The 111205-nt window shown below is 72.8% G+C and carries 113 protein-coding genes, 6 pseudogenes and 1 riboswitch (2 of these 120 running past the window's edge); of the genes and pseudogenes, 72 read left to right on the top strand and 47 right to left on the bottom strand.

Annotated elements, in window-relative coordinates; all coding sequences use genetic code 11:
• Positions 1 to 1188 carry the 3' portion of a HelD family protein gene (locus MM438_RS02165; RefSeq protein WP_241450147.1) on the top strand. The gene continues 1038 nt to the left of window position 1, outside the view, so only the last 1188 of its 2226 coding nucleotides appear in the window; its start codon lies off the left edge, out of view; its stop codon occupies positions 1186 to 1188.
• 64 nt (positions 1189 to 1252) lie between these two features.
• Positions 1253 to 1519 (top strand): chorismate mutase, encoded by a 267-nt coding sequence (locus MM438_RS02160; protein ID WP_338155492.1) that lies wholly within the window; start codon positions 1253 to 1255, stop codon positions 1517 to 1519.
• A gap of 128 nt (positions 1520 to 1647) precedes the next feature.
• On the opposite strand, the gene MM438_RS02155 is transcribed toward MM438_RS02160, so the two are convergent.
• From MM438_RS02155 to MM438_RS02135, 5 genes are all read right to left on the bottom strand, one after another.
• Positions 1648 to 2940 carry an adenylosuccinate synthase gene (locus MM438_RS02155; protein WP_241450146.1) on the bottom strand — a complete coding sequence of 431 codons (1293 nt, stop codon included), beginning with the start codon at positions 2938 to 2940 and terminating at the stop codon, positions 1648 to 1650.
• Positions 2941 to 3025: 85 nt separating this feature from the next.
• On the bottom strand, positions 3026 to 3997 hold the full coding sequence (locus tag MM438_RS02150) for a helix-turn-helix transcriptional regulator (protein ID WP_241450145.1): 972 nt from the start codon (positions 3995 to 3997) through the stop codon (positions 3026 to 3028).
• 320 nt (positions 3998 to 4317) lie between these two features.
• Positions 4318 to 4737: a DUF3151 domain-containing protein gene (locus MM438_RS02145; RefSeq protein ID WP_241450144.1), complete on the bottom strand. Its 420-nt coding sequence runs from the start codon at positions 4735 to 4737 to the stop codon at positions 4318 to 4320.
• Between the two features lie 12 nt (positions 4738 to 4749).
• On the bottom strand, positions 4750 to 5778 hold the full coding sequence (gene fbaA, locus MM438_RS02140) for a class II fructose-bisphosphate aldolase (protein ID WP_241450143.1): 1029 nt from the start codon (positions 5776 to 5778) through the stop codon (positions 4750 to 4752).
• Positions 5779 to 5941: 163 nt separating this feature from the next.
• Positions 5942 to 6571, bottom strand: a complete 630-nt coding sequence (locus tag MM438_RS02135) for a TrmH family RNA methyltransferase (protein WP_241450142.1) — start codon at positions 6569 to 6571, stop codon at positions 5942 to 5944.
• Positions 6572 to 6637: 66 nt separating this feature from the next.
• Between MM438_RS02135 and MM438_RS02130 the strand changes: the two genes are divergently transcribed.
• Positions 6638 to 7324, top strand: coding sequence for a DedA family protein (locus MM438_RS02130; RefSeq protein WP_241453238.1), 687 nt, complete (start codon positions 6638 to 6640; stop codon positions 7322 to 7324).
• A gap of 219 nt (positions 7325 to 7543) precedes the next feature.
• Positions 7544 to 8914 carry a hypothetical protein gene (locus MM438_RS02125; RefSeq protein ID WP_241450141.1) on the top strand — a complete coding sequence of 457 codons (1371 nt, stop codon included), beginning with the start codon at positions 7544 to 7546 and terminating at the stop codon, positions 8912 to 8914.
• 425 nt (positions 8915 to 9339) lie between these two features.
• On the opposite strand, the gene MM438_RS02120 is transcribed toward MM438_RS02125, so the two are convergent.
• From MM438_RS02120 to MM438_RS02110, 3 genes are all read right to left on the bottom strand, one after another.
• Positions 9340 to 10164: a LemA family protein gene (locus tag MM438_RS02120; RefSeq protein WP_241450140.1), complete on the bottom strand. Its 825-nt coding sequence runs from the start codon at positions 10162 to 10164 to the stop codon at positions 9340 to 9342.
• Positions 10165 to 10330: 166 nt separating this feature from the next.
• Positions 10331 to 10885: an orotate phosphoribosyltransferase gene (pyrE, locus tag MM438_RS02115; protein ID WP_241450139.1), complete on the bottom strand. Its 555-nt coding sequence runs from the start codon at positions 10883 to 10885 to the stop codon at positions 10331 to 10333.
• A gap of 26 nt (positions 10886 to 10911) precedes the next feature.
• A complete protein-coding gene (locus MM438_RS02110; RefSeq protein WP_241450138.1) occupies positions 10912 to 11688 on the bottom strand; it encodes an SDR family NAD(P)-dependent oxidoreductase in 777 nt (258 codons plus the stop codon).
• A gap of 147 nt (positions 11689 to 11835) precedes the next feature.
• Between MM438_RS02110 and MM438_RS02105 the strand changes: the two genes are divergently transcribed.
• The 3 genes and pseudogenes from MM438_RS02105 to MM438_RS02095 all read left to right on the top strand — a co-directional run.
• Positions 11836 to 12852, top strand: a complete 1017-nt coding sequence (locus MM438_RS02105) for an IS481 family transposase (RefSeq protein WP_241450137.1) — start codon at positions 11836 to 11838, stop codon at positions 12850 to 12852.
• 9 nt (positions 12853 to 12861) lie between these two features.
• Entirely contained in the window at positions 12862 to 13653 is a 792-nt protein-coding gene (locus MM438_RS02100) for an exodeoxyribonuclease III (RefSeq protein ID WP_241450136.1), read from the top strand.
• Between the two features lie 63 nt (positions 13654 to 13716).
• Positions 13717 to 14259: pseudogene (locus MM438_RS02095) on the top strand (B3/B4 domain-containing protein); the annotation flags it as partial.
• 282 nt (positions 14260 to 14541) lie between these two features.
• Here the strand turns inward: MM438_RS02095 and MM438_RS02090 are convergent.
• From MM438_RS02090 to MM438_RS02080, 3 genes are all read right to left on the bottom strand, one after another.
• Positions 14542 to 14952, bottom strand: coding sequence for a hypothetical protein (locus MM438_RS02090; protein WP_241453515.1), 411 nt, complete (start codon positions 14950 to 14952; stop codon positions 14542 to 14544).
• A 124-nt stretch (positions 14953 to 15076) separates the two neighbouring features.
• Positions 15077 to 16813 (bottom strand): MFS transporter, encoded by a 1737-nt coding sequence (locus MM438_RS02085; RefSeq protein WP_241450135.1) that lies wholly within the window; start codon positions 16811 to 16813, stop codon positions 15077 to 15079.
• Complete coding sequence (locus MM438_RS02080; RefSeq protein ID WP_241450134.1) at positions 16803 to 17498, bottom strand: LppX_LprAFG lipoprotein; 696 nt, start codon at positions 17496 to 17498, stop codon at positions 16803 to 16805. The genes MM438_RS02085 and MM438_RS02080 overlap by 11 nt, the downstream gene beginning before the upstream one ends.
• A 59-nt stretch (positions 17499 to 17557) precedes the next feature.
• A riboswitch (TPP riboswitch) is annotated at positions 17558 to 17650 on the top strand.
• Here MM438_RS02080 and thiM point away from each other — a divergent pair.
• From thiM to tenA, 4 genes and pseudogenes are all read left to right on the top strand, one after another.
• The gene (gene thiM / locus MM438_RS02075) at positions 17640 to 18449 is read left to right on the top strand and encodes a hydroxyethylthiazole kinase (RefSeq protein ID WP_241450133.1); all 810 of its coding nucleotides are present in this window, start codon (positions 17640 to 17642) and stop codon (positions 18447 to 18449) included. It overlaps the preceding riboswitch by 11 nt.
• On the top strand, positions 18446 to 19099 hold the full coding sequence (gene thiE / locus MM438_RS02070) for a thiamine phosphate synthase (RefSeq protein ID WP_241450132.1): 654 nt from the start codon (positions 18446 to 18448) through the stop codon (positions 19097 to 19099). The genes thiM and thiE overlap by 4 nt, the downstream gene beginning before the upstream one ends.
• A pseudogene (thiD, locus tag MM438_RS02065) lies at positions 19096 to 19920 on the top strand (bifunctional hydroxymethylpyrimidine kinase/phosphomethylpyrimidine kinase). The gene thiE and the pseudogene thiD overlap by 4 nt, the downstream one beginning before the upstream one ends.
• Position 19921: 1 nt before the next feature.
• Positions 19922 to 20569 carry a thiaminase II gene (gene tenA, locus MM438_RS02060; RefSeq protein WP_241450131.1) on the top strand — a complete coding sequence of 216 codons (648 nt, stop codon included), beginning with the start codon at positions 19922 to 19924 and terminating at the stop codon, positions 20567 to 20569.
• 95 nt (positions 20570 to 20664) lie between these two features.
• Here tenA and MM438_RS02055 read toward each other — a convergent pair whose 3' ends face one another.
• Positions 20665 to 21879 carry an NAD(P)/FAD-dependent oxidoreductase gene (locus tag MM438_RS02055; protein ID WP_241450130.1) on the bottom strand — a complete coding sequence of 405 codons (1215 nt, stop codon included), beginning with the start codon at positions 21877 to 21879 and terminating at the stop codon, positions 20665 to 20667.
• 198 nt (positions 21880 to 22077) lie between these two features.
• On the opposite strand from MM438_RS02055, the gene MM438_RS02050 reads away from it, so the two are divergent.
• On the top strand, positions 22078 to 23448 hold the full coding sequence (locus MM438_RS02050; protein WP_241450129.1) for an MBL fold metallo-hydrolase: 1371 nt from the start codon (positions 22078 to 22080) through the stop codon (positions 23446 to 23448).
• A gap of 700 nt (positions 23449 to 24148) precedes the next feature.
• Here the strand turns inward: MM438_RS02050 and MM438_RS02045 are convergent.
• Positions 24149 to 24886: a DDE-type integrase/transposase/recombinase gene (locus tag MM438_RS02045; protein WP_241450128.1), complete on the bottom strand. Its 738-nt coding sequence runs from the start codon at positions 24884 to 24886 to the stop codon at positions 24149 to 24151.
• 277 nt (positions 24887 to 25163) lie between these two features.
• Between MM438_RS02045 and MM438_RS02040 the strand changes: the two genes are divergently transcribed.
• The 6 genes and pseudogenes from MM438_RS02040 (at position 25164) to MM438_RS02015 (ending at position 28246) form a co-directional block, all read left to right on the top strand.
• On the top strand, positions 25164 to 25475 hold the full coding sequence (locus MM438_RS02040) for a transposase (protein ID WP_241450127.1): 312 nt from the start codon (positions 25164 to 25166) through the stop codon (positions 25473 to 25475).
• 2 nt (positions 25476 to 25477) lie between these two features.
• Positions 25478 to 25846: pseudogene (locus tag MM438_RS17090) on the top strand (IS3 family transposase); the annotation flags it as partial.
• Positions 25841 to 26173: pseudogene (locus MM438_RS17085) on the top strand (DDE-type integrase/transposase/recombinase); the annotation flags it as partial. The pseudogenes MM438_RS17090 and MM438_RS17085, both read left to right, overlap by 6 nt.
• Positions 26174 to 26240: 67 nt before the next feature.
• Positions 26241 to 27659: an IS30 family transposase gene (locus MM438_RS02025; RefSeq protein WP_241450126.1), complete on the top strand. Its 1419-nt coding sequence runs from the start codon at positions 26241 to 26243 to the stop codon at positions 27657 to 27659.
• A gap of 1 nt (position 27660) precedes the next feature.
• Positions 27661 to 27978 (top strand): annotated as a pseudogene (locus tag MM438_RS02020) (integrase core domain-containing protein); the annotation flags it as partial.
• Between the two features lie 64 nt (positions 27979 to 28042).
• Positions 28043 to 28246: a hypothetical protein gene (locus MM438_RS02015; RefSeq protein ID WP_241450125.1), complete on the top strand. Its 204-nt coding sequence runs from the start codon at positions 28043 to 28045 to the stop codon at positions 28244 to 28246.
• Positions 28247 to 28291: 45 nt separating this feature from the next.
• On the opposite strand, the gene MM438_RS02010 is transcribed toward MM438_RS02015, so the two are convergent.
• Together MM438_RS02010 and MM438_RS02005 are read right to left on the bottom strand one after the other, a co-directional pair.
• Entirely contained in the window at positions 28292 to 28711 is a 420-nt protein-coding gene (locus MM438_RS02010) for a hypothetical protein (protein ID WP_241450124.1), read from the bottom strand.
• 158 nt (positions 28712 to 28869) lie between these two features.
• Complete coding sequence (locus MM438_RS02005) at positions 28870 to 30315, bottom strand: amino acid permease (protein ID WP_241450123.1); 1446 nt, start codon at positions 30313 to 30315, stop codon at positions 28870 to 28872.
• A 174-nt stretch (positions 30316 to 30489) separates the two neighbouring features.
• Between MM438_RS02005 and MM438_RS02000 the strand changes: the two genes are divergently transcribed.
• The gene (locus MM438_RS02000; protein ID WP_241450122.1) at positions 30490 to 31833 is read left to right on the top strand and encodes an adenosylmethionine--8-amino-7-oxononanoate transaminase; all 1344 of its coding nucleotides are present in this window, start codon (positions 30490 to 30492) and stop codon (positions 31831 to 31833) included.
• Positions 31830 to 32528: a dethiobiotin synthase gene (gene bioD / locus MM438_RS01995; protein WP_241450121.1), complete on the top strand. Its 699-nt coding sequence runs from the start codon at positions 31830 to 31832 to the stop codon at positions 32526 to 32528. Before MM438_RS02000 ends, bioD begins: the two co-directional genes overlap by 4 nt.
• A 90-nt stretch (positions 32529 to 32618) precedes the next feature.
• Here bioD and MM438_RS01990 read toward each other — a convergent pair whose 3' ends face one another.
• From MM438_RS01990 to clpB, 6 genes are all read right to left on the bottom strand, one after another.
• A complete protein-coding gene (locus MM438_RS01990) occupies positions 32619 to 34409 on the bottom strand; it encodes an ABC transporter permease subunit (RefSeq protein WP_241450120.1) in 1791 nt (596 codons plus the stop codon).
• A 3-nt stretch (positions 34410 to 34412) separates the two neighbouring features.
• Positions 34413 to 35924 (bottom strand): ABC transporter substrate-binding protein, encoded by a 1512-nt coding sequence (locus MM438_RS01985; protein ID WP_241450119.1) that lies wholly within the window; start codon positions 35922 to 35924, stop codon positions 34413 to 34415.
• Positions 35921 to 37243, bottom strand: coding sequence for an MFS transporter (locus tag MM438_RS01980; RefSeq protein ID WP_241450118.1), 1323 nt, complete (start codon positions 37241 to 37243; stop codon positions 35921 to 35923). Before MM438_RS01980 ends, MM438_RS01985 begins: the two co-directional genes overlap by 4 nt.
• On the bottom strand, positions 37240 to 38115 hold the full coding sequence (locus MM438_RS01975) for an ABC transporter ATP-binding protein (RefSeq protein WP_241450117.1): 876 nt from the start codon (positions 38113 to 38115) through the stop codon (positions 37240 to 37242). Before MM438_RS01975 ends, MM438_RS01980 begins: the two co-directional genes overlap by 4 nt.
• Positions 38112 to 38933 carry an ATP-binding cassette domain-containing protein gene (locus MM438_RS01970; protein WP_241450116.1) on the bottom strand — a complete coding sequence of 274 codons (822 nt, stop codon included), beginning with the start codon at positions 38931 to 38933 and terminating at the stop codon, positions 38112 to 38114. Before MM438_RS01970 ends, MM438_RS01975 begins: the two co-directional genes overlap by 4 nt.
• Positions 38934 to 39241: 308 nt before the next feature.
• A complete protein-coding gene (clpB, locus tag MM438_RS01965; protein WP_241450115.1) occupies positions 39242 to 41806 on the bottom strand; it encodes an ATP-dependent chaperone ClpB in 2565 nt (854 codons plus the stop codon).
• Between the two features lie 312 nt (positions 41807 to 42118).
• On the opposite strand from clpB, the gene MM438_RS01960 reads away from it, so the two are divergent.
• The 5 genes from MM438_RS01960 (at position 42119) to cls (ending at position 46009) form a co-directional block, all read left to right on the top strand.
• Entirely contained in the window at positions 42119 to 43360 is a 1242-nt protein-coding gene (locus MM438_RS01960; RefSeq protein WP_241450114.1) for an inorganic phosphate transporter, read from the top strand.
• 14 nt (positions 43361 to 43374) lie between these two features.
• On the top strand, positions 43375 to 43680 hold the full coding sequence (locus tag MM438_RS01955; protein WP_241450113.1) for a hypothetical protein: 306 nt from the start codon (positions 43375 to 43377) through the stop codon (positions 43678 to 43680).
• Between the two features lie 20 nt (positions 43681 to 43700).
• A complete protein-coding gene (locus MM438_RS01950) occupies positions 43701 to 44042 on the top strand; it encodes a DUF3349 domain-containing protein (RefSeq protein ID WP_241450112.1) in 342 nt (113 codons plus the stop codon).
• A gap of 146 nt (positions 44043 to 44188) precedes the next feature.
• Positions 44189 to 44506 (top strand): DUF3349 domain-containing protein, encoded by a 318-nt coding sequence (locus MM438_RS01945; protein WP_241450111.1) that lies wholly within the window; start codon positions 44189 to 44191, stop codon positions 44504 to 44506.
• Between the two features lie 9 nt (positions 44507 to 44515).
• Positions 44516 to 46009: a cardiolipin synthase gene (gene cls / locus MM438_RS01940; protein ID WP_241450110.1), complete on the top strand. Its 1494-nt coding sequence runs from the start codon at positions 44516 to 44518 to the stop codon at positions 46007 to 46009.
• Positions 46010 to 46073: 64 nt separating this feature from the next.
• On the opposite strand, the gene MM438_RS01935 is transcribed toward cls, so the two are convergent.
• Complete coding sequence (locus tag MM438_RS01935) at positions 46074 to 47801, bottom strand: PHP domain-containing protein (RefSeq protein ID WP_241450109.1); 1728 nt, start codon at positions 47799 to 47801, stop codon at positions 46074 to 46076.
• Between the two features lie 81 nt (positions 47802 to 47882).
• Between MM438_RS01935 and MM438_RS01930 the strand changes: the two genes are divergently transcribed.
• From MM438_RS01930 to MM438_RS01920, 3 genes are all read left to right on the top strand, one after another.
• Positions 47883 to 48413: an O-acetyl-ADP-ribose deacetylase gene (locus tag MM438_RS01930; RefSeq protein WP_241450108.1), complete on the top strand. Its 531-nt coding sequence runs from the start codon at positions 47883 to 47885 to the stop codon at positions 48411 to 48413.
• Positions 48410 to 49252, top strand: coding sequence for a carbon-nitrogen hydrolase family protein (locus MM438_RS01925; protein WP_241450107.1), 843 nt, complete (start codon positions 48410 to 48412; stop codon positions 49250 to 49252). Before MM438_RS01930 ends, MM438_RS01925 begins: the two co-directional genes overlap by 4 nt.
• 111 nt (positions 49253 to 49363) lie before the next feature.
• Positions 49364 to 51073 carry a substrate-binding domain-containing protein gene (locus MM438_RS01920; protein WP_241450106.1) on the top strand — a complete coding sequence of 570 codons (1710 nt, stop codon included), beginning with the start codon at positions 49364 to 49366 and terminating at the stop codon, positions 51071 to 51073.
• A 47-nt stretch (positions 51074 to 51120) separates the two neighbouring features.
• Here MM438_RS01920 and MM438_RS01915 read toward each other — a convergent pair whose 3' ends face one another.
• From MM438_RS01915 to MM438_RS01895, 5 genes are all read right to left on the bottom strand, one after another.
• Positions 51121 to 51576 carry a heat shock protein transcriptional repressor HspR gene (locus MM438_RS01915; RefSeq protein ID WP_241450105.1) on the bottom strand — a complete coding sequence of 152 codons (456 nt, stop codon included), beginning with the start codon at positions 51574 to 51576 and terminating at the stop codon, positions 51121 to 51123.
• A 6-nt stretch (positions 51577 to 51582) separates the two neighbouring features.
• On the bottom strand, positions 51583 to 52596 hold the full coding sequence (locus tag MM438_RS01910; RefSeq protein ID WP_241450104.1) for a DnaJ C-terminal domain-containing protein: 1014 nt from the start codon (positions 52594 to 52596) through the stop codon (positions 51583 to 51585).
• Between the two features lie 150 nt (positions 52597 to 52746).
• Complete coding sequence (gene grpE / locus MM438_RS01905) at positions 52747 to 53601, bottom strand: nucleotide exchange factor GrpE (protein ID WP_338155490.1); 855 nt, start codon at positions 53599 to 53601, stop codon at positions 52747 to 52749.
• A complete protein-coding gene (gene dnaK / locus MM438_RS01900; RefSeq protein WP_241450103.1) occupies positions 53598 to 55463 on the bottom strand; it encodes a molecular chaperone DnaK in 1866 nt (621 codons plus the stop codon). Before dnaK ends, grpE begins: the two co-directional genes overlap by 4 nt.
• A 294-nt stretch (positions 55464 to 55757) precedes the next feature.
• Complete coding sequence (locus MM438_RS01895; protein ID WP_241450102.1) at positions 55758 to 56078, bottom strand: Imm51 family immunity protein; 321 nt, start codon at positions 56076 to 56078, stop codon at positions 55758 to 55760.
• Between the two features lie 132 nt (positions 56079 to 56210).
• Here MM438_RS01895 and MM438_RS01890 point away from each other — a divergent pair, with 132 nt between their 5' ends.
• From MM438_RS01890 to MM438_RS01880, 3 genes are all read left to right on the top strand, one after another.
• A complete protein-coding gene (locus tag MM438_RS01890; protein WP_241450101.1) occupies positions 56211 to 57227 on the top strand; it encodes an IS481 family transposase in 1017 nt (338 codons plus the stop codon).
• Positions 57228 to 57320: 93 nt separating this feature from the next.
• Positions 57321 to 57974 (top strand): DUF305 domain-containing protein, encoded by a 654-nt coding sequence (locus MM438_RS01885; protein ID WP_241450100.1) that lies wholly within the window; start codon positions 57321 to 57323, stop codon positions 57972 to 57974.
• A 204-nt stretch (positions 57975 to 58178) separates the two neighbouring features.
• Positions 58179 to 58739, top strand: coding sequence for a class F sortase (locus tag MM438_RS01880; RefSeq protein ID WP_241450099.1), 561 nt, complete (start codon positions 58179 to 58181; stop codon positions 58737 to 58739).
• Between the two features lie 173 nt (positions 58740 to 58912).
• Here the strand turns inward: MM438_RS01880 and MM438_RS01875 are convergent, their stop codons facing one another.
• Together MM438_RS01875 and MM438_RS01870 are read right to left on the bottom strand one after the other, a co-directional pair.
• Complete coding sequence (locus MM438_RS01875) at positions 58913 to 60220, bottom strand: Cys-Gln thioester bond-forming surface protein (RefSeq protein ID WP_241450098.1); 1308 nt, start codon at positions 60218 to 60220, stop codon at positions 58913 to 58915.
• Positions 60221 to 60477: 257 nt separating this feature from the next.
• Positions 60478 to 60780 (bottom strand): DUF1345 domain-containing protein, encoded by a 303-nt coding sequence (locus MM438_RS01870; RefSeq protein WP_338155489.1) that lies wholly within the window; start codon positions 60778 to 60780, stop codon positions 60478 to 60480.
• A gap of 152 nt (positions 60781 to 60932) precedes the next feature.
• Here MM438_RS01870 and MM438_RS01865 point away from each other — a divergent pair, with 152 nt between their 5' ends.
• Positions 60933 to 61616: a response regulator transcription factor gene (locus MM438_RS01865; RefSeq protein ID WP_241450096.1), complete on the top strand. Its 684-nt coding sequence runs from the start codon at positions 60933 to 60935 to the stop codon at positions 61614 to 61616.
• On the opposite strand, the gene MM438_RS01860 is transcribed toward MM438_RS01865, so the two are convergent.
• Positions 61583 to 63019: a sensor histidine kinase gene (locus MM438_RS01860; RefSeq protein ID WP_241450095.1), complete on the bottom strand. Its 1437-nt coding sequence runs from the start codon at positions 63017 to 63019 to the stop codon at positions 61583 to 61585. The genes MM438_RS01865 and MM438_RS01860 overlap by 34 nt on opposite strands.
• A 257-nt stretch (positions 63020 to 63276) precedes the next feature.
• Between MM438_RS01860 and MM438_RS01855 the strand changes: the two genes are divergently transcribed.
• Entirely contained in the window at positions 63277 to 64020 is a 744-nt protein-coding gene (locus tag MM438_RS01855; protein WP_241450094.1) for a TSUP family transporter, read from the top strand.
• 57 nt (positions 64021 to 64077) lie between these two features.
• On the opposite strand, the gene MM438_RS01850 is transcribed toward MM438_RS01855, so the two are convergent.
• Complete coding sequence (locus MM438_RS01850) at positions 64078 to 64605, bottom strand: DUF2087 domain-containing protein (protein ID WP_241450093.1); 528 nt, start codon at positions 64603 to 64605, stop codon at positions 64078 to 64080.
• 185 nt (positions 64606 to 64790) lie between these two features.
• Here MM438_RS01850 and MM438_RS01845 point away from each other — a divergent pair, with 185 nt between their 5' ends.
• Entirely contained in the window at positions 64791 to 65648 is an 858-nt protein-coding gene (locus tag MM438_RS01845) for a pentapeptide repeat-containing protein (RefSeq protein ID WP_241450092.1), read from the top strand.
• 170 nt (positions 65649 to 65818) lie between these two features.
• Positions 65819 to 66322, top strand: coding sequence for a metallophosphoesterase family protein (locus MM438_RS01840; protein ID WP_241450091.1), 504 nt, complete (start codon positions 65819 to 65821; stop codon positions 66320 to 66322).
• A 3-nt stretch (positions 66323 to 66325) separates the two neighbouring features.
• On the opposite strand, the gene MM438_RS01835 is transcribed toward MM438_RS01840, so the two are convergent.
• Positions 66326 to 66769, bottom strand: coding sequence for an ankyrin repeat domain-containing protein (locus MM438_RS01835; RefSeq protein WP_241450090.1), 444 nt, complete (start codon positions 66767 to 66769; stop codon positions 66326 to 66328).
• 15 nt (positions 66770 to 66784) lie between these two features.
• Positions 66785 to 67645, bottom strand: coding sequence for an SDR family NAD(P)-dependent oxidoreductase (locus tag MM438_RS01830; protein ID WP_241450089.1), 861 nt, complete (start codon positions 67643 to 67645; stop codon positions 66785 to 66787).
• Positions 67646 to 67947: 302 nt separating this feature from the next.
• Between MM438_RS01830 and MM438_RS01825 the strand changes: the two genes are divergently transcribed.
• The gene (locus MM438_RS01825) at positions 67948 to 68565 is read left to right on the top strand and encodes a M23 family metallopeptidase (protein WP_241450088.1); all 618 of its coding nucleotides are present in this window, start codon (positions 67948 to 67950) and stop codon (positions 68563 to 68565) included.
• A gap of 77 nt (positions 68566 to 68642) precedes the next feature.
• Entirely contained in the window at positions 68643 to 69104 is a 462-nt protein-coding gene (locus tag MM438_RS01820; protein WP_241450087.1) for a DUF3817 domain-containing protein, read from the top strand.
• 141 nt (positions 69105 to 69245) lie between these two features.
• Here MM438_RS01820 and MM438_RS01815 read toward each other — a convergent pair whose 3' ends face one another.
• Positions 69246 to 70865 (bottom strand): FAD-dependent oxidoreductase, encoded by a 1620-nt coding sequence (locus MM438_RS01815; protein WP_241450086.1) that lies wholly within the window; start codon positions 70863 to 70865, stop codon positions 69246 to 69248.
• Between the two features lie 37 nt (positions 70866 to 70902).
• Between MM438_RS01815 and MM438_RS01810 the strand changes: the two genes are divergently transcribed.
• The 5 genes from MM438_RS01810 to MM438_RS01790 all read left to right on the top strand — a co-directional run bounded on the left by MM438_RS01810 (position 70903) and on the right by MM438_RS01790 (position 73357).
• Entirely contained in the window at positions 70903 to 71664 is a 762-nt protein-coding gene (locus tag MM438_RS01810) for a sulfite exporter TauE/SafE family protein (protein ID WP_241450085.1), read from the top strand.
• Between the two features lie 93 nt (positions 71665 to 71757).
• Positions 71758 to 71901, top strand: a complete 144-nt coding sequence (locus tag MM438_RS01805; RefSeq protein ID WP_241453514.1) for a hypothetical protein — start codon at positions 71758 to 71760, stop codon at positions 71899 to 71901.
• Between the two features lies 1 nt (position 71902).
• On the top strand, positions 71903 to 72106 hold the full coding sequence (locus tag MM438_RS01800; RefSeq protein ID WP_241450084.1) for a hypothetical protein: 204 nt from the start codon (positions 71903 to 71905) through the stop codon (positions 72104 to 72106).
• A 32-nt stretch (positions 72107 to 72138) separates the two neighbouring features.
• Positions 72139 to 72402 (top strand): metal-sensitive transcriptional regulator, encoded by a 264-nt coding sequence (locus MM438_RS01795; protein ID WP_241450083.1) that lies wholly within the window; start codon positions 72139 to 72141, stop codon positions 72400 to 72402.
• A 94-nt stretch (positions 72403 to 72496) separates the two neighbouring features.
• Positions 72497 to 73357: a fructosamine kinase family protein gene (locus MM438_RS01790; RefSeq protein WP_241450082.1), complete on the top strand. Its 861-nt coding sequence runs from the start codon at positions 72497 to 72499 to the stop codon at positions 73355 to 73357.
• A 43-nt stretch (positions 73358 to 73400) separates the two neighbouring features.
• Here the strand turns inward: MM438_RS01790 and MM438_RS01785 are convergent, their stop codons facing one another.
• A complete protein-coding gene (locus MM438_RS01785) occupies positions 73401 to 74468 on the bottom strand; it encodes a TerC/Alx family metal homeostasis membrane protein (protein WP_241450081.1) in 1068 nt (355 codons plus the stop codon).
• 274 nt (positions 74469 to 74742) lie between these two features.
• A complete protein-coding gene (locus MM438_RS01780) occupies positions 74743 to 76008 on the bottom strand; it encodes an ABC transporter permease (RefSeq protein WP_241450080.1) in 1266 nt (421 codons plus the stop codon).
• A gap of 105 nt (positions 76009 to 76113) precedes the next feature.
• Between MM438_RS01780 and MM438_RS01775 the strand changes: the two genes are divergently transcribed.
• From MM438_RS01775 to hrpB, 7 genes are all read left to right on the top strand, one after another.
• Positions 76114 to 76764, top strand: a complete 651-nt coding sequence (locus tag MM438_RS01775) for a TetR/AcrR family transcriptional regulator (RefSeq protein ID WP_241450079.1) — start codon at positions 76114 to 76116, stop codon at positions 76762 to 76764.
• An 88-nt stretch (positions 76765 to 76852) separates the two neighbouring features.
• A complete protein-coding gene (locus MM438_RS01770) occupies positions 76853 to 77593 on the top strand; it encodes a hypothetical protein (protein ID WP_241450078.1) in 741 nt (246 codons plus the stop codon).
• A 212-nt stretch (positions 77594 to 77805) separates the two neighbouring features.
• Entirely contained in the window at positions 77806 to 78273 is a 468-nt protein-coding gene (locus MM438_RS01765; protein WP_241450077.1) for an NUDIX domain-containing protein, read from the top strand.
• 2 nt (positions 78274 to 78275) lie between these two features.
• Positions 78276 to 78812: a DUF4334 domain-containing protein gene (locus MM438_RS01760; RefSeq protein ID WP_241450076.1), complete on the top strand. Its 537-nt coding sequence runs from the start codon at positions 78276 to 78278 to the stop codon at positions 78810 to 78812.
• A 206-nt stretch (positions 78813 to 79018) separates the two neighbouring features.
• A complete protein-coding gene (locus MM438_RS01755; RefSeq protein ID WP_241450075.1) occupies positions 79019 to 81079 on the top strand; it encodes a neutral/alkaline non-lysosomal ceramidase N-terminal domain-containing protein in 2061 nt (686 codons plus the stop codon).
• 22 nt (positions 81080 to 81101) lie between these two features.
• Positions 81102 to 81551 carry an NUDIX hydrolase gene (locus MM438_RS01750; protein WP_241450074.1) on the top strand — a complete coding sequence of 150 codons (450 nt, stop codon included), beginning with the start codon at positions 81102 to 81104 and terminating at the stop codon, positions 81549 to 81551.
• Positions 81548 to 84142: an ATP-dependent helicase HrpB gene (gene hrpB / locus MM438_RS01745; protein ID WP_241450073.1), complete on the top strand. Its 2595-nt coding sequence runs from the start codon at positions 81548 to 81550 to the stop codon at positions 84140 to 84142. Before MM438_RS01750 ends, hrpB begins: the two co-directional genes overlap by 4 nt.
• A gap of 72 nt (positions 84143 to 84214) precedes the next feature.
• Here the strand turns inward: hrpB and MM438_RS01740 are convergent, their stop codons facing one another.
• Complete coding sequence (locus MM438_RS01740) at positions 84215 to 84871, bottom strand: hypothetical protein (RefSeq protein ID WP_241450072.1); 657 nt, start codon at positions 84869 to 84871, stop codon at positions 84215 to 84217.
• Between the two features lie 186 nt (positions 84872 to 85057).
• Positions 85058 to 86014 carry an ROK family protein gene (locus MM438_RS01735; RefSeq protein WP_241450071.1) on the bottom strand — a complete coding sequence of 319 codons (957 nt, stop codon included), beginning with the start codon at positions 86012 to 86014 and terminating at the stop codon, positions 85058 to 85060.
• 149 nt (positions 86015 to 86163) lie between these two features.
• Here MM438_RS01735 and MM438_RS01730 point away from each other — a divergent pair, with 149 nt between their 5' ends.
• The 4 genes from MM438_RS01730 to MM438_RS01715 all read left to right on the top strand — a co-directional run bounded on the left by MM438_RS01730 (position 86164) and on the right by MM438_RS01715 (position 90866).
• Positions 86164 to 86877, top strand: a complete 714-nt coding sequence (locus MM438_RS01730; RefSeq protein ID WP_241450070.1) for an HAD family hydrolase — start codon at positions 86164 to 86166, stop codon at positions 86875 to 86877.
• A complete protein-coding gene (locus MM438_RS01725) occupies positions 86874 to 89399 on the top strand; it encodes a glycoside hydrolase family 65 protein (protein WP_241450069.1) in 2526 nt (841 codons plus the stop codon). The genes MM438_RS01730 and MM438_RS01725 overlap by 4 nt, the downstream gene beginning before the upstream one ends.
• A 166-nt stretch (positions 89400 to 89565) precedes the next feature.
• Entirely contained in the window at positions 89566 to 90195 is a 630-nt protein-coding gene (locus tag MM438_RS01720; protein WP_241450068.1) for a flavin reductase family protein, read from the top strand.
• A gap of 140 nt (positions 90196 to 90335) precedes the next feature.
• Entirely contained in the window at positions 90336 to 90866 is a 531-nt protein-coding gene (locus MM438_RS01715) for a serine hydrolase (RefSeq protein ID WP_241450067.1), read from the top strand.
• A 15-nt stretch (positions 90867 to 90881) separates the two neighbouring features.
• Here MM438_RS01715 and MM438_RS01710 read toward each other — a convergent pair whose 3' ends face one another.
• Together MM438_RS01710 and MM438_RS01705 are read right to left on the bottom strand one after the other, a co-directional pair.
• Entirely contained in the window at positions 90882 to 91991 is a 1110-nt protein-coding gene (locus MM438_RS01710) for a tyrosine-type recombinase/integrase (RefSeq protein WP_241450066.1), read from the bottom strand.
• The gene (locus MM438_RS01705; RefSeq protein ID WP_241450065.1) at positions 91966 to 92493 is read right to left on the bottom strand and encodes a helix-turn-helix transcriptional regulator; all 528 of its coding nucleotides are present in this window, start codon (positions 92491 to 92493) and stop codon (positions 91966 to 91968) included. Before MM438_RS01705 ends, MM438_RS01710 begins: the two co-directional genes overlap by 26 nt.
• Positions 92494 to 92588: 95 nt before the next feature.
• On the opposite strand from MM438_RS01705, the gene MM438_RS01700 reads away from it, so the two are divergent.
• The 15 genes from MM438_RS01700 to MM438_RS01630 all read left to right on the top strand — a co-directional run bounded on the left by MM438_RS01700 (position 92589) and on the right by MM438_RS01630 (position 101493).
• Positions 92589 to 92780 (top strand): helix-turn-helix transcriptional regulator, encoded by a 192-nt coding sequence (locus tag MM438_RS01700; RefSeq protein WP_241450064.1) that lies wholly within the window; start codon positions 92589 to 92591, stop codon positions 92778 to 92780.
• The gene (locus tag MM438_RS01695) at positions 92777 to 93106 is read left to right on the top strand and encodes a hypothetical protein (protein WP_241450063.1); all 330 of its coding nucleotides are present in this window, start codon (positions 92777 to 92779) and stop codon (positions 93104 to 93106) included. The genes MM438_RS01700 and MM438_RS01695 overlap by 4 nt, the downstream gene beginning before the upstream one ends.
• Positions 93103 to 93333 carry a hypothetical protein gene (locus MM438_RS01690; RefSeq protein WP_241450062.1) on the top strand — a complete coding sequence of 77 codons (231 nt, stop codon included), beginning with the start codon at positions 93103 to 93105 and terminating at the stop codon, positions 93331 to 93333. The genes MM438_RS01695 and MM438_RS01690 overlap by 4 nt, the downstream gene beginning before the upstream one ends.
• Before the next feature lie 539 nt (positions 93334 to 93872).
• The gene (locus MM438_RS01685) at positions 93873 to 94049 is read left to right on the top strand and encodes a hypothetical protein (protein ID WP_241450061.1); all 177 of its coding nucleotides are present in this window, start codon (positions 93873 to 93875) and stop codon (positions 94047 to 94049) included.
• Positions 94046 to 94318: a hypothetical protein gene (locus MM438_RS01680; RefSeq protein WP_241450060.1), complete on the top strand. Its 273-nt coding sequence runs from the start codon at positions 94046 to 94048 to the stop codon at positions 94316 to 94318. The genes MM438_RS01685 and MM438_RS01680 overlap by 4 nt, the downstream gene beginning before the upstream one ends.
• 518 nt (positions 94319 to 94836) lie before the next feature.
• On the top strand, positions 94837 to 96285 hold the full coding sequence (locus tag MM438_RS01675) for a terminase large subunit domain-containing protein (protein WP_241450059.1): 1449 nt from the start codon (positions 94837 to 94839) through the stop codon (positions 96283 to 96285).
• A gap of 14 nt (positions 96286 to 96299) precedes the next feature.
• Positions 96300 to 97592 carry a phage portal protein gene (locus MM438_RS01670; protein WP_241450058.1) on the top strand — a complete coding sequence of 431 codons (1293 nt, stop codon included), beginning with the start codon at positions 96300 to 96302 and terminating at the stop codon, positions 97590 to 97592.
• Between the two features lie 134 nt (positions 97593 to 97726).
• Entirely contained in the window at positions 97727 to 98188 is a 462-nt protein-coding gene (locus MM438_RS01665) for a VG15 protein (RefSeq protein WP_241450057.1), read from the top strand.
• 2 nt (positions 98189 to 98190) lie between these two features.
• On the top strand, positions 98191 to 98631 hold the full coding sequence (locus MM438_RS01660; RefSeq protein ID WP_241450056.1) for a hypothetical protein: 441 nt from the start codon (positions 98191 to 98193) through the stop codon (positions 98629 to 98631).
• A 47-nt stretch (positions 98632 to 98678) separates the two neighbouring features.
• A complete protein-coding gene (locus MM438_RS01655; RefSeq protein WP_241450055.1) occupies positions 98679 to 98849 on the top strand; it encodes a hypothetical protein in 171 nt (56 codons plus the stop codon).
• A 108-nt stretch (positions 98850 to 98957) separates the two neighbouring features.
• Positions 98958 to 99236, top strand: coding sequence for a hypothetical protein (locus tag MM438_RS01650; protein WP_241450054.1), 279 nt, complete (start codon positions 98958 to 98960; stop codon positions 99234 to 99236).
• A gap of 313 nt (positions 99237 to 99549) precedes the next feature.
• Positions 99550 to 100338 carry a phage major capsid protein gene (locus MM438_RS01645; RefSeq protein WP_241450052.1) on the top strand — a complete coding sequence of 263 codons (789 nt, stop codon included), beginning with the start codon at positions 99550 to 99552 and terminating at the stop codon, positions 100336 to 100338.
• 2 nt (positions 100339 to 100340) lie between these two features.
• Complete coding sequence (locus MM438_RS01640) at positions 100341 to 100664, top strand: hypothetical protein (protein ID WP_241450050.1); 324 nt, start codon at positions 100341 to 100343, stop codon at positions 100662 to 100664.
• Positions 100661 to 100987, top strand: a complete 327-nt coding sequence (locus MM438_RS01635; RefSeq protein ID WP_241450048.1) for a hypothetical protein — start codon at positions 100661 to 100663, stop codon at positions 100985 to 100987. Before MM438_RS01640 ends, MM438_RS01635 begins: the two co-directional genes overlap by 4 nt.
• Positions 100988 to 101025: 38 nt before the next feature.
• Positions 101026 to 101493 (top strand): hypothetical protein, encoded by a 468-nt coding sequence (locus MM438_RS01630; protein WP_241450046.1) that lies wholly within the window; start codon positions 101026 to 101028, stop codon positions 101491 to 101493.
• Positions 101494 to 101710: 217 nt separating this feature from the next.
• Here MM438_RS01630 and MM438_RS01625 read toward each other — a convergent pair whose 3' ends face one another.
• From MM438_RS01625 to MM438_RS01610, 4 genes are all read right to left on the bottom strand, one after another.
• The gene (locus MM438_RS01625; protein WP_241450044.1) at positions 101711 to 102196 is read right to left on the bottom strand and encodes a hypothetical protein; all 486 of its coding nucleotides are present in this window, start codon (positions 102194 to 102196) and stop codon (positions 101711 to 101713) included.
• 127 nt (positions 102197 to 102323) lie between these two features.
• Positions 102324 to 103205 carry a MaoC family dehydratase gene (locus MM438_RS01620; RefSeq protein ID WP_241450043.1) on the bottom strand — a complete coding sequence of 294 codons (882 nt, stop codon included), beginning with the start codon at positions 103203 to 103205 and terminating at the stop codon, positions 102324 to 102326.
• Positions 103205 to 104575: a 3-oxoacyl-ACP reductase gene (locus MM438_RS01615; protein WP_241450041.1), complete on the bottom strand. Its 1371-nt coding sequence runs from the start codon at positions 104573 to 104575 to the stop codon at positions 103205 to 103207. The genes MM438_RS01620 and MM438_RS01615 overlap by 1 nt, the downstream gene beginning before the upstream one ends.
• 1 nt (position 104576) lies before the next feature.
• Positions 104577 to 105854, bottom strand: a complete 1278-nt coding sequence (locus MM438_RS01610) for an acetyl-CoA C-acetyltransferase (protein WP_241450032.1) — start codon at positions 105852 to 105854, stop codon at positions 104577 to 104579.
• A 92-nt stretch (positions 105855 to 105946) separates the two neighbouring features.
• On the opposite strand from MM438_RS01610, the gene MM438_RS01605 reads away from it, so the two are divergent.
• From MM438_RS01605 to MM438_RS01590, 4 genes are all read left to right on the top strand, one after another.
• Positions 105947 to 106606, top strand: a complete 660-nt coding sequence (locus MM438_RS01605; protein ID WP_241450027.1) for a TetR/AcrR family transcriptional regulator — start codon at positions 105947 to 105949, stop codon at positions 106604 to 106606.
• A gap of 63 nt (positions 106607 to 106669) precedes the next feature.
• On the top strand, positions 106670 to 107173 hold the full coding sequence (locus MM438_RS01600) for a methylated-DNA--[protein]-cysteine S-methyltransferase (RefSeq protein ID WP_241450025.1): 504 nt from the start codon (positions 106670 to 106672) through the stop codon (positions 107171 to 107173).
• 93 nt (positions 107174 to 107266) lie between these two features.
• Complete coding sequence (locus MM438_RS01595) at positions 107267 to 107866, top strand: methylated-DNA--[protein]-cysteine S-methyltransferase (RefSeq protein WP_407568248.1); 600 nt, start codon at positions 107267 to 107269, stop codon at positions 107864 to 107866.
• Positions 107863 to 108477 (top strand): DNA-3-methyladenine glycosylase I, encoded by a 615-nt coding sequence (locus MM438_RS01590; RefSeq protein WP_241450024.1) that lies wholly within the window; start codon positions 107863 to 107865, stop codon positions 108475 to 108477. The genes MM438_RS01595 and MM438_RS01590 overlap by 4 nt, the downstream gene beginning before the upstream one ends.
• A gap of 86 nt (positions 108478 to 108563) precedes the next feature.
• On the opposite strand, the gene MM438_RS01585 is transcribed toward MM438_RS01590, so the two are convergent.
• The 3 genes and pseudogenes from MM438_RS01585 to MM438_RS01575 all read right to left on the bottom strand — a co-directional run.
• Complete coding sequence (locus MM438_RS01585; protein WP_241450022.1) at positions 108564 to 109127, bottom strand: serine O-acetyltransferase; 564 nt, start codon at positions 109125 to 109127, stop codon at positions 108564 to 108566.
• Positions 109128 to 109239: 112 nt separating this feature from the next.
• Positions 109240 to 109944 (bottom strand): annotated as a pseudogene (locus tag MM438_RS01580) (SIR2 family NAD-dependent protein deacylase).
• 174 nt (positions 109945 to 110118) lie between these two features.
• A protein-coding gene (locus MM438_RS01575) for an MFS transporter (protein WP_241450020.1) crosses the window boundary here: on the bottom strand, positions 110119 to 111205 show its 3' portion. It continues 140 nt past the right edge of the window; 1087 of the gene's 1227 nt are visible here — the last part of the coding sequence; its start codon lies beyond the right edge, outside the window; the stop codon is at positions 110119 to 110121.

Below are 111205 nucleotides of genomic sequence, written 5' to 3'. Positions count from 1 at the left end.
CTGGACCAGGTGCGGGCCACGGTCCTGCGTCGCCACCGCCGCAACGGCTCCTGGCAGGCCGCCGTCGAGGCACTCGGCCAGGCGCTGTGGCAGCGGGTCCTGCAGCAGGCACCCGGCTCCGACCGGGACGAGTTCTTCGAGGCGTACGACGACCACCTGGACGTCGAGGCCTTCCTGCGGCGCTGGTGGCGCCCGCTCGACCCGCGCGAGGTCGTCCTGTGGCTGGCCCAGCCGGACGTGCTCGCCCGGCACGCCCGCGGCCTGCTGTCACCGCAGGAGCAGGCCCTGGTGGTCGGCTCCCTGGAGGTCGCCCTCACCACCGGCACCTGGTCGATCGCCGACGTCGCCCTCGTCGACGAGGTCTCCTCGCGGATCGGGATCGTGGACGACCTGCCGTCCGAGGAGCGCGGGTTCTACGAGATCGAGGAGCTCGACGGCGTCGAGCAGTACGGCGTCAGCGAGGTGATCGTCGGTGGCCACCGGCTGCAGGCCCCCGAGCCGCGGGCCGAGGTGTCGCCGTCGACGGCCCGGGAGCGCCTGCTCGCCGGCCGCATCGGTGAGCACGACGACTACGCGCACATCCTGGTCGACGAGGCGCAGGACGCCTCCCCCATGCAGTGGCGGGCCCTGGGGCGCCGGGGACGGCGCGCCTCCTGGACGGTGGTGGGCGACGCCGCCCAGGCCTCCTGGCCGGTGCCCGAGGAGGCCGCCGAGGCCCGGCTCGAGGCCTGGCGCGAGGTCGAGCCCCGGCGCTTCCACATGACCACGAACTACCGCAACGCCTCGGAGATCTTCGAGTACGCCGCCCGCGTCATCCGCGAGCACGTGCCCGACGCGGACATCCCCGTCGCGGTGCGCGAGACGGGCGTCGATCCGGTCGACCGCACGGTGCCCGCGGCCGCCCTGACCGAGGAGGTGGCGACCGCCGCCCGCCGTCTGCTGGACGAGGTCGAGGGCCTGGTCACCGTCATCCTCCCGCCCTCCCACGCCGACCTGCTGCCCGCGCTGGACTCCCTCGGGGACCGCGTCGTCGCCATCGACCCGCTGTCGACCAAGGGACTGGAGTATGACGCGACGGTCGTCGTCGACCCGGACGCGATCGTGCGGGAGACGGCCGGCGGGATCCGCACGCTCTACGTCACGCTGACCCGCGCCGCCCACCGGATGACCGTGCTCCGTCCCGCGTGAGGGCGGCCGTCGCCAGGTGAGACGGGGCTGTCCCCCACCGATCGGTCCGGCCACACTCGGGGGCATGACCCAGCCCACGAACCCGTTGACGGCGTCGGAGGACCCGGTGCTGTCGTCATACCGCCAGAGCATCGACAACATCGACGCCGCGCTGGTCCACCTGCTCGCCGAGCGCTTCAAGATCACCCAGAAGGTCGGCGAATACAAGGCCACCGCCGAGCTGCCCCCGGCCGACCCCGCCCGCGAGGAGCGCCAGATCGCGCGCCTGCGCGCCCTTGCCGAGTCCGCCCAGCTGGACCCGGAGTTCGGCGAGAAGTTCCTGCGGTTGTGATCGACGAGGTCATCCACCACCACGAGCGGATCCGCGACCCCCGCTGACCGGATCACCACCGCGACGCCGAGCCGCCCGCCCACCTGAGGTCAGGTGGGCGGGCGGTGGCGTGCGCGGTGGCGTGGTGGTCAGTCGCGACCGAGCAGGTCGTGCCGGACGATGACCTCGTCGCGGCCCGGGCCCACGCCGATGACCGAGACCCGCGCCCCGACCTGCTGCTCCACGAACTCCACGTAGCGACGGGCGTTCTCGGGCAGCTCCTCGAAGCTGCGGCAGCCGGTGATGTCCTCCTGCCAGCCGGGGAGGGTCTCGTAGATCGGCTTCGCGTGGTGGAAGTCGCTCTGGGAGACCGGCATCTCGTCCACGCGCTCGCCGTTGATCTCGTAGGCCACGCACACCGGGATCTCGGCGAAGGTGTCGAGGTTGTCGAGCTTGGTGATCACGACGTCGGTGACGCCGTTGATGCGGGTGGCGTAGCGCCCGACGACGACGTCGAGCCAGCCGATGCGACGCGGGCGACCCGTCGTCGTCCCGAACTCGTGCCCGATCTCGCGCAGCCGGTCGCCGACCTCGTCGTGCAGCTCGGTCGGGAAGGGACCCTCGCCGACGCGGGTCGTGAAGGCCTTGAGGATGGCGATGACCCGGTCGACGCGGGTCGGCGGGATGCCCGCGCCGGTGCACGCCCCGCCGGAGGTGGCGTTGGAGGAGGTGACGTAGGGGTAGGTGCCGTGGTCCACGTCGAGCAGGGTGGCCTGGCCGGCCTCGCACAGCACGACCTTGCCCGCGTCGAGCGCCTGCGAGATCTCCAGGGAGGTATCGGCGACCATCGGGCGCAGCCGCTCGACGTAGGACAGCAGCTCCTGCACGACGACCTCGGGCTCGATGGCCCGGCGGTTGTAGAGCTTGGTGAGCATCTGGTTCTTGGAGACCAGGGCGGCCTCGACCTTCTGCCGCAGGATGGACTCGTCGAAGAGGTCCTGCACGCGTATGCCGATGCGGTTCATCTTGTCGGCATACGTCGGGCCGATGCCGCGGCCGGTGGTCCCGATCTTGCGCTTGCCCAGGAAGCGCTCGCCGACCTTGTCCATCGTCGTGTTGTAGGACGCGATCACGTGCGCGTTGGCGGAGACCCGCAGCCGGGAGGTGTCGATCCCGCGGGCCTCGAGCCCGTCGAGCTCCTCCATCAGCACGCCCAGGTCCACGACCACGCCGTTGCCGATCACCGGGGTGACCCCGGGGGTCAGGATCCCGGACGGAAGCAGGTGCAGGGCGTACTTCTCCCCGTCGATGACGACGGTGTGACCTGCGTTGTTGCCGCCGTTGAACTTGACCACGTAGTCGATCTCGGGGCCGAGCAGGTCGGTGGCCTTGCCCTTGCCCTCGTCGCCCCACTGGGCCCCGACGAGCACGATGCCTGGCATAGAGGTGTTGCCTTCCGGTGAGCTGAGCACGTCCCGCGTGCCTGCGTGCACGTGACAGTCGCCCGTGCCCCCGGATCTTACCGGGTCAGCGCTGTCGGGGCTGGCGCGCGACCGCCATCCCCAGCTGGAAGCGGGTGGAGACGCCCAGCTCGTCCATGAGCGTGGCGACGCGGCGCCGCACCGTCCGCAGCGAGACCCCCAGGTGCCGGGCGATGGCCTCGTCCTTGTGCCCCGCAGCCAGCAGCGTGAGCAGCCGCCGATCGTCGGCGTCGTCCGCGGACTCGTCGGGCGGCGTCATCCCCGCCGCCCAGGCCAGCTCGAACAGGTTCAGGAAGGTCTGCACGAGCATCGGGTCCCGCACCTTGACGTAGTCCGCCTGGACGCTGGCCCACTCCGTGGTGGCGATGACCAGGTCGTGGCCGAAGACCACGAACTCCGACAGCGGGTCCCGCACCAGCCGCTGCTTCTCCCCCACCGCGGCGAACCGCGACATCCAGATCCGCGCGGACGGGGAGGACAGCGCCGTCATGGGATAGAGCGAGCGCATCTCCCGACCCGAGGCGGTCGTGGCCCGCGACTGCTCCAGCACCTGATCGATGCCGTCCGGGCTCCAGTCGGCGGTGATCGCCGACGAGCGGATGGCGCCGGTCGAGGAGCGGATCGACTCCAGGACCACCCCGTTCATCAGGTCGGCGGGCACCACCTCCCAGGTGGGGCGGCGGGCACCGCTCCGGGAGGCGTCGTGGTCGGCGGCGAAGTGGGCGAGGGCGTTGCGGGTCCGCTCCAGGTCACCCTGGCGGCGGCGCACCTCGCCGAACTCCCCCTCGAGCAGCCGGCCGATGGTGGCGCGGGGGTCGTCCGTGAGGAGCACCCCGTCGTCGGTCTCGGTGACGAGACCCAGGTCGAGCAGCGGCACCACGGCGCGCCGCAGCGGGGCGAGCTCCCACCCGAGCTGGTCGGCAAGCTCCGGGATCCCGACGGGGGCGCCCCGAAGGATCTGTCGGTAGAGCCGCTCCGCACCGGAAGAGATGCCGAGCGACCGCAGGTAGGCCGTCATGATGCCCGACCGTGGAGCCAAGGTCGTCGCATGCGTGACAGGTTAGTGTCAATGGCCGGTTCGTGACATCCGAAAGCCCGCGAGTGGGACATACTTGAGTCATCGCTGCGAAACGTCACGCAACGTGCCTGAGCAACACGTTTGCCGTCAGCAGCGATGCGAGGACAGCGCTTGATGGCGGCGCTGCCTCACACGGGGGAACACGGTGCCGGGGCAGGGGATGCCCCGGCACCACCCCTGTCCAGACTCTTTCCCCGTATGCCGCAGCGGCCCTCTCCCGGTGAGACCGGGAGAGGGCCGCTGCGGCATACGGACACATATCAGGCGAGGTCGAGCCGCATCTGCCGGGCGGCCGTCATCGAGGAGTCGCGCAGCAGCTGCGCGCACCGGTCCCGCTCGTCCTCCTCGCCGATCGCGTCGGCCGCATAGGCCAGCGCGGCGATGGCGCACAGGACGCCGCGGTTGGGCTCGTGCTCCCAGGGGACCTCGCCCTGGCCGCGCCAGCCCGCGCGACGCAGGGCGTCCAGGCCACGGTGGTAGCCGGTGCGGGCGTAGGCATAGGCCTGCACGGCCTGTCCGTCCTGCAGCGCCTGCTCGGCGAGGGAGGCCCAGGCGAGGGACGAGGTGGGGTGCAGCGCGGCGACGGCCGTGAGCTCCAGGCCCGCAGCGATCGACGCGGCTGCCGGGTCCTCCGGCAGCCGCGTCGGCTCGGGCCCCAGCAGGTTGGGGCGCTCGGTCATGTCAGACCAGGCTCACTTGTGGGTGCCGGCGGAGCGGAGGTTCTCGCAGGCCTCCACGACGCGCTTGGCCATGGCCGCCTCGGCCTCCTTGCCCCACGCGCGCGGGTCGTACTGCTTCTTGTTGCCGACCTCGCCGTCGATCTTGAGGACGCCGTCGTAGTTCTTCATCATCCAGGCGGCGACCGGGCGGGTGAAGGCGTACTGCGTGTCGGTGTCGACGTTCATCTTGACCACGCCGTAGTCGACCGCGTCGGAGATCTCCTGCGGCAGGGAGCCGGAGCCGCCGTGGAAGACCAGGTCGAGCGGCTTGTCGCCCTTGTCCGAGCCGTACTTCGAGACGATCGCGTCCTGGCACTGCTTGAGGATCTCAGGGCGCAGCTTGACGTTGCCCGGCTTGTAGACGCCGTGCACGTTGCCGAAGGTGAGGGCGGCCATGTAGCGGCCCTTCTCGCCCAGGCCGAGGGCCTCGACGGTCTTCAGCGCGTCCTCGGGGGTCGTGTAGAGCTGGTCGTTGATCTCGTTGGCGACACCGTCCTCCTCGCCGCCGACGACACCGATCTCGACCTCGAGGATGACGTCGAGGCGGTGGCAGATCTCCAGGAGCTCCTGGGCGATCTCCAGGTTGCGGTCCAGCGGCACCGCGGAGCCGTCCCACATGTGGGACTGGAAGATCGGCTTGCCGGTCTGCTTGAACTGCTCCTCGGAGGCCTTCAGCAGCGGGCGGACGAAGCCGTCCAGCTTGTCCTCGGGGCAGTGGTCGGTGTGCAGCGCGATGTTGACGTCGTAGTTCTTGGCGACCTCGGTCGCGTAGGCGGCCAGCGCCAGGGAGCCGGACACCATGTTCTTGACGGTCGAGCCGGAGAGGTAGTCCGCGCCCCCGGTGGAGACCTGGATGATGCCGTCGCTGCCGGCCTCGGCGAAACCACGGATGGCCGCCGTCGCGGTCTGCGAGGACGTGACGTTGATGGCCGGGTACGCGAAGGAGCCAGCCTTCGCGCGGTCGAGCATGTCGCGGTAGACCTCGGGGGTTGCGATGGGCATGGGTGACTTCTCCTTCGATCGGTCGTCATCACGCCGAGGCTCGGCACCTCGGCTCGGGTCCATCCTGGCACCTCCGGGCGCGCGGAGGCGAGCCACCCGGGTCCCCGACCAGCGGGCGGACGGCGCGTCCGGATGGCGGCGCACCGGAGGCGCTCGCCCGTGCTCACCCCGGGGGCGGGTCCTGGCCGAAGGCGTGCTGCCGCACCCAGGCGTGCATCGCGATCGCGGCAGCAGCCCCCGCGTTGAGCGAGCGGGTGGACCCGAACTGGGTGATGTGGACGACGGCGTCGGCGGCGGCGAGCAGCTCGGAGGTCAGGCCCGGCCCCTCCTGCCCGAAGGCCAGCAGGCACCGGCGCGGGAGGGTCGTGGTCTCCAGCGGGACCGATCCCGGCACGTTGTCCACGGCGATCAGCGGTATGCCGGGAGACTGCGTCCCGCACCACCGCACCAGATGGTCGACGTCGGGGTGGTGGACCTCGTGCTGGTAGCGATCGGTGACCATGGCGCCGCGGCGGTTCCAGCGGCGCCGGCCGACGACGTGGAAGGCCGCCACGTTGAAGGCGTTGGCCGTCCGCACGACGGAGCCGATGTTGAGGTCGTGCTCCCAGTTCTCCACCGCGACGTGCAGGTCGTGGCGCGAGCTGTCCAGCTCGGCCACGACGGCCTGCAGGGTGAGGTAGCGGAAACGGTCCGCGACGTTGCGCCGGTCGCCGTCCCGCAGCAGCTCAGGGTCGTACCTCGGGTCGGGATCCCCCGTCGGCAGCGTCGGCCAGGGGCCGACCCACGGACCCACCCCGACGACCCGCCCGGGGGCAGGGTCACCAGCATCCCCGGTGCGCCGCGTACCCTGACCCCCGTGATGATCCCCCACGCGCTGTCCTCCCTGCAGTGGATGGACCCGCAGTATCTCCTCGACCACTACGGCACCGCGTTCTTCTGGGTGTCGATGGCCATCGTGTTCGTCGAGTGCGGGTTGCTCTTCCCGATCCTGCCCGGCGACTCGCTGCTCTTCGCCATCGGCATGTTCATCAAGCGCGGCGACGTGCACATGAGCCTGCCGTTGGCGCTCGTGCTGCTCAGCGCGGCGGCCTTCGGGGGCAACGTCGTGGGCTACGAGATCGGACGTGCGCTGGGCGGCTCGCTCTACCACCGCGACGGCCGCGTCCTCAAGAAGAAGTACTTCGACCAGACCATCGACTTCTTCGACAAGTACGGCAACAAGGCCCTGGTGATCGGTCGTTTCGTGCCGATCGTGCGGACCTTCATCACCGTGGTCGCGGGCGTGGGCCAGATGGATCGCCGCCGGTTCTTCACCTGGTCCGCGGTCGGGGCGGTGCTGTGGGCCTGCTCGGTCACCCTCGCGGGTTACCTGCTGGGCGGGATCCCCGCCGTCCACGACAACCTCGAGGCCGCGATCCTGCTGATCGTCGCCCTGTCGCTGCTGCCCATGGTCTTCGAGTGGCTCATGCACCGTCGTCGGCAGTCGCGCGCCCGGCTCCTCGACGACGAGGTCCCGGTGACCCGCGGGAGCCGTCACCGCCGGTGACCCGCGCTGCTGCGGTTAAGCCCATCGCGTCGACACTGCCGCCACAACGATGCAATCGTGACCCAGGGTGCAGGTGTCTCGTACGATGAGAAGTCGCAGGTGAGACCCCTGACCACGGGGTGCAAGGTCCTGACCCGAAGGTGTGGGACCCCAGGGGTTACGTCCGGTCCCGCAAGTCCCTAATGTCCGAGGTGTACACCTCTGACACGAAGGCTTCCCATGTCTGACGCACCCCTCCGGCCGCACGAGCCGGCCTCGGCCCCCGAGGTCCCGGCAGCTCCCGAGGTCCCGGCAGCTCCCGACGCCGAGACCGCTACCGCGGGCGTGAGCACCACCCCTGCGGCGGTCACCCCGGAGCCCACCACGCCGGAGCCCGGCCCCGTCGAGCCCACCACCCCTGCGCCCGGCCCCGTCGAGCCCACCACGTTAGGACGCCTCGCGGGCGCACCCGCCCCGGTCAAGGCCGCCGTCGCCGCGCCGGTCCTGGTCGCCGTCGCCATCGCCGCCACACAGCTGGGCAGCACGTCGCACGACGAGACGGTGCACCTCGAGCTCGCCCACGGCCCGGTGGCCGCGGCCCCCGCGACGACCGGACCGACTGCCCCGCAGGGCCCCGACGACCTGCCGCCCGCCGTGTCCGCCGAGGCCGCGGGCGCGCACGGTGGATCTGCCGACGGCGTTCGGAACGCTGCGGAGGCCGGGGGCGCGGGCATGGGCGCGGACGGCATCCCGCCCGAGGCCGAGCCTCGCGCCACGGCGACCGCTGAGGTCGCTCCCCTCGATCCCGCTCCGGGGGCTCCCACCGCCACCCCGCCGACCCAGGCGCCTGCCGCCTCTGCGCCCACGCCGGACGCGCCGGACGCCTCCCGGGCCACGGCCGCCCTCACGGCGCCGGCGGCCGCTCCTGCACCGCCGGCTCCGCCCGCCTCGGCCCTCGCCGTGCCCGACCCCGCCGATCCCGGGGCCCTGCCGCCGGAGCCCACGGCCGTCCCCACCTCGCCGCTGCCGCTGCAGCCCACCGCCACGACCACGATCGGCCCGGCCCCGACCTCGGCGACTGTCACCCCGGCTCCGGGCGCGCCGACCGTGATGGTGACCCCGACCGCCACCCCCACGACCTCCCCCACCGCGGTCCCCACACCGACCTTCCCGGTGGCGGCGCCGACGCCGAGCGCCACGCCCACACCGAGCCCGACCTCCACCTCGTCCCGGGCGAGCACTCCCACCGCGACGAGCACCCCCACCCAGACCTCGAGGCGGGGTGGCGGCGCCACCGCGACCCCGCTCGCCCTGGACCTGGACCTGGTGGTGTCGACCCTGCGGTCCCGGCCGGAGACCTCCCCGCGGACCCTGGCGGTCGTCGCGGGCGGCGGCTCGCTGCACCTGGACCCCAAGGCTGACCTGCGGCCTCTCATGCTCCTCCCCGGAGCGCAGGCCATCGCCGAGGCAGCACAGATGCCGGGTGGGATCGCGCTGGTGCGCTCAAGCGACCCGGACCAGACACGGACCCTCACCGAGGGCCTGTCCCGCACCGACCTGTCCCGGGCCCTCCTGGCCCTGCCCTGGGACAAGATGTCCGTCGTCCGCTGACCCCCCCTCCCCCGCGGGGCGGGCCGTCACCAGGGGGTGGCGGACCGTCCCGCGGTCTGTCTGTGCAGACCAGGGCGTGGCGGACGAGCCGTGACGCGAGGCTCGATCGGTCAGGGCTTCCAGATGCGCAACGGACACCCGAGCAGCGGCCGGGCGACCACCACCGCGAGCGGGGCTGGCGGATGCACAACAAGGGCGGGCGAGCCCGGTGGAGCCCCGTGCTCTTCCACCGGCGGCTCGACGAGATACCGGAAGGCGCCGTCTCGCCTACGACGGCTACCTCGCGATCCCACCCCGCACCTGCCCCGCGACGTCGCCGCCGCCGGCGCCGGCGCCGCGACCTGAGTTCCCTCCCCCCGGACGCCCCAGCGGCCCCGCGCTCCGACGAGGAGCTGCGGGGCCGCTGAAATGCGAGTGAGGTCAGGTCACGCGCGGGGCGTCTCCGGGCCGCCGGAGCCCCAGCCGAGGGCGCCGCCCTCCTGGTGGGGGTTGGTGTCGGGCATGTCGCCCTGACGACCGCCGCCCTGGGCGAGGTCGGACGCGCCGGCGGGCAGCCCGCCCGCGGGGGCGTGCGCGCCCTCGGCCGTGCCGGCCTGGCCTGGCAGCTGGGCCGGGGGCACCGGCTGACCGCCCTGGACCGGACCACCGATGGTCGGCTCGGGAGCGGTCTCGTAGGTGCGCGCGGAGTTGGTGTCGAAGTTGACCTGCGGCGTGGAGCGCGCACCGGCCTCGGCCTCGAAGTACTGCTCCTGGTGCACGCCCGCCCGCTTGGCGATCGCGCTGCTGGGGAAGGACTCGACCTTGGTGTTGAGCTCGCGCACGGTCGCGTTGTAGTAGCGACGGGCCGAGGCGATGCGGTCCTCCGTGGACGACAGCTCGGACTGCAGGGCCAGGAAGCTCTGGTTGGCCTGCAGCTGCGGGTAGGCCTCGGTGACCGCCATGAGGCGACCGAGCGCACCGGTCAGCTCCTGCTCGGCGGCGGCGGTCTGGGCCGGGGTGCCACCCGCCTGGACGGCGGCGGCGCGGGCCCGCATGACCTCGTCGAGGGTGCCGCGCTCGTGACCGGCGAAGCCCTTGACGGTCTCGACGAGGTTGGGGATCAGGTCGTGACGCCGCTTGAGCTCGACGTCGATCTGACGCCAGGACTCCTGCGTGCGGTTGCGCAGGGCGATGAGTCCGTTGTGCATGCTGACGAGCCAGAAACCGATCGCGGCGACGATGACGAGCAGGACGATCAAGGCGATGAGCACGGGGCTCCCCCTCCAGGGCTGGACGTGGTCGTGGTCAGCCTAGCCGGACGGCCAGGACGATCACCGGTAGGACGACGCGAGGCGCCAGGACGTTCCCGGCGCCTCGACCCGATCCGATCTGTCGGCGGCGCGACGTCGGCCGGCGTGGCCGCGGGCGCAGGCCCGGTCAGGCCAGCCCGAGCTCGTCGAGGGAGTAGACGTGCAGGTAGGGAACCCCCGCCTCGTCCTTGATCCGCTCCCCCGCACCGGTGGTCCGGTCGGCGATCGTGGCGACGGCGACGACCTCGGCGCCCTCCTCGCGGCACGCGGCGACCGCCTCCAGCGGCGACCCACCCGTCGTGGTGGTGTCCTCGACCACGAGCACCCGGCGACCCGTGATCGAAGGCCCCTCGATCCGCTGCTGCAGACCGTGGGCCTTGCCGGCCTTGCGCACCACGAAGGCGTCGAGGCGATCCCCGGCGGCGGCCGACGCGTGCAGCATGGAGGTGGCGACGGGATCGGCTCCCAGCGTCAGGCCGCCGACGGCGTCATACGCCAGGTCCTTGGTGAGGTCGCGCAGCACGATGCCGACCAGGGGGGCCGCCTCGCCGTCCAGCGTGATCCGGCGCAGGTCGACGTAGTAGTCGGCCTCCTTGCCGGAGGACAGGGTGACGCGGCCGTGGACGATGGCCTTGTCCTTGATGATCTCGAGCAGGCGGGCGCGGGCGTCGGCAGGGTTCATGGGCTCGAGCCTAGCCGCGTCCCAGGTCAGCCCAGGCGGCGGCGACGGGTGGCCAGGTGCATGCTCACGCTGCGCACCAGGCCGCGGGGCAGCACCTGCAGGGAGCCGACCAGGCCCTTGTAGAGCGCCCCCGGGACCGAGACGACCCGGCCGCGGGCGACGTCGTCGAGGCAGTCCTGCACCAGTCGGTCGGCGTCCAGCCAGGCCGCCTCCGGCAGCAGCGACATGTCCATCTGCGCCCGGTCGTGGAACTCGGTGTGCGTGAAGCCGGGGCACAGGGCGGTCGCGGTGACGCCGGTGCCGCGCAGCTCCATCGCGAGCGCCTCGGTAAAGGTCGTCGTCCACGCCTTGGCCGCGGAGTAGGTGCCCATGGCCACGAAGCTCGCGACCGAGGAGACGTTGACGATCGCGCCGCGGCCGCGCGCCACCATGGACACGGCCGCCGCCTGCGAGAGGACGAGCACGGCCCGGGTGTGCAGGAGCAGGTGGTGCTCCTCGGCCTCGATCGGCGTCTTCAGGAAGGAGGTCTTCATCCCGTAGCCCGCGTTGTTGACCAGCAGGTCGACGGGGCGCTCCTGGTCGGCGAGCCGGTCCGCGACGCGCTGCAGCTCGGCACGGTCGGTGAGGTCAGCGGGGAGCACCTCGCAGGTCGTGCCGTGCAGCTCGCACAGCTCGTCGGCGAGGCCCTGGAGGCGATCCTGCGCGCGGGCGACGAGCACCAGGTCGTGACCGCGGCAGGCGAGCTCGCGGGCGAAGGCCTGACCGATGCCGGCGGACGCGCCGGTGACGAGAGCGATTGCCATGCGGGCAGTATGTCGGACCCGGCCCCTAGGTGTTGCGGTGCAGGAGGTTGTTGACGCGGGGCCGGGGTTGAGGACGGGCAGGTCCGTCGGCGGCACCATGAGTAGCGACCAAGCAACTCGTATAGCCGATCTCGAAGGACCTGCCCTGTGCCCCACCGTAACGCGCCCCTGACACCCGAGGGTCGTCACCGGCTCGTGCTGCGTTGTCAGCACCGCCCCATCGCCCACGTCGCCGCGGAAGCAGGCGTGTCACGCCAGTGCCTGTCGAGGTGGGTGAACCGCTACCGCGAGTACGGGCAGGCCGGACTGCTCGACCGCTCCAGCGCACCCCACCGGCGCCCCACCCAGACGCCTCAGAACGTCGTGGACCGGGTCATCGAGCTGCGCAAGAAGAAGCGCTCGGCCACGCGGATCGCCGCCGACCTCGCCGCCGAGGGCGTCACGATCGCCGCGTGCACGGTCTCCCGGATCCTGCACCGAGTCGGGCTGCCTCGCCTGTCATGGCTCGACGCCGACGGCGAACCCCTCCGCGCGCCCGGCACGATCACCGCCCGCTACCCCGGACACATGATCCATCTCGACGTGAAGAAAGCCGCCCGCATCCCCGACGGTGGCGGCTGGCGGGTCCACGGACGCGGCAGCGAGCAAGACAAAGCAGCCGACCGCGCCGCCCGCGCCACCGGCAGGAAGGGCACCCGTGCCGGGTACACGTACATCCACTCCGCCGTTGACGGGTTCTCCCGCCTGGCCTACACCGAGTGCCACGACGACGAGACCGCCGCCACCGTGGTCGCGTTCCTGTCCCGCGCCCGAGTGTTCTTCCGCGCCCACGGCATCACCCGCTACACGCGGATCGTCACCGACAACGGGCCCGCCTACACGTCCAAGCACTTCGCCCGTCACGCCGCCTCGTTCGCCTCACGCCATCAACGGATCCGCCCCTACACGCCTAAGCACAACGGCAAGGTCGAGCGCTACCAAGGCCTGATGAGCAGCGAGGTCCTTTACGCCCGCCCCTGGACCAGCGAGCAGCAACGTCGCAACGGCATCGCCGGGTGGGTCAACCACTACAACTACCATCGCCCCCACACAGCCGCTGGCGGCAAGCCCCCAGCCTCACGCCTCAAAACCAGCGTCAACAACGTCTTGCCGAGTTACACCTAGGGTGGGCGCGTGCGCATCGCTACGTGGAACGTCAACAGCATCCGGACCCGGGTCGACCGGGTCGTCGCCTTCCTGGAGCGGCACGACGTCGACGTGCTCGCCCTGCAGGAGCTCAAGTGCAAGGACGCGCAGTTCCCGACGCTGCCCTTCGAGCAGGCGGGCTACGAGGTCGCCGTCCACGGGCTCAACCAGTGGAACGGTGTCGGCATCGTCTCCCGGGTGGGCCTGAGCGACGTGGAGGTCGGCTTCGAGGGCATGCCGACGTACGGCGAGCCGGAGGCCGTCGCCGAGGCCCGCGCGCTGGCCGCGACCTGCGACGGCGTGCGGGTGTGGTCGCTCTACGTCCCCAACGGGCGCGAGGTCGGCCACAGCCACTACGCCTACAAGCTGGACTGGCTGGCGCGGCTGCGCGACCGCGGGGCCGAGTGGCTCGCCGCGGACCCGCAGGCCCAGGTGGCGCTGATGGGCGACTGGAACGTCGCCCCGCAGGACGACGACGTGTGGGACATGGCGGTCTTCGAGGGCGCCACCCACGTCTCCGAGCCCGAGCGGGCGGCCTTCCGCGGGGTCGTCGAGGCGGGTTACGCCGACGTGGTGCGCCCCCACGCACCCGGCCCGGGGGTCTACACCTACTGGGACTACACCCAGCTGCGCTTCCCCAAGAAGCAGGGCATGCGCATCGACTTCTGCCTCGCCTCCCCCGCCCTGGCGGCCCGGGTGACCGGCGCCTCCATCGACCGCGAGGAGCGCAAGGGCAAGGGCGCGAGCGACCACGCCCCCGTCATCGTCGACCTCGACTGAGCACCGGTCCGGCGAGTCGGACGCGAACCGGCCGGGCAGCGTCGAGCGGCATACCCCACAGTGATGCTCATGGGCACCTACGACGCATGGCTGGACGGCGCGACCATCGACGAGCAGGTCCGGGCGCTGCGCCCGGACTACCGCTGCGTCCTGCTCGTCGCCGAGGGGCTGACCTCCCGGGAGGGCGACGAGGCGAGCGAGCGGCTGCTGCAGGAGGCGGAGGCCGCGGCTCGCACCTGGACGGTCCCGGTCGAGGAGCTGCCGCACATCGCGCGGTGGCGCGAGGCCTTCCGGGCCTTCGGCGCCAAGCCGCAGCGCACCCGGACCTCCGTCGAGGCCCTGGCCCGTCGGGCCGGCGACGGGCTGCCCCGGATCAACGCCGTGACCGATGCCTACAACGCCGTCTCGGTGCGGCTGCAGACGCCGCTCGGCGGCGAGGACCTGCAGGCCTACGAGGGGCCGCTGCGACTCGTGCGCGCCAGCGGGGGCGAGGACTTCACGACGACGGCCTCCGGGGTCGAGGTGGTCGAGCATCCCGAGCCGGGCGAGGTCGTGTGGCGCGACGACGTCGGTGTCACCTGTCGCCGTTGGAACTGGCGGCAGTGCTCTCGCACCCGCCTGACGGAGGACACCCGGGACGCGGTCTTCGTCGTCGACGTCCTGGACGTGGCGCCTGGTGACGGCGCGACCCGCGCCGAGGAGGTCCGCGAGGCGCTGTCCGAGGCGCTGCGCCAGGTCAGTCCCGGGGTGCGGCTGAGCCACCGCACGCTGCTGGCCGCCGAGCAGGCCTGCGGCCCGGCGCCCGGTCGCCGGGCCGCAGGAGCGGCCCCCCGAGGTCCGGCACCCGGCACCCGGAGCCCCACACCCCGGCAGCGTGCAGGAGCAGGCTCAGGCGGCAAGGCGCAGCGGCTGCAGCTGGTCGATGCCGCGGGTGCCCATGACGAAGAAGCCCAGGTCGCGGATCCCCTGCTCCTGGCAGTAGCGCTGGACGGCCTCCTGCCAGAGCCGGTCGGTCGGGGTGGCGTGGATCGGGCCGTGCCGGACCACGCAGCAGGCCGCCGAGACGTGGGTTGCGCCGACGCCGATGGTGGCGTCCAGGACGGTGCGCTGGGTGACCGGGTCGACGGGGATCTCGTCGAGCTGGAGCATCAGCGGGGTGAGCAGGTGGCCGTTGAGGTCGCACAGCAGGAAGCACAGCTCCGGCCCCGCCCCCGGCCCGGGGATGGTGTCGCGCAGCACCGTGCGCACCAGCTCCGGGTCGGTCAGGGGCCGGTCGTCGATGAGGTCGTAGATCGTCATAGGACCGATGAAAGGCGCGGCGGCCGACCGGGACCAGGGTGCCGACCTGCCTGGGGACGACGGCGCGGACGGCCGCGCGCGCAGCAACCGTCCTGTGCACCACGAGCAATCCGCGCAGGTGGCCTCAACCGCGCTCGGGGACGGAGCGACGACGCAGCGTCAGCGAGAGGACGGCAGCGAGGGCAGCACAACCGGCCGCCCCCCAGAAGACCGTCTGCACCTGCACCATGGCCGCGGCGAGCAGCGCCGTGGGGTCGGTGGGGTCCGGCAGGTGCGTGGTGGCGGCGTAGAAACGCCGCAGCCCGATCGCCGTGAGCAGGGCCAGGCCGACGATCATCCCGACCATCCGGGCCAGCACCACCAGCGAGCTCATGCTCCCGTGGCTCTCGGGGGCGACCTCGGCCAGGGCGGCGGCGTTGACCGGGGCGAGCGCCAGCCCGAGGCCGAGCCCCACCAGGGCGAGGGTGGGCGTCGCCGCCGCGGTGGTCAGTGCCCCGGTGGTCCAGCGCGCCATCTCGGCCAGTCCGAGGGCGGCGAGGGCCAGCCCGGCGGCCGACACCCAGGAGGGTCCGACGCGCCGCAGGAGCAAACCGCCGAGCAGGGCCCCGGCGGGCAGCGCCACCAGGAACCGCAGCAGCACCATCGCCGCCGCGGCCTGGGTGCCGGCGACGGTGAGGCGGGCGAGCACGGGCACGTCGACGACCACCGCGGCGAGGGCCGCGCCCACCAGCAGGGACACCACCAGGGCCGTCGCCGCGTCCCGACGCAGCAGGCCGCGGGGCACCAGCGGCACCACGGCGGTGCGGTGCCGGAGCGCCCACCCCGCGGTGCACAGCGCGCCCAGCGGCAGCAGCCACAGGCCCTGCGGGCCGACGACCTGCACGGCTGGGTCGGCGGTCGCGAAGGTCAGCACCAGGCAGCCCAGCGCGCCCGCGACCAGCAGCGCCGCGAGCAGGTCGACCTGGCTCAGCACCGGGGCCCAGCCGCGCCAGGACAGGCCCAGCCAGACCAGGAGCAGGACCGCGGCTCCGGCGCCGAGCGGGGTGGCGAGACGAGCCCGGGACCCGAGCGGCAGGTAGCCCCACCCCCAGGTGAGGTGGGTGACCAGGACCTCCGGCGCCCACAGCGCCAGGAGCAGGGCGGACAGGGCGATCCCGAGGACCAGCTGCCGTATGCCGGCAGGAAGCGCCCGACCACCACGACGTGGGGACGAGGCACCCGGGGTCGCCCGCGCAGGGGCCGGCCCGTCCAGGGCGACGGACCGCGCCGCGGGGCCCGGACGGCTCAGCGCGGCCACCGCGCACCACAGCGCCGCGGCCAGGGCTGCGTTGAGCCAGAACACGTCTCGCCAGGTGCCGACCGCGAGCACGGCTGCGCCGAGGAGCGGCCCCACCACGGAGCCGAGCTCCTGCACCGCGCCGACCACGCCGAGCGGCACCCCGCGCCGGGCGGGGGGCCAGCCGTCCGCGACGAGCGCCAGCGTGGCCGGCACCAGGCCGCCGCCGCCGAGACCCTGCAGGACCCGGCCACCCACGAGGACCGGCAGCTCGGTCGCGAGCGCGGTCACCACCGACCCGACGAGGAAGACCACGAGCAGCGCCCGCAGGACGCGGGCCCGGTCGACGAGGTCGGCGAGCCGCCCGACGAGGGGCAGCACGGCGACGTAGCCGAGCAGGAAGCCGCTGATGATGGGGGTCGCCCGCTGCATCGCGTCGATGCCGAGACCGACCCCGGCCATCATGTCGGGCAGGGCGAGGACCACGACATAGGTGTCGGCGGCCGCCAGCAGCACCGCGAAGGAAGCGGCCGCCAGCAGGCCACCCGGGTGGGTGCCGCCGACCCCGCGCGCGTCAGGGGGCACGAACGGTGACCTGCTCGCCATAGCCGTCGAGGCGGACGTCGTACCGGCTCGTGGCGCCGGTCGCGGGGAAGAACGGGCCGGTGACAGTCACCGAGCGGACCCGGTCGTCGTCGCCGACCTGGAAGGAGACGGGGAAGGTCGCCCCGCGCTGCCCTGCCGCGAGCACGTCGACGACCTGGTCGCCGGGCAGGGTCCCGGTGATCGTCTGCACCTCGGCGCTGCCGTCGCGCTTCCTGTCACCCAGCGCGGGCGACTGCACCGCGCCGAGCAGCGAAGAGATTCCTTTGTCGGGCGAGAGCAGGTCGGCCGGGTCAGGGGCGCCGTAGTCCGCGGCCCGGGCCGGCACGTAGGACCGGGTGAAGGGCAGGCGCAGGCGCAGCGTCCCACCGACGGACACCACGTCAACGGTGCCGGACAGGCCGCGGGCGCGCACGGTCAGGGAGCCCTGGAAGGCCGGCTGGTGGGTCACCACCCCCTTGGCGGCGGTGACCCCCTCGGCCTTGGCCGGGAAGTCCGGCGAGGAGAGGTCCACCCGCACCGAGGGGCTCGCGTCGAGCGTTCTGCGAGCGGCGGCGAGCCGGTCGGCCGCGCTGCGCGCGGGCTTGTCCGGGGCGCCGCCGCACGCCGACGCCCCGGCGACCAGCAACCCGCTCAGCAGCAGGGCGCCCACCTTGGTCCAGGTCATCTCAGGTCCCCTCCCGTGCCTCCCCCCGACCGTATCCGACCGAGGGTGGGCTAGGGTGCGACCACGACGCGGGGTGCCCCTCGAGGGCTGAGATCACACCCGTCGAACCTGATCTGGCCAGCACTGGCGAAGGGACGTCGCATGGCCGAGCACACCCCGGTCTCACCCCGGCAGGTCGGCGAGGCGGTGCAGCGCCTGCGCGAGGGCAGCCCCCTCGTCCAGAGCCTGACCAACATCGTGGTCGCGCAGTGGACGGCCAACGTCCTGCTCGCCGCAGGAGCGGCCCCCGCGATGGTGGACAACCCGCACGAGGCGGGCCTGTTCGCCCAGGTGGCGGGCGGCGTCCTGGTCAACACGGGCACGCCGTACGACGACACGACGGCGGCCATGCGCGCCGCCGTCCAGGGCGCCGCGCAGACGGGCACCCCCTGGGTCCTCGACCCCGTGGCGGCGGGCGGGCTGCCGTGGCGCACGCAGGTCGCGAGCGAGCTGATCGGGGTGCACGCCCCGGCGATCGTGCGCGGCAACGCCTCGGAGGTCTCCGGACTGCTCGGCGGGCTCGGCGGCCGGGGCGTGGACTCCGCCGCCCGGCCCGAGGAGGTGCTCGAGCAGGCGCGGTCCCTGGCCCGCGACCACGGCACCGTGGTCGCCGTGAGCGGGCCGGTCGACCACCTCACCGACGGCGAACGCCTGGTCCGCGTCGCCAACGGCCACGAGCTGATGACCCGGGTCACCGGGGTCGGGTGCGCGCTGGGCGCCCTGATGGCGGGCTTCGCCGCGGTCTGCGAGGACCGGCTCGTCGCCGCGACCGCTGCCACGGCCCTGCTGTGCGTGGCGGCCGAGCGGGCTGCCGCGGCCACCCGCGGCCCCGGCAGCTTCGCGGTGGCCCTGCTCGACGAGCTGGCCCTGGTCACCCCCGACGAGGTGGCCGAGGCGGTGCGGCTGTCATGACCCGGCCGCCGCTCGACCTCACCGTCTATCTCGTCACCGACACCGTCATGGCGGGCGGCGCCGGCCGGGTCGCGCCTCTCGTCCGAGCCGCCGTCGACGGGGGTGCCACGGTCGTGCAGGTGCGCGACCCCGAGGCAGACGACGACACCTTCCTGCGGATCTCCCGCGAGGTCGTCGCCGCGCTGGTCGGCACCGGAGTGCCCGTCCTGCTCAACGACCGGGTGCACCTCGTCCGGCCTGCCGGGGCCCACGGCGCCCACGTCGGCCAGGGCGACCTCGACCCGGTGCGCACCCGCGAGCTCCTCGGCCCGGACGCCCTGCTCGGCCTGTCCTGCCAGACCGTCGAGCACGTCGAGGCGGCTCGGGCGCTGCCCGACGGCACCCTGGACTACCTCGGTCTCGGGCCGGTCTGGGACCAGACGACCAAGCCGGACGCCGCCATACCGTCCGGACCCGCCGGGATCGCCCGGCTCGCCGCCGCGAGTCCCTGGCCCACCGTCGCCATCGGCGGCATCAGCGCCGACCGCATCGGCGAGCTGCCCGCCACCGGCGTCGCCGGCGCCGCCGTCGTCAGCGCCGTCTGCGCCGCCCCCGACCCCCGGGCCGCCGCGACCCTGCTGCGCACCCGCTGGAAGGACGCCCCACGATGACTCCCCCACCCAAGGTCCTGTCGATCGCCGGCTCCGATCCCTCGGGCGGCGCCGGGATCCAGGCCGACCTCAAGACCTTCAGCGCCCTCGGGGCCTACGGCACGTGCGTGATCACCGCCCTGACGGCTTAGTCGACCCAGGGCGTGACCGGCGTCCACCCGGTGCCCGCGAGCTTCGTCACCGAGCAGCTCGACACCCTCCTCGCCGACGTCGCCGTGGACGCCGTCAAGATCGGGATGCTCGCCGACGCCTCGGTGACCGCCGCGGTCCGCGCCTGCCTGGAGCAGCTGCGGGCGCACGAGGGTGGCACCGAGCTGCCGATCGTCCTCGACCCGGTCATGGTCGCCACCAGCGGCGACCGGCTCCTCGCCGACGACGCCGTCGCCGCCGTGCGAGACCTGGTGCCGCTCGCCGGGATCATCACTCCCAACATCCCTGAGGCCGCCGTGCTCCTCGGCTGCGAGCCGGCCGGACACGTGGACGAGATGCTCGACCAGGCGCGGCGACTCGTCGACGCGGGCGCGCGGCGCGTCTACCTCAAGGGCGGACACCTGGACGAGGGCGATCGGGCGACCGACGTGTATGCCGACGCCGACACCTGCGTCGCGGGGTGGAGCGAGCGGGTCGACACCCGCAACACCCACGGCACGGGCTGCACCCTGTCCTCCGCGCTGGCGGCCCTGCGACCGCAGCGCCCCGACTGGACGACCACGGTCACCGACGCCAAGCGCTGGCTCACCGATGCCCTCCACCGCGCCGACGAGCTGCAGGTCGGCCACGGCCACGGACCGGTCCACCACTTCCACGCCACCTGGAGCTGAGATGACCTTCACCCTCGACACCTGGGAGCGCTCGCGCGCCATCCGCACGGCGATCGACGAGCTGCCCTTCGTGCGCGGGCTCGGCGACGGCACCCTGGACCGCGAGCGCTTCACCTACTACATGGCCCAGGACGCGCTCTACCTCGCGGACTACGCCCGGGTCCTGGCGACCCTCGCCGGGCAGGCGACCGACCCGGACGACACGACCTTCTGGGCCGACTCGGCACGCACCGCGGTCGCCGTCGAGCGCGAGCTCCACGGCGCCCACGTCCAGGACTTCGCCGCGGTCACCCGCTCCCCCACCTGCCTGGCCTACACGTCCTACCTCGCGTCGCTGACGACGCAGGGCTCGTATGCCGTCGCGGTGGCCGGGGTGCTGCCCTGCTACTGGATCTACCAGGACGTGGGGGACGCGCTGCTGCGGAGCGCCGGCGACCTCACCACCCACGCCTACGGCGACTGGATCGGCACCTATGCCGACGAGGCCTTCGCCGCCTCGGTCGCCACCGCCAAGGCGATCGCCGACCGGTGCGCCGAGGGCGCCTGCGCCGAGACCGTCGAGCGCATGCACGTGGCCTACGCGACGGCGTCGCGCTACGAGTGGATGTTCTGGGACGCGGCCTGGCGGCAGGAGACCTGGCCCGTCTGAGGCTGGGAGGCCCCGACGGGGCCTCCCAGGACGGGGTCGCTCCCGGGCGGCTGGCCGGGGTCGTGCTCGCCAGGGCGACCCGGGCCAGGGCACCGTCAGACGAGACCCCTGAGCATCCCGTGCCAATACATCAGGGGCAGGCCGGTCTTCTTGAGCTGGTTGAAGTCCACGAGGGGTTCGGTGGTGTCGGGCCACGGCAGCGGGTTGCTCGGAGCGGGCTGCATCGAGTAGTCGAACTCCGCGAGCAGCAACCGCCGGTGGGACAACGTGAGCGGGCACGACGCGTACCCGTCGTAGCGGCCGGTCAGCTCTCGACCGCGCCAGGCGTCGAGCATGTTGCGCACCACGACGGGGGCCTGGTGGCGGACGGCGGCACCGGTCTTGGAGCTCGGGGTGCCGGCGACGTCACCGAGGGCGAAGACGTCGGGGTAGCGCCGGTGCTGCAGCGTGTGCTGGTCGACGTCGACATATCCGCCAGGGTCGGACGGGTCGGCGAGGGCAGAGGACTTGACCCAGTCGGGGGCGGACTGGGGCGGGACCAGATGGGCCATGGTGTACTCGATCTCGCTGGTCCGGCCGGTCACCAGGGAACGGATGGTGACGGTGCGTCCGGGGCCGTCGACAGAGCTGATCTCGCTGGACAGATGCACGGTGATCCCGTAGCCGGCAGCGGTGTCGGCCAGGATCTGCGCGAACTTCGGGATGCCGAACATCCCCGGCATGGGCAGCACCAGATGGACGTCGATGTCGCCCAGGACACCCTCGCGCCGCCAGTGGTCGGCCGCGAGGTAGGCGATCTTCTGCGGGGCGCCAGCGCACTTGATGGGCCCGGACGGCATGGCGAAGACGGCTGTCCCCGACCTGGTGGCGCGGATCAGGTCCCAGGTCCTGGGGGCGAGGTCGAAGCGATAGTTGCTCGACGTGCCGTTGCTGCCGATGGTCTGCGCGAGCCCGGGAATCTTCGTCCAGTCGAGCTGGAGACCGGGCGCCATGACGAGCTGGCGGTAGGAGACCTCTCCGCCGTCGCGCAGCTGCACCGTCCTGCGCTCCGGGTCGACACCCACGGCCGCGTCCTGGATCCACGAGACGCCGCGGGGCACGAGCCCGGACCGCGGTCGACGGCTGTCCTGCACGTCGGCACGCCCACCGCCGGCGAGGGTCCACAGCGGCTGGTAGTAGTGCCAGTCATCAGGGTCGACGAGGGCGACGTCGCGAGCTCCGGCCCGCCGGAGCCGCGCCGCCACCGTTGCGCCGGCGGTCCCGGCGCCTACGATGACGATCGTGTACGCCCGTGATGAATCGTGAGACATGGCGCTTCCTTTCGTCGACATCCGCGTGCGCTGGATGGGCTGGCAAAGGACACCTCATCATACCCCCGGGGGTATGATGAGCGCCATGGGAGGCGCCGGAATCCGGTTGGAGCCCCGCCGGTCTGGCTCGCACCCGTCGAGTCCGCACCCCGCTGCCGGACCGTCCGGACGGTCCGCGGCCCTTCTGGAAGGACGCTCATGATCTTCACGCAGCACTACCTGGACTGCCTGTCCCAGGCGTCGTACCTCGTCGCGGACGAGGGCACCCAGCAGGCCGTCGTCGTCGATCCCCGCCGTGACGTCACCGAGTACCTCGAGGAGGCGAGCACCCGGGGCTTGACGATCGTCGGCATCATCAACACGCACTTCCACGCCGACTTCGTGTCCGGGCACCTCGAGCTCGCCGAGAGCACCGGGGCGTGGATCGGGTATGGCGACGCCGCATCCCCCGAATTCGCGCACCGCAGCCTGAGCGACGGCGAGCGCGTCAGCCTCGGCGACGTGACGCTCCAGATCATGAGCACCCCGGGCCACACGCCGGAGTCGATCTCCGTGCTGGTCTTCGAGCACGCCGACGACGAGACGGCCTACGGCGTCCTGACCGGCGACGCGCTGTTCATCGGCGACGTCGGGCGCCCCGATCTGCTCGCCTCGGTGGGCACGACCGCCGACGAGCTCGCCCGCCAGCTCTACGACTCGGTCCAGCACAAGCTCATGGCCCTCAGCGACGCCGTGCGCGTCTTTCCCGCGCACGGTGCCGGGTCCGCGTGCGGCAAGAACCTCTCCACCGAGCGGCAGTCCACCATCGGCGAGCAGCGGCGCACGAACTACGCGTGCCGGCCGATGAGCGAGGACGAGTTCGTCGCCGTCGTCACCGAGGGCCAGCCTGCCGCTCCCGCCTACTTCGCCTACGACGCCGCGCTGAACAAGCAGCAGCGCCCCACCCTCGACCGGCGCCCGGTTCCGGCGCTGGACGAGGAGGCCCTGCGCCAGGCCCTGACCGGCGGCGCCGTCGTCGTGGACACCCGTCCCACGGCCGAGTACGCCGCAGCCCACCTCGTCGGATCGGTCAACGTGCCTGCCGACGGGCGCACCGCCGAGACCGTCGGCATGCTCCTGCGCCCCGACCAGCGCATCGTCCTGGTTGCTCCCGAGGGCCTCGAGCAGACCAGCGCCACCCGCCTGGCCCGCATCGGGTACGACCATGTCCTGGGCTATCTGCCCGACCTCGCCGCGCACCTTGACGCCAACCCCGAGGCTGTCGCACACGCCAGCCGGTTGCGCGTCGACGAGCTCGACACGGTTCCCGCCGACGCCCAGCTCATCGACGTGCGCGGCCCCGGAGAGGTCGCCGACGGCACCATCCCCGGTGCCACCAACATCCCCCTGCCTCAGCTCGCGCAGCGCCTCGCCGAGCTCGACCCCACCCGCCCCGTCGTGGTCTCCTGCGCCAGCGGGTGGCGCTCCAACGTGGCCGCGAGCTACCTGCGCCATGCCGGCTTCGCCGACGTCTCCGACCTGATCGGCGGCTACGACGCCTGGGCCGCAGCCCGGTCGTCGGCTGGCTGATCGCCTCGCGTGAGCCTGCCCCTGACCCCAGGGCCCCGGAGCCTCTTCCATGTTGGCTGGCGCTGTTACGTGGGTCGGCGTGGTGACGTGGGACGGATCGAAGCTCCTGGGAGGAGGCGGGGATCGAACGAGATCGTCGCTGTGCCAGGAGCTTCGCTGCGCTTGCCCTGCCCCGGTCGAGCTGCCCGTGCCCCACCACCGCCCACCGGATGCTCACGACCGCGCCGGCCGCGGGTATCGGCACGGCGACGACGTACCCGCACGTCCTCCAGGACTGTCAGGTCCTTCGCCGACATGGCCCCCACCCTCGGTCAGGCGCTCGAACAGGCACGCTCGAAGGCCTACCTCGGTGCAGGATCGGCACCGCCACCGGGGACCGACCACGTGCGGACCAGACCCAAGAACGCGGACCGGGCCCACCACGGCGGCAAGACCAGACGGCACGGCATGAACGTCCAGGTCATCGCCTCGTGCAGGGGTGGCGTGCTGTGGTGCTCCCCAACGGGCCCGAGCGCCCGTCACGACATACGCGCCGCCCGAGAACACCACCTGCCCCAGACCCTCGCACCCCTGACCGCCCAGGGTGTCCTCGTCCTGGCGGCCAAGGGCTGCACCGGGCAGCGGCGCCCGGATCACCACTCCCATCCGTGCCGTCCACCGCCACCCCACGACCGGCCTGTTCCAACGCCGGTGTCCCGCGTCAAGTAGTTGGCAGGATTTCGGGTGCGGGAAAGGTGGGGATGGTCGGGTCGGCCAGGCCGTGGTGGACCTCTGCGGGCCGGTTCCACGCGAGGTGTTCGTGCGGGCGGACGGTGTTGAACTCGACACGGAAGGCGTCGGCCTCGCGGACCAGGCCGAGAGCGTCGTCGATCTGCTCGCGGTAGAGCCTCTCGTACTTCAACGACTGGAAGGCCCGCTCGCGGACACCGTTCTGCCCAGGCGTCCGCACGCGCGTGCGGACATGGCGCAGCTCGGGGTGGGCCGTGATGAAGTGCTCGAACCGGAACGAGCGGAACGGTCCGCCGTTGTCGGTGACCAGCGTGATCGGGACGATCTCACCAGTGTCAGGATCCGTCGGATGGTCGACGAGCGTGACGCCGTCGAGCATCGCTTCGGCCTCCGCCAGGGCCAGCTCGACCCCGGCGATCGCGTCGTGCTGGTTCGCGGTGGGTGACCAGTGCCAGCCGAACTCGTACTTGCTGAAGTAGTCCACGACCCCGGCCACGCGCCAGGTCCCACCGCCCGTGGTCTCGTACTCGGAGAAGTCGAGCTGCCAGACCTGGTTCGGCCCCGTGGGTGGCGCGGCGAACGCGGCCTTGCGCTGCTTGGCGAGCTCCCGACGCTGTCTCTGGTAGTCAGCCCGCAGCAGCAGCCCTTCATCGGCCATGATCCGCAACACCGTCGATGGCGACACCTGGTGCCCGTCGTGACGGACCATGGTCCAGATCTTGCGGTGCCCCCCAGGCGGGATGCTGGTTCGCCATGGCAGCGACCGCGGCCCGGTTCTGGTCACGCGCTGGCGCCGGCCACGGACCCTTCACCCGCTGACCGGCTCGGGCTCTGGCTTGCCGACGTCGCCAGGTCCGTTCGGGAATGTCGAGCAGCTCGCAGAACCTCGCGGTCGACATTCCCTCGTCGATCCGGATCACCTCGAGGTGAAGCGTTCGGGTGGCGTGGCCGGGGGTTTGCGGGTCTGAACCGGAAGGATCGGATCCATGCCGAAGAAGTACGACGAGCACACCCGCGCGCGGGCGGTCAGGTTGGTGCGTGAGCAGCGGGCTCACTACCGGTCGCGGACCGAGGCCTGTGAGGCTGTCGCGAAACAGGAAGGCGTCGCGAAGGAAACCCTGCGCCGCTGGGTCGCCCAGGACGACGTCGACACCGGCGCCAAGGCGGGGGTCACCAGTGAGGAACACGCTGAGAACGCTCGCCTACGTGCTGAGGTGAAGAAGCTCCGCGAGCAGGTCGAGATCCTCTCGGCCGCAACGACTTTCTTCGCGGGAGCGCTCGACTCCCGCAAGCGCTGATCATGGACTTCATCGACTCCATGAGGGCCAAGGGGTACGCGGTCGAGTCGGTCTGTCAGGTCCTGACCTCTCAGGGCTGTCAGGTCGCCGCGCGCTCCTACCGTCGCTGGTCAGCAGCGACCCGTGACGACGCCGCCCGGGCACGAATCATCTCGAGCCGGGCCCTGGACCTGGCCTATCTCATGAACGAGATCCATTGCAGCGCCTACCGGTTCGAGGCACGCGCCGGTGAGCGGGGCCGGTGGGTCCTGACGCCCGAAGGCTTGTACGGGCGCCGCAAGATGCACGCCCTGCTCCTGCGCGCTGGGCATGACGTGTCCTACGGGCGGGTCCACACCGCGATGAGCGCATTGGGCCTGGCCGGGGTGCGACGCGGCAAGAAGGTCAGGACCACGATCCCGGGCAAGGACGGTCACCGTGCCGGTGACCTGCTCAACCGGGACTTCACCGCCGACGCGCCGAACACGAAGTGGGTCATGGACTTCACGTATGTCCGCACGTGGGCCGGGTTCTGCTACGTCGCGTTCGTCCTGGACTGCTACTCGCTGCGGATCGTCGGCTGGCACGTCGCATCCACCAAGACGACTCCGCTGGTCATGACGCCCTTGCGGATGGCGGTGTGGGAACGCGAACGCCAGGGCCACCCCGTCGCGCCCGGGCAGCTGGTCTCGCACAGCGACGCCGGCTCGCAGGGCGGATTCAACTGGTCGTCGCAACACCCTGAGCAGGAGGGTGGTGCGGGTCGTGGCGACCGGGCATTGGAGCATGAGGACCGGCGATGTGCCCGAGGGGGTGCGTCGGCAGTGGCGTGCTGATCGGGCGTTGCGGCCGCCGATGCGTTCCCCGGGCCGTCCGCAGCCGTCGCGGGCGGTGCAGCGGGAGTTCTGGCGGGTGATCGCGACGGGGGTCACGACCGCGCAGGCCGCGTTGGTGGTGGGCGTGTCCGTGCCGGTGGGGATGCGGTGGTTTCGTCACGCTGGGGGGATGCCACCGCTGAGTCTTGGTGCCCCGTCCGGGCGGTATCTGTCGTTCGAGGAACGTGAGGAGATCGCGATCCTGCGTGCCCAGGGGGCGGGGGTGCGCTCGATCGCCCGACAGCTTCAGCGCGACCCGGGCACGATCAGTCGTGAGCTGCGCCGCAACGCCGTTACCCGTGGTCATCGGTTGGAGTACCGGGCTGTCGTGGCGCAGTGGAAGGCTCAGGAAGCGGCCAAGCGGCCGAAGGTCGCGAAGATGGTCACGAACCCGCGGCTGCGCGCCTACGTCCAGGACCGGCTCGCCGGGCAGGTCTGCCACCCGGACGGCACGGTCGTGGCCGGCCCGGACGCCGGCGAGTGGAAAGGGTTGAACAAGCCCCGACGCGCTGACCGGCGCTGGTCGAGGGCGTGGAGCCCCGAGCAGATCAGCCAACGGTTGTCGATCGACTTCCCCGATGATGAAGGCATGCGCATCAGCCACGAGGCGATCTACCAGGCGTTGTACATCGAGGGTCGTGGCGCGCTCAGACGCGAGCTGGTGGCCTGCCTGCGTACCGGCCGAGCGCTGCGTCACCCGCGCGAGCGGTCCCGGAACAAGGCCCAGGGACACGTCACCCCCGACGTCGTCCTCAGCCAGCGGCCGCCTGAGGCCGCCGACCGGGCCGTGCCGGGGCACTGGGAAGGCGACCTGATCATCGGGACGGGCCGCTCGGCGATCGGGACGCTGGTCGAGCGGCACAGTCGCGCCACGATCCTGGTCCACCTACCCCGGCTGGAAGGGTGGGGCGAGCAGCCCCCGGCCAAGAACGGCACCTCACTGGGCGGGTACGGCGCCGTCGCGATGAACCAGGCCCTCACGGCCGCGATCAGCGACCTGCCGCAGCAGCTGCGCACGACGATCACCTGGGACCGCGGCAAGGAGCTGTCCGGGCACGCCGCGTTCACGATGGCGACCGGCACCCGGGTGTTCTTCGCCGACCCACACTCGCCCTGGCAGCGGCCCACGAACGAGAACACCAACGGGCTGCTGCGCCAGTACTTCCCCAAGGGCACCGACCTGTCCCGCTGGACCGCGACCGACCTACAGGCCATCGCGTACACCCTGAACAACCGGCCCCGCAAGGTCCTCGGATGGAAGACACCCGCAGAAGTGCTCGGCGAGCACTTACGATCGCTGGAACAAGCCGGTGTTGCATCGACCGGTTGAACCCGCCCAGTACACAAGCCTGGCCTTCACCGAGCACCTCGCCCTCGAAGGGATCGCCGCATCGATCGGCACTGTGGGCGACGCCTACGACAACGCCCTCATGGAATGCGAGATCGGCCTGTACAAGACTGAGTGCATCGCCACCGACGTGTTCCACGACGGCCCATACCGCACCCTGGCCGACGTCGAGTACGCGACCGCCGGATGGGTCTTCTGGTACAACAACGACCGCCTGCACTCAAGCCTGGGACACCGACCCCCGGTCGAGTACGAGAACGACTACTACACCCTCAACCAGCCCCAAGAAGCACTCGCATAGCCCCGGCCACCGCGCCCGAACGCTTCACTGGGTCATCGAGAACCGTCTCCACCTCGTCCGGGACGTGACCTTCGACGAGGACCACCACCAGCTACGCACCGACACCGCACCCCACACCATGGCCACCCTGCGTAACACCGCGACCAACCCGCTCCGCGCCGCCGGCGCCCCCAACACCAACGCCGCCGCAGCCGCAGCCGACCGACGCGTCGAGCACGTCCTCACCCTCCTCGAACACGCCCAGGCCACGGACATCACGAGCCGGTGAACGATGAACAGGCCCTGAGGTCAGCCCCAGCACAGCGAGGGCGTCTCAGGACGCGGGGCGGGGCGACGACAGGTAGGTCTCCGCCGCCGAAGGCGTGTCGCAGACCCTCGCCCAGGCATCTCGCTCCCTGGCGACGATCTCCAGCTCCCAGACGCATCCGATGGCGCCGGGGCGGTGCGCGGACACTGCTGCCGGGTCGTGCAGCGGTGAGGTCCAGCATCTCTGCACCAGGTCGAGCCCGTCCCACAGGTGGGCGAGGACGAAGTTGGCCGGCCGGGCCCGGTGGTAGACGACGAACCCGGGCGCGCCGGGAAGCTCCCTGGCGAACGCCTCGATCAACGGTCGAGCAGCCATCCGCAGCTCCGGGTCGACCCAGGTGCCGGCGACGGCGATCTCGTGATCGCGCAATGCGCAGGGACCGAACCTGTCGACGCCGATGCAGCGAGTCGGCCGGACAGCCACCATGGGCTCCATGATACACCTGACCTGCGCGCCACCGCACCGATCTGGACGGGGTCACGGGACCGGGCCCGCCGGTTGGGCGCCCCGGACGAGCCCGGTATGACGGAGGGCTCGCCACGGTGCACCGTGGCGAGCCCTCCGTCATACGGCTGGGGTCCGGGTCAGTGGACGGCCTCGCTCGTCGTGTCGTCGTGGCGGACCTTGCCGCGGATCGCGAACCAGCCGACGGTGAGCAGCACGAACCACAGCGGCGTGACGAGGAGCGCCTGCAGGGTGTCCTTCTCCTGGGTGAGCAGGACCAGGACGACGCCGAAGAACGCCAGCACGACGTACGGCATGAAGGTCGCGCCGGGCATCTTGTAGACGCTGCGGGCGTGCGCCTGCGGGTGGCGGCGAAGGTAGACGACGTAGCTGAGCAGGATCAGCGACCAGACGAAGATGAACAGCACCGCCGAGATCGTGGTGACGACGGTGAAGGCCCCCATCACGGAGTCGTTGAGCATCAGCAGGATCGAGGTCGCCACCAGGATGACGGAGATGAACAGGCCGTTCTGGGGGACCTTGCGCGGGGAGAGCTTGCCGAAGGCCGCGGGGGCCATGCCCTTGTGGGCCAGGCCGTAGAGCATCCGCGAGGTGGAGAAGAGCCCCGAGTTGCAGCTCGACGAGGCCGAGGTGAGGACCACGAAGTTCATCATCGTGGCGGCCGCGGCCAGGCCGGCCAGGCTGAACAGGTTGACGAAGGGCGACTGCGCCGGGTCGATCTTGTCCCAGGGCGTCACGGTCATGATGACCAGCAGGGCGAGGACGTAGAAGATGATCACGCGGATCGGGATCGAGTTGATCGCCTTGGGCAGCGTCGTGACCGGGTCCTTGGTCTCGGCCGCGGTGGTGCCGACGAGCTCGATGCCGACGAACGCGAACACCGCGATCTGGAAGCCGGCGGCGAACCCGCTCAGCCCCTTGGGGAAGAACCCGCCGCGGTCCCACAGGTAGCTCAGCGAGGCCTTGGTGCCGTCGGGCGAGGTGAACACCGTGACGAGCATCCAGATGCCCATGATGATCAGCGCCACGATGGCGACCACCTTGATGATCGCGAACCAGAACTCCATCTCGCCGAAGAGCTTGACGGTCAGCAGGTTCAGGAAGAGCAGGAAGGCCAGCATGGCGAGCGCGAGGACCAGCGACAGGGGCTTCATGTCGCCGGGGTGGTCGGGGTTGACCCAGAAGTTCCAGTAGCCCGCGACGGCGATGATCTCGGCCATGCCGGTCACGACCCAGCACAGCCAGTAGGTCCAGCCGGACATGAATCCGGCCCAGGGGCCGAGCATCTCGGCGGAGAAGTCCTGGAAGGACTTGTAGTCCAGATCGTGCAGCAGCAGCTCGCCCATGGCGCGCATGACGAAGAAGAGCATCACGCCGACGACGACGTAGACGAGCAGGATCGACGGACCGGCCGCGTGGATCGTCTTGCCCGAGCCCATGAACAGACCGGTGCCGATGGCGCCGCCGATCGCGATGAGCTGGACGTGACGGTTGGACAGGTTGCGCTGGAGCTGCTCGCCCGAGGCGTGGGGTTGCCCGGACGGGTGCGCATCGACGGTTGCCATGCTGACCTCGCTGTCGTGGTGGGGCCCCTGCGGCTCGTGGGGCGACTGTGGCGTAACCCTATGCGGGTGAGCGCATCTCTCCCCAGGTGAGAGCCGGTATGGCGAGCCCTTGTGACCGACCCGACATCTGCGGGCCGCCACCGAGGCGGGAGCGGGGCTCGGCATACTGGACTCATGAACACCGTTCAGGAGGGGTCGACCGCCGAGCTGCTCGCCTGGGACGGGGAGCACCTGTGGCATCCCTACTCCACCTTCCCCGCGACCGGGGACCCCTGGCTCGTGCGCTCCGCCCGCGGCGTGCGGCTCACCCTCGAGGTCGACGGCGCGCAGCGGGAGGTCGTCGACGCGATGTCGTCCTGGTGGTGCGCGGTGCACGGGTATGCCGTGCCCGAGCTGGACGCGGCCGCGCGCGAGCAGCTCGGCCGGATGTCCCACGTGATGTTCGGCGGGCTCACCCACGAGCCGGCGATCCGGCTGGGGCGCCGCCTGGTCGAGCTGGCCCCCCGGCTCCCCGGCGCGGTCGGGTCCCCGCTGCAGCACGTCTTCCTCGCCGACTCCGGGTCGGTCTCGGTCGAGGTGGCGCTCAAGATGGCCTGGCAGCACCACGTGGCGCTGGGACGGCCGCGACGGCGCATGTTCACGGTGCGCGGCGGCTACCACGGCGACACCTTCGCCCCGATGTCGGTGTGCGACCCGGTCGGCGGGATGCACGCGCTGTTCACCGGGGTGCTGCCGGAGCAGGTCTTCGCCCCCCGCCCGCCCGCCGGTCTGGACCGCGACGGGTCCGACCCCGAGACGGCGGCCTGGGAGCGCGAGGTGCGGGCGCTGTATGCCGAGCACGCCGACGAGGTCGCCGCGGTCGTGGTGGAGCCGCTGCTGCAGGGAGCAGGCGGGATGCACGTCTGGTCGCCGTACGCCGTGCAGGTGCTGGCCTCCCTGGCCCGGGAGTCGGGCGCGCTGCTGGTGCTCGACGAGATCGCGACCGGCTTCGGGCGCACCGGGACGCTGTGGGCCGCCGACCGCTGCGGCGTGGTGCCGGACATCATGACCGTCGGCAAGGCGCTCACCGGCGGCTACCTCACGCTGGCCGCCACCTTGTGCACCCGCGAGGTCGCCGAGACCGTGAGCGGCGGGACGGCCGGGGCTCTGATGCACGGCCCGACCTTCATGGGCAACCCGCTGGCCTGCGCGATCGCGCTGGCCTCGCTGGACCTGCTGCAGTCGCGGGGCTGGGTGCAGGACGTCGCCCGCATCGAGGCCGGGCTCGCGAGGGGGCTCGCGCCGGCGCGCGAGCTGCCGCACGTGGCCGACGTGCGGGTGCTGGGCGCCGTCGGGGTGATCCAGCTGGACGAGCCGGTGCAGGTGCGCGAGGTGACCCGGGCTGCGCTGGACCGGGGAGTGTGGGTGCGGCCCTTCCGCGACCTCGTCTACACGATGCCGCCGTACGCCTGCACCGACGAGGACGTCACCACCATCTGCCAGGCCCTCGTGGGGGCCGTGAAGGAGTGTCACCCATGAGCCCCGCCCCGATCATCGTCGTCACCGGCACCGGCACCGACGTCGGCAAGACCATCACCACCGCGGCGCTCGTCGTCGGCCTGCGGGAGCAGCGGCTGCGCGTCGTCGTGGTCAAGCCCTGCCAGACCGGGCTGCAGCCGGGCGAGGACGGCGACCTGGCCGTCGTGGACCGGCTGGTCGGCGGCGTCGAGACCGTCGAGCTCGTCCGCCTGCCCGACCCGCTCGCTCCCGACGCCGCCGCCCGGCACGCGGGCCTGGACCTGCCGCCGGTGCCGGTGCTCGCCTCCCAGGTGGCCCAGGTCGCCCGCCGCGACGACGTGGACCTGGTGCTCGTGGAGGGCGCGGGCGGGCTGCTCGTCCGCCTCGACCTCGCCGGGGGAACCGTCGCCGACCTGGCGCTGTGCCTGCAGGAGCTCGGCCTCAAGGTCGGGGTGGTGGTCGTCGCCGCCGCCGGGCTCGGCACTCTCAACCACGCTGCGCTCACCGCCGAGGCGCTGCAGCTGCGCGGGCTGGACTGCCTCGGCTTCGTCATCGGCTCGTGGCCGCAGGACCCGGGGCTCGCCGAGCGGCTCAACGTCGACGACCTGCCCGAGGTGACCGGCGCCCCGCTGCTCGGCCGGGTCCCCGAGGGCGCCGGGTCGTGGGACCCGCAGACCTTCCAGGACCGGGCGGGAGCCTGGCTGCCGATCCTCTGACGGACGCCAGGCCGTGTCCGGACCCACGCCGGACCGGACACGGCCCGGCCCACCCGAGCAAGGCACCGCGGCCCGCATGTCGGCGTGCCCTCAGCGCCCCGCCGGGCCGACGGACCGGGAGGGCGTGAGCGCCAGGGTCGCCACCAGGCCCAGCAGCACGAGGCCGAGCGCCGGGGCCGCGACCACCCAGGGGGCCCGCTCGGCGTGCGCCACCGAGTCGGCGAGCAGCTTGCCCCACTCCGGCGAGTCGTGGCCCGCCCCGAGCCCGAGATAGCTCAGGCCGGTCAGCGCGAGGGCGAGGTGCGGGACCCGGATCACGGCGTGCCCCAGCACCGGTCGCAGCACCACCGGCAGCAGGTGGGTGCGCAGGATCCACCACCGCCCGGCGCCCGCGACCAGCGCCGCCTGGTGGAAGCCCGAGGCCCGCGCCTCGGTCGCCAGGGTGCGAGTGTGCACGGCCAGCGGGATCCAGCCGACGAGGCAGACGGCGACGCACGCGCTCGGCAGGCCCGGCCCGGCGACGGCCGCGACGACGATGCCCATGAAGACCGAGGGCACGGCGTTGAGCACGTCGGTGACACCGGCGCCCCGGCCCGAGGAGCGCAGGCCCACGAGCAGCCCCACCACGAGGCACGCCGCGCTGAGGACGACGGCCAGGCCGATGGTCTCCACCGCCCCGTGACCGACCCGGGCCCACACGTCGCGGCCCACGTGGTCGGTGCCCAGCGGGTGCGCCCAGGACGGGCGCAGGTGGCGGGCGGCCGGCTCGATCGCCGCCTGGCGCGTCATACCGCCGAGGACCAGCACCAGCAAGGCGCCCGCCGCGAGCCACCAGGCGATGCCGAGCCGGCCCCTGCCCTCGGGGCGAGGTCCGGAGACCACGCCCCGACCGGCACCGAGCGCGGGCCCGGTCATGGCCCGGTGGCAGAGCACCCCGGCGGCACCGACCGCCAGGCCCGTGACCACGAGCACCACCGCGCACGCCTGCACCATCGGGATGTCCTGGGACAGCGCAGCGTTCAGCGCGAGCCGGCCCAGACCCGGTATGGCGAAGGTGTCCTCCACCACCACCGCCGCCCCCACCAGCCCGGCGAGCAGCAGCAGCACCTGGGGCAGGACCACGGCGACGGCCCGGTGCGCCACCGCCAGGCTGGTCCGCAGGGGACGGGCGCCGTTGGCCTGCCAGGTGCGGGTCCAGGCCTCGGCCGCCACGTCGTCGACGGCGAGCGCCAGCACCCGGGTGAGCACCCCGACCGCGCAGACGGCGAGGGTGGCCACGGGCAGGACCAGGTGCGCGGCCGTGGTCCACCCCGTGGCCGGCAGGAGGTGCAGGTGCAGGGAGACCACGACGACGAGCAGGACCGCGACGACGGCCTCGGGCAGGGCGGCCAGCGAGGCGACGACGGTGGTGAGGACGTCCCGACGCCGCCGGTCGCCGGACCCGGCCGCCAGGATGCGGGGCGTCACCAGGACCAGCGCGATCGCCAGGGCGGCGAGCGCCGACAGGCCCGCCAGCGTGAGCGACACCCCGAGCGCCCGCAGGGCCGCGGGGGCGACGGGGCCGCCGCCGACCCAGGAGGTGCCCAGGTCGCCGCGCAGCGCCCGCGCTCCCCAGCGCAGGGCCCCGGTGACGGGGTCACCGGCCAGGTCGAGCTCCTGCCGGACCGCCGCCAGCGCCGCGGGGTCCGCGACCCGCTCGACCTGACGGGCCCGCAGCACCGTCTGGGCGGGGTCCTGTCCGGACAGCCAGGGCAGGCACCCGGCGAGCAGCACGACGGCGGCCACCGAGCCGACGAGCACGGCGAGCGGACGCAACGCGAGGAGCAGCGCCGCGCCGCGGCCGGCGCGACGGACGCCGCGGCCGACGGGATGCGCACCCACGGCTCAGCGCGCCAGGGCGGTCTGCTCGGTGACCATCCGCCACTCGAGCGGGTCATCGCTCAGGCCGGTCACGCCGGCGACCCGCCCGATGCGCACCCGCTCGTGCACCAGCGGGACGTAGGCCGCGGTCCCGAGCATGCGTGCCTCCGCGGCGAGGGCGGCCGTGCGTCGGGCGGCGACGTCGGGCAGCGACGACCCTTGGGCGACGAGGGCGTCCAGGTCGCGGTCGCACAGGTGGGACTGGTTGAAGGTCCCGGCACAGGTGAAGTCGCTCTGCAGCCCGGACAGCGGGTCGGCCGCCTGGCTGAGGTACATCCGGGACCCGATCACCGCGTCGTAGGTGCCCGCCGCGATGTCCCGCTCGAGCAGGGTGTAGCTCTTGACCACGGGGGCGTCCACGACGAACCCGGCCTTGCGCAGCTGGTCGGCCACCACCGTCGCGGCCTCGGGCAGCTCGGGCCGGTCGGTGTAGGTCGCCAGCGTGATCCGCTGCCCGTTCACGGCGCCCGCGGCCGGGAAGGTCGGCGCCGGGCGGCTCTGCGCCCACGCCGTGTCGCCGCGGAAGAAGCCCCGGGCCGGGTCGGCCTGGCCCTCGAAGACGCCCGTCGCGACGGCGGCGGGGTCGATGGCCGCCCGGGCCGCCACCCGCAGCGCCGGGTCGGCGAAGGCGCCCTTGGCGGCGTTGAGGTGGATGCCGGTCGTGCGGGGCACCGGTCGCGAGACCACCTTGTCCGCTCCCACGTTGGCGATCTGGGCGATGGGGACGTTCTGGATCACGTCGACCTGGCCGTCGCGCAGGGCGGCGGTCCGGGCGTCGGCCTTGCCGATGAACCTGATGTCCAGGCCGGCCAGCCGCGGGCGGCCGCCCCAGTAGGTGGGGTTGGCGTCGGCCTTGGCCTCGGACGCTCCGGTCACGCCGACGAGCCGGAAGGGGCCGGTGCCGGCTCCGGTCGGGTCAGGGCGGTTGGGGTCCTTGGCATAGGCCTTGGGCGCCAGGATGGCCAGGTCCGGGTTGCCCAGCCGCTGGACCAGGACCGGGTCCGGACGGGCGGAGGTGACCTCGACCGTGTCGGCGCCGACGGCCTTGACCGTGAGGGGGCGGCCGCTCACGGTCTCCGGCGCCGGCTTCGCCGAGATCGCCCGGGTGAGGGCGCCCGCGACGGCCTGGGCGTCCATCGGGGTGCCGTCGTGGAAGGTCACGCCCTTGCGCAGCACGAACCGTGCGGTCCGGTCGCCCACCATCGAGAAGCTCTGGGCCAGCGCCGGCTGCGGGGTCCCGTCCTTGTCGAAGCGGACGAGGGACTCGGTGATCCCCGCGCGGGTGAGCAGCACCGCGTCGTCGCTGTAGGGCGAGAGCCCCGCGACCGGTGGGAAGTTGAGCGCGACCCGCAGCCGGGGCGCAGATCCGGAGGAGGAGTCCTGGGCGGAGCTGCCCCCCGGCATGCAGCCGCCGGCGAGCAGCACGGCGAGGGCGATGGGGAGGGTGGTGCGGGCGCGGCGCCGGCGATGGGTCATGGCGTCTCCTGGAGGGGTGGGGTGGACGGGGATGGGCACGAGAGGCAGTCCGTCGCGGTGGCGGCGGGCAGCCGGCGCAGCACGGCGGGCATGCCGGCGGCCGACGCCGCAGGGAGCGCGGCCAGCACCGCCCACGGGATCCACGCGCCGGGGGCGGGCGAGCGGGCGAGGTCGAGCAGTCCCCCGACGGCGCTGCTCACGACCAGGACGGCGAGGCCACCGAGGGAGGCGAGCGCCCCGAGATAGGCCCCGAGGCGGCGCTCGTGGGCGGTGCGGGCGACGACGTCGCGCACGACCGGGCCGGTCAGCATCGAGCCCAGGTGCAGGAGCACGACCATGAGGACCGGGGCGGCGTAGGCCGACATACCGCCGGACGGCACCCAGGGTGCGGCCAGGGCGACGGGCACGAAGCACAGGGCGTGCAGGGCGTGCCCGGTCACCAGGCGGCGTTCGATCGACCAGGTGCCGGTCGCGCGGGTCACCGGGACCTGCAGGGCGATGGTCAGGACGGCGGCGAGCACGAAGAACCAGGTGATGGCCGACGAGGGGGCCCCGATCCGCTGCAGCTCGACGGGCAGCGCGAGGTAGAGCATCGCGTAGGACACCAGGGCGGTGGAGCTGAGCACCGCGAAGGCCAGGAAGCCGCGGTGCCGCACGAGCGTCGCCAGCGTCTCCCCGACCCTGGTCGGCTCCCCGGCCCGGCAGCCGGTCGGCAGGTGACGCACGTGGGCCAGGAGGATCCCGACGAAGATCGCCGCCGCGACCAGGCAGGTGGTCCGGAAGGGCACGCCGAGCAGCACCCCGCCGAGCACCGGGCCGATGACCGACCCGGCCTGGCCGCAGACCGTCTCCAGGGCGAGGACCTCGGTGCGGGGCGGGCCACCGGCGCGCTCCAGGTCACCGGCCCAGGCGGCGATCGCGGACTCGGTGGCCGGGGAGAACAGCGCAGCCGCCAGGCCCACGAGCAGGACGCCGCCGATCACCCCCGGCAGGGAGCTCGCCAGGCCGAGGAGGACGAAGCCCACGACCCGGATCGCGCAGCCCACGACGATGGACCGCTTGATGCCGACCTGGTCGGCGATGGCGCCGCCCAGGACGAACAGCCCCTGCTGGGAGAAGGTCCGCAGCCCGAGGACCACACCGATCAGCCACCCGGCCAGGTGCAGGTCGTGCTCCAGGTGCGCGGCCAGGAAGGGGACGACGAGGTAGAAGCCGACGTTGAAGGCGACCTGGGTCAGCAGCAGCAGGCGCAGCGGCCCGGGCAGCTGCGGCCACAGGGGCCGCCGCACGGACTGCTCCGGCGCGAGGAGGGCGGTCATCGCGGCTCCAGGATCCGGGGCTGGCGAGGGACGGCGCTCACCAGCCGCCGGGTGGTGAGGTGCGCAGGGGCGGTGAAGACCTCCTCGACGGGTCCCGCCTCCACGAGTCGGCCCCGGTCGAGCACCGCGACCGACTCGCAGGTGTGGAAGACCGCCCCGAGGTCGTGGGAGACGAGCACCAGCGCCACGCCCGCGAGCTCGCAGGTCTCCCGCAGCATCTGCAGCACCCGCCAGCGCACGGTGGCGTCGAGGGCGGACACCGCCTCGTCGGCGAGGACGACCTCGGGCCGGGGGGCGAGGGCCCGCGCGATGGCCACCCGCTGCCGCTCCCCGCCGGAGAGCTCTCCCGGGCGGCGGGACGCCATGGCCGCGGGCAGGCCGGCGAGCTCGAGGCACTGCGCCACCCGGGCCGCCCGGGCCTCGCGGACCTCGGAGCCGGCGCGGCCCGGCCTGCGTCCTGGTGCTGGGCCGTAGGCCGGCTCGCGGCTCGGATGCAGGTCCAGGCAGCGCAGTGGCTCGGCGACCACGTCGCCCACGCGCAGGTGGGGGTTGAGCGAGGTGGAGGGGTCCTGGGGCACGAGCTGGACCCGGGAGCGGAACCACGGCATCCGGGTCCCGGCCGTCACCGCCCGCCCGTCGAAGGTCACGGTCCCGGTGTCGGGTCGCTCCAGGCCGAGCAGGATCCGCAGCAGCGTGGTCTTGCCCGAGCCGGACTCCCCCACGACACCGAGCCGCTCGCCCCGGTGCACCTGCAGGCTGACGTCGGTCAGTGCGGCCACCTCGCCCCGGCCGCGCAGGCGTTCGGCCAGGGAGGGAGCGGGATAGCGGCGGGTGAGGCGATCGGCGACGAGAAGGGGCTCGGCCACCGTCATGCGGGCACCTCGACCAGCGCGGGCCCCACCTCGCACCGGGCGCACCGCTGCGGCAGGGCGGAGGCGTGGGTGGCAGCCAGCAGCTCGACCACCTCGGGCTGGTCGGTGCGGGCGAGGACCTCGTCGACCGGCCCGGCGGCGAGCACGCGGCCGGAGCCGAGGACCACCAGGTCGGTGCAGACCTGGGCGGCGACCGCCAGGTCGTGGGTGATCAGCACGAGGGCGCGGTCGCCGGCGAGCTCGGTGAGCAGGGGCAGCACGTCCGCCTGGACGGACACGTCGAGGGCGGAGGTGGGCTCGTCGGCGACGAGCAGGGTCGGGTCCGCGGCGAGGGCGAGGGCGATGGCCACCCGCTGCCGCTGCCCGCCGGACAGGTCCCCCGGCCGGCGCCGGGCCACCCGGGCCGGATCGGGCAGGCGGACGGCCTCGAGCAGGTCGAGGGCGCGTCGCGTCGCGTCGCGGCGGCCGACGCCGGTGGCGCGCAGCGGCTCGGCCACCTGGTCGCCGACCCGGACCAGCGGGTTGAGCGCGGATCGCGGGTCCTGGGCGACCAGCGCCACGGTCGCGCCGCGCAGCCGCCGCCACCCCGCCTGGTGCAGCCCGCTGGTGGGTCGCCCCTGGAGCAGCACCTCGCCGCTCCACGACGCGGACGCCGGGAGCAGGCCCAGCATCGCCGACGCGGTCAGCGTCTTGCCCGAGCCGGACCCGCCGATGATGCCGAGCCGGTGGCCAGGGTCGACCCGCAGGCTGACGTCGTGGAGCGCTCGGACGCTCCCGAAGTCGACGCACAGCGACCGCACGTCCACGACGGGTGGCACATCATCGCTAAAGGTAACCGTTCTCATTATCTTTGATAATGACAGAGCCCCCGAGGACTGTCCACCTGGCTGTCCACCCGCTGACCGGCATACGTCCGCACCGCCGGCGCCCCTGCCCGACCCGACCCACCCGCACCCCACCCTCTGGGGCCAGGCTGGCCGCGAAATGTACGTCATGGGCCCTCTTTGAACGTTCCTCGGGGCCAGCCTGGCCCTTGGCGGATGCACGGCCGCCCGCCCCCGGGGCACCGGAACGGGGTCGGCCCACCTCGTCACGAGGCGAGCCGACCCCGTCGGTCACGCCCAGGTCAGCGCAGGGTGAGCGCGTCCGCGTCGTCGTCGCGGTCCACCACCACGGTCTGCCCGTCCCGCACCCGCCCGGACAGCAGCGCCGTGGCGAGCCGGTCACCGATCTCGCGCTGCACCAGCCGGCGCAGCGGCCGAGCGCCGTAGGCCGGGTCGTAGCCCGTCAGCGACAGCCACTCCCGGGCCGCCGGCGTCACCTCGAGCCGGATCCGGCGGTCGGCCAGGCGACGACCCATCTCGTCGACCTGCAGCCCCACGATGTGACCGAGCTCGTCGGTCGACAGCGGCTCGAAGACCACCGTCTCGTCCAGCCGGTTGAGGAACTCCGGCTTGAAGGCCGACCGCACCGTCGTCATCACCGCCTCGCGCTTGGCCGTCTCCTCCATCGTCGGGTCGACGAGGAACTGCGAGCCGAGGTTGGAGGTCATCACCAGGATGACGTTGCGGAAGTCCACGGTCCGCCCCTGACCGTCGGTCAGCCGGCCGTCGTCGAGGACCTGCAGGAGTATGTCGAAGGTCTCCGGGTGGGCCTTCTCCACCTCGTCGAGCAGCACGACGGAGTAGGGCCGGCGCCGCACCGCCTCGGTGAGCTGGCCGCCCTCCTCGTAGCCCACGTAGCCGGGAGGAGCACCCACGAGCCGGGCCACCGAGTGCCGCTCGGAGTACTCCGACATGTCGATGCGGACCATCGCCCGCTCGTCGTCGAAGAGGAACTCCGCGAGCGCCTTGGCCAGCTCGGTCTTGCCGACGCCGGTGGGTCCGAGGAACAGGAACGAGCCGGTCGGGCGGTTCGGGTCGGCGACGCCGGCCCGCGAGCGGCGCACCGCGTCGGACACCGCCTGCACGGCGGTGGCCTGGCCGATCAGGCGCCGGCCGAGCATCTCCTCCATGTGCAGGAGCTTCTCGGTCTCGCCCTCCAGCAGGCGCCCGGCGGGGATACCGGTCCACGCCGAGATGACCTCGGCGATGGCGTCGGCGTCCACCTGCTCCTGGACCATCGGGCCCCCGGCGGCGGCGGACGCCCCGGCGGCCTCGGACTCGGCGGCCTGGGCGGCCTCGACCTCCCGCTCCAGGGCCGGGATCTCGCCATACAGGATCGGGGCAGCCTCGTCGAGACGACCCTCGCGCACCATGACCTCGGCGCGGGAGCGCGCCTCGTCGAGGCGGGCCTTGAGCTCGCCGACCTTGTTGAGGCCGGCCTTCTCGGCCTCCCACCGGGCGTTGAGCCCGGCCAGCTCCTCCGACCGGTCCGCGATGTCCTGACGCAGCCGCGCGAGGCGCTCGCGCGAGGCGTCGTCGCGCTCGGCCGACAGGTGCAGCTCCTCCATCCGGAGCCGGTCGACCTGGCGGCGCAGCTCGTCGATCTCGACGGGCGAGGAGTCGATCTCCATCCGCAGCCGGGACGCGGCCTCGTCGACGAGGTCGATGGCCTTGTCGGGCAGCTTGCGGCCGGTGATGTAGCGGTCGGAGAGGGAGGCGGCGGCGACGAGGGCGGAGTCGGCGATGGCCACCTTGTGGTGCGCCTCGTACCTCTCCTTGAGCCCGCGCAGGATCGCCACGGTGTCCTCGACCGACGGCTCGCCGACGAGGACCTGCTGGAAGCGACGCTCGAGGGCGGAGTCCTTCTCGATGTTCTCGCGGTACTCGTCCAGCGTGGTCGCGCCGATGAGGCGCAGCTCGCCGCGGGCCAGCAGCGGCTTGAGCATGTTGCCGGCGTCCATCGAGGAGTCGCCGGAGGCCCCGGCGCCGACGATGGTGTGGATCTCGTCGATGAAGGTGATGACCTCGCCCTCGGACTGCCGGATCTCGTCGAGCACGGCCTTGAGCCGCTCCTCGAACTCGCCGCGGTACTTCGCGCCGGCCACCATGGCGCCGAGGTCGAGGGAGATCAGCCGCTTGCCGCGCAGCGACTCGGGGACGTCGCCCGCGACGATGCGCTGGGCCAGGCCCTCGACGACGGCGGTCTTGCCGACGCCGGGCTCGCCGATCAGGACGGGGTTGTTCTTGGTGCGGCGGGAGAGCACCTGGACGACGCGGCGGATCTCGGAGTCGCGGCCGATGACGGGGTCGAGCCTGCCGTCGCGGGCGACCTGGGTCAGGTCGGTGCCGTACTTCGCGAGCGACTCGAAGGTGCCCTCGGGGTTGGCGGAGGTGACCTTCTGACCGCCGCGGACGACGGGGATCTGCTCCTCTACGGCGGCCGGGTCGAGCCCGAAGGACCCGGCCCGGGCGATCGCGAGCAGCAGGTGGTCGGTGGAGACGTGGGTGTCACCCATCGCGGCGGCGGCGTTGCCCGCCTGCTGCAGCACGGCCTGGGTGGCCTGGGACGCGGTGGGGGTGGCGGTGCTGCCGGTGACGGTGGGCAGCGAGGCGAGGGCCTGGGCGGCAGCGACCCCGACGCTGCGGGCGTCCGCGCCGGTCGCGGCGACCAGCGGGCCGGTGGTGGTGTCCTGCTGGGCGAGCAGGGCCACGAGCAGGTGGGCGGGCTCGACCTGCGCGTGGTGGGCGCTGGTCGCGTCGTGCACGGCCGCGTTGACGGCCTCGGCTGCCTTGGTGGTCAGCTCCATGGGGCGACTCCTGGTCGGATCGGGTCGGCAGCGGCCTGCGGCCACTGGTGCGGTATGCCGAAGCTCGGCTCGCCCTGGTCAACGGACGCAGAGTTGAGCGTATTCCGCTCAAGGCCAGCACGACCGACCTCACCGGGGGTGGTCCTACCTCCCCAGTATCCACCTGCGGTGATCACTTTCCGTTCCTTATACGCTGCAGAAAGTGAAAGACACACAACGCCATGCAACGAGCAGGTGAACACTTGGCGTGACCAGGGGGAGCACTCGGTCGCGAGGTCGAGAGCATTCCGCCCAGCACCCAACAATGTTGCCGTGGACGTTTCGCTCATCCTTCTCGTGCTGGTCGTCATCACGGCCCTGGCCTTCGACTTCACCAACGGCTTCCACGACACCGGCAACGCGATGGCCACGTCCATCGCCACCGGTGCCCTCAAGCCCAAGACGGCGGTCGCCCTCTCCGGCGCCCTCAACCTCATCGGCGCCTTCCTCTCCGTGGAGGTCGCCCTCACCGTCACCAACGCCGTCATCAAGATCCAGAACAAGGACGGCTCCCCGATCACCTCGCTCATGGCGAACCACGGGCAGTCGCTCCTGCTGATCGTGCTCGCCGGCCTCATCGGCGGCATCGTCTGGAACCTCCTGACCTGGCTGCTCGGCCTGCCCTCCAGCTCCTCCCACGCCCTCTTCGGCGGCCTGATCGGCTCGACCATCGCGGCGATGGGCTGGACCGGCGTCAAGTGGAACGGTGACGGCAGCAAGCTCGACGGCGTCGTCGGCAAGGTCGTCATGCCGGCCCTGGTCTCGCCGTTCATCGCGGCGCTGATCGCCTCGGTCGGCACCTGGCTGATCTACAAGATCACCGAGGGCGTCAACGAGCGATGGAAGGAAGGCGGCTTCCGCTGGGGGCAGATCGGCTCCGCCTCGCTCGTCTCCCTGGCGCACGGCACCAACGACGCGCAGAAGACCATGGGCGTCATCACCCTCGCGCTCATCGCCTACGGGTCGCACACCGACACCCACTCGGTCCCCTTCTGGGTCAAGCTGTCCTGCGCCCTCGCGATCGCCCTCGGCACCTACCTCGGCGGCTGGCGCATCATCCGCACGCTGGGCAAGGGCCTGGTCGAGATCTCCTCCCCGCAGGGCATGGCCGCCGAGTCCGCCTCGGCCGCGACGATCCTCGCGTCCAGCCACCTCGGCTTCGCGCTGTCGACCACGCACGTGGCGACCGGTTCCATCCTGGGCACCGGCATCGGCAAGAAGGGCGCCGAGGTCCGTTGGGGCGTCGCCGGCCGCATGCTCGCCGCCTGGTGCATCACCCTCCCGGCCGCGGCCGTCGTGGGTGCGGTCATGTACTTCATCGGCCACACCATCGGTGGGATCGTCGGCGTCGTGGTCATCTTCGCGATCCTGTGCGGTCTGTCCGGTTACATGTGGCACCGCTCCCGGCAGAAGCCCGTGGACCACAACAACGTCAACGCCGAGTGGGACGACCGGGACGACGCCGCGGAGGCGATCGCCGCCAGCTCCCACCCCGTCGCCGCCACCCACGTCTGAGAGGACCGTCACCCATGAAGAACCTCGAGCTCCTCTTCGACGCCGCCTGGAAGGTCCTGGCCGTCGGCCTGGTCCTCGGGGCCGGCCTGCCCGCCCTCTTCGCCGTGGGCATCAAGTCGATGGCGTACGGCGTCGGCGGCTCCGCCGAGATCGACAGCGCCGCCACGCCGCACCCGGTCGGCCGGGTCGTGGGGATCCTGTGCTTCGCCGTCGTGGCCGCCGCCATCCTGACCGGCATCACCATCATCGTGGCCTCGGGCTTCGGCAAGGCCGTCGACTTCAGCCACGTCTACCCCACCATCGTGGACAAGAAGCACTGAGCAGGACAGAGTCGGTCGTCATGCAGAGCACCGTGCTGACCCGGATCATCGACTGGCTGCGGGCGGGCTATCCGCAGGGCGTGCCGCAGCAGGACTACATCGCCCTCTTCGGCATCCTGCACCGCGACCTCACCGAGCAGGAGGTGCTGGAGGTCGCCGAGGAGATGACCAGGCACCGCGAGCCAGGCACCCAGGTCTCCCGGGCGCAGATCGAGGAGCGGATCCGCCAGGCCGTCCACGAGCGGCCTTCCGCCGAGGACGTCCAGCGGGTCGCGAGCCGGCTGGCGGCCGGGGGGTGGCCGCTGGCGCCGGCCGAGGCGGCGTCACATTCACGAGACAACAGTTCAACCGAGAGTATTTGACGTCATACTGGACGTAACGTCCACGGCGACGGGGCGCTCGGCACCGCACGGTGCCGCAGCGCCCTTCCGTCGTCCAGGGACGACACCGCCACGCCCCCGCAGGTCGAGCACCCAGCCGGTCACCGGCCCCACCCGAGGACGACACCATGAATCACTACCTGGAGCGCGTCATCACCTGGCTCCGCGCCGGATACCCCGACGGGGTGCCGGCCACCGACTACCAGCCCATGCTGGCCCTCCTGCGCCGCCGCCTCAGCGACCCCCAGGTCGAGGAGCTGGGTCAGGAGCTCGTGCGCCGCGGACTGGTCCCCGCCGACCGCGTCGACGTCGGGGTGGGCATGACGAGGGTCATGGCCGAGCTGCCGAGCCACGAGGAGATGGTCCGGGTGAGCGAGCGGCTGCTGGCCGAGGGCTTCCCCGTCTCGGTGGAGGAAAGCCCCTCCCCGGGTGGCCCCACCGGCTAGCCTGCGAAGGTGGAGTGGGTCTACGGCTGGTGGGGATGGTTCGACTGGCCGCCCACCGGGGGCAACCTGTGGGTCTACCTCGTCATCCTGCTGGACCTGGCCTTCCGCGTCGTCGCCGCTGCCGTGGTCTCCAACGACCGCCGACCGGCCAGCGCCGTCGCGTGGTTGCTCGCGATCTTCCTCGTGCCCTTCGTCGGGCTCTTCGCCTACGCGCTGATCGGCTCCCCCAAGCTCCCCCGCCGCCGCCGCAACAAGCAGCGCCGGGTCTCCGAGGTGATCCTCCAGCGGACGGCGGACATCGACACCCAGGGCCCGGACTCGGCGCCGCCGTGGCTCGAGCCGGTCACGCGGATGAACCGCCGGCTCGGGGCGATGCCCATGGTCCCGGGCTGCGAGGCCACCCTGGAGCCGGACTACCTGCTGTCCTTCCAGCTGATGATCGACGAGATCGACGCCGCCGAGGACTTCGTGCACGCCGAGTTCTACATCCTGTCCGCGGACGAGACGACCGAGCCGGTCTTCGCCGCGCTGGAGCGGGCCGTGGCCCGCGGGGCCACCGTGCGGGTGCTCTTCGACCACCTGGCGTCCCTGCGTATCCCGGGCTACCGGGCCACCCTGGCCCGGATGGAGCAGGCCGGGGTCCGCTGGGCCCGGATGCTGCCGTTCACGCCGTTCAAGCGCGAGCTGCTGCGGCCGGACCTGCGCAACCACCGCAAGCTGCTCATCGTCGACGGGCGGGTGGCCTTCGTCGGCTCGCAGAACCTCATCGACGCGCGCTACGGCAAGCGGCAGAACCGTCGCCTCGGGCGCGAGTGGCGGGACATCATGGCGCGCTTCGGCGGGCCCATCGTCCAGGAGCTCGACGCGGTGTTCCGCACCGACTGGTACTCCGAGACCGACGAGCTGCTCGACGTCGCCGACCCGCCCGTCGACGTCCTGGAGCAGCCTGGGCGCCTGTATGCCCAGTGCGTGCCGAGCGGGCCCGGGTTCGACGCGCAGAACAACCTCAAGCTGTTCAACTCGCTGATCTACAACGCCAACGAGTCGGTGCGGATGGTGAGCCCCTACTTCGTGCCGGACGAGTCGATCCTGATGGCGATCACGACCGCGGCCGAGCAGGGCCTGGACGTCGAGCTGTTCGTCTCCGAGCAGGGCGACCAGCGGATCGTGCACCACGCACAGCGGTCCTACTACGGCCTGCTGCTGCAGGCAGGCGTACGGATCTGGATGTACCCCCCGCCCTACGTCCTGCACGCCAAGACGCTCACCGTCGACGGCCAGACCTCGGTGGTCGGCTCGTCGAACCTCGACATGCGGTCCTTCCAGCTCAACCTGGAGGTGTCGGTCCTGGTCGAGGGTGAGGACTTCGGTCAGGACCTGGCGACCTACGAGGACGAGCTGCGCGCCGCGTCCCGCCCGCTCACCCTGCTGGAGTGGCAGCGGCGCCCGTGGCACCAGAAGGTCGCCGACGGCTTCTGCCGGCTCGCCTCGGCCCTGATGTGACCAGGGTATGCCGGGGAAGACCTGCGTGGTCACCCCCGGCATACGACCTGCCCCGGGTCCGTGGTCAGCGGACGTCGACGAAGACGGGGTTGGTGTAGAACCACGTGTCGACCCACGGGTTGCCGGCGTCGGTGGCGCCGTCGTGCGGGATCGGGCCGTGGGGGTCGACCGCCGCGCCCAGGGGCCCGGCGCCGTGCCGGTTGCCGTCGCTGCCCCGCAGGCGAAGGTAGCCGGAGGTGGTGGCCACGAAGGCGTGGGTCAGGTGGACCTCGCCACGCCTGCCGGTGGTGTCGAAGGTCCGGGTGACGCGGGTGTCGGGGGCCTTCCAGGTATCGCGGTCGGCGACCGGGCCGGTGACCTTGCCCTGGATGATGTCGACGTGCGCGAGCCGGGGGGTGATCCCCCAGGCGTTGGCGTAGGTCGTCGGCCGGATGTGGATGGTGATGACCACCAGGCTGCCACGCAGGGCCGTGACCCGGCCGCCGAGCGTGGCGACCTCGCGCCGGCCGTGGGGGCCCTGGGCGGTGACGGTGACCTCGACCTGGTTGACCAGGTGGCCGTGGTCGACCCACGAGCGCCCCTCGCGCAGGGCCCGCATGACGTCGCGGTAGGTCGCGCGCTCCACGCCGGTGTGGTTGCGGCTGAACTTGCCGGGCCAGTAGTCCGCGCCGCCCTGGGGGTCCGCGGTCGGCACCGGGTCGGGACGACGACCCATCGTGTCGAAGCTCTCGCCCGCCGGGTAGTCGCCCACGCGGGTGCGGTCGCGGGACTCGTTGTGGTGGTCGGAGTTCGAGGTGATCCAGTAGGGCCTGCCCTCGGCCAGCATCGAGTCCCACAGCCCTCCGACGACCGACGTCGCCCAGTCGAAGCCCCCGCGCGTGCGGTAGGCCTCGAGCGGGTAGCCCGGCCAGGAGTAGGGCGAGGGGGCGTTCTCGTACTCCCCGCGCTGGTAGGAGGGGTCGCGGTTGGTCCCGAAGGCGCCCGCCTGCGCGCCGGGCGCACCCTCCATCCCGATCATGATCTCCGGCGCCGCGTCGCGCCAGGCCCGCAGCTCGTGCGGGGAGTCGATGCCGAGACGCAGCGGGTGGTTGGCGAGGACGAGCACGTCGTCGACCACGCCGCGGCGGCGCTCGCCGGCCAGCCACTGCAGCGCCTGCACCGCCTTGGCCTCCCACTCGGCGACCTGCGGGGTGCCGGGGGCGGGCTTCTCCCACTTGTTGAGCTTGCCGTCCCACTGCTTCTCGAACTGGCGGATGAGCTCGACGTCGTTGGCGCCGGGGGCGACCATGACGGTGCAGTGCTCCGCCGCGGGGATGTACCACTCCAGCCCCTGGAAGACGAGCAGGCCCGGGTTGGCCGCCCGCACCCGCTCGAGGATCGCCTTCTCGAGGTAGGCGCCCTTGTCGTAGTGGGCGAAGTTGGCGTGCTCGGTGAAGACCATCCAGTCGACGCCGAACTCCCGAGCCTTGGCGACCTGGGTGTCGACGAGGTACTTCGCGTCGTGGGAGAAGACCGTGTGCACGTGGTGGTCGCCCACCAGCCACCGGTAGCCCTTGCCCGGGCCCCGCCCGGCGGAGGCGGCGCTCGCGGACCCGAAGGCCCCTGGCAGCAGGCCCGCCCCGAGGGCGGCGGCGCCTGCGCCCGCGATCAGGCCGCGCCGCGAGGGGCCCGCAGGGCGCTGCGGGGCCAACGGCGTCACCGGCTCGTCCCAGTCGGCGGGGATCGGGTGGTCGTGGTCGTGCGAGCCGTCGCGGCACATGGGGTGTTCGCTCCTTGGGTCGGTGGAGGGCATGGGTCCTCCCTGCGGACGCTAGGAGGGCGCGGTGACGGCACGACGCCGCAGAGGTGAACGAGCCGTGGCTAGGCTGGGCCCATGGCAGTGATCGAGATCGTCCAGGGCGACATCACCGAGCAGGCCGTCGACGCCATCGTCAACGCCGCCAACTCCTCGCTCATGGGTGGTGGGGGCGTGGACGGCGCCATACACCGCGCCGCGGGCCCGAGCCTGCGCGAGGAGTGCCGGCACGTCCGGGCCACGGACCTGCCCGACGGCCTGCCCGTGGGCGAGGCGGTCGCCACCTCCGCCGGAGACCTCCCCTGTCGCTACGTCATCCACACCGTGGGTCCCAACCGCCACGAGGGTCAGATCGACCCGCGGCTGCTCGCGTCCTGCTACACCCGGTGCCTCGACGTCGCCCAGGAGCTGGGGGTGCGCTCGATCGCCTTCCCCGCGGTCAGCGCCGGCGCCTACGGCTGGAAGGTCGCCGACGTGGCCCGGATCGCCCTGGAGCAGGTGGGCCGCCACCCCAAGAACGGCATCGACCTGGTGCGCTTCGTGCCCTTCGACCCCACCTCCCACGATGCCTTCGTGGCGGCGCAGGAGCGGCTGGAGGCCCAGGGGTGAGCCGCACCTGGCGGGTCGCTGCCGGCCAGCTGCGCAGCGGGGACGACGTCCGGGCCAACCTCGCCGAGGCGACGCGCCTGGTCCGCGAGGCCGCGGCGGCAGGGGCGTCGCTCGTGGTGCTGCCCGAGGCCACGATGGTGAGCTTCGCCGTCCCGGTCGGGCCGTATGCCGAGCCCCTGGACGGGCCCTTCGCCGAGGGGCTGCGAGCGGCCGCCCGCGACCACGAGATCACCGTCGTGGCCGGGATGTTCGAGCCGGCCCCGGACGGGCGGGTCCACAACACCCTGCTGCTCACGGGCCCGCACGCCGAGGTGGCCTACCGCAAGGTCCACCTCTTCGACGCCTTCGCCACCCGCGAGTCCGACCACGTCGCGCCTGGGGACGGCTACGTCACCGTCGACGTGGACGGGGTCCGCGTCGGGCTCTCCACCTGCTTCGACGTCCGGTTCCCGGACCAGTTCACGGCCCTGGGCCGGGCCGGGGCCGAGGTCGTGGCCCTGGCCGCCTCCTGGGGCGACGGGCCGGGCAAGGCCCAGCAGTGGGACCTGCTCACCGCGGCCCGGGCGCACGACGCGCAGGCCTGGGTCGTCGCGGCGGGGCAGGCCTGGCAGCCGGACGCCGGGTCCACGCCGCTCGGGGTCGGCCGCAGCGCCGTCGTCGACCCCACGGGTGCGGTGCGTGGCCGGCTCGACGCCCACCCCGGGCTGCTCGTGACCGACGTGGACCTGGAGCTGGTCGCCCGGACGCGACGGCAGGTGCCCATCCTCGGAGCCGAGCGAGCCACGGGGCGCGATCCCGCTCCGACCCGCCCGACCGCAAGCACCCCTCCCTCACGTTGAGCGCCGGTTGATCACCCCACGTCATTCCTTGATCCCCTAGGGTCCTCAGTCAGGGGACCAGCCCGTTGCCGCCCGTTCACGCCGTGCTCCTGCTCGGCTACATTCCACGTCATGGGACGTCACTCCTCACCCAACCGCAGCGCCACGCCGAAGGCTGCGCTGATCGGTCTGCCGGTCGTCGCCGTCGTCGGGCTCGGGGCGCTGTTCGCGACCAACCACCATTCCGGGGCCGGCGGCGACACCGCCACGGCGGCCTCCGCGGTGTCCTCGGCCCCGGCGCTCAAGGGGTGCTCGACGACGACGCCCCTGCGGGTCACGACCACGGAGGACTTCGCCCCCGTCCTGCGCACGGTGACCGACCGCCTCGAGGGCAACGGCAAGGACTGCGTCGACTACACCATCACCCCCGAGAGCGCGGCCGTCACCGCCTCGGGCCTGATGAGCGGGGCCAACGACCGCACCCAGGTGTGGATCCCCGACTCCTCGGTCTGGGTGCAGCGAGTCACCGCGGCCAACCCGAACCTCAAGCTCGACCTGGGCCAGCCCGTCGCGACCTCGCCCGTGCTGTTCACCATCCCCCACGCCGCGGTCGGCCGGGTCAAGCCGGCCCCGCTGCCGTGGTCCCACCTGATCCGCCAGCAGGCCCTGCCGATCCGGGTCGCCACCCCGGAGCGCAGCACAGCCTCCCTCGTCTCCCTCCTCGGGGTGCAGAAGGCGCTCGCGATGAGCGCCGCCAACGACGCCACGGCGCTGCAGAAGCTGCTGCTCGTGCTCTCCCGCACCACGATCGACGAGCGCGAGCTGCGCCGCCTCGCCACGTCCTCCGACCCGAGCGCGATGACCTTCCCCGCCTCCGAGCAGCAGATCGTCGCGATGAACGCCGCCCACCCGGACGCCAAGGTCGGGGCGATCACCCCCCAGGAGGGCGTCCCCCAGCTCGACTACTCCGTGGTATCCATCGCGGGCGTCAAGGCACCCCCGGCCAAGGCCGTCGAGGCGCTGCGGGCGGGGCTCACCTCCCAGGAGGGCGTCGCCGACCTCACCAAGGCCGGGTTCCGGGTGAACGGGTCGACCGGGCCGGGCCTGGACGGCGTGCCCGCCACGCTGCCCCCCGCGATGCCCGCGGGCAAGGCACGCGATACGGACACGGCCCTGAAGATGTGGGTCACCATGTCCCGACAGACCCGCATGCTCACCGTGATGGACACCTCGGAGTCCATGAAGAAGCCCGCCCTGCCCAACATGAACCGCATGGAGCTGGCGCGCAACGCCGCCGTCCAGTCCCTGGCGAAGTTCCCCGACAGCAGCCAGATCGGGCTCTGGTCCTTCGACATGGGCACGGCCGGTCAGCCGGACTGGAAGGTGGTCGCCCCCGCCCGCCAGCTGGACGAGAAGGTCGGCGACGTCACGCAGCGGGCCGCCCTCGGCCAGGCCCTCCAGACCCTGAACTGGCGCCGCGCCAACGGCACCGCCTTGTTCGACACCATCTGGGGCGGCTACCAGGAGATGCAGAAGACCTACCAGCCGGACTACACCAACACCCTGCTGCTCATCACCGACGGCAAGAACGACGACCCGAACTCCATCACGGAGGCCCAGCTGATCGAGAACCTGCGCAAGGCCGCGGCCGACAGCTCGCGACCGGTCCGTCTGGTCCTGGTGGCCGTCAGCGCCGACGCCGACTTCGCCACCCTCGACCGGATCGCCAGGGCCGTGCCGGACGGCAAGGCCTACGACGCCCGCAAGGTGGAGAGCTTCTTCTCGATCATGCAGGAGGCGCTGGCCTCGCGGATGATCACCAACGACCCGGTCAGCAAGTGACGGTCACCTGACCGGCGTGATGGCGAGGATGCCGGTCGGGCCGCGCCTCAGCCGCGACCGTCCGGGCGCCACACCACGAGGGCCTGACCGGCCGGGCGATGGGGCCGGGGACGCTGGCCGGGCGGCATCGCGACGACGTCGCCGCGTCGGCCGGCGGCGAAGACGCGCTGGCCATAGGTCGTGACCGCGCGGAGGCGCTCCACCTCGGCGGTCATCTCCTCCAGGCGCGCGTGGAGCGCCGTGAGGGTCTCCTGCAGCTCCAGGATCCGACGTATGCCGGACAGGCTCACGCCCTCCTCCTGGGACAGGCGCTGGATCTCGCGCAGCTGGGCCACGTCACGGGGTGAGTATCTCCGGCCCCCGCCCCCGGTCCGCCGGGGGGTGACCAGGCCGAGGCGGTCGTACTGCCGAAGCGTCTGGGCGTGCATGCCCGCGAGCTGCGCCGCCACCGAGATCACGAAGAGGGGGGCGTCGTCGTCGGGGGCGAAGGGCTCGGCGGGCATGGTTGGTCACTCCCTCGCGGCGCGGGCGCGCAGGTCGACGCGGACGTCCTCGTCGGCGGTCTCGGCGGCGAGCGTCTCGACGGCGGCGCGGGCCGCGTCCGACAGCTCCGTCGGGACCATGACCTTGACGGTGGCGATGAGGTCGCCCGTGGTGTCCTTGCGGGCGACGCCGCGTCCCTTGACGCGCAGCTTCTGACCGCTCTGGGTGCCGGGACGCAGCCGCACCCCCACGAGCTCCCCGCCGAGGGTGGGCACCTTGACGGTCGCGCCCAACGCCGCCTCGGCGAAGGTCACGGGCAGGTCCACGGTGAGGTGGTCGCCGTCGCGCCCGAAGACCTCGTGGGGCCGGACGTGCACGGTGAGCATCAGGTCGCCGCGAGCCGCGCCGGGGTCGCCCTGGCGTCCCTTGCCGCGCAACCGGATCCGCTGGCCGTCCTTGACCCCCGCGGGGATCCGGGTGGTGATCCGTTCGCCGTCGCCGGCGGTGAGGCTGACGGTGTCGCCGCGGACGGCCTCGCTGAAGCCGATGGTGACGGTGGCCTGGACGTCCGCGCCGGGGCGTGGGCCCTGGGAGGCGCCGTACGCACCGTAGCCGTCGAAGGGCGAGCCGGCGCCGGCGCCGCCGAACATGCGCAGCAGGTCCTCCATGTCGGGCTGCTGTCCGCCGCCGGTGGTGGTGAAGCGCAGGCCCGGTCCGCCCGCGCCGCCGGTGAATAGGTGGCTGAAGACGTCCTCGAAGCCGCCGCCCGCTCCTCCGGCTCCGGGCGCGAATCGCGCTCCGCCGCGGGCCATCTGGCGGATGGCGTCGTACTGCCGGCGCTGCTCGGGGTCGGAGAGCACCGAGTAGGCCTCACCGACCTCCTTGAACTTCTGCTCGGCGACGGCGTCGCCGGCGTTCTGGTCGGGGTGGTACTGACGGGCGAGCTTGCGGTACTCGCGCTTGATGGCGTCCGCCTCCGCGTCCGCCGGGACGCCCAGCGTGGCGTAGAAGTCCTTCTCGAACCAGTCCTGGCTGGCCACCGGCGTCTCCTTCCTGGGGGTCGAAGGTGCTGTCGCGTTCTGGGGATGGTCCGGGCCGTATGCCGTCCGGTGGGCGGGGTCGCCCGCCGGACCGCTCCCGGTGCGCCGCGGGGCGCCTCCCGAGGGGAGACGCCCCGCGGCGCAGGTGGGCTACTGCGGGTCGGCCACCGAGACCCGGGCGGCGCGCAGCACGCGCTCGCCCTGGCGGTAGCCGGGTTGGAGGACCTGGACCACGGTCGTGCCGGTCGCCCCCTCGGGCAGCTCGGCCTGGACGTGCATCAGGGCCTCGTGGACCGTCGGGTCGAAGGCCTCCCCCGCCTCGCCGAACTGCTCGAGGCCGAAGCGCCCGAGGGCGGCCTGGAGCTTGTCGGCGATGCTGGCGAAGGGGCTGCCCTCGGCGAGGTCACCGTGCTGGCGGGCCAGCGCGATCTCGTCGAGCACCGGCATCAGCGCCTCGACGACGGAGGCGACACCCAGGTCCTTGAGGGTGGCCTTGTCGCGGTCGACGCGCTTCTTGTAGTTGACGTACTCCGCCTGCAGGCGCTGCAGGTCGGCGAGCCGCTCGGCGGCCAGCGCCGTGTCGGGGTGCCCCTGACCGGACGTGGCCTGGGCGCGCGCCCGCTCCGCGTCGAGGGCGGCCGTCTGCGCGGCGGTCTCCTCGGGCGAGAAGGGGCTCTTCGGCATACCGTCCTCGTCGTCCTGGCCGGCCTCCTCGACAGCCCCGGCCTCGCCCTCGGAGGACTGCCGGCCCGGCAGGGCGTCGCCCACCGCGCCACCGAAGGAGTCGTCGCCCATCGCCATCGCGGTGTGCTGGTCGTCGTGCTCGTGGTGCTGGTCAGACATGGGGACCTCCCGGTCGTCGTGGGCGAGACCTGGGTCGACGGCCGCGCCCTGCTCACGCACCCGACCAGTCTGCGGGTCGAGGCGTCGCTTGTCCCGGATGACCGGCCCGGTGGGCTCCCCCTGCTCGGAGGAGCCCACGCGGTCGGTGGCGCCCTCGGTCACTTGGCGTCCTTGTCGTCGACGACCTCGGCGTCGATGACGTCGTCGTCCGCCTTGGCCTGCTGGCCGGCACCGGCGCCCGGCGCACCCGCCTCGGCGCCCTGGTCCTGCTGGGCGTAGAGCGCGGCACCGAGCTTCTGGGACTCCTCGGACAGCTTCGTGGCCTTGGCCTGGATGTCGTCGGAGGAGGTGCCCTGGTCGGCGAGGGCGGCCTTGAGGTCCGTCAGCGCCTCGTCGACGGGCTTGCGACCGTCCTCGGGGAGCTTGTCGGTGTTGTCGGCCAGGAACTTCTCGGTGGAGTAGACGAGCTGCTCCGCGTTGTTGCGGGACTCGGCCTCCTCGCGACGCTTCTTGTCCTCCTCGGCGTGCGCCTCCGCGTCCTTGACCATGCGGTCGATCTCCTCCTTGGACAGCGCGCTGCCGCCGGAGATGGTCATCGACTGCTCCTTGCCCGTGCCCTGGTCCTTGGCGGACACGTGCACGATGCCGTTGGCGTCGATGTCGAAGGTGACCTCGATCTTGGGCATGCCACGGGGCGCGGGGGCGATGCCGGTCAGCTCGAAGGTGCCGAGGCCCTTGTTCTGCTGGGCCAGCTCGCGCTCGCCCTGGAAGACCTGGATCAGCACCGACGGCTGGTTGTCCTCGGCCGTCGTGAAGACCTCGGAGCGCTTGGTCGGGATGGCCGTGTTGCGCTCGATGAGCTTGGTCATCAGGCCGCCCTTGGTCTCGATGCCGAGGGACAGCGGGGTGACGTCGATGAGCAGGACGTCCTTGCGCTCGCCCTTGAGGACACCGGCCTGCAGGGAGGCGCCCATGGCGACGACCTCGTCCGGGTTGACGCCCTTGTTGGGCTCCTTGCCGGTGAGCTCCTTGACCAGGTTGCTCACGGCCGGCATACGGGTCGAACCACCCACGAGGACCACGTGGTTGATGTCCCCGACCTGGATGCCCGCGTCCTTGATGACCGCGTGGAAGGGGTCCTTGCAGCGGGCCAGCAGGTCGGACGTCATCTGCTCGAACTGGGTGCGGGTGAGCGTCTCGTCCAGGTGGATCGGGCCGTTCTCGCCCATCGAGAGGTACTGCAGGTTGATGTTGGTGCTCGTCGCGGTGGAGAGCTCCTTCTTGGCCTGCTCGGCGGCGTCCTTGAGGCGCTGCATCGCGATCTTGTCGTTGGCCAGGTCCATGCCGGTCTGGTTCTTGACCTGGGTGAGCAGGTGCTTGACGATCCGGTCGTCCCAGTCGTCGCCGCCGAGGCGGTTGTCGCCGTTGGTCGCGCGGACCTGGATGGTGGCGAAGCCGTCCTCGGCGTCCTTGCCCACCTCGAGGAGGGACACGTCGAAGGTGCCGCCGCCGAGGTCGAAGACGAGGATGAGCTCGTCCTCCTTGCCCTTGTCCAGACCGTAGGCCAGCGCGGCCGCGGTCGGCTCGTTGACGATGCGCAGGACGTTGAGGCCCGCGATCTCGCCGGCCTCCTTGGTGGCCTGACGCTCGGCGTCGTCGAAGTACGCCGGGACGGTGATGACAGCGTCGGTGACGGCCTCGCCGAGGTAGGCCTCGGCGTCACGCTTGAGCTTCATCAGCGTGCGGGCGCTGATCTCCTGCGGGGTGTAGTCCTTGCCGTCGATCTCCTGCTTCCAGTCGGTGCCCATGTGGCGCTTGACCGAGCGGATGGTGCGGTCGACGTTGGTGACGGCCTGGCGCTTGGCGATCTCGCCGACCAGGACCTCGCCGTTCTTGCTGAAGGCCACGACCGACGGGGTGGTGCGGCCACCCTCGGCGTTGGCGATGATCTCCGGCTCGCCGCCCTCGAGGACGGAGACGGCGGAGTTGGTGGTGCCGAGGTCGATTCCGACGGCGCGTGCCATGTGGGGCTCCTTGGGGTCTGCGGTTCAGGTTGAGTCGCTTGCACTCAAGGTATGACCGGCCGCCTGGATGTGCAACCTCGTGTCAGTGATCTTGAGTCTGGTCGTGTCAACTCCTGGTATGCCGGATCCATTCCCGCCCCCTAACCCCACAGCCACCTGACCGCAGGTGCGGCGCACAGCGGGCAGCGTGCTCCTGCCGCCACGCGTCGAGCGAGAGGTCACCCTCGCCCTCGGCGATCGCGATCCGCTCGGGCACGTCGCGTCCCGCGGAGCGAACGTGCTCGGACGCCGGGGTCAGGCGTCGAACTCGAAGCCCTCGGCTGCGGCCCGGTCCAGAAGGCCGCCGATCGCCTCGCCATCGGTCAGCACCGGCTCGATGAGGGACTGCAGCTGCTCCAGATCGGCGCGCGCGCCATACGCGCAGAACATGCCACCCTCGGAGTCCAGCTCCAGCCGCTGCACCACCTCGGGGGCGAGGAGGGTCGCGATGCCGTCCCAGAAGTCACCGTTCGGCTCGTGGCCGGCGGCCATGACGACCTCGTCGACGGGCAGCTCGCCGCAGTCCAGCTCCAGGAGGTGGCGTCCGTCGATGGCATCGAGCCGCATCCGCGTCATGCTCGTCAGCCTAGGTGTTGCGGTGCAGGAGGTTGTTGACGCGGGGCCGGGGTTGAGGACGGGCAGGTCCGTCGGCGGCACCATGAGTAGCGACCAAGCAACTCGTATAGCCGATCTCGAAGGACCTGCCCTGTGCCCCACCGTAACGCGCCCCTGACACCCGAGGGTCGTCACCGGCTCGTGCTGCGTTGTCAGCACCGCCCCATCGCCCACGTCGCCGCGGAAGCAGGCGTGTCACGCCAGTGCCTGTCGAGGTGGGTGAACCGCTACCGCGAGTACGGGCAGGCCGGACTGCTCGACCGCTCCAGCGCACCCCACCGGCGCCCCACCCAGACGCCTCAGAACGTCGTGGACCGGGTCATCGAGCTGCGCAAGAAGAAGCGCTCGGCCACGCGGATCGCCGCCGACCTCGCCGCCGAGGGCGTCACGATCGCCGCGTGCACGGTCTCCCGGATCCTGCACCGAGTCGGGCTGCCTCGCCTGTCATGGCTCGACGCCGACGGCGAACCCCTCCGCGCGCCCGGCACGATCACCGCCCGCTACCCCGGACACATGATCCATCTCGACGTGAAGAAAGCCGCCCGCATCCCCGACGGTGGCGGCTGGCGGGTCCACGGACGCGGCAGCGAGCAAGACAAAGCAGCCGACCGCGCCGCCCGCGCCACCGGCAGGAAGGGCACCCGTGCCGGGTACACGTACATCCACTCCGCCGTTGACGGGTTCTCCCGCCTGGCCTACACCGAGTGCCACGACGACGAGACCGCCGCCACCGTGGTCGCGTTCCTGTCCCGCGCCCGAGTGTTCTTCCGCGCCCACGGCATCACCCGCTACACGCGGATCGTCACCGACAACGGGCCCGCCTACACGTCCAAGCACTTCGCCCGTCACGCCGCCTCGTTCGCCTCACGCCATCAACGGATCCGCCCCTACACGCCTAAGCACAACGGCAAGGTCGAGCGCTACCAAGGCCTGATGAGCAGCGAGGTCCTTTACGCCCGCCCCTGGACCAGCGAGCAGCAACGTCGCAACGGCATCGCCGGGTGGGTCAACCACTACAACTACCATCGCCCCCACACAGCCGCTGGCGGCAAGCCCCCAGCCTCACGCCCCAAAACCAGCGTCAACAACGTCCTGCCGAGTTACACCTAGGGGGCCGCCGGGGCGCACGCCGATCGGATCCGGGTGGCAGCTCACGGCGGGACAAGACCCCACCAGGACCCCGCAGGCCGCATCCTTCTGGGTATGCCGCACTCCACAGTTCGCACCCTCGCCGTCGCCGCCCTGGCCACCGCGACCCTTGCCGGCTGCGGCGGGTCTAGGGACGCCATCCGCACGGCGACCACCTCCTCCGTGGCCACGACGACGGCAGCCTCGGCCACGGCCACCTCGGGGTCGCCCACCGGATCCACCTCGGCGGCCACCACCGGCGCCCACAACGCCGCGGACACGATGTTCAGCCAGATGATGATCGCCCACCACCAGGGCGCGCTGGACATGTCGGCCCTCGCGGCCACCCGCGCCGGCAGCCCCGAGGTCAAGGCCCTCGCGGGGCGGATCGCCGCCGCCCAGCAGCCGGAGATCGTCCGGATGAAGGGATGGCTGACGTCTTGGGGCGAGTCGACGCAGAATCCCCACGCGGGCATGGAGATGCCCGGCATGGACATGAACGGCACGTCCCAGGCCCAGGTCATGGTGACCCTGAAGGGCCTGAGCGGCAAGGCCTTCGACAAGGAGTTCCTCACCTCGATGATCGCCCACCACCAGGGCGCGCTGGTCATGGCCCAGGACGAGCTCGAGCAGGGCCAGGACGCCGCGAGCAAGCAGCTGGCGCAGAGCGTCCTCGCCAGCCAGCAGCCCGAGATCGACGAGATGAAGCGCCTTCTCGCGAGTCTGTGACCCGTTCGCGCCGGGGCCGGGACCAGCACGAAGGCGTGTGCGCTGCGCGTTCACGCGGTTGCCTCCCGCAGCGCCGTGGGGCCGCCCGCGTGGTCATGGACGCCAGGGATGACCTGGGACTACTGACGATGCCGATCGGTCGCTAGCGTGCGACCAGGCCTCCCGTGTCCCTGGTCGAGGCCACTGCGCCCAGAGGAGTCCTTGATGAACCGCGGTCTACCCGCCCTTGCCACGACGCTCGCCCTCCTGGCGGCGGGCTGCAGCAGTGCTGCCACGTCCACCACCACGAGCACCGCCGCCGCCCCGGCGTCCACGACGACCGCTGGGGGGACGGCACCGTCGAGCGCGGCGCCGCAGGGCGACCCCAACGTCCTCAGCATGCCTGCACTGTCGGTCAGTGCGCCGGTCAAGGAGTGCTCGACGCGCAACAAGATGGTGACGCCGCCGCCGGACATCCGATCCGTCTGCCGGTGGACGGGCAGCCAGCCCATGGACGCCGCCGCGGGGACCACGATCATCGTCGGGCACTCCACCAAGGACCCCTCCAGCAAGGGAGCGCTGGAGGACGTCCGCCGGCTCAAGGTGGGCGACACTGCCACCATCGGCGGCCGCACCTGGAAGGTCGCGGAGGTCCTGCCTGGCGTCGACAAGCGCAAGCTCCCCGCCTGGGTCACCGCGAGCTCGGGGGCCCGCCAGCTGGGCCTGATCACCTGCGAGGTCACCAACGACACCCACAACGACATCGCCCGGCTCGTGGCCGCGTGAGTCGTCGGACGCCCCCGAGCCGCTGACGGCGGCTCGGGGGTGTCCGGACCGGATTGCGACGAGGGGCCTGACGCCGTATGGCGTCAGGCCCCTCGTCGTGCACGGCAGGTAGCCGTGACGGGTGTGCCCCGGGCCGGTCGGCCCGGGGCACACCCGTCAGTCAGCTGCTGGGATCACAGGCCGCTGTTGAAGATCGGCACGTCCGGGGTGCTGGGGTTGGTCGGCACCTCGGGCGAACAGGGGGTGTTCTGGTCGGTGAAGGTCCAGGAGGTCTTGGCCGACTTGTCGAACTTCGTGCCGGGCTGCGGCTTGGCGACGACCGTGATCGAACCCTTGCTCCAGTCGGAGATGACCCAGTCGACACCGGGGGTGGCACCGGTGATGACGCGGTCGTTGTCGGGGCCGCAGATGACCTCGACCTCAGGGGCCGGCGGCACGACGACGGACGGAGCCGTCACCGTCGGGCCCGGGTTGGTGGGCGTGTCGGTCGGCTTCGGGGTCGGCGTACCGGTCTTGGTGGGCTCGGGCGACGGCGTGTCGGTCGGCGTCGGAGTGGGCGTGTCGGTGGGGCACGGCTCCGGCTTGGGGCAGGGGGGCGTGTCCGTGGGCGTCGGAGTGGGCGTGTCGGTGGGGCACGGCTCCGGCTTGGGGCAGGGGGGCGTGTCCGTGGGCGTCGGAGTGGGCGTGTCGGTGGGGCACGGCTCCGGCTTCGGGCACGGGGGCGTGGGCTTCGGCGTCTCGGTGGGCTTCGGCGTCTCCGTGGGGGTCGGCTTCGGCGTCTCGGTGGGCTTCGGCGTGGGGACCGGCTTGTCGGGGTGGATGTCGATGACGCCCTGGGAGCGCCCCTCGTCCGGGAGGGTGTCCCACACGAACATGCCGTTGGTGGACGAGCTGCTCGCCTTCAGGAGGTACTCGTAGGTCTTGGTGAAGACCTCGTTGGTGACCTTGGCCTCGCCGACGGTCCGGGAGTCGAACGTGAAGTTCTTGCTCACGTTGAGGCCGCTGGAGAAGTGCCAGACGGCGGCCGCGGTGGCGTGAACCATGGCCGACTGGACCTTCGTCGAGCTGGCGTCGGAGATGTCCACGCCGATCTTGTCGGCGAGCGTGGACATGCTGGCCGAGCCGAACCCGTGGTCGATGACCCAGCGCAGCCGGCCCTTGTCGGCGATCTTGTAGTTGCTGAGCTGGTAGGTCGTCAGCCGCTTCTCCCGGTTGAGGACACCATCGGACAGCGGGACGTCCGGCTCGATGCAGTAGGCCCAGCGGTCCACCTCACGGTCGCCATCCAGGTCCAGACCCACATAGGCCGGACGCGCCTCGCCGTGGTTGGAGAAGGCGATCTCGCGGGTGGGGAACGTGCTGGTGATGAGGGCCTCGGCCCGGTCGTCGGCGTGGGCGGCCGGAGCGACCGTGAGGCCACCGATGGTCGATGCGGCGCTGAGCGCCAGCGCGAGTGTTACAGGAAGAGGACGAGCGCGCACGGCGGGTGCCTTTCAGCGAGTTTGCGCTCTGGAGGCGCAAGAGGAATGACCTGCTCACCATTGCGCCGTACAGGTGCTCTGACCAGGGCGATTAACGTTCAAAACAGACTTTCCACCCGAATGGGGCGGAATTGACCTCGCACAGCAACTCCTTGCTACCCGTGCGTAGCGTCGTCGTGGGCACAACCTGGCGAAACCTGTTCCCGCTTCGTGGTCGGCTGCTCCATCCGGGGACGCGACCTGGCGCGATCTCAGATTCAGCCGCCCCCGCCACCCAGTGTGGTCGAGGCGATCTGGACCACCAGGTCGAGGGTCGTGCCCACGACGACCGCCCCCACCAGATAGCTCACGATCGCGTGGCGAAGCGCCAGCCGCCGCACCCACTTCGTGGTGATGGCGGTGTCCGAGACCTGGTAGCACATGGCCAGCGTCCAGGCGAGGTAGGCGACGTCCTGGTAGTCGGGGTCCGTCGTGCCGTTGACGTCCACCCCGCGCCCGTCGCTGCCCCGAAGTGCGCCCGCGCATGTCGCATCGTGCAGGTGAGGTGCACGCGAGTCCACGAGGCCGCGACCGACAGGGTGCCGACCAGGGCCCCGAGCGCGGCTCGTCCCACGGCCTCGTGATGGATCATGTCGACCTCGCACCACGACGTCGTGACAGCGGGCCGCCGGCCTCGGTGGCCTACGGTGGTGGGGCACGAAGGAGGTGCCGCATGAAGGTCCTGCTGGTCGAGGACGAGGTCAACATCGCCGAGGCCGTCCGCCGCGGCCTCACCCGTGAGGGTTTCGTGGTCGACGTCGCGCACGACGGGGTCACCGGGCAGTTCCTGGCGACCGACCAGGCCTACGACGTGATCGTCCTGGACATCATGCTGCCCGGCCGGCACGGCTACGACGTGGTCCGCAACCTGCGCGCCGCCGACGTGTGGACACCGGTGCTCATGCTCACCGCCAAGGACGGGGAGTACGACCTGGCCGACGCCCTCGACCTGGGGGCCGACGACTACCTCACCAAGCCCTTCAGCTTCGTGGTGCTCGTGGCGCGGCTGCGGGCGCTCGTGCGCCGAGGCGCGCCGGAGCGGCCCACGGTCTTGCGCGCGGGCGATCTCGAGCTGGACCCCGCGAGACACGCCGTGACCCGCGCTGGGACCCCGATCACCCTGACCGCCAAGGAGTTCGCGCTCCTGCACTTCCTGATGCGCCGACAGGGCGACGCCGTGTCCAAGGCCGAGATCCTGGACAACGTCTGGGATCCGGGCTACGAAGGTGGCGACAACGTCGTCGAGGTCTACGTCGGCTACCTGCGCAAGAAGATCGACGCACCTTTCGGCGTGCACTCGCTGGTGACCCTCCGCGGCGCTGGCTACCAGCTGCGGGCCACGTCGGCGGCGGACTGAGGAGACCTGGGTCGGCATACGGCTCGGTCCTCCCCGGGCAGGGGCAGCTCGACCTGGAAACGGCACCACCCGTCGGTGGCCTCGGTCGCGAAGGCGGTGCCGCCGTGCCCGGTCACCAGGGCGCGCACGATCGCCAGCCCCAGCCCGCTGCCCCCGGAGTCCCGGTCCCGGGCGTCCTGCAGGCGCGCGAACCGGTCGAAGACCGCCTCGCGCTGGCCCGGCGGCACGGGGGCGCCGTCGTTGTCGACCGTGAGCAGGGCGAGGTCGTCGACGCGTGCGAGCCGCACCCGGATGCCCGTCGCGGCGTGGCGGGCGGCGTTGTCCATGAGGTTGCGCAGCACCTGGGTGAGCTGACGTGCGTCCCCGACGACCCGAGCCGGCTCGACCTGGGCGGTCACCGTCAACCCGCTGGTCGCCCGCATCCGGCGCACCTCGACGAGAGCGACCTCGTCCAGGTCCACGTCCTCCCGCGCGGACCGGCGGTCCGGGTCGTCGGCCCGCGCCAGGGTCAGCAGGTCCTCCACCAGCGACTGCATCCGCAGGGTCTCGGCGAGCACCACCTGGCGGCCCTCCTCGTCGATGCCGCCGGGCGAGGTCTCCCCCACGGTGCGGATGGTCGTCAGCGGGCTGCGCAGCTCGTGCGACGCGTCGCTGACGAAGGCGCGCTGGGAGGCGTCGGCCCGCTGGATGCGGTCGAGCATGGCGTTCATCGTCTCGGCCAGGCGGGCGATCTCGTCCCCGCCCGACGGGACGGGGACCCGCGTCACCGACCCCGCGGCCTCCACCGCGGCCACCGAGACGCGGATCTGCTCGACCTTGCCCAGGGCGCTCGCCAGGACCCGGCCGATCAGCCACAGCAAGCCGCCCAGCAGCAGCATGGCCAGGCAGCCGAGGGCGGCGGTGGCCCCCTTGACCAGCGTGGTCTCCACCTGCAGCGGGGAAGCCACGAGCACCGTCACGGCGCCGTCGGTCGGCCGGGCGAGCCCGCGCGCCGCGACCGCATAGGGGTCCTTGGGGTCGGGCTGCACGCCGTCCACCTGGGTGGTGAGGGTCTGCCCGGGTCTGGGGTGCAGGTCGGCCACCTGCTGGTCGGCGACCGCCGGGTCGGAGCTGGCGATCACCGTCCCTGCCCGGTCGACGAGCTGCACGAGGGCACCGTTGGTGGGCGCACCCGCCAACGCCTCTTGGGCGGTCTGACCGTCGGCGAGCTCGGCGGCGACGTCCTGCGCCCGGTCGGACGCCTCCGCCGTGGCCGAGACGTAGAGGATCCGGTCCAGGGTGAGGGCGTAGGCCGCGAGCGCCACGGTCAGGGTCAGGGCACCCATGAGGGTGGTGACGACGAGGATCCGGGTGCGCAGCGACGCCCGCCCGAGGCGGGTGAGCAGGACGCTGCGGCTCGTCATACGAGCCAGGCTAGGCGGCGAGGAGGACCGCTGCGGGGCGGGCACGTCGACCCGCGTGCTGGTCACCTCGGTCCCTTCCGCTGCTCCGAGACGGTGGTCGGGGCCGCGAGGACAGCGAGGGGGATGCGGCCCCGACCGTGCTCACGGTCTCACCAGACGGCTGAGCACAGCCTGAAGGGTTCCCTGGTCACGGCGGGTGCGGCGCCGCCCGGCCCACCTCGGGCGGGGTGGATGAGGTCGTCTGCGATGCTGCCGGTATGACGCTGTCGACCTTCCTGCTGCTGGTCGTGGCCGGCATGGGGGCAGGGGTGGTCGGCTTCCTCACGGGCATGGCCTCGCTGGTGTCCTTCCCGGCGATGCTCGCGGCCGGCCTGTCCCCCGTCGCCGCCAACGTCAGCCAGACCATCGGCCTGGTCGGCATCGGGGCGGGCGCGGCGGCCCGGTCGACGTCCACGCTGCTGGAGGGCGGGCGACGGGACCTCCTGCCGCAGCTGGGTCTGTCGGCGCTGGGCGGCCTCCTCGGTGGTGGTCTGCTGCTCGCCGGGGGCCAGGGATCCTTCGAGGCGGTGGTGCCCTGGCTGGTGCTGGTCGCCTCGGTGCTGGTGCTGCTGTCGCCGCGGCTGCGGGCGGCGCAGGGCGGGCGGACGGCCCCGCGCTGGGTCTATCTCGCGGGCGTCCTGGGGATGAGTACGTACGGCGGATACTTCGGCGCGGGCGCGGGAACCATCTATCTGGCCGTGGCGCTCCTGACGTCGACGGAGACCTTCGCCCGCTCGATGATCCTCAAGTCGGTGCTGCTGGCGGTCACCAACCTCGTGGCATCGGTGCTGTTCGCCCTGTCCGGGGTCGTGCACTGGTGGGCGGCCGTGGCACTCGGCCTCGGGTGCGTGGCGGGCGGGCACCTGGGCGCCGCGCTCCAGGACCACGTGCCGGAGCGGACCGTCCGCCGAGCGGTCGCTGTGGCCGGCATCGGGCTCGCCTGGTGGCTGGCGCACCGCTGAGCGCCCTCGGCCGCAGCCACCGAGCACCCTGTGGCCCCTGCCCCGCGCGCCCGCGGCTCAGCCGCGGCCGGCGAGGTAGCCCGGCAGCCAGACCGCCTCCCAGGCGGGGATCTCGTCGCGCAGGAAGGCCGCCCGCTCCGGCACCTCGGCCGCGAGCCGGTACCGGCCCGCGCTGCGGTGCAGGTAGCCGTAGTCCACGAGCTCGCGTCGCCAGAACGCGAAGTCGTCGTGCACCGCGACGAGGCGGGCGTCGACCTCCTTCTCGGCATATTCCTCGCCGGGCTCGAAGAGGCGCACCAGCTGCAGCAGCACGTGGGTGCGTGCCTTGCGTCGCGCGGGGAAGAAGCGCAGCCGCCCGTCCGCGTCGAGGAAGCGCGCGACGACGCGCTCGTGATCCAGGCGCGCGGCGTCGTGGACCGGGTCGGGCTGGCGGATCTGCTCGCCGTCGGGGGTGCTTGCGGTGTCGGCGGCGCTCGGACCGGCCGGGGCGGCAGCCAGCAGGTCTGCGCGCGCTGCGGTGTAACGCTGCCCGGTCTCGCGCATCCGCGCCCGCACCAGGTCCTTGAAGTCACGATCGTCGGTCATGGTCACCTCGGGCTGCGTGCCGCATCCCCAGCCTGCCGACGCAGCCGGACGTGAACGACGGATCGGCTCGCGTGGTCCGAGGATGCGCTCCCCTTCGCCGTCGCACCGGAGCTGGGGTCCTGGTGCCGGCTGGGCGCTGGACCGCGCCGCCGGACCCACCATGCCACACGGCCTAGGGTGACGTCATGGCAGATCCGGACGAGCTGCGCGCGGACTGCGGCCGTTGCGCCGGGTTGTGCTGCACCGCACTGCCGTTCGCCCGGTCGAGCGACTTCCCGGTCGACAAGCCGCCCGCGGTGCCCTGCCGTCACCTGGGCGCCGACCACTCCTGCGGGGTCCACGACCGGCTGCGAGCGGAGGGTTGGCGTGGGTGCACGGTGTTCGAGTGCTTCGGGGCGGGTCAGCAGGTGGTCCAGGTGACGTATGCCGGGAGGACCTGGGCGGACTCCCCCGACCTGGCGCCGGAGATGTTCGCGGCCTTCGAGGTGATGCGGCTGGTGCACGAGGTGCGTTGGTATGCCCGGGATCTCGTCGAGCGGCACGCCGAGGAGCTGCCGCCGGAGCTCCTCGCGGAGGTGACGGTGCTGGCGGAGCGGGCGGGTCGTCTGGCCGCCGCCCCGGCCCCGGAGCTGACGCCCGAGGCCGCGAGGTCCCTGCAGGGACAGGCCGGTCCGCTGCTGGTGCGGGCGAGCGCGGCGCTGCGGTCGGGGGTCACGGCACGGGGCGGTCGGGCGAGAGGGCGTGGGGGACGCAGGATCTCGGCATACGCCGATCTCGCCGGAGTCGACCTGCACGGAGCCGACCTGACCAGGGCGGTCCTGCGCGGAGCCCTGCTGATCGGGGCCGACCTGACCGGCGCGACCCTGGACCGCACCGACCTGCTCGGCGCCGACCTGCGCGACTGCCGTCTGGGGGCGGTGGAGGCCGCGGACCGGGACCGCTCGCGGCGGCGCAGGTCGCGCTCGCACCGGCGCGCGTCCCGACCGAAGGTGCCCACGGCCATCCACATCAGGGCGACGACGACCCCGCCGATCGCGGCGTAGCCGTCGACGTGGATCACGGCGAAGCCGACGCCGTAGAGCATGGTGACGGCCAGGGCGAGGAAGGAGGGCGTCTTGGTGTCCATGTCCTCGAGCCTGCTGCCGCGCAGGTGGATCGCCCCGTGACAGTCGTCATCTCCCGACCACGACAGTCGTCCGGGTAGGTTCGCCGCATGCGCGTCCTGGTCCTCGCCGACACCCACTCGCCCCGTCGCTGGAAGGCCCTCCCGGAGGGCCTGCGGGAGCCGCTGGCGGCCGCCGACCTGGTGCTGCACGCCGGCGACGTGTGCGAGCCGTCCGTGCTGGACACGCTCGCGGCATCCGCCCCGGTCCACGTGGTGCTGGGCAACAACGACGGCGCGGACGTCGCAGCCTGGGGCGCGACCGAGTCGCTCGAGCTCGAGCTCGGTGGTGTGCCGGTCGCGATGATCCACGACGCCGGGCCGCGGGGCGGGCGAGCGGCACGCATGCACAGGCGCTTTCCCCAGGCGCGGCTGGTGGTCCACGGCCACTCGCACATCCCGTTGGATGAGCCCGAGGGCCCGGTGCACCTGTTCAACCCCGGCTCCCCCACCGACCGCCGCCGCCAGCCGGTGGGGACCTATGGGCTGCTGGAGCTGGCCGGTGGGCGGGTCGTCCGCAGCGAGATCGTGCCGCTGCCCGCGAGCCGGCCCTGACCGTCAGCTCTCGCGGCCGTCCTCGGGAACCGCGGCCTCGGGGGTGGGGGCGGCGCCGCCGGCGGGAGGCAGCAGCGCGGCCATCTCCTCCAGCCGGAAGAACTCGGCGACGCTGCGGGCGCTCCGTCCCCCGGCGTCCGGGTCCGCCCCCGCGGCCAGGAGGTCCGCCACGATCTGCGGCTCCTGGCGGAACACCGCGCAGCCGAGGGCCGTCTGGCCCATGTCGTTGACCCGGGCGTGGTCGGCGCCGTGCTCGAGCAGGGCCCGCACCATGTCCCGCTGCTTGTGATAGGCGGCGAGGATCAGCAGGGTGTCGCCCTTGGCGTTGGTGAGGTTGGGGGTCAGGCCTTGGTCGAGCAGCGGCACGACGAGGTCGACGCGACCCGCGCGCGCCGCCTCGAAGACCTCGTGGAGGAAGGCGAGCTCCTCGTCGGTCAGCGATGTCATGGTGGCTCCCGGTGCTCAGCGACCGCAGTCGCGACGGATCTGCTGCCCCAGGCGGGCGAGGGCGGGTCGCAGCGCGGGCTGCGGCAGCAGGGTGCTGGCCCGCATCGACGCCCGCAGCACGGCGCCGGGATAGACGAGAGGCGCGCCGGCCTGCAGCCCCGCCCAGGCCTCGCGGGCACACTGCTCGGCCGAGATCCGGGCGAAGCCCGCGGCATTCGTGAGCGGGTCCATCCCGGACACCTCGTCGAACTCGGTCGCGACCGGGCCCGGCGCCAGCTGCGTCACCGTCACCCCGGTGCCGGCAAGCTCGGCCCGCAGGCCCTCGGACAGCCCGTTGACGAAGTACTTGCTCGCGCAGTAGACCACCGCGCCCGGCATCGGCGTCTGGCCGGCGCTGGACCCGACCATGAGGATGGCCCCCCGCCCCTGGGCGACCATGCCGGGCAGCAGCTCGCGGGTCAGCAGGGTGGGGGCGGTGACGTTGACGGCCACCAGCCGGGCGATCCGCTCCGGGTCGGCCTCCTCCAGCAGCCCGTAGTCGCCGAACCCGGCGTTGTTGACCAGCACGTCGACGTGGCCGTGGGCGGCACCCACCTCCTCGGCCAGGCCGTGCACCCCCTGCGGGGTGGACAGGTCGGCGGGCCGGACGTCGACCACGAGCGGCGCGCGACCGGCCCGGTCCACGGTCGCGAGCTCGGCCGCGAGCGCCTCCAGCCGCTCGCGGCGACGGGCCACGAGCACGATCGTCGAGGCGGTGGGCGCGGCCTCGCGGGCCAGGGCGGCGCCGATGCCGGACGAGGCGCCGGTGACCAGGACGACACCCTCCAGCCAGGCGGGCGGCGCCGCGGGAGCGGACGCGAGGGGGCGGCGAGGCATGAGGTCTCCTGACGTGCGGCGGTAGGACGACCAGGATCTCCTACCCCACCCGCCGCCACCCTCAACCGTCCGGTCGCGGCGACGCCGGCCGAGCTGGTCACCCGTCCGCTGCCCGGGAGCCAGACCGCCGCCCCCGCGCCCGAGCACCGCTGACTCCCGAGCCACCCCCTCCCGCTCCCGGTGTCGATGGAGTGGGCCGAGAGTGCGGTCCTCGCACCGAACGGCCCCCTCGCGTCCCTCCGTCACCTACCGTCGTCGGCACGGGGCACGCGTGCGACGTGCCCACGACGTGGGGGTCGATCATGCGCCGCACCAGTCATGCCGTCGCGGCCGTCGCTGCCGCCGTCCTCGCCATACCCGCTGCTGCTCCTCCGGCCGAGGCCGCGCCCGGGCCCGCCGCCGGCGCCTGGCGCTGCCCGGTGACGAGCACGACCTGGCGCGGGGTGCAGCGCTTCTGGACGAGTGACCGGCGGTGCTTCACGAGCCCGTGGTATGCCGGAGCGCACCCGGTGATGATCGGTTTCGGCTGCAACCCGAGTCCGTGGTACCGCAAGGCCGCGGCCTGCCGTTGGCGCGGCGGCATCCACCACGGCGTGGACGTGGACATGCCGGTGGGGACACCGATCCATGCAGGCTCTGGTGGCGTCGCGCTCGTCGGCCCTCGCACGATGGGCAGCGCCTACGGGCGAAACCGCCTGATCCTGCGGGCGGGTCGCACCGACGTGGTGCTGGGCCACCTGTCCCGTCTCGCGGTCCGCAACGGGCAGGTCGTGCGCAACGGCCAGCTGCTCGGGTTGTCGGGCATGAGTGGCGTGGAGCGTGCTGACGGGCCGGACCTGCACGTCGAGGTGCGGCCCGCCGGGACGACATACACCCGGGCCGTCGACCCGGGCCGGGTGCTGCGCCTGGCTGCCCGCTGAGCCCTCCCCCGTTCCGTGGGCGGGGGCGGCGGGGCTGGGAGGATGAAGGCCCCGTCCCCGCACCGGAAGGTGTCGCCGTGCGCCTCGCCCGCCCCGCTCGTCTCCACTCCGCCCTGGCTCGCGCCGAGATGGTCACCTGGACCCTGCTGCTCCTCGGTATGGCGCTGAAGCACGGCGCCGGGCTGGACCGGGCCACGCAGATCGGTGGCGGGGTGCACGGGTTCGTCTTCCTCGCCTATGCCCTGGTCACCGTGCTCATCGCCATCGACCACCGGTGGGGCGTAAGGGACCTGCTCGTGGGCCTGGGGTCGGCCGTGCTGCCCTACGCCACCGTGCCCTTCGAGCGGTCGGCGCAGCGGCGCGGCCTCGTGGCCGGGGACTGGCGCCTGCTGCACGACGCGGCGCGGGGCCCGCTGGAGCGGCTGGTGGGGTGGGCGTTGCGGCACCCGGTGGCCGCGGGCGTCGCCGCGGTGGTGGCGCTGGCGGTCGTGTTCTCCGGGCTCCTGGTCACCGGGCCGCCGACCCGGTGGTTCGCCTGATCCCTCGCCGCTGAGGGAGCTCGGTGCGAGTCGGTCGCTCGCGCGCCGGCTCGCCGGCGGGTGATCCGCTCGGGTCCCAGCGGTCCGTCTCGCCCTGCAACCCGATTCAGACCGCCGAGGCGCGCCCACGACGCGGGCCCGTCATGCACCCGTGGCGGCCGCCCAGGTCGTGTAGCCGCCGTCCAGGTTGCGCACCCGCCGACCCTGCTGGCCGAGCAGCTGCGCGGCCACGTGGGCGCGGATCCCCACGGCACAGTGCACGATCAGGTCGCCCTCGGGCACGTCGTCCGCCCGCGAGCGCAGCTCGTCCACGGGGATGTTGACCGCCCCCGGGATCGCTCCGCGCGCGAACTCCTCGGGCGTGCGGACGTCCAGCACGACCTCGCCCGCCTCCTGCGCGGCGGCGACCTCGTGCCACTGGACGGTGACCTCCAGCCTGGTCGCGAGGTTCTCGTCGACGAAGCCGAGCATGTTGACCGGGTCCTTGGCCGATCCGAACTGCGGTGCGTAGGACAGCTCCAGCTCGGCCAGCTCGCGTGCGGTCAGCCCGCCGCGCATGGCGGTCGCGATGACGTCGATCCGCTTGTCCGCGCCCTCGCGCCCGACGGCCTGGGCGCCGAGGATCGCGTCGGTCTCCGGGTCGACGAGCAGCTTGAGGGCCAGGGCGGTGGCGCCGGGGTAGTAGCCCGCGTGGTTGAGCGGGTGGGTGTGGATGATCCGCGGCTCGTGGCCGGCGGCGCGCAGTCGCTTCTCGCTCCAGCCGACGGTGGCGACCTGCAGGCCGAGCACGCCGACGACGGCGGTGCCGAGGACCGGTCGGTCGGAGACCTCCCGCCCGGCGATGACGTCCGCGATCCGGCGGCCCTGGAGGTTGGCGGTGTTGGCGAGCGGGACGAGCACGTCGGACCCGTCGAGGGCGTCGCGCTTCTCGACCGCGTCGCCCGCGGCATAGATCGCCGGGTCGGAGGTCTGCAGCCGGTCGTCGACGAGGATCCCGCCGCGCTCCCCCAGCTCCAGCCCGGCCGCCTCGGCGAGGGTCGTCTCGGGGCGCACCCCGATCGCGGCGACCACGACGTCGGCGGGCACGTGATCGCCGGTCGACAGCTGCACGGCGTCCTCGCCGATCGCGGTGACCGAGGTGGACAGGCGCAGGTCGATGCCGGCCTCGCGCAGCACGCGGTGCACCGGCGCCACCATCTCGGGGTCGAGCGGCGCCAGGACCTGGGCGGTCGCCTCGACGAGGGTGACGGCCAGCCCGCGGTGCAGCAGGTTCTCCGCGACCTCCAGCCCGATGAACCCGCCCCCGACGACCACCGCGGTGCGCGCCCCCCGGGCCGCGGCGACCATGGCGTCGGTGTCCTCCACGTCGCGCAGCGCGAGCGCCCGCTCGATGCCCGGGATCGGCGGCCGCACCGGACGGGCCCCCGGGGCCAGCACGAGGGCGTCGTACGGCAGCTCCTCCTCCTGGCCGGACTCCAGGTGCCGTATGACGACCCGCCGACCCTCCCGGTCGATGCGGACGGCCTCGGTCCCCACCCGCACGTCAAGGTCGAACTTCGCCCGCAGCGCGTCGGGGGTCTGGAGCAGCAGCGCCGACCGCTCCTGGATGACCCCGCCCACGTGGTAGGGCAACCCGCAGCTGGCGAAGGACACGTGGCCGCTGCGCTCGACCACGGTGATGCGGGCGGACTCGTCCAGGCGGCGCAGGCGGGCGGCGGCGGACATGCCGGCGGCGACGCCCCCGATGATCACGACGTTCATGACACCACCGTATACCCCCTGGGGTATGCTTGTGGCTGTGACCCCATGGTTGATCCCCCTCGCCGTCCTCGTGGGCCTGCTGCTCGGCGCCCTGGGTGGCGGCGGTGCCATCCTCACCGTCCCGATCCTGACCTACCTGCTCCACCTGGCCCCCGCGGCGGCGACGACCGGCTCCCTGATCGTGGTCGGCCTGTCCTCGCTGGTCGGCCTCCTCCCGCGACTGCGGGCGGGCGAGGTGCGCGTCGCGGACGGCCTGACCTTCGGCCTGCTCGGCACGGCCGGCGCCCTGGTCGGGTCCCGCCTGTCGACGCAGGTGCCCGGCCCGATCCTGATGACCTCCTTCGCCGCGCTGCTGCTCCTCGTCGCGGCCCTCATGTGGCGCCGGCGATCTCGCGGCAGGACCGCCGGCGCCACGCCGCAGCCGCGCGGCTGGCCGGTCCGCATCGCCGCCGCGACCGGGGTGGGCCTGCTGACGGGCTTCTTCGGTGTCGGCGGCGGCTTCGTGGTGGTGCCCACGCTCACGCTGGTGCTGGGTCTGCCGATGACCACGGCGGTGGCGACCTCGCTGCTCGTCATCGCCCTCAACGCCGCCACGTCGCTGGCCGCTCGCGCCGCGGGGGGCCTGGTCGTGGACTGGTCGGTGATCCTGCCCTTCGCGCTGCTCGCGGTGGTCGGCACCCTGCTCGGCGCACCACTCGGCCGCCGGGTCGGCCAGGCCCGCCTGCAGAGCGCCTTCGCCGTGCTGCTCGTGCTGGTGGCCGCCGGGGTGGCGATCGGGAACGTGCCGCAGCTTTTCTGACATACCCCCTGGGGTATGTGCTAACGTCGTGGGCGTGCGGTCGGGCTCTCCCCCTCCGCCCGACCGCACGCCCACGACCAGCAGGAGGCTCGCGTGCCCGGCATCGTCTCCGCCGAGACCGGATCCCACGGTGACCGCAGCCATCTCGTCCACGACGGACAGGTCGCCGTCGTCGACCCCCAGCGCGACATCGACCGGGTCGGGGACCTCGCCCGCACCCCCGGCAAGGAGTCCTGACATGTGCCGTCCCGTGACCTGCCAGACCTGCGGCCGGACGACCTGGGCCGGGTGCGGCCGCCACGTCGACCACGTCAAGGGCTCCGTCCCCGCCGACCGGTGGTGCCCCGGCCACGGCGACGCCGCGGCGCCCGGCGGTCAGCCGGGCGACCAGACCGGCGCAGCCACCGGATCGGGCTTCCTCGCCCGCCTGCTCGGCCGCTGACCACCCCGCACCCGCTCACCAGGAGACACCCCGTGCAGCTCGACCCCGACGACCTCGACCCCGTCCGCAAGCGCCTCGCCCGCGCCCAGGGCCAGCTCGCGGCGGTGGTCCGGATGATCGAGGAGGGCCGGGACTGCCGCGACGTCCTGACCCAGCTCGCCGCCTGCTCCAAGGCCCTGGACCGGGCCGGCTTCGCGCTGATCTCCACCGGCCTGCAGCAGTGCCTCACCACCGAGAACCCCGACCGCGAGGCGGATCTCGCGGCCATGGAGAAGCTCTTCCTGTCCCTGGCCTGAGCCCGCGCACCGCCTCGCACCCGCCGACCGGGCGCGAGGCCGCCCGCCGTCGTGGCGCTGCCCGCCGAGCACCCCGAGGAGGTATGACGAGGACATGCGCCTCCCCACCCTCCCGCCCGCCCTCGTCGCCGGGATCGACGTCCGCAGCGCCACCCCCGTGAGCGGCGGCGACATCGCCCGCGCCTACCGCCTGGAGACGCCGGACGGCCCCCTCTTCCTCAAGACCCGCGACCGACCCGGGCCGGACCTGTTCGAGCGGGAGGCCGCCGGCCTGGCGATCCTGCGCGAGCACGTGCCCGCCGCGCTGGGCGTGCCGCGGGTGCTGCGCGCCGACCGGACCGGCCTGGTGCTGGAGTGGATCGACCAGGGCCGCCCGCAGCGGCATACCGAGGCAGAGCTCGGTCGCTCGCTGGCCGAGCTGCACCGGACCACCCACCCGACCTTCGGCGCGATCGACGAGGCACTCGCTGGCTTCATCGGCTCCCAGCCGGTCGACCTGACGCCCACCGCGGACTGGCGAGAGTTCTTCGTGGAGCGGCGGATCCGGCCCCTGACCGAGCGCGCGGTGCGGGCCGACCGGCTCGACCCCGCGGCGCTGCCGCTCGTGGACCGGCTGGCTGCCCGGGCCGACGAGCTGTGCGGACCGGTCGAGCCGCCGGCGCTCCTGCACGGCGACCTGTGGGGCGGCAACCGGCTCGTGGACCGCACCGGCCGCTCGTGGCTGGTCGACCCCGCGGCGTCCTGGGGGCACCGCGAGGTCGACCTGGCGATGATGCAGCTCTTCGGCGGCTTCGGGATGGAGGTCTTCACGGCCTACGACGAGGCCTTCCCGCTCGCCGAGGGCTGGCGCGACCGGGTGGGGTGGTACCAGCTGCCGCCGCTGCTCGTGCACGCCATCCTCTTCGGCGGCGGTTACGGCCGCAGCGCCCTGCAGACCATGCGCGGCTACCTCTGAGAGCGCCGCCCCTGCCGCGGCGGCCCCGCCACGACGGGGGCGGTCAGGCGCAGAGCTCGGCCGTCTCGGGCTGACGGTCGGTCACGTCCGCCCGATCCGCTCCGCCCGCCGAGCCGCGAGTCGCCCACAGGCTCGTGGCGGTCACCGTGGCGAGGATCGCGACGATCACGCCCAGGCTGGCGAGCGTCGGGACGGTGGGGACCCAGGCCCACACGCCGTGCGCCCAGTGCAGGATCAGCTTGGTCGCGATGAAGAACAGGATCGTCGCCAGGCCGTAGGACAGGTGCACCAGGCGGGACAGCGCGCCCTCGAGGACGAAGTACAGCGCGCGCAGGCCCAGCAGGGCGAAGGCATTCGTGGCGAAGACGAGGTAGGGGTCACCGGTGATGCCGTAGACGGCGGGCACCGAGTCGATCGCGAAGATCACGTCCGTGCCGAGCATGGCGAGGACGACCAGCAGCAGCGGGGTCACGGCGCGACGACCGTTCTCCTGCACGGTCATCGCGCTGCCGCGGTAGTCGCTGGTGACGGGGAGGAAGCGGCGGACGAGGCGGACGATCGGCTGGTCGTCCGTGCTGACCTGGTGATCGTCGGCCAGGGCGTCGCGCAGCACCTTGACGGCGGTGACGGCCAGGATCAGGCCGAAGACGAGGAAGGCCGCGGAGAAGGTGGCGATCAGCGTCGCCCCGAGCGCGACCAGGATGCCGCGCAGCACGAGCGCGCCGGCGATGCCGACGAGCAGCACCCGCTGCTGCAGTGCCTTGGGCACGGCGAAACCGGTCAGCAGCAGCATGAAGATGAACAGGTTGTCGATCGAGAGCGTCTTCTCCACCAGGTAGCCGGTGTAGTACTCGACGCCCAGCTCGCTGCCGTGGCGGCCCCACACCCAGGCGCCGAAGGCCACCGGGATCGCGATGTAGAACGCGGACCAGCCGAGCGCCTCACGCATGCCCACGGCGTGGGGGCGGCGGGTGACCAGGAAGTCCACGGCCAGCAGGGCCAGGATCCCGCCGATGGTGAGGGCCCACAGGGTGGGGGTGCCGATGGTGCCGAGGTTGTCGAGCGGGTCGGCCGCGGCCGGGGTGGACGGGAAGGAGAGCGCGGGGCTCATCAAGACTCCTCGAGGGGTCAGACAGGCAGTGTCTGAGGTCTCCTTCACCCCTCGCGGGGCGCTCGCCCGGGGCGGAACGGACCGCCGTAATGACCGGGTCGAGACTTGGGAAGTACTCCCCTCGCATAACCGACAGTAATGGATGACTGAGGGTTCGGGCAAGGACCGCGGCGCTCCGCACCCCTTCGGGGGCCACCCGGGCCCGACGACGGGGAGCCACGCACCCGTCCTGGTGCGCGGCTCCCCGTCTCGTCCCGCCGTAGGCCGGGGACGCTCAGTCGGGCTCGGTGTAGCCCTCCATGTGCACGACCTCGTCGTACTTGTGACGCCCGACGAGGGTCAGCGCCACGCCGCCGAGGAGCCAGCACAGCAGCGCGATCCAGGCGTGGCTGCCGTCGGCGCGAGGGAAGTAGGACTCGTTGCGCAGCAGGGTGCCGGCCGCGCCGGGGACGAACCACTGGCCGATCTCGCCCCACGCCCCCGGCAGCCACTCCTTGGGCATGGCCAGGGAGGACAGCGGGTTGCCGACGAACATCGTCGCGATGGCGCCGAGCGCGATGCCCGGCTTGCCGACCAGCGACTGCGCGCCGGTGATGAAGGCCGCGGTCGCCCCGATCGCCAGTGCGCAGACGAGCCAGGCCATCCCGAAGCTGCCCTGCAGGAAGCCGAACCACCCGTGCAGCACGAGCGCCAGCAGCAGGCCGCCGAGCACGGCATAGCCCGCGACGGCGACCAGCCGGGGCTTCCACCCGACAAGGAGGGTGGAGATGAGCAGACCGCCGATCATCCCGCCCATGGCCAGCGGCAGACCCGCGACGGCAAAGCCCTGACCGCGAGGGTCCTTGTCGGAGAGGGGGACCACGTCGGTCACGGTGACGTGGGAGGCGGGCGCCGCCGCGAGGGCGGTCTGGGCGGCCTGGGCGCGCCGCGCGAGGGCAGCCGCCGTGGTGGACGCGGTGGCCGCCTGCTGCTTCATCGCGACGGCCTGGGCGGCCGAGGCGGGGTTGAGCGAGAGCGCCTGGGCGGTCTGGGTGAGGGTGGTCGCGGACGCCTGGGCCGCGGCCGCCTGGGCCCCGAGCCGGGCGGCGTCCTGGACGGCCGCCATCCTGGCGTTGCCGGCAGCCTGCACCTGCTCGGCGCCGGCCTTCTGCGCCAGACCGGTGAGCATCTGGGTGGCGGGTCCGCTGCCGGCGGTGGCGGTCAGGACCTCCATGCCGCCGGGAGCACCGGCGGGCAGGACGATCCCGCCATACACCTCGCGTCGCTCGATCGCGTCGACCGCCGCCTGGCGATCCGGCACGGACCGCACCTCGAAGGCGCCGCCCGCGCGCTCGATCCGGTCCTGCAGGGTGGCGCGTTGCCGGTCGGTGGCGACCACGGCGATCGGCATGTCCTTGACCTTGGCGCTGTAGGTCGGCCAGGCGAACGCGAGCAGGACCAGGGTGACGACGGCGGCCGCCGCGAGGGTGGTGCGCAGGGTGGCGTTCCAGGTGGAGTGGATGTGAGGTCGGGCCGTGGTGGCCCGGGTGGCGGTGGCCATGGGATCTCCTGGAGGGGTGGGCCTCAAAACCGAATGTTCGTTCTCCATGCTGCGGACGGGTGGCGGGGTTGTCAAGAACGAACATTCTTTTTTAATCTGGACGGTATGCCGAGAGTGACCGACGAGCACCGGGCCGCCATGCGCGAGCGCATCCAGGGCGCCGCCATGGAGGTCGTGCGCACCAAGGGCCTGGCCGCCTTGACCATGGCGGACATCATCGCCGAGTCGGGCCTGTCCGCCGGAGCCATCTACGGCTACTACAAGGGCAAGGACGTCCTGGTCGCCGACATCGTCCGCAGCGTGATGACCGGACGGCTGGACCTCATGACCGAGCTGGCCGAGCGCTCCCCCGTGCCCGCGCCCACCGAGGCGCTCGCCGTACTGCTCGAGTCCCTCCCCGACGAGTGGCTGCGGGGCGGGCTGCTGCTGCAGGTCTGGGGCGTGGCAGCCCACGCCCCAGACCTCCTGCTGGGCCAGGCCAAGGAGCTGTCCGCCTCGATGAGCGAGGCGGTGGAGGCCTATCTCGTCGCGTGGCTGCGCCAGCAGGGTGCACGGCCCGCCGACGCCCGGCGGCGTGCCCACCAGATCGCCCCGGCCCTCACCGGGCTCATGCAGGGCTATGTCATGCAGTTCTCCCTGCTGGGGCGGGTCACCGCCGAGGAGTACGCCGCGGCCGCGAGCGCGATCTTCGACGGGGCGCTGCGCACGGACTGCCTGCCCCCGTCCGAGGTCCCTAGGCAGACCCCACGCTCCTGACAGCCTCCCGACAGGTCGGACACGCACCGTAGTCATCAGCGGGACCACCCCGCCGGTGCCGACGGCACCCGACTCTCCAGGAGTGAACATGGCTGAGAACAACCGCATCCTCACCGCCGCCGCGGTGGCCGCTGCCGGGCTCATGATCGCCGGCGGGGCGGCTGTCGCCAACGCCTCGACCACCCCCACGCCCCAGTCGACGTCGAGCTCGAGCGCGCAGGCCGGGGCCCAGCAGGGACCTGGCGCCGGCGCCCGGGACCAGGGCGGCCCGCGCCAGATGCACCAGCACACCGCGGTGACCGGTGACGAGCTCGCCAAGGTCAAGGCCGCCGTCCAGGCCAAGGACGCCTCCGTCACCGTGAGCGACGTGCAGAAGGACCCCGACGGCTCCTACGACGTCATGGGCACCAAGGCCGGGTCGCCCGTGATGGTCGAAGTCTCCCAGGACCTCAAGACCGTCGAGGTCCGCACCGGCGGCCCCGGCGGACGGGGCGGCCACGGCGGGATGCACCAGCACACCGCGGTGACCGGCACCGAGGCCACCAAGGTCAAGGACGCCGTCAAGACCAAGGACGCCACGATCACCATCGGCGAGGTGCGCAAGGACCCCGACGGCTCCTACGACGTCATGGGCACCAAGGCCGGGTCGCCCGTGATGGTCGAGGTCTCCCAGGACCTCAAGACCGTCGAGGTCCGCACCGGCGGCCCCGGCGGCCCGGGCGGGCACGGTGGCCCGGGCGCGATGCCCGGCCAGTCCGGCCAGCAGGGCCAGCCCGGGCAGCAGGCTCCCCAGGACCAGCCCACCGCCTCCGCGAGCAGCGCGGCCTGATCGGCGGGTCGCCGGCGGCGAGACGTCCATCCGCCGGCGACACCGACCACCGGACCCCCAGCGGCCCGGCGACCCTCCCACGAGGTCGCCGGGCCCTCGGCCGTGCCGGTCCGCACCGGTCCGCCCGATCGGGCCACCCGGTCCAGCCACCTGCGCACCGGGCGGGAGCTCACGAAAGGTGAGGGAACGGTTACCGACATACCATCGACGCCATGAGTTGGTCACCCCCCGCCGTCCCCGTGTCCTGCGGCGCGATCCTGCTCGACGAGCGGGGGCGGCTGCTGATCCTGCGGCCGACCTACAAGTCCGGCTGGACGATCCCCGGCGGGATCATGGAGGCCGACGGCGAGACCCCCTGGGAGGGCTGCCGCCGGGAGGTGCGGGAGGAGACCGGGCTGGTCGTCGACAGCGGGCGGCTCGTCGTCGTGGACACCAAGGCCGCCAAGGAGCACGAGCCGCTGGCGATCCGGTTCCTCTTCCACTGCGGCACCGTGCCGGCCAAGGACGCACGGCGGATCCGCCTGCAGGAGGAGGAGATCGGCGAGCACCGGTGGGCGCCGGTCGACGAGGCGCTGGACCTGCTGCGCAAGCGGGTGCGCCGCCGGGTGGCGGTGGGCCTGCAGGCCGACGGCTGCGTCTACCTCGAGGACGGGCGCCCGGTCGACGGCGTCCGCGCCTGACCGTGCCACGCCAGCTCGAGCAGCCGCTCACCCCCGGGCAGGCGCTGCAGCGGTATGACGCGCTGCCGCCCCTGGACGTCCCGGAGGTGCTCGGCCGGTGGCGCGGCAGCGAGGTGCGCACGGGCCACCCGCTGGGCGGGGCGCTCACGCGGCTGGGCTGGTGGGGCAAGGACCTTCGTTCCGCCGAGGACGTGCACCCCCTCGTCTGGGGCGGCGGCGACGACCGGTGGGAGCTCGACCCGCTGCGACTGCCGGTGCCGGTGGCCCAGGCGCTGCCCTGGACGCTGCGGCTGCCGCTCGCCCCGACGGCGCTGCGCCTGGCCCGGCCGCTGCTGGCGACGACCCGCCCGCGGGCGCGGCTGCGCCGGGTGGAGCACCGCGGCGTGGTGTCGACGGCCATCGCCTACGACCACCAGCCGATCGTCGACCACCTGCGGCGGGTCGACGAGGACACCTTGCTCGGACTGATGGACCTGCGGGGCAGCGAGCCGTTGTTCTTCCTCCTGCACCGCGATCCGGAGCCTGCCGGACGGTCCTGACCGGACCGTCCGGCGCACCGGGGTCGGGACCTGCGACGAGCCGGAGGACCCGGGATCGTCTCGGACCTGGACACCGCAGCCCGGGGTCGCACGGCAGGCGGTGACCGCGGGACCGCCTGCCGGCTGCGGCGATTCGTCCTGCAACGGTTCTCGCCCGGTCGCCCGCCGCGTGCGAGGGTCGTGCCACTCACGACGGGAGCACGACGATGATGCCTGCGCGCCTCGCCACGGGGGCTCTCGCCCTCACCCTGACCCTGCCCGCGCTCGCCACCCCCACGGCGAGCGCGTCGGCCCCGGCCGCCCACCAGGGGGCCGGCCCCCGGACCGCCGCGGGCGCGGCCGACGAGGCGGGCTTCCTCGTGGGGCGCGGGATCGCCGACATCACCGGCCCCGCCGCCGAGAACGGGATGATGGGCTACGCCAAGACCGAGCAGACGACGAGCGGGATCTGGCAGCGGCTGCGGGCGCGCACCTTCGTGGTGCAGGACCAGGCGGGCCATCGGGTCGCCTACGTCGTCGCCGAGATGGGCATGGACTTCCGGTCCGTGGACGAGGAGGTGCAGCGGCGACTGCGGGCCGCGGGACTGGCGGACCGCTACGGTCGCGACAACGTGGTCATCAGCGGCACCCACACCCACGCGGGCCCCGGTGGCTACAGCGGGAACGTCGCCTACAACCTCGCGACCAACGGCTTCCAGCCCCAGCTGATGGACGCCATCGCCTCCGGCATCGTCGAGTCCCTCGTCGCCGCGGACAAGGACCTGCGGCCGGGCGCCGTCACCATCTCGCGCAGCACCCTCGACGACGGCAACGTCAACCGCTCCAAGGTCGCCTTCGACCGCAACCCGGTCGGGGACCGCGCGCCCTTCCCGGACGGCCGCGCACCGGAGAGCGTCACGCTGCGGTTCAGCCAGGGTGGGCGGGAGGTCGGCCTGCTCAACTGGTTCGCCGTGCACGCCACCTCGCTGCCCAGCACCAACACGCTGCTGTCCCCGGACAACAAGGGCTACGCGGCCTACCACGTCGAGCACGACCTGCACGGCGTGCGCTACCGCGACCAGGATCCTCAGGCGTATGTCGCGGCCTTCGCCGCCGGGGCGGAGGGCGACCAGTCCCCCAACCTCGACCTCCGGCCGGGATCCGGCCCGACGCAGGACCCCCTCCAGAACACGCTGATCCTCGGGCGGCGCCAGGCCGCCGCAGCCCTCGCCCCCGCCCCCGCGGTGCCGGTGACCGGGTCGATCGACCACCGCAAGCGGTACGTCGACCTGGGCGCGACCACGGTGTCGCCGCGGTGGACCGGGGACGGTCGCGCGCACACCACCTGCCGCGGCGCCGTGAGCGCCTCGATGGCGGCCGGCTCGACCGAGGACGGTCCTGCGCTCGCGGGCTTCACCGAGGGGCTCGTCTCCCCGATCCAGGCGGTCGCCGACGCCCTGCGCACCCCCGTGCCGGAGGAGGTCAAGACCTGCCAGCACCCCAAGGCCTCGCTCGTCGCCACGGGCGCGCTCGGCCTCACGCCGGACGTGGTGCCGCTGCAGACGATCCGGCTCGGCCAGCTGGTCATCGCCACGGTGCCGGGCGAGATCTCGGCGGTCGCCGGGCTGCGCCTGCGCCGCGCCATCGCCGAGACGGTCGGGGCGAACCTGCCGGACGTCATCCTCCAGCCGTATGCCGGGGACTACAACGACTACACGGTCACCCCGGAGGAGTACGACTCCCAGCAGTACGAGGGCGGCTCGACGCTGAACGGGCGGTGGCAGCTGCCGGCCTACCAGCAGGAGCTGTCGGAGATCGCCGCCGCGATGCAGGCCGGTCGGCCGACGCCGGACAAGGCCCGCCCGACCGACCCGCCCTTCTTCAGGGCCGACTGGCAGACCGGGGTCGTGGCCGACCAGGCACCCCTGGGCGCTGCCTTCGGCGACGTGCTGACCCAGCCGCCCGCGGCGGCGCGGCCCGGGCAGACGGTCGCAGCGGTCTTCGTCACCGGGCACCCCAAGAACGCGCTGCGCCGCGGCGGCACCTTCCTGGAGGTGCAGCGGCTCGTCGACGGCGCGTGGCAGACCGTGGCCGACGACGGCGACGTGTCCACGACCTACCGGTGGCAGCGGGCGGGCGGCGCCAGGTCGACCGCCACCGTCACCTGGCAGGTGCCCGCGGACGCCCCGGCCGGGAGCTACCGGCTGGTGCACCACGGGGACGCCCGCTCGACCCTCGGCACCCGCACCTCCTTCACCGGTACCTCGCGGACCGTCACCGTCGGCTGACCCGGACAGCTACCCTGCGGGCATGACCGCGCCCCACCCCGCCGTCGTCGACGGCGTCATCACCGTGGCCGCCCTCGTCGTGCTCGACGACGACGGTCGGCTGCTCACGGTGCGCAAGGAGGGGACCGAGCGGTTCATGCTGCCCGGCGGCAAGCTGGAGCCCGGGGAGACCCCGGCACGGTGCGCCTCCCGGGAGGCCGCGGAAGAGGTCGGTGTGGTCGTGCCCGTCGAGTCCCTCGTGCTGCTGGACGAGTTCACCGCCGCTGCGGCGAACGAGCCCGGACACCAGGTCCGCTCCACGGTGTATGTCGCGCCGCGCGACCAGGTCCACCTCTCCGGGCCTCCGCAGGCGCGCGGCGAGATCGCCGAGATCCGCTGGCTCGACATGGGATCCACGCTGCCGGACGACCTTGCCCCGCTGCTGCGGGACGCGGTGGTGCCGGCGCTGACGGCCGGTGGGCCGCGCAGGTGACCCCTGCCGCCACGAGCGCCGCCGGTCCGGGCTCCTTCGACCTCGCCGCGATCGGGGCCGGGCTGCCCTTCGCCGCGGCGCTGGCCGACCTGCGGGCCGCGCTCGCGGGCGGGGTGGCCGTGGTCCAGGCGCCGCCGGGCACCGGCAAGACCACCCTCGTGCCCCCCGCGGTCGCGCAGCACTGCGCCGAGCAGGGACTGGTCGGCCGCGTCGTCGCGGTCCAGCCGCGCCGCGTGGCGGCGCGGGCGGCGGCGGCGCGGCTGGCAGCGCTGACCGGGACCCCGGTGGGCGACCTGGTGGGCTACACCGTCCGCGGCGAACGACGCTGCAGCGACGGCACGCTCGTCGAGGTGGTCACCCCCGGCATACTCCTGCGCCGGCTCCTGGCCGACGCCGCCCTGGACGGGACCGCCGCCGTGGTCCTGGACGAGGTGCACGAGCGCGGGCTGGAGACCGACCTGCTCGTCGGCCTGCTCACCGACCTGCGCCAGCTGCGCGAGGACCTGGTCCTGGTGGCCATGTCCGCGACGGTGGACGCGGCGGCCTTCGCCGGGCTGCTGGGCGGGGACGAGCCGGCGCCCGTCGTCGACTGCCCGTCCGCGCTGCACCCGCTCACGGTGCGCTGGGCGCCCCCGGCCGGGCCCCGCACCGACGAGCGCGGGGTGTCCCGGGAGTTCCTGCGGCACCTGGCGGTCCGGGCGGCCGAGGAGCACGCGGCCGAGCTGGCGAGCGACCCCGAGGTGGACGCGCTCGTCTTCGTGCCCGGCGCCTGGGAGGTCGGGCGGGTCGCCGCCCACCTGCGCGAGATCGCCCACGGCACCGAGGTGCTCGAGCTGCACGGGCAGGTGGGCCCGCGCGAGCAGGACCGGGCGGTGGGCGGCCGGGTCCCGGGCGACCCGCCCCGCGTCGTGGTCAGCACCTCCCTCGCCGAGTCCTCGCTCACCGTGCCCGGGGTGCGGCTCGTCGTCGACGGTGGCCTGGCGCGCGAGCCCCGCCGCGACGCCGCCCGCGGCATGTCCGGCCTGGTCACCGTCACCTGCTCGCGGGCCTCGGCCGACCAGCGCGCCGGTCGCGCCGCGCGGCTCGGCCCGGGCGTCGTGGTGCGCTGCTACGACGAGACGACCTATGCCGGGATGCCCGCCCACGTCACCCCGCAGATCGCGACCAGCGACCTCACCGACGCGGCGCTGCAGCTCGCCTGCTGGGGGACGCCGGGCGGGGTCGGCCTCGCGCTGCCGACGCCCCCACCGGCCCGCGCCCTGGCCGACGCCGTCGCCACCCTGCGCCGCCTGGGCGCGGTGGACGCCTCGGGTGCGGCCACCGAGACCGGGCACCGGCTCGGGCGAGCACCCGTGCCGGTGCGGCTCGCCCGCGCCCTGGTCGACGGATCGCCGCTCGTGGGCACGCAGCTCGCCGCCGAGGTGGTCGCCGCCCTGTCCGACGACCTGCGCGCGCCGGGCGCCGACCTGACGGCGCTGGTGCGGGAGCTGCGGTCCGGGCACCCCGCGTCGTCGCGATGGCGGGCCGAGGTGCGCCGGCTGGCCAGGACGGCGTCGTCCGGCTCCCCCGCCGCAGCCCCCACCACGACCCCCGCCGCCGGGCCGGACCACCCCGCAGGTCTGGTCGTGGCGCTCGCGCACCCCGAGCGGGTCGCCCGCCGCACCGACGGCGGCACCTATCTCCTGGCGAGCGGCACGAGAGCCGCCCTGCCCCAGGGCAGCCCGCTGGCGGGAGCGCTGTGGCTGGCCGTCGCGGAGGTGGCCCGCGCGAGCGGGCGGGTCGCGTCGGGCACCGGAGCCGTGATCCGGTGCGCCGCCGCCCTGGACCAGGACGCCGCGGAGCTCGCCGCCGCCCACCTGCTCGTCGACGAGGTCCGCGCCACGCTCACCGGAGGGACGGTCCGCGCCCGGTCGGTGCGGGCGATCGGCGCCATCGAGCTCACCTCGACCCCGGTGCCCCCGACGCCGGAGGCCGCGCACGCCGCCATACGGGATGACCTGCGGGACAAGGGGATCGCCGCGCTGTCCTGGTCCCCCGCCGCCACCGCGCTGCGAGATCGCCTGGCGCTGCTGCACGCCCGTCTCGGCGCTCCCTGGCCGGACCTGTCCGACGAGGCCCTGCTGGAACGGCTCGACGACTGGCTGGCCCCCGAGATCGACGCCGTCGCCCGCGGACGACGCTGGGGCGCCGTCGATCTCGTCGACCCGCTGCGACGGCTGCTGCCCTGGCCGCAGGCCGCCCGCCTGGACGAGCTGGTCCCCGAGCGCCTCCAGGTCGCGAGCGGCAACCACCCCCGGATCACCTATCCCCCGCACGACGACCCGACCGGTCGCCCGGTGGTGCGGGTCAAGCTGCAGGAGTGCTTCGGCTGGGCGGCGACGCCGACGGTCGTGGACGGGCGGGTGCCGATCACCTTCCACCTGCTGTCGCCCGCGCAGCGACCGCTCGCGATCACCGACGACCTGGCGTCCTTCTGGAGCGGTCCCTACCAGCAGGTGCGGGCCGAGATGCGCGGGCGCTACCCGCGTCACCCCTGGCCCGAGGACCCCTGGTCGGCCCCGGCGACCGCGCGCGTCAAGCCCCGCGGCTGACCGCCCTCCTCGGTCGGGGCACGACCGCGCGCGCTGGGTGGGTGGCCGTGCCGGAGCGGTCCGCGGACGGGCTCAGTCGCAGCTGACGCAGGTGCCGGAGAGCGGCAGCTGCAAGAAGCAACGGGGGCAGAAGGCGTCCTCGCGCTCGGGGATGATCGCCCCGTCGCTCGCCCGCGGCTTGGGCGCCTTGGGCTTCGTCTCGCGAGGAGGCCTGGGGGCGCGCGGCTCTCGCACCGCCCGGGTGCCCGGACGGGTCGGGGCCCGGCCCGTCCTGCCCGACGTGGTGCGGGTCGACTCCAGCGAGGTGATCGGGTGCAGCAGCGGCTGCGCCTCCGCGGGCACGTCGGGCGCGTAGCGCCGGTTGCAGGCCAGGCGCGCCTCGGCGGCAACCTGCTCGCGCCGCTCCTCGCCGTACGGCTCGGCGCCGCAGGCCTTGCGCACCGCGTCGAAGGTCGGACCCACCGCGCCGCCCGGCAGGACCGCGAGCGCGACGAGGTCGGGCTCCCCGGCGGAGGTGGTGCGGTGGTGGACGATCGCGAGGACCTTGCCGAGCCAGCTGTGGGCGGGGACGTCGGTGTGGATGCCCGAGCGCTCCTGGACCTGGTGGGCGAGGTCGCCGTAGGTGATGGCGGTCTGGTGCACCGCTGCGGTCTCGATCAGGACGGCGAGCGCGTGGTCGGCCCAGGTCTCGTAACGCTGCTGGAGGCTCATCAACCGCGGGTCACCCATGCGGCCATCATCCCAGGTGACACACCCATCGCCGAACCCCCACCCCCGGACCCCCTGAGTGGCCTAGCAATGGTCACCTCACATCGCTGGAGAAATCGTTGAGTGATCAAGGACACCGGAAGCGGGGTCGCCCGGCTGCACCCCCTCTCTCGCGTCGGCACCCGCACCGCCCCGACCTGCCCCGACTCACCCCGCTCGGCGGGCGGCCAGCGCGTCCAGCCCGAGGGCGACCGCCCCGAGGACGCCGGCGTCGTCACCGAGGCCGGGCGCCACGACGTACTCCCCGGCCCCGCCGAGGATCTCGGGCCGCCGCACGTAGCCCCCCAGCCGGTCGACGAGCTCGCCGCGCATGGCCTCCAGCGCCCCTGCCAGGTGCGGCACACCGCCACCGACCACGATCCGGTGCGGGGACAGGGTCAGGACGATGCCGGCGATCAGCTGCCCGACGTAGTAGCCCGCGAGCCCGGCGGCCTGGCGCTGCCGGTCGGGGTCGAGCGTCTCCAGCCGTGCCCCGAAGCGGTCGGCGAAGGCCGGGCCGCTCGCCATGCCCTCCACGCACCGCCCGTGGTAAGGGCACCGGCCCGGGTAGTCGTCGGCGGGGTGCGGGTTGACCATCAGGTGACCCATCTCGGGATGGAGCAGCCCGTGGACCGGGCGGCCGTCGAGGACGGCGCCGCCCCCGATCCCGGTGCCGACCGTGAGATAGACCAGCGAGTCGACGTCCTGCCCTGCGCCCCAGCGCAGCTCGCCGACCGCCGCCCCGTTGACGTCGGTGTCCCAGGCGATCGGCACGTCCAGGTGGCCACGCAGCGCGCCCACCACGTCGGTGTCCTGCCAGCCCGGCTTGGGGGTCGAGGTGATGTGGCCGTAGGCCGCGTCGTCCCGGTCCAGGCACACCGGGCCGAAGGCCGCGACCCCCAACGCGTCGATCCGCTCTCCGGCGTCCTGCTGCTCGCGCAGCCAGGCGCCGATCGCGTCCAGGGTGGCCCCGGGCTCGGTCGTGGGGATGGAGGTCCGGGCACGCAGGTCGTCGGGACCGCCGGCGAGCGCGCACACGACCTTGGTGCCACCCATCTCGATCCCGGCGACGGTGCGGCGGGCGTCGGTGGCGGGACCTTCCGGCATACGTCCTGAAGCAGTCATGGGGACAACTGTGCCGCGCCTGACAGCGGACCGCCCGTTCGGCGAGCGACTGTCACGGTGGGCGACGACGCTGGGCCAGGTTCGTGCGCCCGGGGACTCTCTGCGTGTGGATCGTTCAAGCGCCCCTCCGGAGTCGCTACCGTTGAGCCGTGGACTGGACCAGATACGACGCTGCTCTCTTCGACCTCGACGGGGTCGTCACCCCTACCGCGATCGTGCACATGCGTGCGTGGAGCGAGATGTTCAACGCCTTCCTCGCGACCCGGGGAGTGACCGAGCCCTACACCGACGCCGACTACTTCGCGCACGTGGACGGCAAGCCCCGGTATGACGGGGTGCGGTCCTTCCTCGCCTCCCGCGACATCGTGCTGCCCGAGGGCGACCCCACCGACGGCCCCGACGCGGAGACCGTCGCCGGCCTCGGCAACCGCAAGAACGCCGCCTTCATGGAGGTGCTGCACCGCGACGGCATGCAGGCCTACCCCGGCTCGCTGCACCTGCTCGACCACCTGACCACCCTCGGCACCAAGGTCGCGGTGGTCTCCTCCTCCCAGAACGCCCGCCCCGTGCTCGAGGCCGCCGGCCTGATCGACCGCTTCCCGGTGATCGTCGACGGCCTGGTCGCCCGGCAGGAGGGCCTGCCCGGCAAGCCCGCCCCCGACACCTTCCTCGCCGCCGCCGCGCGCCTGGGGGTGGCGAAGGAACGCGCCGTCGTCCTGGAGGACGCCGAGTCCGGCGTGGCCGCCGGGCGGGCCGGCGACTTCGGCCTGGTCATCGGCGTGGACCGCGGCGCGGGCGTCGAGGCGCTCACCCGCAACGGCGCCGACCTCGTCGTCTCCGACCTCGACGAGCTGGTGAAGTGAGCCCTCACGACCTCGGCGAGGACCCCCTCGACCGCACCCGCTTCCCCGTCGACCCCTGGCGCCTGGTGGAGACCGAGTACTGCAGCGACGACCTGGGGACGATCGAGACCCTCTTCGCCGTCGGCAACGGCTATCTCGGCATGCGGGGCAACCCGCCCGAGGGCCGCGACGCGCACACCCACGGCACCTTCATCAACGGCTTCCACGAGACCTGGGACATCCGGCACGCGGAGGCAGCCTTCGGCTTCGCCAAGGTGGGCCAGACGATCGTCAACGTCCCCGACAGCAAGCTGATGAAGCTCTACGTCGACGACGAGCCGCTGCTGCTGTCCGTGGCCGACCTGGTGGAGTACGAGCAGGCCCTGGACTTCCGGACCGGGCGCCTGTGCCGGGACCTGGTGGTGCGCACCGCGTCCGGCAAGCGGGTGCGCGTCTCGGCGACCCGGATGGTGAGCTTCACCGAGCGCCACCTGGCGATCATGACCCTCGAGGTGGAGATGCTCGAGGGGGACGCCCCCGTCGTCATCTCCAGCCAGATCATCAACCGCCAGGACGGCAAGGACGAGTACCACGTGCCCGGCTCGGCGATGGGCGAGGGCCGAGACCCGCGCAAGGCCGCGACCTTCACCGAGCGGGTGCTGCTGCCCCAGTCCCACTGGCACAGCGAGCGCCGGATCATCCTGGGCTACAAGACCGCCCGCTCCGGCATGACCCTCGCCGTCGGCGCCGACCATGTCATCGAGACCGACGCGGACTACGAGGAGCTCATCGACTCCGACCAGGACCGCGGCCGCAAGATCTACCGCGTCGACGCCCGCGAGGGGCAGACGATCACGGTGACCAAGGCCGTGACCTACCACACCTCCCGCGGCGTCCCCGTGCGCGAGCTCGTCGACCGCTGCCGCCGCACCCTGGACCGGGTGCGCGAGTACGGCGCCCAGCACTACATCGACCAGCAGCGCGCCTGGCTGGACCGCTACTGGGCCAACACCGACGTCGCCGTCGAGGGGCACCCGGCGCTGCAGCAGGCCGTCCGCTGGAGCCTGTTCCAGCTCGCCCAGGCCTCGGCGCGCGCCGACCAGCTCGGCATCGCCGCCAAGGGCGTGTCCGGGTCGGGCTACGAGGGCCACTACTTCTGGGACACCGAGATCTACGTCATCCCCTTCCTGACGTACACCTCCCCCGAGGTCGCCCGCAACGCCCTGCGCTGCCGGGTGCAGATGCTGCCCAAGGCACGCGAGCGTGCCCGCGAGCTCGCCCAGCGCGGAGCGCTGTTCCCCTGGCGGACCATCAACGGCGACGAGGCCTCGGCCTACTACGCCGCCGGCACCGCGCAGTACCACATCGACGCCGACGTGGCCTTCGCCTTCAGCAAGTTCGGCGACATCACCGGTGACGTGGGCTTCATGGCCCGCGACGGCATCGAGGTACTCGTCGAGACCGCGCGGATGTGGGCCGACCTCGGCTTCTGGCGGGAGAACGGCACCCGGTCCTTCCACATCCACGGGGTGACCGGGCCGGACGAGTACACCACCGTCGTCAACAACAACCTGTTCACCAACGTCATGGCCCGCGACAACCTCGAGCGAGCCGCCCGCGCCGTCCGCGAGCTGGGCGCCGCGGACCCTTCGGCATACCTGCGTCTGACCCGCCGGCTCGACCTGGACCCGGCCGAGATCGACGAGTGGCAGGCCTGCGCCGACGGCATGCACATCCCGTACGACCAGACCCTGGAGATCCACCCGCAGGACGACCAGTTCCTCGACCGCGAGGTGTGGGACCTGGCCCGCACCGAGCCGACCAAGCGGCCGCTGCTGCTGCACTACCACCCGCTGGTGATCTACCGCTTCCAGGTGCTCAAGCAGGCCGACGTGGTGCTCGCGCTGTTCCTGCAGGGCGACCGCTTCTCCCTGGAGGCCAAGCGACGCGACTTCGACTACTACGACCCGATCACCACGGGTGACTCCACCCTGTCGGCGGTCGTGCAGTCGATCATCGCGGCCGAGGTGGGGTATGCCGAGATGGCGCTGCGCTACTTCCGCGCGGGCCTGTACGTCGACCTGGCCGACCTGCACCGCAACACCTCCGACGGGGTGCACATCGCCTCGGCCGGTGGCGTCTGGGCAGCGCTCGTCTACGGCTTCGCCGGGATGCGAGACTACCACGGGGACATCACCTTCGACCCGCGGTTGCCCGAGGACTGGCCGGAGCTGACGTTCCCGATCCGGGTGCGCGGCACCCGGGTGCGGGTGACCGTGCGGCAGGATTCGATCGGCTTCGAGGTGGAGGAGGGCGACGCGCTCGAGGTGGCCGTGCGCGGCGAGCACCACGAGGTGCGCGCCGGTGCTCCGGTGACCGTGCCGCTGGCCGGGCAGGGCCCGCGGCGGCGCTCGCTGGAGGGCACCCACCCGGTGATCGGCGACCTGCGGGCCGACGGCACCATCATCACGGCGGGCGTCCCCAACCCCGACCTGCCGCGGCGGGCCAGCAGCGCACCCAGCGACCCGCGCGTGAGCGACTGACCCGCTGCCCCGGTGACGCGAGGGCGCGCCGACCCGCACGGTGCGGGTCGGCGCGCCCTCGACGTGCTGCCGAGCCGGGCGACGAGGCCGAAGCGGGGTCGGACGAGCCTGCGACGGGGCGGACGCACGCGGTCCGGCGAGCCGCCGTGCGACATACCGTGGGGGCATGCGCATCGACTACCCCGCTGCGGGTGACCAGGGCCTTCCCCCGGCCGCGATGTACCGCCTGCTCACCTCGGTGGTCGTCCCCCGGCCCATCGCCTGGGTGACGACACGGTCGGCGGCCGGGGTGGACAACCTCGCGCCGCACTCCTTCTACACCGTCTCGTGCGTGCGGCCGCCGATGGTGCAGTTCACCTCCGTCGGGGTCAAGGACACCCTTCGGAACGTCCAGCAGACCGGCGAGTTCGTCATCCACCTGCTCGGCGAGCGGCACGTCGAGGTGGGCAACGCGACGGGCACCGACTACCCGCCCGAGGTCAGCGAGCTCGACGCCCTCGGCCTGACCCGGGAGCCCGCAGCGACGGTCTCCGTGCCCCGCCTCGCCGAGTCCCCGGTGGCCATCGAGTGCCGCCTCCACCAGGAGCTCACCCTCGGGGACTCCACCGTCGTCATCGGCGCGGTGACGCACGTCGCGGTCGACGCCGCCGTGCTCGACCGCACCGACCCGGAGGCGCCCCACGCCCGGATCCGGGACCTCGCTCCGGTGGCACGGCTGGGGCGGGACGAGTGGTCCACCATCGGTGAGGTCACCGAGCGTGCCCGCATCCCGTGGAGCGTCATACGCCCGACCTGACCGCACTTGTCCAGGCCAGACGAGTTGTCCGTAGCCTCTTCCGTCTCAGCCCGCACACAGCCGTGCCTAGGTTTCCCTCACGCAGGGTGATGATTCGCTGAGACGCAGCGTGCTCCCCTGCCCGCACCGGGGGGACGCTGATGGGGAATCGACGGACCGGCCTGACCACCACGCTCGCGAGACTGCTCGTCGCGGGTCTGGCAATCGGCACGGGGACCGCAGCCGACGCCGCCGCCCACCCGCCCGAGGCCGCTCGGGCGTCCGTGGCCCTCGCTCCCGCACCCGCTGTCCCGTCACCCGTCCAGGTGCAGCAGGCGAGGTTCCTGCGGGAGGTGGTGCCGCTCGTCGCGCCCTACGACATGGGGGTCGCGATCCGGGACAACCGCACGGGGGTCTGGCTGAGCTATCGCGGAGACAGGAGGGTCTTCCTCGCCTCGACCACCAAGCTCGCCACCAGCGCGGCGACCTTCCTGCACGCCAACGAGCGTCGCCGCGGCCCGACGCCCATCGAGCGGGCCTGGATGGTGCGGGCGCTGCAGGTGTCGGACAACAACGCCCAGTCGGCCCTGTCGCGCGGGATCGGCTCGCACGCCGGATTCGCCCGGCTGACCCGCAGGTTCGGGCTGCGGCAGACCACACCCTTCTACGGCTACGGCTCGACGGTCGAGTAACCGCAGGTCAGAGCGCTAATCAGCCGCCGCAGTCCGCACAGAGTCCGCAGAATCCCCGAGAGCGGCACTCATCAGGTCTGCGGCGGCTGCTCGCGTCCGGTCGTCCGCCTTGGGCCACAGGTGGGAGTAGACGTCGAGGGTGATGGACGGCGACGAGTGGCCGAGAGCGTGCTGCACGGTCACGACGTCGCAGCCGGCCGCGATCAGCCCCGAGGCGTAGTGGTGTCGCAGGTCGTGGAGCGTGAACCCGTGGAGCCCGGCCTTGGCCCTGACGCGCCGCCACTGGTCGCCCGCCGACGACCGGTTGTAGGGGACCCCGAGGCGCGCTATCAGCCACTCGTCGGCCTCGGACAGGCCCAGCCACTCGACGTGCTGCGCGAGGAGCGTCACGAGGCCTGACGGCGCGGGGACTGTCCTGACCGACCCGCACTTCGGTGGCGTCACCGAGGTGCCCTCGCGGGAGCATCCCTGAACCTGGCGGCGGACGGTGATCGTGCGTCGCAGGAAGTCCACGTCTCCGAGCTGCAACCCCGCTGCCTCACCGAGGCGCAGGCCGGCGAAGGCGCACACGGCCACGAAGGGCCGGAACAGCTCGTCTGCGGCGTCGAGTGCGCGGCCGACCTGCTCGGAAGTGGGGACACGCATGGACCCCTCGGCCTTGGGTACCTGGGGCGGCTTGACCCCGGCTGTCGGGTCGGTGGGGATGACGCGCTGACGGACGGCGGCCAGGAAAGCCATGCGGACGTAGTTGAACCTAGTGCGCCGGGTGGTGGCTGCGAGGCCCTGGGCGCCCTGCATGGCCTTCATCCAGTCGCGGACGTGCTGCTCGGTGACGGACCGGATGGGCAGGTCCGCGAACGTGACGGATGCCAGGGCCAGGGCGGCGGCCTCGGTGGTGCGGGGCGCCCAGTCCTGCGAGGCCGCCCAGGTGTCGTAGAAGGCCCGGAACGCCATGCGCCCGGATCTGGGGTCGACGTACTGGCCGGTGACGACGGAGGCGGTCACCTCGTCCAGCCATCGCCGGGCGTCGACCTTGCGGGCGAAGTGACGTGCGTGCTCGCGGCCGGTGTCGTCTCGGTAGCGCGCCCGCCACCTGCCGTCAGGGCGCTTCGCTATCGAGGCCATGTGGCGCACCTTCCATCTGAACCCGAAGCCGGCTGTGCTCCTCGGAGACCAGATCACGCTTGAGCATGCCCCGCGCTCGACTGCACGAGAGTCGTACCCATTGCAGCTGCTCGGCAGGGATAGCCCCCTCATTCATGGCCTGTTCAGTGTCCTCAAGCGCCTTGGCCATCCGACGACGCCACAGGTCCACATCTTCGAGGCTGAGGGCTGCCCTCTTGGCGACGCGCCGTAGGGAGTCCATGCATTCAACGAGCTCCTCATCGCCGCGCAGGTCGCCTGTCGATCCAATGTCGTCAACCAGCACGTTCAAGATCGCGGCCAAGTCCTGCGCCTCGGTCAAGCGAACTGGCCGGTCCCCCTTCTCGACGGACCACACCGTTGCCTGGGACCACTTGTGGCCGCGCTCACGCATGGAGTCCGCAAGCGCCGCCTGCGTCATGCCTTCGCGGAGCCGTTGCACATTCGCCCCGATCCGCTGGTCTCTCGTCTCGTCATCGTTCATGGGCAGCACGCTACCAAGGTTCCCAGTTGACCCCCACTAGCAACCGTGGTTTACTTCATTTGTCAGTCATCCACGACTAGAAATTGAGGTGAAGTATGTCCACCAAAATCCTGACCCTGGCCGAGGCCGCTGAGCGACTGCGCAAGACGCCAGCACAGATGCGATGGATGAGGTACAACGGCACGGGTCCCCGGTCCGCCAAGCTGGGCGGGCGCATCGTCTACCGCGAGAAGGACCTCGAGGACTGGATCGAGGAGGCCTTCCGGGCCGACGAGGTGACGGCATGATGACCGCCACCAACGAGAAGTCCCCCGCCGTGCTGGCACACGACGAGGGACAGAGCGGCTACGTGGACGCAGGCGCCGCTCACCACCTTACGGGCCTGGCTGAGGCGCTGCTGCACGACCTCGCCGGCATCACCGGACTGCTTACCATCTGGCGCGACGCCTACCAGGCCGGACACCGGGACGGTCGAGCCGAGGCCGAAGCCGAGATGGCCCCCCTGCACCGCCACGCCGTCAGGACCGCCCAGAGCGCGACCAGCATCCCCGCCCGCGACCACCAGCGAGACCGCGACCGCCGGGCACGCATCGAGCGGAGGTGGGCAGCGTGAGCAACGTCCTCGTGGTCTGCCGCGAGACCAACGGCCGCGTCCCCCTGACCAGCCCGACCGGGAGCGATGTGCACGAGCTCCTGCTCAGCGCTCGAGTCCTCTCCGCAGGCAAGGAGCCGTTCCGCACGGTCCGCGCCTCACGCCTGCCCGACGTCCTGGCCGTAGCCGAGGCCGAGGGGTGGCGCGTCATCGAGTCGAGGGCGCGCAGAGCCCAGGAGGGGCCGTGAATCGTTGGCGAGCCCGACATGGAACAAGCACCACCGGGCCGCATGGGAACGCTTGGCGGTAGACGCCGGGGACCAGCTCGACCTCACGACCAGGATCCTCCTGGTCGCCCAGGGGCGGCTCGCCAGGAGCGGGCACGCAGCGTTCCGTCGAGCCGAGATGTCCCGCCTCCTCGGCTCCGTGGCCCCCGGAACGGGCGAACTGACCCCCGTCCATCGCAACTCGATCCGCAAGGCGATCGACAAGGGCATCGCGGTCGGGGTGTTCGCCAGCGGCTCAACGTCCGAGTGCATCCGCATCCCGCACTACCTGACGACACACGACGCAGGGAAGGACCTCGATTGCCCCACCTGCACCCGACCCAAGGCGCGAAACGCACGCCCCCAGCGTGCATTAGCACCCCCTCAGGACGCCTAACGCACGCCCCCAGCGTGCGGTGCGCACACTCCCAGCGTGCGTTATCCGGCATCTCCGCAGGTCAGGGCTTCGGCCCTCTCTATCTCTTCTCAACCCGACTTCTCCGTACGAAAGGCACCACACCATGAGCACCACCCACAGCACCATCCACCTCGCCCAGACCGCCGCCATCGCGGCCACCGCCCTCGCAGGCATCGCCTGGGTCGCCCTCGCCCGAGTCGCCCGCTGCGCCCCCGCCGCCGAGGTGTGGCACGCCGGCTACCAGGCCGGCCGCAACCACAACGAGGAGACCACCCGATGAACGCCTTCCACCGGCAGGCCGTCGAGAACAACGCGACCGCCCTCTACCGCGCCCTCACCTACACCGAGGCCCTAGAGTTCGCCGACTTCGACACCGCCGAGCAGACCCTCGCCGCCATCCAGCCACGCGACGGCATGACCCCCGAGAGCGAGCTCCTGGAGGACATGGCCCACCTGGTCTGGCACCTGCTCGACCACGACGGCAACGGAGCGCAGGCCATCCACGACGGCAAGGAGCGCGCAGCCCACGCCCTCGCCAATCTCGCCTGACCACCCACCCCATCGTGCGGGCGGGCCACCCATCGGCCCGCCCGCACCCCAGCCACAGGAGCACCCATGACCATGCGTCCGTGCCTCCGCTGCGGTGAGCCCACCGCCGGGAGCCACTGCGAGGAGCACAGGCCCAAGCACTACCCCAAGGCCCCCGGCCACGAGCGGGGCTACGACTGGGCCTGGGTGAAGCTCAGTCGCCGCGCCCGCCGCCTCTCGCCGCTGTGCGAGGACTGCGGAGCCACCACCGACCTCACCACCGACCACTCGCCCCGAGCGTGGGAGCGCAAGGCCGCCGGACTGGCGATCCGCCTGGAGGACGTCGCCGTGGTCTGCCGGTCCTGCAACAGCAAGCGAGGACGAGCCCGACCCGTGACCGAGAGTGACGACCTGGGGGGAGGGGGTCGCTCAGCGCTCGCCCCTCCCCCGGCGCCCAGGCGCAGGGGCCATCACACTCGCACGCCTGTTCGACTGAATGCCACGGAGGGTGACCAGTGAAGGCCGGTCCGAAGGGAGCCGTGGACCCGTCGCCCCTGCCGCTGCGCACCCGAGCCACGGGGGCGGCCCGGTTCGCCCGGTTCTGCCAGCGCTACATCGTCACGCCGAAGGGCACCGGGGCGCGGTCCCCGATGAAGCTGCGGCCCTGGCAGGTCGAGCTCGTCGGCTCGGTCCTGGACGCTGACCCTCGCCCTCGCACCGCCGGCTGGATGATGCCGCGTGGACAGGGGAAGTCGACCCTGGTGGCCGCGCTCGGCCTGTACGACCTCATCCTGGGCGACGAGGGCGCCGAGGTCGATGTCGTGGCCGTGGACGAGCGGCAGGCCGGCATCGTGTTCGGCACGGCCGCGCGCATGGTCGAGCTACACGACGACCTCGCGTCGCGCGTGCAGGTCTACAAGGACCGGCTGACGGTGCCTGAGCGGGGCGCGAAGTTCCAGTGCCTCCCCGCCTCGCCCAAGGCGATCGAGGGGCTGGACCCGTCCCTGGCGATAGTGGACGAGCTGGGCGTCGTGGACCGCGACGTGTTCGAGGTATTAACCCTGGCCCAGGGCAAGCGCGCCCAGTCCACGTTGATCGGGATCGGGACGCCCGGCCCGGACCCGCACAACAGCGTGCTGACCGACATGCGCGTGTATGCCGCTGAGCACCCCGACGACCTGACGCAGGTGTGGCGGGAGTTCAGCGCCGCGGGGTTCGAGCACCACCCGGTCAACTGCGAGCACTGCTGGGAGCTGGCGAACCCGGCCTTGGACGACTACCTGCACCGCGACGCGCTGACGGCGCTGCTGCCGCCGAAGGTGCGTGAGGCGACGTTCCGGCGCGCTCGGCTGTGCCAGTTCGTGACCGACACCGACGGCGCGTTCCTGGCGCCCGGCGTGTGGGACGCACTGAGCACGGGCGAGGGCATCGACGAGGGCACCGACGTCGTGCTGGCGCTCGACGGATCGTTCAGCGACGACACGACGGCGCTGCTGCTCGGCACCGTGTCGACCCGGCCGCACTTCGACGTCCTGGCGACGTGGGAGCGACCGACGAGCGACGAGGCCTGGCGGGTGCCCATCGCCGAGGTCGAGAACACCATCCGCGCCGCCGCCCGCACCTACCGGGTGGTGGAGATCATCGCGGACCCCTTCCGCTGGACGCGCACGCTCCAGGCGCTGGAGGCCGAGGGCCTGCCCGTCGTGGAGTTCCCCCACTCGCCATCGCGGCTGACGGCCGCGACGGGTGACCTGCTGAACGCCGCCAACAACGGGGAGCTGACGCACTCCGGTGACCCGCGCCTGGCCGCGCACGTCGCCGCCGCCGTGATCACCGAGGACGCCCGAGGGGTGCGCCTCGCCAAGCCCAACCGCAAGCGCAACGCCCGCAAGATCGACCTCGCCGCGTGCCTGGTCATGGCCCACTCCCGCGCCACCTGGCGCGCCACCCGCAAGCCCCCTCGACGCCGCGTCGCGGGGTTCCGATGACCGGAGGACACCTCATGCCCACTGATCTGCTCACGACGCTCCTGACGGCCCTGGACGCCCCGCAGGCCCGGTACGCCGCGCTCGACCGCTACTACGCCGGCACCCAGCCCCTCGCGTTCCTGGCGCCCGAGGCCCGCGAGGCCCTGGGGGAACGGCTGACCACCATGTCGTCCAACCTGCCGCGTCTGGCCGTGACGTCGCTCGCGGAGCGGCTGCGGGTGACCGGCTTCACCCTCGACGGCAAGCCCGCCACGCAACTGTGGGAGGCGTGGCGGCGCAACGACCTCGACCAGCTCGCCGGGGTCGCGCACCGCGAGGCCCTGGCCCTCGGCAGCGCCTACGTCGCGACGTGGGCCGGCGAGGACGGCAAGGCCCTGGTCACGGTCGAATCTGCTCGTCAGGTCGTCACCATCCACGACCCCGCCACCCGAGAGGTGACCGCCGCCATCAAGCGCTGGGAGGACGCCCAGGGAACCCACGCTGTGGTGTACACCGCCGACACGATCCGCCACCACTTCGCCCCGCAGGCGGGCGCCACGGCCGGCTTCCGGGTGGTCGAGCGCATCGACAACCCCTTGGGAGTCGTGCCCGTCACGCCGCTGCACAACACCGACCGCCTGCTCGGCGGCGGGGTCTCCGAGATGGCCGACCTGCTGCCCCTGGTCGACGCCCTCTCCAAGCTCCTCGCCGACATGCTCGTCGGCAGCGAGTACTACGCCCGGCCCCGGCGCTGGGCTACCGGCGTCGAGCTGGCAGAGGACGCGGACGGCAACGCGGCGAACCCGTTCGCTGAGGGCATCAAGATGATGGTCTCGGAGTCGCCCGACACGAAGTTCGGCAGCCTTCCGGCGGCGGATCTCTCCGCCTACACCGACGCCGTGAACGTCGTCACGTCGCAGATCATGGCGGTGTCGGGTCTGCCAGCCCACTACGTCGGTGTGCTGTCGAACCAGCCATCCAGCGCTGACGCCCTGCGCGCCAGCGAGGCCAGCCTGACCGCTCGTGCCGAGGCCCGTCAGCAGGTGTTCGGGCGCGCGTGGGAGCGCGTGGCGCGGCTGGTCCTGGCCGTCGAGAACGGTGTCGACCCCGCCACCGTGGCGCCGTCCGTGTCGTGGGCCGACCCCGCCACCCGCTCCGTGGCGCAGGAGGCGGACGCCGTTGTGAAGCTGTACAGCGCGGGTCTGCTGCCCGCGTCGGCCGCGCTGCGACGCCTGGGCTACTCCGACAGCGACATTGACGCGATCCGCCGCGACATGTCCGCTGACGCCGTGTCGCGCCTCGATCTTGGCGGTGTCGTGGCCCGATGAGCAGCGAGACTCCCTACCAGAGGGCCCTTGTCGCCCTGGCCGATGGCGCGGTCACGACGTGCCTGAGGGTCGTCGTGGCGTGGCTGGCGGGCCGTGTCGCGACACCTGACGCGACACGCGCCATAGCCGCGACAGTGGCGCGCGCCAACGCCCACGCTGTCGCCCTCGCCGACCTGTCGCTGGCCGCCACCCTCACCAGCGACATGGCGCGGCCCGTGCCCGTCCTGGGCCTGACCGCCCCGGCCGGTGACCTCGACCGTCTCACCAAAGCCGCCACGACGATCCTGGGCGACCCCGAGCCCAACGCCACCGCCACGACCCCCGACGAGCAGCACGACGCCGTGGCGCGCCGCGTGGAACGCCTCGCCCGCAACGAGCCCCTGGACGCCGCCGGCGGGGCCTTCAACGAGGCCGTGAAGCGGTCCCCGCACGTGACCGGCTACCGCCGCCAGCTCGAGGACGGCGCCTGCGAGCTCTGCGTCTGGCTGGCCAAGCGGCACCTCGACCCGCTCGGCTACGTCTACCCCGCCAATCAACCGATGCACCGGCACGCCGGGTGCCGGTGCCACCCCATCCCCGCCACGAGAGGAGCCTGACCATGACCGACCAGACCATCACCATCGAGACCGATGACACGACCCCAGACGAGGTGGCCGCAGAGCGCGCCGCCGACGAGGTGACCGCCACCCACACCGACGACGACCAGGACGACCCCGAGACCTTCCCGCGCGCCTACGTCGAGAAGCTGCGCCAGGAGGCCGCAGACGCCCGCGTGCGCGCCAAGGATCGCGACGCCCTGGCCGAGCGACTGCACACCGCCCTCGTCGCCGCTACCGGTCGCCTCGCCGACCCCACCGACCTCGCATTCAGCGAGGACCACCTGACCGACCCCGACGCCCTCACCGCCGCCGTCGACGAGCTCCTGGCCCGCAAGCCCCACCTCGCCAGCCGCCGGCCGCACGGGGCGATCGGACAGGGCGCTACGGATGCCGGCCAGTCCGTTGACCTCGCGGGCATGCTCCGCCGAGCGGCCGGGTGAGTGCCATGAAGACCTTCACTCTCACCACCAACCGATCGTCGCAGACAGTGACTGCCGCGACGTGGCAGGAGCGCGGGACCTTTGTCGTGTTCCTCGACGACGACGGGAACGACGTGCTGGCCGTCCCGGCGACCAGCGTCCGCAGCATCGCGCCGGGCACCACGACCCCGCCAACAGAGGTCCCCGAGCGCATCCGCCCCGTGAGAAGGCTCATCTGAGGGGGCCACCCCGTCAGCACACCTTCCCGCACACCCTCTGGCACCCGCTCCGGCATTCCAGCACCGCGCCCAGCACCACAGCATCACTTCGAGCATAGGAAGGACCACATGACGACCACGACCAGCACACCTCCCAGCACCACATCGACCAAGGTCCGCGAGAACCGCGTCCGCCGCATCGCCGCCCGCCGGGGATACGTCCTGAGCAAGTCACGCCGCCGCGACCCCGAGGCGACTGACTACTCTCTGTGGACCGTGGCGGAGGACGACGGGACGACGGTCTACGCCACCACGAACAGGGGCATCGAGCGCATGCAGAACGTCCAGCTGCACCACGTCGAAGCCTTCCTCGCCAGCGCCGAGGTCAACTTCGACGACTGGCGCTGACCCCGGACACGACGATGCCCCGGCACCCCTCCCGGGGCCGGGGCATCGCGCTGCGGCGACCAACCGCACACCATGCATCTCTCAATGCCTGCCCAGCATACCCCCCAGGGGTATGCTGGGCAGTGAGTCCAGGCGGCTCAACCACGCTCGCGGCCCTGGCGGCCGGAACGCACCCCACCCGTTCCCCTCGTCAGGAGACCCCTCATGGCCCTTGCCACCCAGACCACCACCGCCGCCGCCGGCAGCGTCGCCACCCCCGAGCTCACCGCCGAGGACGAAGGCGATCCTCGTCGAGCCGCTGCGCGCCCAGTCCGTGTTCCTCGCCGCCGGCCCGCGCATCTTCGACACCGCTGGCCCCCTGCGCCTGCCGAAGAACGGTGGCCCCATCACCGACCCCGGCTGGACCGGGGAGAACGAGCAGATCCCGGAGCGCGACGTCGACTTCGACGAGGTGAAGCTGCTCCCCTCGACCCTGAAGAGCGTGAAGGTCATCACCCGCGTCTCGGCCGAGCTCGCCCGCCAGTCCGTGATCAACCTGGACCAGGCGATCCGCGACCGGCTCGTGCGCGACGTGGCCGACAAGCTCGACGCCCAGTTCCTGTCCGCGTCCGGTGACGGCGTGACGACCCCAAAGGGCCTGTTCGCCTACGCCGGTACCCAGGAGGTCAAGGTCGGTGGCGCGATGACCCTCGACCACCTGCTCGACGCCTGGGGCAAGGCTCTGTCCGCCAACGTCGCCATGACCGCGCTCAAGTGGGTGATGGCCCCTGGCGACTTCGTGGCCCTGCGCAAGATCAAGGACACTGCCGGCCGCTACCTGCTGCAGGCCGACCCCACCGCCGACGGCGTGTTCCGTGTCTGGGGCGCCCCCGTCATCGTCACCAAGCGCGTCCCGGACACCACCGGCAGCACCCCGACCGGCCGCGCTGCTCTCGTGGACTTCTCCCAGATCGCCGTCGCCCGCGACCTGGCCCCGAGCGTGAAGGTCCTCACCGAGCGGTACGCCGACTACGACCAGGTCGGCATCCGTGTCGTGGCCCGCTACGACGCCGCCCCGCTCAACCCTGAGGCGATCGTCACCCTGACCGGGATCACCCGCTGACGATGACCGCGCCGACCCCCGAGACGGTCGCCCGCTTCCTGGGCAAGGGCGACGACCCCGCTGTCGTCGCCCTTGCCGGGGAGCACCTGCCCGTCGTGACCGCGTTCGTGCAGGCCTACACGCGGGACCAGGGCTTCGACGACGCCGGACACCCGGCACCCCCGCTCGCGGCCGTCATCACCTCTGCCACGGCCCGCCTGGTCGCCAACCCCGAGCGCACCCAGGCCTACACGGCCGGCGACTACTCCGAGCGTCCAGCCGTCCTCGACGGCTGGACGCTGCCCGAGCTCGCCGTGCTCCACCGCTACCGGAAGCGGGCGCTATGAGGCTCGCAGACCGCATCGAGCTCATCACCGGCCGCAAGTACGTGGACGACCTCGGGAACGACGCGATCGACTGGGACGACCCGCAGGCCACGGTCATGCTGCCCGCCCAGGTCACCCACACCTCCACCGCCCTGGACGCCAACGGCAAGTTCGTCCTGTCCGAGGAGCTGCGGGTCATCGCGCCCCCGGTCACCTTCGACCCCCAGACCCAGCGAATCCGGTGGCGGGACCAGTGGTACACCGCTGCCGGCGAGGCCCTGATCCACATGCGCGGCGCCACGCCCCACCACGTCACCATCCCCATCAAACAGATCACCGGGTGACGGTCCGCAAAAAGTCCGCAAGAGGGTCAATCCGAGCCATGATCCGACAACGCCGTCAACGGAATCCATGCTGGTCAGGGCAATCCACCATCAACGCTCAACCCCTGCCAGCCCTGGGCGCGCAGTCCTACGGCTACGGGTGGGGACGCACGACGTCCACGCCGCTCGACCAGGTGCGACTGCTGGAGGCCCTGCGGCAGCACGTGAGCCCGCTCCTCACCGTCGACGAGGAGTGGCTGCTGTCGACCATGCGCGGCGTCGACGCCGGACAGACCTGGGGCGCGGCACCTCTCGGCCGCGGGCCGGGCCGGGTGATCGAGGTGAAGAATGGATGGAGCCCCTTCTCCGACAACGGACGCTGGCGGCTCAGCTCGGTGGGGCACGTGCGGGATGCGAGGCACGACTACACGGTCGCGATCCTGTCCAACGGGTGGCGCTCGACGGGCGCGGGCATCCCCCGGCTCAACGCCGTGGGACGGGCGGTCTATCGGATCACCGGCCACTGACCCGACGCCCCACCCGCGCGCCAACCCCCGCGTCCCCTCGGGCGCCAACCCCCGCGTCCCCTCGGGCCAGGCTGGCCCCGAAAGACACGGTATGGCCCCTCTTTGAACGTGCCACGGGGCCAGCCTGGCCCCGTGTGGCGGGAACGAGAGTCGCCCGTCTCGAGGTGGCTCCACGAGGAGCGCGCGACGACCACGTGGCGGGAGGGGCGTGGGTGGGTCAGCGGGTGAGGTCGGCGACCAGGGCGTCACGCTGCTCCGGCGGTATGGCGCCCGCCGGCACCGGGGTGCGGGTGTTGTCCTTGCGCTCCAGCACGAGCAGGTCGCCGACGACCCGGACCCGCCGGAAGCGGTCGAGGGGGTGCTCGGTCCCCGTCAGCGGGAAGCGCACCACCCGCGCGCCGGCGTCGTAGCGCACGGCCAGCCGGTCGAGGCGGGTCAGGCTGCGGACCAGGGTGCGGCGCCGGCCGAGGTCGGCGAGGAAGAGCACGGCGGCCAGGGCCAGCGGGGTCACGGCGGCGCCCCACCCGATGCCGCCGTGGGTGATCAGCACCACGACGGCAGCGACCACGGCCAGCACGACGAGACCGGCCTCCAGGATGCGCGCCTTGCGGCGGGTGGGCCCGTCGAGGGCTTCCGCCATACACCCGACGAGGTCCGCGGTCACGGTGACGACCGGGCCGCCGTCGTGGTCGAGCGTCTCCATGGTCGGTCAGCGTAGCCGGGCGCACGACGAGGTGCGCCGCCCCACCACCCGGCCAGGACCGGGTGCGTCAGCCACCGGGATCCGGCGGCTGACGCACCCGACACCCGCCGAAGGCGGGCGGGACTGCTCAGTGCTCGAGCAGTGCCACCAGGTGGGTCAGCTCGGGCTTGGACGCGTGACGCAGCGCGGCGACCTGCCGGCCGGGCTGCCGGTCGGTGACCAGCTCGACCGATCCGGGCAGGAGCACCGGCTTGCGGAACCACACGTGCGAGCGGCTGGCGCCCTCGCTCGCGGGCCCCAGCGCCGCCAGGGTGCGCGCGCCGGTCCACATGCCGTGCGCGATGGCACGCGGGAAGCCCATGGCCTTGGCCGTCCACGGGTGCAGGTGGATCGGGTTGACGTCCCCGCTGACCCCGGCGTACTGCCGACCGAGGTCACCGGCCAGCCGCCAGCGGGCGGACGCGACCCCGTCCGGCATGTCGGGAGCCTTCGCGCCGGGCCGGGCCTGCGGGTGGATGCGGCCGCGCCGCAGATAGCTGCTGGACTCCTGCCACACCGTCTCGCCGTCGGCCTCGACCAGGGTGACCAGGTCGACGAGCTCGCCGCGCGGGTGGGGGCGCTTGCCCTCGGCCCACACGGTCACGTCGAAGGTCTCGTCCGCGTCGAGACGGCGGTGGAGGGTCGTGGTGTTCTCCACGTGGACCAGCCCCGGCATCGGCAGGGGGAAGTCCGGGTCGGACATGAGCTTGGCCGCGAGCGGGAAGCCCAGCAGGTGGGGATACAGGTGCGGCAGGGTGTCGCCGACGGGGGCGCCCACGAGGCGCTGGTAGTCGGCGAGGTGGGCCCGGTCGACCGCGACCCCGCGGCGCACCAGACGCCGCGTGGTCAGGCCGCCGGAGCGGCCGCGGGCGGTCAGGGCGCCGCGCAGCAGAGAGCCGACCAGCGACGGCGCCTGCTCCAGCTCCTGAGCGGGCACCACGGCGCCCGCGTCGGTGGCGTGGTCGGTCATCAGGCCCCCAGGAAGTTCTGGCCGCAGACCCGCACGACCTGGCCGGTGATGCCCGCCGAGCCGGGCTGCGCGAGCCAGGCGATGGTCTCGGCGACGTCGACCGGCTGGCCGCCCTGCTGCAGCGACGAGAGGCGACGGCCCGCCTCGCGGGTGGCGAAGGGCATCGCGGCGGTCATCTCGGTCTCGATCAGGCCGGGGGCGACGCCGTTGACGGTAATCCCGCGGTCGCGCAGGCCGGGGGCCAGCGACGACACCAGGCCGATGATCGCGCTCTTGGTGGCGGAGTAGTTGGTCTGCCCGCGGTTGCCGCCGAAGCCGGACTGCGAGGACAGGCACACTATCCGGCCGCCGTCGGCCAGTCCGCCCTCCCCGAGCAGCGCCTCGTTGATCCGCAGGATCGACTCGAGGTTGACCGCCATGACCGAGTCCCAGCGGGCGTCGTCCATGTTGACGAAGAGCTTGTCCCGGGTGATGCCGGCGTTGTGGACCACGATGTCGAGGCTGCCGTGCCGACCGCGGGCGTGCTCCACGATCCGGCGACCGGCGTCGGGCGCGGTGACGTCGAGCTGCAGCGCGGTGCCGCGGACCTCGGAGGCGACGGCGGCGAGCTGCTCGCCCGCCGCGGGGACGTCGACGCAGACCACGGTGGCGCCGTCGCGGTGCAGGGTCCGCGCGATGGCTGCCCCGATGCCGCGGGCGGCGCCGGTGACCACGGCGACCTTGCCCTCCAGGGGCCGGTCCACCGAGGGGTTGACCGGGGCGGAGGTGGCGTCCACCCGCACGGTCTGACCGTCGACGAAGGCCGAGCGACCGGACAGGAAGAAGCGCACGGCCTCGCCCACGTTGCGGTGCGCGGCCTCCGCCTCGGTGCCCTGGGCGTCGGCCGCCGGCGGCGGGCCGTAGACCAGGTTGGCCGTGGCGCCGGCGCGCAGCTCCTTGGCGAGCGAGCGCACGAAGCCGTCGAGCGCCCGCTGGCTGGCCACGGCGACCGGGTCGGTCAGGACGGTGTGGTCGGTGCCGAGGACGACCACCCGGGCGTTCGGCGCCAGGCGCTTGACGGCCGGGGCACCGAGCTCGCGCAGGCGGGCCAGCTCCGCGGGCTCGCGCACCGGGGAGAGATCGAGGACGAGGCCGCCGAGGCGCTCGTCACCCGCCTCCTCGAGCGAGGCGACGGCCCGGACCCCGGCGGCGGCGACCATGACGCGCAGGCCCTCGCCGTACGGCCCGTCGCCGGCGACGAGGACGGGACCCTCGACCAGGCTGTCGCCCGGGGTATGCCGACGCAGCCGCGCGGGGGCGGGCAGGCCGAGCTTCCTGGCGACATTCCTGCCGAAGGGCGAGTTGACGAAGTCGGTGTACTGGTCAGCCATCTCAGGCCTCCACGATCGCGACGACGCCCTGGCCGCCCGCGGCGCAGATGGAGATCAGGCCACGACCGGAGCCGCGCTCGTGCAGCATCTTGGCGAGGCTGGCGACGATGCGCCCGCCGGTCGCGGCGAAGGGGTGACCCGCCGCCAGCGAGGAGCCGTTGACGTTGAGCCTGCTGCGGTCGATCGGTCCGAGCGGCGCGTCCAGGCCGAGCTGCTCGCGGCAGAACTCCTCGTCCTCCCAGGCCTTGAGCGTGGCGAGCACCGTGGCGGCGAAGGCCTCGTGGATCTCGTAGAAGTCGAAGTCCTGCAGGGTGAGCCCGTTGCGGGCCAGGAGCCGCGGGACGGCATAGACCGGAGCCATCAGCAGGCCCTCGTCGCCGTGCACGTAGTCGACGGCCGCGGTCTCGCCGTCGACGAACCACGCCAGCGGCTCGAGGTGGTGCTCGCGGGCCCAGTCCTCGGAGCCGAGGAGCACGACGGACGCGCCGTCGGTCAGCGGCGTCGAGTTGCCCGCGGTCATGGTGGCGTCCTCGCCCTTGCCGAAGACCGGCTTGAGCTTGGCGAGCTTGTCCACCGAGGAGTCGGGGCGCAGGTTGTCGTCCTTGGTGACCCCGAGGTAGGGCGTCAGCAGGTCGTCGAAGAAGCCGCGGTCGTAGGCGGCGGCGAGGTTCTGGTGGCTCTTGGCGGCCAGCTCGTCCTGCGCCTCCCGGGTGATGCCCCAGCGCTTGGCGGTGATCGCCATGTGGTCGCCCATGCCCAGGCCGGTGCGCGGCTCGCTGGTCGACGGCGGGACCGGCTGCAGGTGCTGCGGGCGCAGGGCGGTCAGTGCCTTGGCGCGGTCCATCGGGGTCTTGGCGCGGGTCGCCGCGAGGAGGGTCTTGCGCAGGCCCTCGGTCACCACGATCGGGGCGTCGGAGGTGGTGTCGACGCCACCGGCGATGCCCGACTCGATTTGGCCGAGGGCGATCTTGTTGGCGACCAGGATGCAGGCCTCCAGGCCGGTGCCGCAGGCCTGCTGCAGGTCGTAGGCCGGGGTCTGCGGGGACAGGTGGGAGCCGAGGACCGACTCGCGCACCAGGTTGTAGTCGCGGGAGTGCTTGATGACGGCGCCGGCGGCGACCTCACCGATGCGCTCGCCGGCCAGGCCGCAGCGGGCCACGAGCCCACCGAGGGCCGCGGTCAGCATGTCCTGGTTGGACGCCTTGGCGTACTTGCCGTTGGACCGGACGAAGGGGATGCGGTTGCCGCCGAGGATGGCGACGCGACGCGTGGTCGTCATGGATGCTCCTCGTTGATGGATCGTGACGCTGCGACCAATCTAACCGACACCATCGGTATCCGATACTGGTTGGACCTGATATTTTCAGCGGTATGACGAGTGCCACCCCGCCCCCTGCCGAGCCGGGGGGCGCGCCACGGGCAGCGACGCCGGTCGACGGCCGCTCCGCCCGCTGGGAGACGCACCGCCGCGAGCGCCGGATCGCCTTGGTGGACGAGACGATCCGGGCGATCCGGGCGCACGGCGCGGGCGTGGGCCTGGACGACGTCGCCGCCCAGGCCGGCACCTCCAAGACGGTGCTCTACCGACACTTCGAGGACCGCGCAGGGCTCTACCGCGCCGTCGCCGAGCGGGTGGCCTCGCGGATCGTGGACCGCGTCGAGGAGTCGCTGAGCGGGGACGAGGCGCCGCAGGAGGTGCTGCGCTCGGTGGTCGACGCCTACCTGTCGCTGGTGGAGCGCGACCCTGAGCTCTACCGCTTCGTGGTGCGGCACCCGCTGGTCGAGGGCTCCTTGGACGAGGACCCGGTCCGCGGGATCTCCACCCAGGTTGCCGATCTGGTGACGGGTGCGCTCGCGGGCTCGGCCCCGGACCCGGAGGTGGCGCGGACCTGGGCGATCGCGTTGGTGGGGGCCGTGCAGGCGAGCGCGGACGCCTGGCTGGCCACCGATCCCGGCCTGTGTCCGTCCCGGGCCGAGCTGACCGCCCGCCTGGTGTCCTTCGCCTGGAACGGGGCGTCCCACCGGCGGTAGATCTCGCGCCTGGGCGGGCCGGCGCGTCTACGGTGTGTGGACAGCCTTAGCCCGAGGAGCCCGATGCGCCGGCACACCGTGGTCGACTCCCCCGTCGGCCCCCTGACCGTGATCGCCGACGGCGATGCCCTGATCGGGATCTACGTCGAGGACCACGGCCGGACGCCGGTCGTCGCGGAGCACGGGCCGCGGCGCGACGAGGACCCGCTCCTGGCCCGCGCCGGCGCCCAGCTCGGGGAGTACTTCGCCGGGCAGCGACAGGACTTCGACCTGCCCCTCGCCCCTCCCGGCGACGCCTTCCGGCAGCGCGTATGGCGCGCGCTCCGCGGGATCCCCTACGGGCAGACCCGCTCCTACAGCGCACTCGCGGTGGAGCTCGGGCAGCCCGGAGCCGCCCAGGCCGTGGGCAGGGCCAACGGCGCCAATCCCCTGTCGATCGTCGTCCCGTGCCACCGCGTCGTCGGTGCCGACGGCTCCCTCACGGGCTACGCCGGCGGCCTGGCGCGCAAGCGGTGGCTGCTCGCCCACGAGGAGCCGGCCGCGGGCGACGCCGGCCGACTCTTCTGACCGGGGCGAGATGACCACCCCACCAGGACCTTTCGACCGCGTCGGGATCGCCGCCCTGAGCCGCACCCGTCCCGCCCTGCCCGAGGAGGACTCGTGACCCGCACGCTCGCCGCTGCGCCCCCCGTGGACCGGGCCGACCCGGACCGCCTGCGCGAGCGCCTCACGACCGAGGCACGCACCACCCGGTCGCTCGACCTGCTCGTCCGCACTGTCGACTCCCCCGTGGGTGCCCTGCTCGTCGCCGCGACGGGGGCCGGGGTCGCCCGGGTCGCCTTCGCCGTCGAGGACCACGACGCGGTGCTCGACGACCTCGCCCGCCGCGTGGGCCCTCGCGTGCTGCAGGCGGGTTCGTCGCTCGACGGGGTGGCGCGCGAGCTCGACGACTACTTCGCCGGGCGGCGCACCGGCTTCGAGCAGCCCGTGGACCTGGTGCTGGCCAGGGGCTTTCGGCATACGGTGCTGGAGCACCTGCGCGAGATCCCCTACGGCGCGGTCGAGTCCTATGCCCAGGTGGCCGCCGCCAGCGGCAGCCCGCGCGCGGTCCGCGCCGTCGGGACCGCGTGCGCCACCAACCCGGTGCCGATCCTCGTGCCCTGCCACCGCGTCGTCCGCAGCGACGGGTCGACGGGCGCCTACCGTGGTGGCGCGCAGGCCAAGCGGTGGCTCCTCGACCTGGAGGGCGAGACGCGATGAACGACGAGACAACCGACCTGACAACGGGTCTCGTCATCGGTGACGACGGGCTCGCCCGCCCGCCGTGGGCCGCGCGGGACCCGCTGCTGCGCGACTACTACGACACCGAGTGGGGGATGCCGGTCCGCGACGAGCAGGGTCTGTTCGAGCGGCTCTCGCTGGAGGCCTTCCAGTCCGGGCTGTCCTGGGCCACCATCCTGCGCAAGCGTCCGGCCTTCCGGGCAGCGTTCGCCGGATTCGACCCCGATCTGGTTGCGGCGTATGACGAGTCGGACGTCGAGCGGCTGCTCGCCGACCCCGGGATCGTCCGCAACCGCCGCAAGATCGAGGCCACCGTCACCAACGCCCGGGCCACGGTGGCGCTGCGCGCGGAGGGTGGCCTCGCCGAGCTGATCTGGTCGCACCGCCCGGCCGTGACGCCGGCCCCGCGCTCCCACGCCGAGGTCCCCACCACCTCACCGGAGTCCGTCGCCCTCTCGAAGGCACTGAAGCGCCAGGGTTTCACCTTCGTCGGGCCCACGACCGCGTTCGCCCTGATGGAGGCCGTCGGCGTCGTCGACACCCACCTCGTGGGCAGCCACCGCCGCGGCTCCTCCGGCGTCTGGTCCTAGCGCGTCCCCTCGCCTCTCCTCGCGCCCCTCGCGGCGCCTCACCTCACCCTCGTGGCGCCGGGTGCCCCCTCGGCCGCCCCGCCAGGTCAGGTGCGCGGGCCCTCGATCACGGTGCGCGGCGCATAGGCCCGTCCGCCGACCGGCACGTCCCGGGTCACCACCGCGTTGGCCCCGACCTGGGCGCCCGCCCCCACGACGATCGGCCCGACGATCACGGCCCCCGCCCCGAGCGAGGCGCCCGCCCCGATCCGCGGGGCCACCTGGGCGTCCTGCCGCTCGTCGCCACGCAGCCCGATGGTGACGCCCTGCCGCAGCACCACCCCGTCCTCGACGACGGTCGCGTGGTGCAGGACGATGCCACCCTGGTGGGCGAAGGTCACCCGCCGCCCCAGCTCGACCGAGCCGGGGATCTCGATGCCGTAGACCGCACGAGCCACCCACTGCCCCACCGCGGCGGCCCCGCCGACCGGACGGCGGACCCACCCCGGCGCCGCCGCCTCGTCCCGGGCCCACCTGCTGAGCCGGTGCGCCGCCACGGCCTGGAAGCCCGGCGCCGTGAGTCCTTCGTTGCACTGCCGGTCCTCGCGCAGCTGGTCCACGATCGGGAGGCGACGAGCCAGCGCCTCCACCCACCCTCGGCGCGCAGCCACGCGCTCCTCGGCAGGAGGGAGGTCGTCAGGGACAGGGTGGTCGTGGTGCGGGGGCATGCCTCACGCTAACCAGCAGGTCGCGTCACGGCCAGGCCCAGCCGGTATGACGCGATCACCGCCCCGCAGCGCCGGGCTCCGTGCCCAGCACCGCGTCGACCAGCGCGGGGAGCGCCTCGGCCGCCGTGGCGCGCCATACCTGATCCACCTGCCCGCTCAGCTCCGTGGCCGCAGGGTTGATCTCGACCGTCGGCACACCGGCGTCCCGCGCCAGCAGCGGCAGACCTGCCGCCGGCCAGACCAGGCCGCTCGTACCCACCACCAGCACGAGATCGGCTGCGCGACAGGCTTCCTCGGCCTGACGCAGCGGCCCCTCGGGCAGCATCTCGCCGAACCACACCACTCCCGGCCGCATCTGCCCGCCGCACGAGAGGCATGGCGGGGGCGTCAGCCGGACCACGGGCGCCGCGGGCAGCTCACCGAGGTCCCCCGACTGCGAGCACGACTCGCACCGAGGTGCGAAGAGGCTGCCGTGGACGTGCGCGAGCACCCCGCTGCCCGCCCGCTCGTGCAGGTCGTCGACGTTCTGGGTGACGATCGCGACCGCGGTGTCCGACCCCTCGGCCTAGCGGGCGAGGGCCCGGTGCCCGGCGTTGGGCTCGACGGCCCGCACCAGCACGGATCGCCAGGCATACCAAGCCCACACGAGCTCCGCGTCGCGCGCCCAGGCGCCCGGTGTCGCCAGCTCGGCGGGGTCGAAGCGCTCCCACAGCCCGGACTGCGCGTCGCGGAAGGTCGGCACCCCCGACTCGGCGCTCATCCCCGCGCCGGTCAGCACCGTCACGCGGCGGGCAGCGCGGGCGAGGTCCAGGACGGCCGCGGGGACAGGGCTCTGGGTCACCCTGCCATCGTCCCATCGCGAGCGGATCTCGGGCCTGCGTGCGACCTCGCCCGACAACGGTTGACTGGTGGCCTTCGTGCGTCGCTGCCGTCGTCAGGCACGCCGGACCGGCGCGGTCTCGGGGGCACGCAGCCACGGCAGGATCGCCAGCAGCGTGATCAGCCCGGACAGCCCGAAGGCCCACGGGTAGCCCGCGTGGTCGACGATCGCCCCCGCGAGCACCGGCCCCACGATGGTCCCGGCGTCCTGCACCATCTGGAAGGCCGCCACGGCCTGGCCCGCGGACCGCTCGGTGCCCACGACGTCGGCGACGGCCGCCTGCTGGGCGGGGTTGAACATCCCGGCGCCCATGCCCGCGACCACCGACACGGCGAAGAGCAGCCACAGCGAGGGCGTCAGCCCCAGGGCCAGCGTGAACACCCCGTTGACCGCCAGCCCCGCGATCACGAGCGGGCGGCGTCCGCGACGGTCCGTCAGCCGCCCCGCCACGGTGAGGGCCAGGGCGTTCCCGACGGCGAAGGCCGCGAGCGCCATGCCGGCGATGCCCGGCGAGACGCCCAGGACGGTGACGGCGAGCAGCGGCAGGAGCGCCACCCGGACCCCGAAGTTCGCCCACCCGTTCGCGAAGCCGGCGGCCAGGATCGCGCGATAGGTCGGGTGCGCCGCCGCCTCGCGGAAGGTCATCAGGGGCAGGGGCGTCGACCCGGGCGCGGGCCGCAGCGCCGCGTCCTTGAGGAAGACCGCGACGACGAGGGACGCGATCAGCAGGGCGACGGCATAGATCATGAAGGGCATCCGGTGGCCGAGTCCGGCGAGCAGTCCCCCGACGACGGGTCCGAGGATGTTGCCGACGAGGAAGGCCGAGGCGTAGGCCGACGAGGCCCGGCCGCGCATCCAGGGGGGTGCCAGCCGCACGACCAGACCCGCCGCCGACACCGTGAACATCGTCGAGCCGATGCCCCCCAGAGCCCGGAAGACGAGCAGCTGCCAGTAGGACTGGGCGAACGCGCAGGCCCCGGTGGACAGGGCGACGACCAGCAGCCCGGCGAGGTAGACGGGCCGCTCGCCCCAGCTGCCGATGAGCCGCCCGCCCACGGGAGCCCACAGCAGCCGCATGAGCGCGAACGAGCTGACCACGACCGACGCGGCGGTGACGCTGACGTCGAAGGAACGGGCGTAG

This window comes from Arsenicicoccus dermatophilus, from assembly GCF_022568795.1.
Classification (GTDB): Bacteria; Actinomycetota; Actinomycetes; order Actinomycetales; family Dermatophilaceae; genus Arsenicicoccus; species Arsenicicoccus dermatophilus.
This window is presented reverse-complemented; position numbering and strand designations above follow the sequence as displayed.

Excerpts from the sequence above, each read along its gene's own strand:
- MM438_RS02160 (WP_338155492.1), top strand. The coding sequence starts at position 1,253 with ATGACCCAGCCCACGAACCCGTTGACGGCGTCGGAGGACCCGGTGCTG.
- MM438_RS02155 (WP_241450146.1), bottom strand. The coding sequence starts at position 2,940 with ATGCCAGGCATCGTGCTCGTCGGGGCCCAGTGGGGCGACGAGGGCAAG.
- MM438_RS02150 (WP_241450145.1), bottom strand. The coding sequence starts at position 3,997 with ATGACGGCCTACCTGCGGTCGCTCGGCATCTCTTCCGGTGCGGAGCGG.
- MM438_RS02145 (WP_241450144.1), bottom strand. The coding sequence starts at position 4,737 with ATGACCGAGCGCCCCAACCTGCTGGGGCCCGAGCCGACGCGGCTGCCG.
- fbaA (WP_241450143.1), bottom strand. The coding sequence starts at position 5,778 with ATGCCCATCGCAACCCCCGAGGTCTACCGCGACATGCTCGACCGCGCG.
- MM438_RS02130 (WP_241453238.1), top strand. The coding sequence starts at position 6,638 with ATGATCCCCCACGCGCTGTCCTCCCTGCAGTGGATGGACCCGCAGTAT.
- MM438_RS02125 (WP_241450141.1), top strand. The coding sequence starts at position 7,544 with ATGTCTGACGCACCCCTCCGGCCGCACGAGCCGGCCTCGGCCCCCGAG.
- pyrE (WP_241450139.1), bottom strand. The coding sequence starts at position 10,885 with ATGAACCCTGCCGACGCCCGCGCCCGCCTGCTCGAGATCATCAAGGAC.
- MM438_RS02110 (WP_241450138.1), bottom strand. The coding sequence starts at position 11,688 with ATGGCAATCGCTCTCGTCACCGGCGCGTCCGCCGGCATCGGTCAGGCC.
- MM438_RS02090 (WP_241453515.1), bottom strand. The coding sequence starts at position 14,952 with ATGACGATCTACGACCTCATCGACGACCGGCCCCTGACCGACCCGGAG.
- MM438_RS02080 (WP_241450134.1), bottom strand. The coding sequence starts at position 17,498 with ATGACCTGGACCAAGGTGGGCGCCCTGCTGCTGAGCGGGTTGCTGGTC.
- thiM (WP_241450133.1), top strand. The coding sequence starts at position 17,640 with ATGGCCGAGCACACCCCGGTCTCACCCCGGCAGGTCGGCGAGGCGGTG.
- thiE (WP_241450132.1), top strand. The coding sequence starts at position 18,446 with ATGACCCGGCCGCCGCTCGACCTCACCGTCTATCTCGTCACCGACACC.
- tenA (WP_241450131.1), top strand. The coding sequence starts at position 19,922 with ATGACCTTCACCCTCGACACCTGGGAGCGCTCGCGCGCCATCCGCACG.
- MM438_RS02055 (WP_241450130.1), bottom strand. The coding sequence starts at position 21,879 with ATGTCTCACGATTCATCACGGGCGTACACGATCGTCATCGTAGGCGCC.
- MM438_RS02050 (WP_241450129.1), top strand. The coding sequence starts at position 22,078 with ATGATCTTCACGCAGCACTACCTGGACTGCCTGTCCCAGGCGTCGTAC.
- MM438_RS02045 (WP_241450128.1), bottom strand. The coding sequence starts at position 24,886 with ATGGTCCGTCACGACGGGCACCAGGTGTCGCCATCGACGGTGTTGCGG.
- MM438_RS02040 (WP_241450127.1), top strand. The coding sequence starts at position 25,164 with ATGCCGAAGAAGTACGACGAGCACACCCGCGCGCGGGCGGTCAGGTTG.
- MM438_RS02025 (WP_241450126.1), top strand. The coding sequence starts at position 26,241 with ATGAGGACCGGCGATGTGCCCGAGGGGGTGCGTCGGCAGTGGCGTGCT.
- MM438_RS02010 (WP_241450124.1), bottom strand. The coding sequence starts at position 28,711 with ATGGTGGCTGTCCGGCCGACTCGCTGCATCGGCGTCGACAGGTTCGGT.
- MM438_RS02005 (WP_241450123.1), bottom strand. The coding sequence starts at position 30,315 with ATGGCAACCGTCGATGCGCACCCGTCCGGGCAACCCCACGCCTCGGGC.
- MM438_RS02000 (WP_241450122.1), top strand. The coding sequence starts at position 30,490 with ATGAACACCGTTCAGGAGGGGTCGACCGCCGAGCTGCTCGCCTGGGAC.
- bioD (WP_241450121.1), top strand. The coding sequence starts at position 31,830 with ATGAGCCCCGCCCCGATCATCGTCGTCACCGGCACCGGCACCGACGTC.
- MM438_RS01985 (WP_241450119.1), bottom strand. The coding sequence starts at position 35,924 with ATGACCCATCGCCGGCGCCGCGCCCGCACCACCCTCCCCATCGCCCTC.
- MM438_RS01980 (WP_241450118.1), bottom strand. The coding sequence starts at position 37,243 with ATGACCGCCCTCCTCGCGCCGGAGCAGTCCGTGCGGCGGCCCCTGTGG.
- MM438_RS01975 (WP_241450117.1), bottom strand. The coding sequence starts at position 38,115 with ATGACGGTGGCCGAGCCCCTTCTCGTCGCCGATCGCCTCACCCGCCGC.
- clpB (WP_241450115.1), bottom strand. The coding sequence starts at position 41,806 with ATGGAGCTGACCACCAAGGCAGCCGAGGCCGTCAACGCGGCCGTGCAC.
- MM438_RS01955 (WP_241450113.1), top strand. The coding sequence starts at position 43,375 with ATGAAGAACCTCGAGCTCCTCTTCGACGCCGCCTGGAAGGTCCTGGCC.
- MM438_RS01950 (WP_241450112.1), top strand. The coding sequence starts at position 43,701 with ATGCAGAGCACCGTGCTGACCCGGATCATCGACTGGCTGCGGGCGGGC.
- MM438_RS01945 (WP_241450111.1), top strand. The coding sequence starts at position 44,189 with ATGAATCACTACCTGGAGCGCGTCATCACCTGGCTCCGCGCCGGATAC.
- MM438_RS01935 (WP_241450109.1), bottom strand. The coding sequence starts at position 47,801 with ATGCCCTCCACCGACCCAAGGAGCGAACACCCCATGTGCCGCGACGGC.
- MM438_RS01930 (WP_241450108.1), top strand. The coding sequence starts at position 47,883 with ATGGCAGTGATCGAGATCGTCCAGGGCGACATCACCGAGCAGGCCGTC.
- MM438_RS01920 (WP_241450106.1), top strand. The coding sequence starts at position 49,364 with ATGGGACGTCACTCCTCACCCAACCGCAGCGCCACGCCGAAGGCTGCG.
- MM438_RS01915 (WP_241450105.1), bottom strand. The coding sequence starts at position 51,576 with ATGCCCGCCGAGCCCTTCGCCCCCGACGACGACGCCCCCCTCTTCGTG.
- dnaK (WP_241450103.1), bottom strand. The coding sequence starts at position 55,463 with ATGGCACGCGCCGTCGGAATCGACCTCGGCACCACCAACTCCGCCGTC.
- MM438_RS01895 (WP_241450102.1), bottom strand. The coding sequence starts at position 56,078 with ATGACGCGGATGCGGCTCGATGCCATCGACGGACGCCACCTCCTGGAG.
- MM438_RS01885 (WP_241450100.1), top strand. The coding sequence starts at position 57,321 with ATGCCGCACTCCACAGTTCGCACCCTCGCCGTCGCCGCCCTGGCCACC.
- MM438_RS01880 (WP_241450099.1), top strand. The coding sequence starts at position 58,179 with ATGAACCGCGGTCTACCCGCCCTTGCCACGACGCTCGCCCTCCTGGCG.
- MM438_RS01865 (WP_241450096.1), top strand. The coding sequence starts at position 60,933 with ATGAAGGTCCTGCTGGTCGAGGACGAGGTCAACATCGCCGAGGCCGTC.
- MM438_RS01860 (WP_241450095.1), bottom strand. The coding sequence starts at position 63,019 with ATGACGAGCCGCAGCGTCCTGCTCACCCGCCTCGGGCGGGCGTCGCTG.
- MM438_RS01855 (WP_241450094.1), top strand. The coding sequence starts at position 63,277 with ATGACGCTGTCGACCTTCCTGCTGCTGGTCGTGGCCGGCATGGGGGCA.
- MM438_RS01850 (WP_241450093.1), bottom strand. The coding sequence starts at position 64,605 with ATGACCGACGATCGTGACTTCAAGGACCTGGTGCGGGCGCGGATGCGC.
- MM438_RS01845 (WP_241450092.1), top strand. The coding sequence starts at position 64,791 with ATGGCAGATCCGGACGAGCTGCGCGCGGACTGCGGCCGTTGCGCCGGG.
- MM438_RS01840 (WP_241450091.1), top strand. The coding sequence starts at position 65,819 with ATGCGCGTCCTGGTCCTCGCCGACACCCACTCGCCCCGTCGCTGGAAG.
- MM438_RS01835 (WP_241450090.1), bottom strand. The coding sequence starts at position 66,769 with ATGACATCGCTGACCGACGAGGAGCTCGCCTTCCTCCACGAGGTCTTC.
- MM438_RS01830 (WP_241450089.1), bottom strand. The coding sequence starts at position 67,645 with ATGCCTCGCCGCCCCCTCGCGTCCGCTCCCGCGGCGCCGCCCGCCTGG.
- MM438_RS01825 (WP_241450088.1), top strand. The coding sequence starts at position 67,948 with ATGCGCCGCACCAGTCATGCCGTCGCGGCCGTCGCTGCCGCCGTCCTC.
- MM438_RS01815 (WP_241450086.1), bottom strand. The coding sequence starts at position 70,865 with ATGAACGTCGTGATCATCGGGGGCGTCGCCGCCGGCATGTCCGCCGCC.
- MM438_RS01800 (WP_241450084.1), top strand. The coding sequence starts at position 71,903 with ATGTGCCGTCCCGTGACCTGCCAGACCTGCGGCCGGACGACCTGGGCC.
- MM438_RS01790 (WP_241450082.1), top strand. The coding sequence starts at position 72,497 with ATGCGCCTCCCCACCCTCCCGCCCGCCCTCGTCGCCGGGATCGACGTC.
- MM438_RS01785 (WP_241450081.1), bottom strand. The coding sequence starts at position 74,468 with ATGAGCCCCGCGCTCTCCTTCCCGTCCACCCCGGCCGCGGCCGACCCG.
- MM438_RS01780 (WP_241450080.1), bottom strand. The coding sequence starts at position 76,008 with ATGGCCACCGCCACCCGGGCCACCACGGCCCGACCTCACATCCACTCC.
- MM438_RS01775 (WP_241450079.1), top strand. The coding sequence starts at position 76,114 with ATGCCGAGAGTGACCGACGAGCACCGGGCCGCCATGCGCGAGCGCATC.
- MM438_RS01770 (WP_241450078.1), top strand. The coding sequence starts at position 76,853 with ATGGCTGAGAACAACCGCATCCTCACCGCCGCCGCGGTGGCCGCTGCC.
- MM438_RS01765 (WP_241450077.1), top strand. The coding sequence starts at position 77,806 with ATGAGTTGGTCACCCCCCGCCGTCCCCGTGTCCTGCGGCGCGATCCTG.
- MM438_RS01755 (WP_241450075.1), top strand. The coding sequence starts at position 79,019 with ATGATGCCTGCGCGCCTCGCCACGGGGGCTCTCGCCCTCACCCTGACC.
- MM438_RS01750 (WP_241450074.1), top strand. The coding sequence starts at position 81,102 with ATGACCGCGCCCCACCCCGCCGTCGTCGACGGCGTCATCACCGTGGCC.
- MM438_RS01740 (WP_241450072.1), bottom strand. The coding sequence starts at position 84,871 with ATGGGTGACCCGCGGTTGATGAGCCTCCAGCAGCGTTACGAGACCTGG.
- MM438_RS01735 (WP_241450071.1), bottom strand. The coding sequence starts at position 86,014 with ATGACTGCTTCAGGACGTATGCCGGAAGGTCCCGCCACCGACGCCCGC.
- MM438_RS01720 (WP_241450068.1), top strand. The coding sequence starts at position 89,566 with ATGCGCATCGACTACCCCGCTGCGGGTGACCAGGGCCTTCCCCCGGCC.
- MM438_RS01715 (WP_241450067.1), top strand. The coding sequence starts at position 90,336 with ATGGGGAATCGACGGACCGGCCTGACCACCACGCTCGCGAGACTGCTC.
- MM438_RS01710 (WP_241450066.1), bottom strand. The coding sequence starts at position 91,991 with ATGGCCTCGATAGCGAAGCGCCCTGACGGCAGGTGGCGGGCGCGCTAC.
- MM438_RS01705 (WP_241450065.1), bottom strand. The coding sequence starts at position 92,493 with ATGAACGATGACGAGACGAGAGACCAGCGGATCGGGGCGAATGTGCAA.
- MM438_RS01700 (WP_241450064.1), top strand. The coding sequence starts at position 92,589 with ATGTCCACCAAAATCCTGACCCTGGCCGAGGCCGCTGAGCGACTGCGC.
- MM438_RS01695 (WP_241450063.1), top strand. The coding sequence starts at position 92,777 with ATGATGACCGCCACCAACGAGAAGTCCCCCGCCGTGCTGGCACACGAC.
- MM438_RS01685 (WP_241450061.1), top strand. The coding sequence starts at position 93,873 with ATGAGCACCACCCACAGCACCATCCACCTCGCCCAGACCGCCGCCATC.
- MM438_RS01680 (WP_241450060.1), top strand. The coding sequence starts at position 94,046 with ATGAACGCCTTCCACCGGCAGGCCGTCGAGAACAACGCGACCGCCCTC.
- MM438_RS01670 (WP_241450058.1), top strand. The coding sequence starts at position 96,300 with ATGCCCACTGATCTGCTCACGACGCTCCTGACGGCCCTGGACGCCCCG.
- MM438_RS01660 (WP_241450056.1), top strand. The coding sequence starts at position 98,191 with ATGACCGACCAGACCATCACCATCGAGACCGATGACACGACCCCAGAC.
- MM438_RS01650 (WP_241450054.1), top strand. The coding sequence starts at position 98,958 with ATGACGACCACGACCAGCACACCTCCCAGCACCACATCGACCAAGGTC.
- MM438_RS01640 (WP_241450050.1), top strand. The coding sequence starts at position 100,341 with ATGACCGCGCCGACCCCCGAGACGGTCGCCCGCTTCCTGGGCAAGGGC.
- MM438_RS01635 (WP_241450048.1), top strand. The coding sequence starts at position 100,661 with ATGAGGCTCGCAGACCGCATCGAGCTCATCACCGGCCGCAAGTACGTG.
- MM438_RS01630 (WP_241450046.1), top strand. The coding sequence starts at position 101,026 with ATGATCCGACAACGCCGTCAACGGAATCCATGCTGGTCAGGGCAATCC.
- MM438_RS01625 (WP_241450044.1), bottom strand. The coding sequence starts at position 102,196 with ATGGAGACGCTCGACCACGACGGCGGCCCGGTCGTCACCGTGACCGCG.
- MM438_RS01620 (WP_241450043.1), bottom strand. The coding sequence starts at position 103,205 with ATGACCGACCACGCCACCGACGCGGGCGCCGTGGTGCCCGCTCAGGAG.
- MM438_RS01615 (WP_241450041.1), bottom strand. The coding sequence starts at position 104,575 with ATGGCTGACCAGTACACCGACTTCGTCAACTCGCCCTTCGGCAGGAAT.
- MM438_RS01610 (WP_241450032.1), bottom strand. The coding sequence starts at position 105,854 with ATGACGACCACGCGTCGCGTCGCCATCCTCGGCGGCAACCGCATCCCC.
- MM438_RS01605 (WP_241450027.1), top strand. The coding sequence starts at position 105,947 with ATGACGAGTGCCACCCCGCCCCCTGCCGAGCCGGGGGGCGCGCCACGG.
- MM438_RS01600 (WP_241450025.1), top strand. The coding sequence starts at position 106,670 with ATGCGCCGGCACACCGTGGTCGACTCCCCCGTCGGCCCCCTGACCGTG.
- MM438_RS01590 (WP_241450024.1), top strand. The coding sequence starts at position 107,863 with ATGAACGACGAGACAACCGACCTGACAACGGGTCTCGTCATCGGTGAC.